This window comes from Thauera sp. SWB20 (assembly GCF_000831325.1).
In the GTDB taxonomy this organism is placed as follows: Bacteria; Pseudomonadota; Gammaproteobacteria; order Burkholderiales; family Rhodocyclaceae; genus Thauera; species Thauera aminoaromatica.
In genome coordinates this window covers 1-115343 of the sequence record NZ_JTDM01000017.1, presented here as the reverse complement: position 1 = coordinate 115343, position 115343 = coordinate 1, and the positions used below count along the sequence as shown (strand labels likewise).

The 115343-nt window shown below is 66.0% G+C and carries 107 protein-coding genes, 2 tRNA genes and 2 pseudogenes (1 of these 111 running past the window's edge); 85 read left to right on the top strand and 26 right to left on the bottom strand.

The genetic code is table 11. From position 1 onward, the window contains the following. Positions 1-295, bottom strand: the 5' portion of a protein-coding gene (locus PO78_RS23375) for a hypothetical protein (RefSeq protein ID WP_231570669.1). It extends 236 nt beyond the left edge of the window; only the first 295 of its 531 coding nucleotides appear in the window; it begins with the start codon at positions 293-295; the stop codon falls past the left edge of the window. Positions 296-382: 87 nt separating this feature from the next. Then, positions 383-877, bottom strand: coding sequence for a hypothetical protein (locus PO78_RS23370; protein WP_231570668.1), 495 nt, complete (start codon positions 875-877; stop codon positions 383-385). A 33-nt stretch (positions 878-910) separates the two neighbouring features. On the opposite strand from PO78_RS23370, the gene PO78_RS09395 reads away from it, so the two are divergent. The 6 genes from PO78_RS09395 (at position 911) to PO78_RS09370 (ending at position 6289) form a co-directional block, all read left to right on the top strand. Next, positions 911-1597: a hypothetical protein gene (locus PO78_RS09395; RefSeq protein ID WP_231570667.1), complete on the top strand. Its 687-nt coding sequence runs from the start codon at positions 911-913 to the stop codon at positions 1595-1597. Between the two features lie 124 nt (positions 1598-1721). Continuing rightward, complete coding sequence (gene rfbB, locus PO78_RS09390) at positions 1722-2792, top strand: dTDP-glucose 4,6-dehydratase (RefSeq protein ID WP_004310864.1); 1071 nt, start codon at positions 1722-1724, stop codon at positions 2790-2792. Next, positions 2789-3679, top strand: coding sequence for a dTDP-4-dehydrorhamnose reductase (rfbD, locus tag PO78_RS09385; RefSeq protein ID WP_004310862.1), 891 nt, complete (start codon positions 2789-2791; stop codon positions 3677-3679). The genes rfbB and rfbD overlap by 4 nt, the downstream gene beginning before the upstream one ends. A gap of 41 nt (positions 3680-3720) precedes the next feature. Further along, the gene (locus PO78_RS09380) at positions 3721-5169 is read left to right on the top strand and encodes a mannose-1-phosphate guanylyltransferase/mannose-6-phosphate isomerase (RefSeq protein WP_004310859.1); all 1449 of its coding nucleotides are present in this window, start codon (positions 3721-3723) and stop codon (positions 5167-5169) included. A gap of 78 nt (positions 5170-5247) precedes the next feature. Beyond that, positions 5248-5332 (top strand) — tRNA-Leu (locus PO78_RS09375). Positions 5333-5560: 228 nt separating this feature from the next. Beyond that, entirely contained in the window at positions 5561-6289 is a 729-nt protein-coding gene (locus PO78_RS09370) for a response regulator (RefSeq protein WP_043743404.1), read from the top strand. Here the strand turns inward: PO78_RS09370 and PO78_RS09365 are convergent. Further along, on the bottom strand, positions 6250-9255 hold the full coding sequence (locus PO78_RS09365; RefSeq protein WP_231570666.1) for an ATP-binding protein: 3006 nt from the start codon (positions 9253-9255) through the stop codon (positions 6250-6252). The genes PO78_RS09370 and PO78_RS09365 overlap by 40 nt on opposite strands. A gap of 105 nt (positions 9256-9360) precedes the next feature. On the opposite strand from PO78_RS09365, the gene torT reads away from it, so the two are divergent. Then, positions 9361-10434: a TMAO reductase system periplasmic protein TorT gene (gene torT / locus PO78_RS09360; protein WP_043743399.1), complete on the top strand. Its 1074-nt coding sequence runs from the start codon at positions 9361-9363 to the stop codon at positions 10432-10434. A 28-nt stretch (positions 10435-10462) separates the two neighbouring features. After that, the gene (locus PO78_RS09355) at positions 10463-11293 is read left to right on the top strand and encodes an SIR2 family NAD-dependent protein deacylase (protein WP_004310855.1); all 831 of its coding nucleotides are present in this window, start codon (positions 10463-10465) and stop codon (positions 11291-11293) included. 127 nt (positions 11294-11420) lie between these two features. Here PO78_RS09355 and PO78_RS09350 read toward each other — a convergent pair whose 3' ends face one another. Continuing rightward, positions 11421-13139: a glycoside hydrolase family 13 protein gene (locus PO78_RS09350; protein ID WP_156147797.1), complete on the bottom strand. Its 1719-nt coding sequence runs from the start codon at positions 13137-13139 to the stop codon at positions 11421-11423. Between the two features lie 385 nt (positions 13140-13524). Here PO78_RS09350 and PO78_RS09345 point away from each other — a divergent pair, with 385 nt between their 5' ends. The 16 genes from PO78_RS09345 to PO78_RS09270 all read left to right on the top strand — a co-directional run bounded on the left by PO78_RS09345 (position 13525) and on the right by PO78_RS09270 (position 34296). Beyond that, positions 13525-14544, top strand: coding sequence for a glucokinase (locus PO78_RS09345; protein WP_043743396.1), 1020 nt, complete (start codon positions 13525-13527; stop codon positions 14542-14544). 605 nt (positions 14545-15149) lie between these two features. After that, positions 15150-17342 (top strand): 1,4-alpha-glucan branching protein GlgB, encoded by a 2193-nt coding sequence (gene glgB, locus PO78_RS09340; protein ID WP_043743393.1) that lies wholly within the window; start codon positions 15150-15152, stop codon positions 17340-17342. A 37-nt stretch (positions 17343-17379) separates the two neighbouring features. Beyond that, on the top strand, positions 17380-19689 hold the full coding sequence (glgX, locus tag PO78_RS09335; protein WP_231570665.1) for a glycogen debranching protein GlgX: 2310 nt from the start codon (positions 17380-17382) through the stop codon (positions 19687-19689). 2 nt (positions 19690-19691) lie between these two features. Then, positions 19692-20960, top strand: a complete 1269-nt coding sequence (gene glgC, locus PO78_RS09330) for a glucose-1-phosphate adenylyltransferase (RefSeq protein ID WP_004318234.1) — start codon at positions 19692-19694, stop codon at positions 20958-20960. A 16-nt stretch (positions 20961-20976) separates the two neighbouring features. Next, positions 20977-22437, top strand: a complete 1461-nt coding sequence (gene glgA, locus PO78_RS09325; RefSeq protein ID WP_004318236.1) for a glycogen synthase GlgA — start codon at positions 20977-20979, stop codon at positions 22435-22437. A 185-nt stretch (positions 22438-22622) separates the two neighbouring features. Beyond that, the gene (locus PO78_RS09320) at positions 22623-24083 is read left to right on the top strand and encodes a sensor histidine kinase (RefSeq protein ID WP_231570664.1); all 1461 of its coding nucleotides are present in this window, start codon (positions 22623-22625) and stop codon (positions 24081-24083) included. Between the two features lie 198 nt (positions 24084-24281). Beyond that, positions 24282-26969 (top strand): bifunctional acetate--CoA ligase family protein/GNAT family N-acetyltransferase, encoded by a 2688-nt coding sequence (locus PO78_RS09315; protein ID WP_004318240.1) that lies wholly within the window; start codon positions 24282-24284, stop codon positions 26967-26969. 3 nt (positions 26970-26972) lie between these two features. Further along, on the top strand, positions 26973-27821 hold the full coding sequence (locus PO78_RS09310; protein ID WP_004318241.1) for a D-hexose-6-phosphate mutarotase: 849 nt from the start codon (positions 26973-26975) through the stop codon (positions 27819-27821). A 223-nt stretch (positions 27822-28044) separates the two neighbouring features. After that, positions 28045-30432: a Tex family protein gene (locus PO78_RS09305; protein ID WP_004318243.1), complete on the top strand. Its 2388-nt coding sequence runs from the start codon at positions 28045-28047 to the stop codon at positions 30430-30432. Positions 30433-30442: 10 nt separating this feature from the next. Then, on the top strand, positions 30443-30835 hold the full coding sequence (locus tag PO78_RS09300; protein WP_043743389.1) for an arsenate reductase: 393 nt from the start codon (positions 30443-30445) through the stop codon (positions 30833-30835). Further along, positions 30832-31695 (top strand): Hsp33 family molecular chaperone HslO, encoded by an 864-nt coding sequence (gene hslO / locus PO78_RS09295; RefSeq protein WP_004318246.1) that lies wholly within the window; start codon positions 30832-30834, stop codon positions 31693-31695. Before PO78_RS09300 ends, hslO begins: the two co-directional genes overlap by 4 nt. Positions 31696-31791: 96 nt before the next feature. Further along, the gene (gene minC / locus PO78_RS09290) at positions 31792-32568 is read left to right on the top strand and encodes a septum site-determining protein MinC (RefSeq protein ID WP_043743388.1); all 777 of its coding nucleotides are present in this window, start codon (positions 31792-31794) and stop codon (positions 32566-32568) included. A 31-nt stretch (positions 32569-32599) separates the two neighbouring features. Further along, a complete protein-coding gene (minD, locus tag PO78_RS09285; protein WP_004324902.1) occupies positions 32600-33412 on the top strand; it encodes a septum site-determining protein MinD in 813 nt (270 codons plus the stop codon). A gap of 1 nt (position 33413) precedes the next feature. Next, entirely contained in the window at positions 33414-33674 is a 261-nt protein-coding gene (gene minE / locus PO78_RS09280) for a cell division topological specificity factor MinE (protein WP_004324900.1), read from the top strand. A gap of 9 nt (positions 33675-33683) precedes the next feature. After that, a tRNA-Leu gene (locus PO78_RS09275) sits at positions 33684-33768 on the top strand. Positions 33769-33837: 69 nt separating this feature from the next. Next, positions 33838-34296: a DUF1178 family protein gene (locus tag PO78_RS09270; protein WP_004324898.1), complete on the top strand. Its 459-nt coding sequence runs from the start codon at positions 33838-33840 to the stop codon at positions 34294-34296. An 84-nt stretch (positions 34297-34380) separates the two neighbouring features. Here PO78_RS09270 and PO78_RS09265 read toward each other — a convergent pair whose 3' ends face one another. The 5 genes from PO78_RS09265 to PO78_RS09245 all read right to left on the bottom strand — a co-directional run bounded on the left by PO78_RS09265 (position 34381) and on the right by PO78_RS09245 (position 40435). Continuing rightward, positions 34381-35568: an alkaline phosphatase family protein gene (locus tag PO78_RS09265; RefSeq protein WP_004324896.1), complete on the bottom strand. Its 1188-nt coding sequence runs from the start codon at positions 35566-35568 to the stop codon at positions 34381-34383. 587 nt (positions 35569-36155) lie between these two features. Beyond that, the gene (locus tag PO78_RS09260) at positions 36156-37052 is read right to left on the bottom strand and encodes a LysR family transcriptional regulator (RefSeq protein WP_443080472.1); all 897 of its coding nucleotides are present in this window, start codon (positions 37050-37052) and stop codon (positions 36156-36158) included. A gap of 297 nt (positions 37053-37349) precedes the next feature. Next, positions 37350-38096 carry an acetoacetyl-CoA reductase gene (gene phbB, locus PO78_RS09255; protein WP_004255163.1) on the bottom strand — a complete coding sequence of 249 codons (747 nt, stop codon included), beginning with the start codon at positions 38094-38096 and terminating at the stop codon, positions 37350-37352. Positions 38097-38106: 10 nt separating this feature from the next. Beyond that, a complete protein-coding gene (locus PO78_RS09250; protein ID WP_004255160.1) occupies positions 38107-38550 on the bottom strand; it encodes a phasin family protein in 444 nt (147 codons plus the stop codon). A gap of 124 nt (positions 38551-38674) precedes the next feature. Continuing rightward, on the bottom strand, positions 38675-40435 hold the full coding sequence (locus PO78_RS09245) for a PHA/PHB synthase family protein (protein ID WP_043743383.1): 1761 nt from the start codon (positions 40433-40435) through the stop codon (positions 38675-38677). A 335-nt stretch (positions 40436-40770) separates the two neighbouring features. Between PO78_RS09245 and PO78_RS09240 the strand changes: the two genes are divergently transcribed. From PO78_RS09240 to PO78_RS09170, 15 genes are all read left to right on the top strand, one after another. After that, positions 40771-41379: a TetR/AcrR family transcriptional regulator gene (locus tag PO78_RS09240; protein ID WP_004255154.1), complete on the top strand. Its 609-nt coding sequence runs from the start codon at positions 40771-40773 to the stop codon at positions 41377-41379. A gap of 187 nt (positions 41380-41566) precedes the next feature. Further along, positions 41567-41992 carry a hypothetical protein gene (locus PO78_RS09235; protein WP_082047718.1) on the top strand — a complete coding sequence of 142 codons (426 nt, stop codon included), beginning with the start codon at positions 41567-41569 and terminating at the stop codon, positions 41990-41992. A 27-nt stretch (positions 41993-42019) separates the two neighbouring features. Beyond that, on the top strand, positions 42020-43057 hold the full coding sequence (gene hlyD / locus PO78_RS09230) for a secretion protein HlyD (protein ID WP_043743381.1): 1038 nt from the start codon (positions 42020-42022) through the stop codon (positions 43055-43057). Position 43058: 1 nt separating this feature from the next. Continuing rightward, positions 43059-44831: an ATP-binding cassette domain-containing protein gene (locus tag PO78_RS09225; protein ID WP_004255148.1), complete on the top strand. Its 1773-nt coding sequence runs from the start codon at positions 43059-43061 to the stop codon at positions 44829-44831. Next, a complete protein-coding gene (locus PO78_RS09220; RefSeq protein ID WP_004255145.1) occupies positions 44828-45997 on the top strand; it encodes an ABC transporter permease in 1170 nt (389 codons plus the stop codon). Before PO78_RS09225 ends, PO78_RS09220 begins: the two co-directional genes overlap by 4 nt. 4 nt (positions 45998-46001) lie before the next feature. Next, positions 46002-47120 carry an ABC transporter permease gene (locus PO78_RS09215; RefSeq protein WP_043743380.1) on the top strand — a complete coding sequence of 373 codons (1119 nt, stop codon included), beginning with the start codon at positions 46002-46004 and terminating at the stop codon, positions 47118-47120. Then, positions 47117-48655, top strand: a complete 1539-nt coding sequence (locus PO78_RS09210) for an efflux transporter outer membrane subunit (protein WP_004255142.1) — start codon at positions 47117-47119, stop codon at positions 48653-48655. Before PO78_RS09215 ends, PO78_RS09210 begins: the two co-directional genes overlap by 4 nt. 20 nt (positions 48656-48675) lie before the next feature. Further along, on the top strand, positions 48676-48885 hold the full coding sequence (locus PO78_RS09205; RefSeq protein WP_004255140.1) for a YgaP family membrane protein: 210 nt from the start codon (positions 48676-48678) through the stop codon (positions 48883-48885). 7 nt (positions 48886-48892) lie between these two features. Then, the gene (locus PO78_RS09200; RefSeq protein ID WP_004255139.1) at positions 48893-49408 is read left to right on the top strand and encodes an ATP-binding cassette domain-containing protein; all 516 of its coding nucleotides are present in this window, start codon (positions 48893-48895) and stop codon (positions 49406-49408) included. A 25-nt stretch (positions 49409-49433) separates the two neighbouring features. Beyond that, the gene (locus PO78_RS09195; protein WP_004255136.1) at positions 49434-50018 is read left to right on the top strand and encodes a hypothetical protein; all 585 of its coding nucleotides are present in this window, start codon (positions 49434-49436) and stop codon (positions 50016-50018) included. Between the two features lie 78 nt (positions 50019-50096). Next, positions 50097-50486, top strand: a complete 390-nt coding sequence (locus PO78_RS09190; RefSeq protein ID WP_231570663.1) for a hypothetical protein — start codon at positions 50097-50099, stop codon at positions 50484-50486. Then, the gene (locus PO78_RS09185) at positions 50483-50890 is read left to right on the top strand and encodes a hypothetical protein (protein WP_043743379.1); all 408 of its coding nucleotides are present in this window, start codon (positions 50483-50485) and stop codon (positions 50888-50890) included. The genes PO78_RS09190 and PO78_RS09185 overlap by 4 nt, the downstream gene beginning before the upstream one ends. Continuing rightward, on the top strand, positions 50887-51330 hold the full coding sequence (locus PO78_RS09180; RefSeq protein WP_082047717.1) for an LOG family protein: 444 nt from the start codon (positions 50887-50889) through the stop codon (positions 51328-51330). The genes PO78_RS09185 and PO78_RS09180 overlap by 4 nt, the downstream gene beginning before the upstream one ends. Then, complete coding sequence (locus PO78_RS09175; protein ID WP_043743378.1) at positions 51327-52523, top strand: lipid A deacylase LpxR family protein; 1197 nt, start codon at positions 51327-51329, stop codon at positions 52521-52523. The genes PO78_RS09180 and PO78_RS09175 overlap by 4 nt, the downstream gene beginning before the upstream one ends. A gap of 60 nt (positions 52524-52583) precedes the next feature. After that, positions 52584-53045 carry a cytochrome c gene (locus PO78_RS09170; RefSeq protein WP_231570661.1) on the top strand — a complete coding sequence of 154 codons (462 nt, stop codon included), beginning with the start codon at positions 52584-52586 and terminating at the stop codon, positions 53043-53045. Between the two features lie 111 nt (positions 53046-53156). Here PO78_RS09170 and PO78_RS23625 read toward each other — a convergent pair whose 3' ends face one another. Further along, entirely contained in the window at positions 53157-53345 is a 189-nt protein-coding gene (locus tag PO78_RS23625) for a LysR substrate-binding domain-containing protein (RefSeq protein WP_432654225.1), read from the bottom strand. A 713-nt stretch (positions 53346-54058) separates the two neighbouring features. Here PO78_RS23625 and PO78_RS22245 point away from each other — a divergent pair. The 8 genes from PO78_RS22245 to PO78_RS09125 all read left to right on the top strand — a co-directional run bounded on the left by PO78_RS22245 (position 54059) and on the right by PO78_RS09125 (position 61184). Next, positions 54059-54970 (top strand): LysR family transcriptional regulator, encoded by a 912-nt coding sequence (locus PO78_RS22245; RefSeq protein WP_082047716.1) that lies wholly within the window; start codon positions 54059-54061, stop codon positions 54968-54970. 554 nt (positions 54971-55524) lie between these two features. Continuing rightward, complete coding sequence (locus tag PO78_RS09155; RefSeq protein WP_043743370.1) at positions 55525-56280, top strand: hypothetical protein; 756 nt, start codon at positions 55525-55527, stop codon at positions 56278-56280. A gap of 124 nt (positions 56281-56404) precedes the next feature. Continuing rightward, complete coding sequence (locus tag PO78_RS09150) at positions 56405-56623, top strand: AlpA family transcriptional regulator (protein ID WP_043743369.1); 219 nt, start codon at positions 56405-56407, stop codon at positions 56621-56623. Between the two features lie 40 nt (positions 56624-56663). Continuing rightward, positions 56664-57530 (top strand): ParA family protein, encoded by an 867-nt coding sequence (locus PO78_RS09145; RefSeq protein WP_043743367.1) that lies wholly within the window; start codon positions 56664-56666, stop codon positions 57528-57530. Continuing rightward, positions 57514-57750 carry a hypothetical protein gene (locus PO78_RS09140; protein WP_012584779.1) on the top strand — a complete coding sequence of 79 codons (237 nt, stop codon included), beginning with the start codon at positions 57514-57516 and terminating at the stop codon, positions 57748-57750. The genes PO78_RS09145 and PO78_RS09140 overlap by 17 nt, the downstream gene beginning before the upstream one ends. Then, entirely contained in the window at positions 57743-59401 is a 1659-nt protein-coding gene (locus tag PO78_RS09135) for a ParB family protein (RefSeq protein ID WP_043743366.1), read from the top strand. Before PO78_RS09140 ends, PO78_RS09135 begins: the two co-directional genes overlap by 8 nt. 17 nt (positions 59402-59418) lie before the next feature. Continuing rightward, positions 59419-59979 carry a DUF2857 domain-containing protein gene (locus tag PO78_RS09130; protein ID WP_004255086.1) on the top strand — a complete coding sequence of 187 codons (561 nt, stop codon included), beginning with the start codon at positions 59419-59421 and terminating at the stop codon, positions 59977-59979. Between the two features lie 2 nt (positions 59980-59981). Continuing rightward, on the top strand, positions 59982-61184 hold the full coding sequence (locus tag PO78_RS09125; RefSeq protein WP_043743365.1) for an STY4528 family pathogenicity island replication protein: 1203 nt from the start codon (positions 59982-59984) through the stop codon (positions 61182-61184). A 51-nt stretch (positions 61185-61235) separates the two neighbouring features. Here the strand turns inward: PO78_RS09125 and PO78_RS09120 are convergent, their stop codons facing one another. Further along, the gene (locus PO78_RS09120) at positions 61236-62453 is read right to left on the bottom strand and encodes a phospholipase D family protein (protein WP_043743364.1); all 1218 of its coding nucleotides are present in this window, start codon (positions 62451-62453) and stop codon (positions 61236-61238) included. A 237-nt stretch (positions 62454-62690) separates the two neighbouring features. Between PO78_RS09120 and PO78_RS09115 the strand changes: the two genes are divergently transcribed. From PO78_RS09115 to PO78_RS09085, 7 genes are all read left to right on the top strand, one after another. After that, a complete protein-coding gene (locus PO78_RS09115; protein ID WP_043743363.1) occupies positions 62691-63479 on the top strand; it encodes a PFL_4669 family integrating conjugative element protein in 789 nt (262 codons plus the stop codon). Then, entirely contained in the window at positions 63476-64024 is a 549-nt protein-coding gene (locus PO78_RS09110) for a DUF3158 family protein (protein WP_043743362.1), read from the top strand. The genes PO78_RS09115 and PO78_RS09110 overlap by 4 nt, the downstream gene beginning before the upstream one ends. Beyond that, complete coding sequence (locus PO78_RS09105) at positions 64021-64401, top strand: single-stranded DNA-binding protein (RefSeq protein WP_043743361.1); 381 nt, start codon at positions 64021-64023, stop codon at positions 64399-64401. Before PO78_RS09110 ends, PO78_RS09105 begins: the two co-directional genes overlap by 4 nt. A gap of 297 nt (positions 64402-64698) precedes the next feature. Next, the gene (locus tag PO78_RS09100; protein ID WP_043743360.1) at positions 64699-66714 is read left to right on the top strand and encodes a DNA topoisomerase III; all 2016 of its coding nucleotides are present in this window, start codon (positions 64699-64701) and stop codon (positions 66712-66714) included. A 779-nt stretch (positions 66715-67493) separates the two neighbouring features. Then, complete coding sequence (locus PO78_RS09095) at positions 67494-67730, top strand: hypothetical protein (protein ID WP_043743358.1); 237 nt, start codon at positions 67494-67496, stop codon at positions 67728-67730. A 25-nt stretch (positions 67731-67755) separates the two neighbouring features. After that, the gene (locus PO78_RS09090) at positions 67756-68148 is read left to right on the top strand and encodes a hypothetical protein (protein ID WP_043743356.1); all 393 of its coding nucleotides are present in this window, start codon (positions 67756-67758) and stop codon (positions 68146-68148) included. 250 nt (positions 68149-68398) lie between these two features. Further along, the gene (locus PO78_RS09085) at positions 68399-69115 is read left to right on the top strand and encodes a DUF5983 family protein (RefSeq protein WP_012584771.1); all 717 of its coding nucleotides are present in this window, start codon (positions 68399-68401) and stop codon (positions 69113-69115) included. 90 nt (positions 69116-69205) lie between these two features. On the opposite strand, the gene pdxR is transcribed toward PO78_RS09085, so the two are convergent. Then, on the bottom strand, positions 69206-70693 hold the full coding sequence (pdxR, locus tag PO78_RS09080) for a MocR-like pyridoxine biosynthesis transcription factor PdxR (RefSeq protein ID WP_043743355.1): 1488 nt from the start codon (positions 70691-70693) through the stop codon (positions 69206-69208). A 168-nt stretch (positions 70694-70861) separates the two neighbouring features. On the opposite strand from pdxR, the gene PO78_RS09075 reads away from it, so the two are divergent. The 13 genes from PO78_RS09075 to PO78_RS09015 all read left to right on the top strand — a co-directional run bounded on the left by PO78_RS09075 (position 70862) and on the right by PO78_RS09015 (position 84118). Beyond that, positions 70862-72046: a benzoate/H(+) symporter BenE family transporter gene (locus PO78_RS09075; RefSeq protein WP_231570659.1), complete on the top strand. Its 1185-nt coding sequence runs from the start codon at positions 70862-70864 to the stop codon at positions 72044-72046. After that, the gene (locus PO78_RS09070) at positions 72046-72861 is read left to right on the top strand and encodes a YggS family pyridoxal phosphate-dependent enzyme (protein ID WP_043743345.1); all 816 of its coding nucleotides are present in this window, start codon (positions 72046-72048) and stop codon (positions 72859-72861) included. Before PO78_RS09075 ends, PO78_RS09070 begins: the two co-directional genes overlap by 1 nt. Beyond that, positions 72858-73652, top strand: a complete 795-nt coding sequence (locus PO78_RS09065; RefSeq protein ID WP_231570657.1) for a glutamine amidotransferase — start codon at positions 72858-72860, stop codon at positions 73650-73652. Before PO78_RS09070 ends, PO78_RS09065 begins: the two co-directional genes overlap by 4 nt. Before the next feature lie 10 nt (positions 73653-73662). Beyond that, positions 73663-74895 (top strand): aspartate aminotransferase family protein, encoded by a 1233-nt coding sequence (locus tag PO78_RS09060; RefSeq protein WP_043743343.1) that lies wholly within the window; start codon positions 73663-73665, stop codon positions 74893-74895. Positions 74896-74960: 65 nt separating this feature from the next. Next, positions 74961-76226 carry a serine hydroxymethyltransferase gene (glyA, locus tag PO78_RS09055; protein WP_043743524.1) on the top strand — a complete coding sequence of 422 codons (1266 nt, stop codon included), beginning with the start codon at positions 74961-74963 and terminating at the stop codon, positions 76224-76226. A 291-nt stretch (positions 76227-76517) separates the two neighbouring features. Beyond that, positions 76518-77315 (top strand): hypothetical protein, encoded by a 798-nt coding sequence (locus PO78_RS09050; RefSeq protein WP_043743341.1) that lies wholly within the window; start codon positions 76518-76520, stop codon positions 77313-77315. Positions 77316-77746: 431 nt separating this feature from the next. Then, on the top strand, positions 77747-78298 hold the full coding sequence (locus tag PO78_RS09045) for an STY4534 family ICE replication protein (RefSeq protein WP_043743340.1): 552 nt from the start codon (positions 77747-77749) through the stop codon (positions 78296-78298). Between the two features lie 55 nt (positions 78299-78353). Beyond that, positions 78354-78965 (top strand): DUF3275 family protein, encoded by a 612-nt coding sequence (locus PO78_RS09040; protein WP_043743337.1) that lies wholly within the window; start codon positions 78354-78356, stop codon positions 78963-78965. Positions 78966-79054: 89 nt separating this feature from the next. Beyond that, positions 79055-79420 (top strand): hypothetical protein, encoded by a 366-nt coding sequence (locus tag PO78_RS09035; protein WP_012584760.1) that lies wholly within the window; start codon positions 79055-79057, stop codon positions 79418-79420. Positions 79421-79504: 84 nt separating this feature from the next. Continuing rightward, positions 79505-80155, top strand: a complete 651-nt coding sequence (locus tag PO78_RS09030) for a hypothetical protein (RefSeq protein WP_012584759.1) — start codon at positions 79505-79507, stop codon at positions 80153-80155. A 65-nt stretch (positions 80156-80220) separates the two neighbouring features. Beyond that, positions 80221-81330, top strand: coding sequence for a DUF6094 domain-containing protein (locus PO78_RS09025; RefSeq protein ID WP_043743336.1), 1110 nt, complete (start codon positions 80221-80223; stop codon positions 81328-81330). A gap of 101 nt (positions 81331-81431) precedes the next feature. Continuing rightward, positions 81432-81737, top strand: a complete 306-nt coding sequence (locus PO78_RS09020; protein WP_012584757.1) for a hypothetical protein — start codon at positions 81432-81434, stop codon at positions 81735-81737. Between the two features lie 110 nt (positions 81738-81847). Then, positions 81848-84118, top strand: a complete 2271-nt coding sequence (locus PO78_RS09015) for a helicase-related protein (RefSeq protein WP_043743335.1) — start codon at positions 81848-81850, stop codon at positions 84116-84118. 212 nt (positions 84119-84330) lie between these two features. Here PO78_RS09015 and PO78_RS22240 read toward each other — a convergent pair whose 3' ends face one another. Continuing rightward, entirely contained in the window at positions 84331-84804 is a 474-nt protein-coding gene (locus tag PO78_RS22240) for a very short patch repair endonuclease (RefSeq protein ID WP_082047715.1), read from the bottom strand. Between the two features lie 104 nt (positions 84805-84908). Here PO78_RS22240 and PO78_RS09010 point away from each other — a divergent pair, with 104 nt between their 5' ends. The 6 genes and pseudogenes from PO78_RS09010 to PO78_RS23165 all read left to right on the top strand — a co-directional run. Beyond that, positions 84909-85130: a hypothetical protein gene (locus tag PO78_RS09010; RefSeq protein WP_043743333.1), complete on the top strand. Its 222-nt coding sequence runs from the start codon at positions 84909-84911 to the stop codon at positions 85128-85130. Between the two features lie 20 nt (positions 85131-85150). Then, positions 85151-86185 carry a DNA cytosine methyltransferase gene (locus PO78_RS09005; RefSeq protein WP_043743331.1) on the top strand — a complete coding sequence of 345 codons (1035 nt, stop codon included), beginning with the start codon at positions 85151-85153 and terminating at the stop codon, positions 86183-86185. Positions 86186-86207: 22 nt separating this feature from the next. Further along, entirely contained in the window at positions 86208-87977 is a 1770-nt protein-coding gene (locus PO78_RS09000) for an ATP-dependent nuclease (protein ID WP_043743330.1), read from the top strand. A 47-nt stretch (positions 87978-88024) separates the two neighbouring features. Then, complete coding sequence (locus PO78_RS08995) at positions 88025-89251, top strand: hypothetical protein (RefSeq protein ID WP_043743328.1); 1227 nt, start codon at positions 88025-88027, stop codon at positions 89249-89251. 46 nt (positions 89252-89297) lie between these two features. Further along, on the top strand, positions 89298-92984 hold the full coding sequence (locus PO78_RS08990; protein ID WP_043743326.1) for an ORC-CDC6 family AAA ATPase: 3687 nt from the start codon (positions 89298-89300) through the stop codon (positions 92982-92984). 103 nt (positions 92985-93087) lie between these two features. Further along, positions 93088-93261, top strand: a pseudogene (locus PO78_RS23165) (hypothetical protein); the annotation flags it as partial. Between the two features lie 43 nt (positions 93262-93304). On the opposite strand, the gene PO78_RS08985 reads toward PO78_RS23165, so the two are convergent. Continuing rightward, positions 93305-94048, bottom strand: a complete 744-nt coding sequence (locus tag PO78_RS08985) for a hypothetical protein (RefSeq protein WP_043743324.1) — start codon at positions 94046-94048, stop codon at positions 93305-93307. Between the two features lie 144 nt (positions 94049-94192). On the opposite strand from PO78_RS08985, the gene pilL2 reads away from it, so the two are divergent. From pilL2 to traD, 6 genes are read left to right on the top strand one after another with little or no spacing between them, the layout of a single operon-like run. Next, positions 94193-94744, top strand: coding sequence for a PFGI-1 class ICE element type IV pilus protein PilL2 (gene pilL2 / locus PO78_RS08980; protein WP_043743321.1), 552 nt, complete (start codon positions 94193-94195; stop codon positions 94742-94744). Next, positions 94741-95388: a hypothetical protein gene (locus PO78_RS08975; protein ID WP_043743319.1), complete on the top strand. Its 648-nt coding sequence runs from the start codon at positions 94741-94743 to the stop codon at positions 95386-95388. The genes pilL2 and PO78_RS08975 overlap by 4 nt, the downstream gene beginning before the upstream one ends. 9 nt (positions 95389-95397) lie before the next feature. Next, positions 95398-96117: a TIGR03759 family integrating conjugative element protein gene (locus PO78_RS08970; RefSeq protein ID WP_043743317.1), complete on the top strand. Its 720-nt coding sequence runs from the start codon at positions 95398-95400 to the stop codon at positions 96115-96117. Then, on the top strand, positions 96102-96722 hold the full coding sequence (locus PO78_RS08965) for a lytic transglycosylase (RefSeq protein WP_043743315.1): 621 nt from the start codon (positions 96102-96104) through the stop codon (positions 96720-96722). Before PO78_RS08970 ends, PO78_RS08965 begins: the two co-directional genes overlap by 16 nt. Continuing rightward, positions 96719-97252, top strand: coding sequence for an integrating conjugative element protein (locus PO78_RS08960; protein ID WP_043743314.1), 534 nt, complete (start codon positions 96719-96721; stop codon positions 97250-97252). The genes PO78_RS08965 and PO78_RS08960 overlap by 4 nt, the downstream gene beginning before the upstream one ends. Before the next feature lie 8 nt (positions 97253-97260). Next, positions 97261-99417, top strand: a complete 2157-nt coding sequence (traD, locus tag PO78_RS08955; RefSeq protein ID WP_043743311.1) for a type IV conjugative transfer system coupling protein TraD — start codon at positions 97261-97263, stop codon at positions 99415-99417. 63 nt (positions 99418-99480) lie between these two features. On the opposite strand, the gene tnpC is transcribed toward traD, so the two are convergent. Genes tnpC through tnpA form a run of 3 tightly spaced genes read right to left on the bottom strand, consistent with a single transcriptional unit; the run spans position 99481 to position 101773 of the window. After that, entirely contained in the window at positions 99481-101076 is a 1596-nt protein-coding gene (tnpC, locus tag PO78_RS08950) for an IS66 family transposase (protein WP_043743309.1), read from the bottom strand. Between the two features lie 29 nt (positions 101077-101105). Next, on the bottom strand, positions 101106-101465 hold the full coding sequence (gene tnpB / locus PO78_RS08945; protein ID WP_043743307.1) for an IS66 family insertion sequence element accessory protein TnpB: 360 nt from the start codon (positions 101463-101465) through the stop codon (positions 101106-101108). Further along, positions 101465-101773: an IS66 family insertion sequence element accessory protein TnpA gene (gene tnpA, locus PO78_RS08940; protein WP_043743304.1), complete on the bottom strand. Its 309-nt coding sequence runs from the start codon at positions 101771-101773 to the stop codon at positions 101465-101467. The genes tnpB and tnpA overlap by 1 nt, the downstream gene beginning before the upstream one ends. A 103-nt stretch (positions 101774-101876) precedes the next feature. Between tnpA and PO78_RS08935 the strand changes: the two genes are divergently transcribed. After that, on the top strand, positions 101877-102575 hold the full coding sequence (locus tag PO78_RS08935; protein WP_052484396.1) for a TIGR03747 family integrating conjugative element membrane protein: 699 nt from the start codon (positions 101877-101879) through the stop codon (positions 102573-102575). A 1-nt stretch (position 102576) separates the two neighbouring features. On the opposite strand, the gene PO78_RS08930 is transcribed toward PO78_RS08935, so the two are convergent. The 6 genes from PO78_RS08930 to PO78_RS08910 form a co-directional block, all read right to left on the bottom strand. Next, positions 102577-103965, bottom strand: a complete 1389-nt coding sequence (locus tag PO78_RS08930; protein WP_043743303.1) for a hypothetical protein — start codon at positions 103963-103965, stop codon at positions 102577-102579. A 47-nt stretch (positions 103966-104012) separates the two neighbouring features. Beyond that, positions 104013-104159, bottom strand: a complete 147-nt coding sequence (locus tag PO78_RS22835) for a hypothetical protein (RefSeq protein WP_156147795.1) — start codon at positions 104157-104159, stop codon at positions 104013-104015. Positions 104160-104374: 215 nt separating this feature from the next. Next, positions 104375-106447: an AIPR family protein gene (locus PO78_RS08925; protein ID WP_043743301.1), complete on the bottom strand. Its 2073-nt coding sequence runs from the start codon at positions 106445-106447 to the stop codon at positions 104375-104377. Continuing rightward, positions 106447-107412 (bottom strand): PD-(D/E)XK motif protein, encoded by a 966-nt coding sequence (locus tag PO78_RS08920; RefSeq protein ID WP_009401100.1) that lies wholly within the window; start codon positions 107410-107412, stop codon positions 106447-106449. The genes PO78_RS08925 and PO78_RS08920 overlap by 1 nt, the downstream gene beginning before the upstream one ends. Beyond that, positions 107405-110065 carry a Z1 domain-containing protein gene (locus PO78_RS08915; RefSeq protein ID WP_043743298.1) on the bottom strand — a complete coding sequence of 887 codons (2661 nt, stop codon included), beginning with the start codon at positions 110063-110065 and terminating at the stop codon, positions 107405-107407. The genes PO78_RS08920 and PO78_RS08915 overlap by 8 nt, the downstream gene beginning before the upstream one ends. Continuing rightward, on the bottom strand, positions 110062-111540 hold the full coding sequence (locus tag PO78_RS08910) for an ATP-binding protein (RefSeq protein WP_043743295.1): 1479 nt from the start codon (positions 111538-111540) through the stop codon (positions 110062-110064). The genes PO78_RS08915 and PO78_RS08910 overlap by 4 nt, the downstream gene beginning before the upstream one ends. Before the next feature lie 135 nt (positions 111541-111675). On the opposite strand from PO78_RS08910, the gene PO78_RS08905 reads away from it, so the two are divergent. After that, positions 111676-112134, top strand: a complete 459-nt coding sequence (locus PO78_RS08905) for a very short patch repair endonuclease (RefSeq protein WP_052484395.1) — start codon at positions 111676-111678, stop codon at positions 112132-112134. Here PO78_RS08905 and PO78_RS23365 read toward each other — a convergent pair. The 3 genes and pseudogenes from PO78_RS23365 to mads1 form a co-directional block, all read right to left on the bottom strand. After that, positions 112131-112538, bottom strand: coding sequence for a DNA cytosine methyltransferase (locus tag PO78_RS23365; RefSeq protein WP_231570677.1), 408 nt, complete (start codon positions 112536-112538; stop codon positions 112131-112133). The genes PO78_RS08905 and PO78_RS23365 overlap by 4 nt on opposite strands. 400 nt (positions 112539-112938) lie before the next feature. Then, positions 112939-113502: pseudogene (locus PO78_RS23360) on the bottom strand (DNA cytosine methyltransferase); the annotation flags it as partial. 310 nt (positions 113503-113812) lie between these two features. After that, positions 113813-114013 (bottom strand): methylation-associated defense system helix-turn-helix domain-containing protein MAD1, encoded by a 201-nt coding sequence (mads1, locus tag PO78_RS08900; protein WP_009397209.1) that lies wholly within the window; start codon positions 114011-114013, stop codon positions 113813-113815. Positions 114014-114237: 224 nt separating this feature from the next. Between mads1 and PO78_RS08895 the strand changes: the two genes are divergently transcribed. The 4 genes from PO78_RS08895 to PO78_RS08880 form a co-directional block, all read left to right on the top strand. Further along, positions 114238-114603, top strand: a complete 366-nt coding sequence (locus tag PO78_RS08895) for an integrative conjugative element protein, RAQPRD family (protein WP_043743292.1) — start codon at positions 114238-114240, stop codon at positions 114601-114603. Further along, complete coding sequence (locus tag PO78_RS08890; RefSeq protein WP_010792128.1) at positions 114600-114839, top strand: TIGR03758 family integrating conjugative element protein; 240 nt, start codon at positions 114600-114602, stop codon at positions 114837-114839. The genes PO78_RS08895 and PO78_RS08890 overlap by 4 nt, the downstream gene beginning before the upstream one ends. Positions 114840-114861: 22 nt before the next feature. Then, the gene (locus PO78_RS08885) at positions 114862-115230 is read left to right on the top strand and encodes a TIGR03745 family integrating conjugative element membrane protein (protein WP_043743289.1); all 369 of its coding nucleotides are present in this window, start codon (positions 114862-114864) and stop codon (positions 115228-115230) included. A gap of 12 nt (positions 115231-115242) precedes the next feature. Further along, the coding region (locus tag PO78_RS08880; RefSeq protein WP_043743287.1) for a DUF3487 family protein at positions 115243-115343 on the top strand (101 nt) is incomplete at its 3' end.

Sequence of the window (115343 nt, the reverse complement as noted above, 5' to 3'; positions counted from 1 at the left end):
CCCTCAACACCCAGGGCGTGGCGGGATCGTTGGTGCGCAGGACAGTGTGGCGGGCACCGGGCGCCGCACGGATATACACATCCCGCGACACCGCAAGACGAGCGCGCTCGCCCGTCTCCAGGATGTGGCCCTCGAGCGTGTAGCCGGGTGACAGGCTGAAGCCCGATGCGGGCGGTGTCAGGGCGGTCGTGACGAAGACCGCGTCTCTGGCCCAATCGGTGCGCAGCACGAGGCTGCCGTGCTCGACGGCGCCTCGAACGATCAGGAACGCGAGGGTCGCGACCACTATCGTCATCAGGATGGCGCTAGGTGCTGCGAGGGCTTGCAGCCGCCGCGATCGGCGCGTTGCGCGTTGCAGCGCCAAGAGGCCCTTGTGGTGCCGCTAGAGCAGCAAGGCAGCGGCGGACACCGGCTCGAGCGTTCGACGCCCCTCCTGGTCCAGGAAGTTGAAGTGCGTCGCGGATTCAAGGCAGGTCAGCAAGCGTGCAAGGGATTCATTCAGGTTGCCGCTGTTCAAGCGCTCGGCGTCGACGGCGAGGCTCACCTCGATCGAGTTGTCGTAGGTGCCGATCAGGACGCTCCCGCACTCCCAGGTGCCGACCAGGCGTGCGAAGCGATGCAGGCGCCGGATGGAAACCTCCGGGTCCTGAACGCGGCCGAGCAGATCCGGTACTTCTTCTGCCTCCACCGGCAATGGCTGCAGATCGGGAAACGCCTTCTTCAATCGTTCGACGGTTTCACGCGCACGCGTGGACAGGGTCGCGCATGCTTCAGGGCTCTCGTCGGCCGCCCAACGCGCATCGCTCGTCAGGTCCGAGCCCTGCTGCAGAAGGCGGAGGTGGCCGAGCACGAGGTCGAAACTGTAGCTATGCTGCATGCGTTTCCCGCCGATCAGGAGCTGCCCTGGATTATGCCGAAGAACTTCAAGCCCACAAGGTACAACCGACTTGTGATGGGCATGTTGCTGTCGTTTCTGGCGACCGGCCACAGCCAGGCCAACGACCATGCTGCCGGCCGGACCTTGCGTCCGACGGCGGTAGCCCTTCACATCCACGAGGAGATCGCCGACCAACGCTTTGTTCCGAAACTGGTCGCGCGCCTGCAAGGCAGCCTTGCACCACCGATCGTGACGATCCCGACCAAGATGGATCTCGCGCCTTTTCGGCCAACGCTCGGGCTCATGGATGCGCGTCCGCTCCTCGATGCATTGATCGGCAGCATCGACTGGCGAGGGGATGGAACGGTCGTTCGCGTCGTCGTGATCGCCGACGACATGCAATTGAAACCGGCGCGTTTCAACTTTGCCGCCAGTGCGGGAGACACGAGTACGCCGTTTCACCTTTCGATCGTTTCGCTTGCAAGGCTGCAGCAACTCACCGACCGTGGGCGCGTGGATCGCGACCCCGACCGCACCGCGCAACGCGCATTCAAGCTGATCGCCAAGAACACCGCCCGACTCATGGGATACGCGTCGAGCGATGCCTGCCTTTTCGCCTTTCCCCGCAGCCTTTCCGAACTCGATGCCACGCCTGAGAACTTCTGCGAGCCGGATCTCTCGGCCCTTGTCGCGGCGGGCATCGCTCGATCGCCGCAGTGATTGCCCAAGGACGCAGCGGTGCAGCGAGACTCAAAACCTGTGATCCGGAGTGGCGTCCTTCCTCGTCGGCCATTGCCCTGAATGCGATAATGGCAGCTTTCCAGACTCGAACAGGATTCCCCACGTGATTCTCGTGACAGGCGGCGCCGGCTTCATCGGCGCGAACTTCGTGCTCGACTGGCTCCAGGGTTCGGAAGAGCCGGTGATCAACCTCGACGCGCTGACCTATGCCGGCAACCGCGAGACGCTCGCGCGCCTGGAAGGCGACGCGCGGCACCTCTTCGTGCATGGCGACATCTGCGACCGCGCCCTGGTCGAGCGCCTGTTCGCCGAATACAAGCCGCGCGCGGTGGTGCACTTCGCCGCGGAGAGCCACGTCGACCGCTCCATCCACGGTCCCGGCGCCTTCGTGCGCACCAACGTAGACGGCACCTTCACCCTGCTCGAAGCGGCGCGCGCGCACTGGAGCGCGCTTCCCGCCGGCGAGCGCGAGGCCTTCCGCTTCCTGCACGTGAGCACCGACGAGGTCTACGGCTCGCTCGGCCCGAACGATCCCGCCTTCACCGAGACCAAGGCCTACGAGCCCAACAGCCCCTACTCGGCGAGCAAGGCGGCGAGCGACCACCTGGTGCGCGCCTGGCATCACACCTACGGCCTGCCGGTGCTCACCACCAACTGCTCGAACAACTACGGCCCCTACCAGTTCCCCGAGAAGCTGATCCCGCTGATGATCGTGAACGCGCTCGCCGGCAAGCCGCTGCCGATCTACGGCGACGGCCAGAACGTGCGCGACTGGCTCTACGTGGGCGATCACTGCAGCGCGATCCGCGAAGTGCTGGCGCGCGGCCGCCTCGGCGAGACCTACAACGTCGGCGGATGGAACGAGATGGCCAACCTCGAGATCGTGCACACCCTGTGCGCGCTGCTCGACGAGCTGCGCCCGAGTGCAGCCGGCAGCCACGCCCGCCTGATCACCTATGTCAAGGATCGCCCCGGCCACGACCGCCGCTACGCGATCGACGCGCGCAAGATCGAACGCGAGCTCGGCTGGCGGCCGGCGGAGACCTTCCAGAGCGGCATCCGCAAGACCGTGCGGTGGTACCTGGACAACCCGGCCTGGATCGCCAACGTGCAGAGCGGCGCCTATCGCGACTGGGTGGCGCGCAACTACGCCGGACGCGAGGCCCGCGCATGAAGATCCTGCTGCTCGGCAAGAACGGCCAGGTCGGCTGGGAGCTGCAGCGCGCGCTCGCGCCGGTCGGCACCGTCGTCGCGCTCGACCGTGGCGGCGCCGACGGCCTGCATGGCGACCTCGAGGACCTCGATGGCATCGACCGCACCGTGCGCAGCCTGGCCCCCGACGTGATCGTCAACGCCGCCGCCTACACCGCTGTCGACAAGGCCGAGACCGATGTCGAGCGCGCGCAGCGCATCAACGCGGAGGCGCCGGGCGTGCTGGCCCGGGCCGCGGCGACCGTGGGCGCGCTGCTGGTGCATTACTCGACCGACTACGTCTTCGACGGCAGCGGTGACACCCCCTGGCGCGAGAATGCCCCGACCGCACCGCTTTCCGTGTACGGCCGCAGCAAGCTCGCCGGAGAGGAGGCGATCCGCGCCGCGGGCTGCCGTCACCTGATCCTGCGCACCTCCTGGGTGTATGCGGCGCGCGGCGGCAACTTCGCCCGCACGATGCTGCGCCTCGCGGCCGAGCGCGAACGCCTGACCGTCATCGCCGACCAGCTCGGCGCACCCACCGGCGCGGAGCTGATCGCCGATGTCAGCGCGCATGCCCTCCGTGCCGAACACGCGGACCGCAGCCTGGGCGGCACCTATCACCTCGCCGCGGGCGGCGAGACGAGCTGGCATGGCTACGCAAGCTTCGTGATCGAGCAAGCGCGCAAGCTCGGGGCGACGCTCAAGGCAGGCGAGATCGCGCCGATCGGCACCCGCGACTATCCGACCGCCGCGGCGCGGCCGCTCAATTCACGGCTCGACACCTCGCGGCTGCGCGAACGCTTCGGTCTCGCGCTGCCCGACTGGCGCGACGGCGTCGCCCGCATGCTGCGCGAGATCCTGGACTGAAGCACCCGGCCGAACGACAGAACAACGCAAGGACCCGATTCATGACCATCAAGAGCGTGATCCTCTCCGGCGGCTCCGGCACCCGACTGTGGCCGGCGTCGCGCGAGAGCTATCCCAAGCAACTCCTCCCCCTTACCGGCGAGCGCTCGCTGCTGCAGGAGACCGCGCTGCGCCTGAAGGACTTCCCCGGCGGCGAGGTCGACCCGCGTCCGCTGGTCGTCACCAACGAGGAGTATCGCTTCATCATCGCCGAACAACTCCGCCAGATCGGCGTACGTTCGCCACAGATCGTACTCGAGCCGGTGGGACGCAACACCGCGCCGGCGCTCACTTTGGCCGCGCTGGTTGCGGTGGAGGAGGGCGATCCGATCCTGCTGGTGATGCCTGCCGACCACGTCATCACCGAACAGGTCGCTTTCCAGCATGCGATCGCGATCGGCGCCAAGGCGGCAGCCAAGGGTGCACTGGTGACCTTCGGCATCGTGCCCGACCGCCCCGAGACCGGCTACGGCTACCTCCGCAGCGGCGAGGCGCTGGCGGAGGGCGAGGGCGCGCGCGCACTGCTCGAGTTCGTCGAGAAACCCGACCGCGCCACCGCCGAGGCCTACGTGGCGAGCGGCGCCTACTACTGGAACAGCGGCATCTTCATGATGAAGGCCTCGGTGTGGTTGGCGGCGATCCGTCGCTTCGCGCCCGAGATGGCCGCGGCCTGCACGACGGCGGTCACCGGCTGCACCCACGACGCGGACTTCATCCGTCTCGACACCGCCGCCTTCGAGCGCAGCCCGAGCGACTCGATCGACTACGCAGTCATGGAGAAGCTCGCCGAAGCGCCGGAGCTCGGGCAGGGCGTGGTCGTGCCGCTGTCGGCCGGATGGTCCGACGTGGGCGCCTGGGACGCGCTGTGGGCGGTGTCGGCCAAGGACGGGGAGGGTAACGCCGCGCGCGGCGAGGTCCTCTTCGAGGCCTGCCGCAACACGCTGGTGCACGCCGGCAGCCGCCTGGTCGCCGCGGTGGGCTGCGAGGACATGGTGGTGGTCGAGACCCCCGACGCGGTGATGGTCGCGCACAAGGATCGCACGCAGGACGTCAAGAAGGTGGTCGCGCGCCTGAAGGCCGAGGGCCGCACGCTCACCCAGAGCCATCGCAAGGTCTATCGTCCCTGGGGCTGGTACGACTCGATCGACGCCGGCGAGCGCTTCCAGGTCAAGCGCATCGTGGTCAATCCGGGCGCCAAGCTCAGCCTGCAGATGCACCACCACCGCGCCGAGCACTGGATCGTGGTGAAGGGTACGGCGGAGGTCACCAACGGCGAGCGCAGCTTCCTGCTCGCCGAGAACGAATCGACCTACATCCCGCTCGGCCACACCCACCGCCTGTCGAACCCGGGCAAGGTCCCGCTCGAGATCATCGAGGTGCAGTCGGGCAGCTACCTCGGCGAGGACGACATCGTCCGCTTCGAGGACACCTACGGCCGCAGCACGGCTTGAGCGTCGGACCAGCCGCTGCCGCCCGGTACGCGAAGCGGCGCGTGTATAATGCGCGCCGCTTCACTTGTGCTGAAGTGTGCGGGGATGGCGGAATTGGTAGACGCACTGGATTTAGGTTCCAGCGCCGCAAGGCGTGAGAGTTCGAGTCTCTTTCCCCGCACCAGGGTTTTCAATCTGGCATTGCACGCGCGTGCTGCAGCGTTCCCGCAAGCGCGCTCGCGGCCAGGAAGTCCCCCTGCAGTAGGTGCAACTAAAACAGCGAGAATATGTGTTATGTAAACAAATATCCGACATGGCATCTCGGTGCGAAGAATTCGCCTTCCAGCCTTAGAATCCCGCCTGTCCTCCTCGCTCCTTCCTGCCTCCCACCCCTCGCGTCCCTCGCGATCCCATGCAAGCGCCCCTCGAATCCCACGTCACCCTCTTGGTCGTCGACGACGATCTCGTCGCGCAGGCGCGCATGAATGCCTACTTTTCAAAGGAAGGCTACCGCGTGCTGCTGGCCGGCGACGGCGAGTCCTTCTGGCGACAGCTCGCCCAGGGAGAGGTCGACCTCGTGCTCCTCGACATCAACCTGCCCGGTCAGGACGGCTTGTCGTTGGCGCGCGAGCTGCGCGCGCGCGACGCCTCGATCGGCATCATCCTCGTCACCAGCCGCAACGACGACGTCGACAAGATCGTCGGGCTCGAGGTGGGCGCCGACGACTACGTGACCAAGCCCTTCAACCCGCGCGAGCTGCTCGCCCGCGTCAAGAGCCTGCTGCGGCGCAGCGCGACGCGTCCGGCGGAGACGGCGGACAGCCTGCGCTTCGCGGGCTGGGTGCTGGAACTTTCGCGGCGCAGGCTGCGCGACCGCGCGGGGCAGGACGTGGCGCTGACGCGCGGCGAATTCGAAGTGCTCGCGCTGCTGGTGCGCCACCCCGGCGAGATCCTCGACCGCGATCGCCTCAGCCGCGCGGTGAGCGGGCACAACTGGTCGCCGCAGGACCGTTCGGTGGATGTGCTGGTGCGCCGCCTGCGCGCGAAGCTCGACGATCCGGCGCGTACGGACTCGCTGATCGCAACGATCCGCGGCGAGGGCTATCGGCTGGCTGCCGACGTCGAGCCTGGCGGGGTCTGATCCGGCCTTTGCGCTTCCGCGTCGTCCGCCGCAGAACGCAAGGCGTCGAGCGCCTGCAGCGTGTACGACCAGGCCTCGCCCAGCTCGCCCGCGCGCGCGGCCAGGTCGCCGATCGCGCCCGCGCGCGGCGCGTCCCCCTTCGGGTCCGGTTTCAGCGCCTCCTCCAGCGCGCCCGCGCATTCCGCCAGCCGCCCTGCCCCCACGTTGCCCGCGGCGCCGCGCAGCTTGTGCGCGAGGCGTGCGCAGGCTTCGTGCTCGCCGGCGCGGGCGGCGGCGAGCAGCGCGTCGATCAGCGGCTGGCCCTGCGTGCGAAAGACGCCGACGATGTCGGCCACGGTCTCCTCGCCCAGCGCCTCCCGCTCCGCACGCAGGAAATCGGCGTCGATCCAGTCTGTCGCCTGCAGTACCTCCGCGACACCCGCCGTGCCTCGCGTGGGCACTGCGGCCGCTGGCTCGGCAAGGAGATCGGCGAGCAGCGCGCGCAGGCGCTCGCGCGCGAAGGGCTTGGACAGGAAGGCGGCGAAGCCCGCTTCGAGCAGCGCATCGACCTCTCGGCGCGGGATGTGGGCCGACATCAGCACGGCCGGAGTGTGCGCGTGCGCCGGCAGCGCGCGCAGGCGGGCGAGCAGCTCGCGGCCGTCGCCGTCGGGCAGGTTCATGTCGATCAGGGCGAGGTCGATCGGGCGCGCCTGCAGCAGGCGCAGTGCGTTCTGGATGTCGGGCGCACACACCGCCTGCTGACCGAGGGCGTCGAGGAAGCGCTCGACCACCATGCGATTGACCTCGTCGTCCTCGACCACCAGCACGCGGTGGCCGGGGGGCAGCGCGGTCCGCTTCGGCTCCGTCGCGGCAGGCAAGGCCTCGACGGCCGCCGCTGCGGTCGCCGGGAGGGGGATCTCGAAACTCACCGTGGTGCCCTGCCCCGGCGCGCTCTTCAGCTCGATCGCGCCGCCCATGGCCTCGACCAGGCGGCGGCACACCGCCAGCCCGAGGCCGGTGCCGGCGTGGTGGCGGCCGCTGTCGCGCACCTGCACGAAGGGCTCGAAGACCTCCTGCTGGCGCGCGGGCTCGATGCCGATGCCGTGGTCCTCGACGGCGAAGTGTAGCTGGTCGGGTTGCGTACCGGCGCGCACGCGCACCGTCACCGCGCCCGCGTCGCTGAATTTGATCGCGTTGCCGACCAGGTTGAGCAGGATCTGGCTGAGCTTGCGGCGGTCGCCCTGCACCGCGTCGGGCAGCGCGGGATCGACCTCGGCGATCAGCGCGAGCCCGCGTACCGCGGCGCGCGTGCCCTGCACCGCGAAGACATCGTTCACCGTGTCGCGCAGGCTGAAGCTCGCCTTGTCGACCTGCACGCCGCCCGCTTCGATGCGGGCGAAGTCGAGCATGTCCTCGAGCAGCTCGAGCAGCAGCACGGCCGCGGCGCGCATCTGCGCCTGGTACTGCTTGCGCTCGGTGGTCGAGCTGGCGTCCTCGACGAGTTCGAGCAGACCGAGGATACCCGCGAGCGGGGTGCGCAGCTCGTGGCTGACGGTGCCGAGGAAGGCGGTCTTGGCGCGGTCGGCCTGCTCGGCGGCGTGACGGGCGCGAGCGTGATCGGCGGTCTCGCGCGCGAGCGCGGCGTTGGCCTCGCGCAGCTGCGCGGTGCGCGCCAGCACCTGGTTCTCGAGCTCCTGCTGCTGCTGCCGAAGCTCTTCTGCGAAGCGGTCGCGCTCGATCGCGTTGGCGCGGAAGCGTTCGAGCGCGACCGCGAGCGAGGCCAGCTCGTCGTCGCCCGCGGTGTCGATCGCCACCTCGCGTCGGCCGGACGCGAGTGCGAGGGTGGCCTCTTCCAGCGCGCGCAGGCGCCCGAGCGTGTGACGCCGCAGCGCATGGACGGTGACGCCCAGGGTCACCAGCAGCAGCGCCGCGGCGATCACGCCGAAGGCGATCAGACCCGAGGTCGCGCTGCGTTCGGCGGCCGATCCGGCGGCGGCGAGGATGCGGCCGCCGCGGTGGATCAGCTCGCCGGCGAGGGCGTCGAGCTCGGTGGTGAGTTCGCCGACCACGCCCTGCAAGGTCTCCACCTGCGCGCGCAGGGCGATCTCGCGTGCGCGCAGTGCGAAGGTACCCTCCTCGTCCAGCGCCGAGGCGAGCAATCGGAGCACCCGCTCGCCCTGCTCCCGCCCACCCGGGTCGGCGATATCCGCGAGCCGGCGCGCCAGCAGTGCGAGGTGCGCGGCGAACTCGACGCGTGCCGCCTGCAGCCGTGCGCCCGAGTCGAGCTCGTCGAGGCGGCCGATGAGAAAGCCGAGCGCATGCACGGTGAGGTTGAGTTCGTGCATGCGTTCGAGGCTATCGATGTCGAGATCGAGCACACGCTCGCGCGCAGCCTCGCGCTCGGCCAGGCTCGGCGCGCCCTGCCCGGGGTCGGGCTGCAGCAGGGTCGTGAGGGTGGACACGAGCTGCGCGGTGGCGTTATCCGCGTGGATGCGGGCAAGCTCGTCGAGCCCGTCGATCGCCGCGCGCAGCGTGTCGATGCGCTCGAGGCGGGCGGCACGCAGGCGCAGGCGTTGGTCGATCGCCGCGCTCATGCCTTCGAGGCCGGCGGCGAGGCGGTCGCCGGTCGCCTGCAGGCGCTCGCGCAGCTCCGCCTCGACGTGCGGCGAGCGCAGCGCCGCCAGGCGGTCGCGCACCAACGGCACGTCGACACCGAGCGCGGCGCGCAACTGATCGAGCTCGGCCGCCGAATCCGCCCGCAGCAGCCGCGGCGCAAGCGCCGCGAGGCGGGCGTTGGCGCGCACCGCCTCGTGCAGCGCGTCGGCGGCCGGCAGGGTGTCGCGCACGATCGCCTGCTGGCTGCTCACCACGCGCTGGAAGCTGACCCAGCCCACCACCGCCACCAGTACGGTGCCGAGCGCGGCGACGAGCAGCCCCAGTAGCAGGCGTTCGCGCAGGCCGAAGCGGCGTTCGTGGCGGGGTTTCACGTAAGATGGGGCGGTCACGGTCGGTGGGGAGCGGGTGTGCTTGCGCAGTGGTCGAAGGCGACGAGTCGATGGGTTTCATCTTACCGGCGCAGCGTCCGCCACGGGTTGCTCGGGCTTGCGCTGGGCGCGCTGCCGAGCTGCGCCGCGGCGCTGGCCGGTGCGCAGCCGGCAGCCGAGTGGCCGCTGCAACGCTGGGCAGGCGATCATCGCGCGGCAAACGGCGCGGCCGAGACCGGGCCGGACATCGTTCCGCCCTCCCCCACGCGTGGCTGGCGCCTGTGCGCGATCTACCCGCACCTGAAGGACAGCTACTGGCTGGCGGTGAATTTCGGCATGACCGAGGAGGCGCGCGCGCTCGGCCTCGGCCTGGGCGTACGCGAGGCCGGCGGCTACGGGCAGCTCGCCCGCCAGCGTGAACGCGTGGCGGAGTGCCTGGAGGATGAGGCGGTCGATGCGCTGCTGATCGGCACCGTCAGCCGCGGCGGGCTCAACGACCTGCTCGCGCCGCAACTCGACCATCGGCTCGTGCTCGGGGTGGTGAACGACATCGACCCGCAGGTGGTGCGCGCGCGCATCGCCGTGCCCTGGTACCAGCTCGGCTGGACGATCGGCCGCTGGCTGGCCGCACGCCATCCCGCGGGCGGTCCCCCCGCGCGGATCGCGTGGATTCCCGGACCGGCGGACGCGGACTGGGTGGGCTTCATCGACCGCGGTTTCCGCACGGGCATCGCAGGCAGCGCGGTGAACGTCGTCGCCGAGCGCCACGGTGACACGGGGCGCGCGATCCAGCGCCGGCTGGTGGAGGCTGTGCTCGACGAGCAGCCGCAGCTCGATTACCTGGTCGGCAACGCGCCCATGGCCGAGGCCGCGATCGCCGAGCTGCGCCGGCGCGGACGCGAGGGGGCGACGGCGATCGTGTCGTCCTACCTGACTCCGGCCGTCCATGGTGGCATCCTGCGCGGCCGCATCCTCGCGGCGGTGACGGATTTCCCGGTGCTGCAGGGGCGGCTGGCGGTGCGTCAAGCCTTGCGGGCGCTGGAGGGGCGGCCGATCGAGCCCTACCTCGGCCCGGCGGTCGAACTCGTGGACAAGAGCTCGCTGGGACGTTTCCCGGTGCAGTGGATGTTGCCGCCGGCGGGTTTCGTACCGGTGTATCAGATCGCACCGGCACTGCCCTGAGAAATCCCTTCTCCGCCTCCGAAAGCCGATGAATCCACCTGCCGATCCCCTTGCCCGCATCGCCCGATGGCTGCGCGAGACCGACGGGCTGATCGTCGCCGCGGGCGCGGGCATGGGGGTGGATTCCGGGCTGCCGGATTTCCGCGGCCCCGAGGGCTTCTGGCGGGCCTATCCGGCGCTCGGCCGCGCCCACGTGCGCTTCGAGGAGATCGCCAATCCGGCCGCGTTCGAGCGCGATCCGGCGCTCGCCTGGGGGTTCTACGGGCACCGCCTGGCGCTCTACCGGCGCACCGTGCCGCACCGGGGCTTCGCGCTGCTGCAGGAGATCGCCGCGGGATTGCGCGGCGGCGCCTTCGTCTTTACCTCGAATGTGGATGGGCAGTTTCAGAAGGCCGGCTTTGCCGATGCGCGGATCATGGAGGTGCACGGCTCGATTCATCACCTGCAGTGCCAGCGCGGCTGCCGGGGCGCGGTGTGGTGCGCGGAGGGCTTCGAGCCGCAGGTGGACGAGGAAGCCTGCAGACTGCTCGGCGAGCCGCCGCGCTGCCCGCATTGCGGCGGCGTCGCGCGGCCCAACATCCTGATGTTCGGCGACTGGGCCTGGATTCCACGCCGCACCGAGGCGCAGGAGGCGGGGCTGGTCGCCTGGCTGGAGCACGTGCGCAGGCCCGTGGTGATCGAGCTCGGCGCGGGCGAGAACGTGCCCACGGTGCGCCGCTTCGCCGAGTCGATCGGCGGACGGCTGGTGCGCATCAACCCGCAGGCGGAGCCGATGCTCCCGGCGGGCGCGATCCACCTGCGCTGCGGTGCACTCGAAGGCATTGCCACCGTCCATGCGGCCCTGGTCCGGCACCGCTGACCCGACGCCCGATTCGCGCCTTGCGGCGCTCCTTCTACATGAACCGGCACGGCTGCGGGCGTAACCGGCGATCAGCTGTCGACGTGCGTCGATCTCCGGAGCGCCCGTTTCGCGCCTTGCGGCGCGCCTACATTTTTCCCACGCGGTATACGCGGGCCTCGTAGGGTGCGAGCTCGAGCGCGTGGGCGGCAGGGTGCGCTTCGACGGCGCGGTTGGCGAGCAGCAGGCGTTCGTGGCGGAGCACCACGCCGGGATGATCGAAGCGCGCCGGGCGAGGGCTCAGGTTGACGATCACCGCAATGCGCTCGCCGTCCAGCCGGCGCTGGTAGGCGTAGATCTGCGCGTCGTCCTTCATCAGCAGGCGATAGTCGCCGAGCACCAGCGCCGGCTCGGCCTTGCGCAGCGCGATCAGGCGGCGGTAGTGGTTGAGCACCGAAGCCGGGTCGTGGCGCTGCTGGGCGACGTTGATGCGGCGATGGTTGGGATTGACCGCCAGCCACGGCCGTCCGCGCGTGAAGCCCGCCTGAGGGCCGTCGTCCCACTGCATCGGCGTGCGCGCCGGGTCGCGGCCGGTGAGCACGAGGTCGGCGACGATCGCGCCCTCCTCCTCGCCGGCCAGGCGGCGCTGCGCGTAGTCGTTCTTCGCCAGCACGTCGTCGAAGTCCTCGATGCGCTCGAAGACGCCGTTGGTCATGCCGATCTCCTGGCCCTGGTAGATGAAGGGCGTGCCCTCCATCAGGAAGTACATCGTCGCCAGCGCGGTCGCGCTCTCGCGCCACAGCGCGCCGGTGTCGCCCCACTTGGAGACGACGCGCGGGATGTCGTGGTTCTCCAGGAAGAGCGCGTTCCAGCCCTTGCCGTGCAGCGCATGCTGCCAGCGCGACAGCACCTTCTTGAGCGCGACCACGTCGAGCGGCGCGCCGGGCGCGCGCGACCACAGCGCCAGGTGCTCGAACTGGAAGATCATGTCGAGCCGGCCGCGGTCGCTGCCCACCCACTCCACCGCCTCGCGCGGGCCGACGCCGTTGGCCTCGCCCACGGTCATCACGTCGTAGCGGCGGAAGGTCTCGCGGCAGAGCTCGCCGATGGTGTCGAGCACGCCGTCGACGTTCATGTGCATGGCGAAGGACGGCACCCAGGGCAGGCCGCGTGGATTGGGCAGGTCGGGCAGGCCCGGCATCTTGCGGATGTGGCTCACCGCATCGAGGCGGAAGCCGTCGATGCCCTTGTCCAGCCACCAGCGCACGATGTCGTGGAAGGCCGCGCGCATCTCCGGATTGGTCCAGTCGAGGTCGGGCTGGCGGCGGGTGAACAGGTGCAGGTAGTACTGCCCGGTGGCCGGGTCCCGGGTCCACGCGGGGCCGCGGAAGATGCTCTCCCAGTTGTTGGGCGGATGCCCGTCGCGGCCCTCGCGCCAGATGTACCAGTCGCGCTTGGGGTTGTCGGGCGAGGCACGCGACTCGAGGAACCAGGGGTGCTCGTCGCTGGTGTGGTTGAGCACCAGGTCGAGGATCAGCCTCATGCCGCGGCGGTGGACTTCGGCGAGCAGGCGGTCGAAATCCTCCATGGTGCCGAAGGTCGACAGGATCTTGCGGTAGTCGCGGATATCGTAGCCGTTGTCGTCGTTCGGGGAGTCGAAGATCGGGCAAATCCAGATCACATCGACGCCCAGCCATTGCAGGTAGTCGAGCCGCGCGAGGATCCCGCGCAGGTCGCCGATGCCGTCGCCGTCGCTGTCCATGAAGCTGCGCGGGTAGAGCTGGTAGGCGACGGCGGATTTCCACCAGGGGGCAGCGGGGCTCGAAACCGGCTGCGGGCCGACGGAGGGGGCTGCAGAGGGGGGCATGATTGCACCGAGCAGGCGGGTTGTTCGGGAGGCCGCGTTCGATTGTAGGCCCGCGCCCGCGGGATGACGAACGCTGGCCGGACGAACCCTTGCGCCTGTTGCCATCGCAGGCGCGACGGAACCTTGAATTGCTGCGCCCCCGCCCCCCCGCTGGAGCACCGGGCGACGCAGGCGGAGAATCGCGACTTGCGTCGCTCCTGCGGACAAGGCCGGCTGGCGGCGGGTAGCCCCCGTGGGCGCGACGGGGGTCCTGATCAGGGTGATTCGGCCCCACCACGGCGCGGGGGAACGGAATCGGGGCACAGCGATTACAGGCAGGTGCCTTGGGGCAGCTACGGACACCCGGGCCGGGCAAGCGCCTTTGCACGTGGCAGAATCGGGGGTCATGAACGCCACCCCTGCTCCCTATCCCCGCCTGGTCGCCGACATCGGCGGCACCAACGCGCGCTTCGCCCTCGTCGAGGCGCCCGGAGCGGCACCGACGCATCTGCGAGCGCTGCGCTGCGCGGAACACAGCGGCCCGGAGGCCGCGTTGCGCGCCTGGTTGGCGGACACCGGCGCCCGCCTGCCCGCTTACGCCGCCTTCGGCATCGCCACGCCGATCGACGGCGACGGCGTCGCGATGACCAATCATCCCTGGCGCTTTTCGATCGGCGCGCTGTGCGGCGCGCTCGGCCTGCGCCGGCTGACCGTGGTGAACGATTTCACCGCGCTCGCGCTCGCGCTGCCCGCGCTCGGCGACGGCGACCTGGTCCGCGTCGGCGGCGGCGAGCCGCGTGCGGGCGCCGCGCGGGCGTTGATCGGCGCCGGCACCGGGCTCGGCGTTTCGGGCCTGCTGCCCTTGCCGGGCGGCTGGGTCCCGCTGCAAGGCGAGGGCGGGCACGTGACGCTGCCGGCCTCTTGCACACGCGAGGCCGCGGTGGTCGCCTGGCTCGCCGCCCGCCATGGCCATGTCTCGGCCGAGCGCGTGCTCTCGGGTCCCGGTCTGGTCGTGCTCCACGACACCTTGCGCGCGCTCGACGGCGAAGCGCGTGTCGAGCGCACGCCGGCGGAGATCAGCGAAAGGGCGCTGGCCGGCGGCTGCCGCCACTGCGTCGAGGCACTCGAGCTCTTCTGCGCGCTGCTCGGCACGGTGGCGGGCGACGTCGCGCTCACCCTGGGCGCGCGCGGCGGGCTGTATATCGGCGGTGGCATCGTGCCGCGGCTGGGGGATTTCTTCCTGCGCTCCGCGTTCCGCGAACGTTTCGTCGCCAAGGGCCGCTTTCGCCCCTGGCTCGAACGCATCCCGATCTGGGTGGTCGTCGCCCCCCACGCCGCCCTCACCGGCGCCTCGGCGGCACTCGACAGCGCCATCGAGCTCGGCTTCACCACGCTCGCCGAGCCGCGCGGGCACGTCTCCCCGTAGGCGCGACGCGAGTCGCGATCGGGGCGCCGCCGCGCTCACCGACGGTTTTCGCATGCGCAATCGTGCGATCGCGACTTGCGTCGCTCCCACGAAAACCGGCGCGCGTGCTCTGTTGCCGGCATCCGGGTCGGGCGGTGGGAGCGACGCGAGTCGCGATCGGGGCGCCGCCGCGCTCACCGACGGTTTTCGCATGCGCAATCGTGCGGTCGCGACTTGCGTCGCTCCCACGAAAACCGGCGCGCGTGCTCTGTTGCCGGCATCCGGGCCGGGCGGTGGGAGCGACGCGAGTCGCGATCGGGGCGCCGCCGCGCTCGCCGCGGTCGCCGCATGCGCAATCGTGCGGTCGCGACTTGCGTCGCGCCTACGGACACCGCGGCTTATGGAACGGAGTCTTCCGCTGCGACGCGCGGCGGGCGGGAAATGCGGATCCGTTGCAGCGCAAAACGCGCGAAAGTTTTATCCTTGGGGCTGTCGGGCCCGTTTCGCTGCGACGCAACGAAAAAAAAGAGCCCGGCACTCGAACCGGAGAGGCGCAGATGCGCGGCGAAAAGCAGGCCGGCAAGGCCAGGACGCGAACGAGCGTTGCGGCACCCCCCTTGCAAGCGATGGGCCCGGACTTGGCCAGGGTGGCTCCCGAGTCGCTGCAGTCCTTGCTGCAGGCGAGCCATGCCGATCCCTTCGCGCTGCTCGGCGCCCATCCGGTCGCGGGCGGAATGGTGCTGCGCACGCTGCTGCCCGGTGCGCAGGCGGTCGTGGTGCTCGACATCGACGGCCGTCCGCTGCTCGAGCTCCAGCCTCAGGACGGATCGCCGCTCTTCATCGGCGCGCTCCCGGGAGGCTCGCATCCGCTGCGCTACCGACTGCACGTACGCTGGTCCGGTGGCGGCGAGACGCGCTTCGACGACGCCTACCGCTTCGGCGCGCTGATCGAGGATCTCGACGTCTGGCTGCTCGCCGAAGGCAGCCATCACCGCCCCTACGAGTGGCTCGGCGCGCACCCTGTGACCGTCGACGGCGTCGCCGGCACGCGCTTCGCGGTGTGGGCGCCCAACGCGCGCCGGGTTTCTGTGGTGGGCGGCTTCAACGCCTGGGACGGCCGCCGCCACATGATGCGGCAGCGCCGCGAGTGCGGCGTGTGGGAGATCTTCCTGCCGGGCATCGGCGAGGGCGAGCTCTACAAGTACGAGATCCTCGGCGTCGACGGCGTCGTGCGCCTCAAGGCCGACCCCTTCGCCTTCCGCGCCGAGCTGCGCCCGCACACCGCCTCGGTGGTGCAGCGCCTGCTGCCCGGGCTGGCGATCGACGAAGCGCGCCGGCGCGCCAACGCGCTCGACGCGCCGATCAGCATCTACGAGGTCCACCTCGGCTCCTGGCAGCGCAAGGAAGACGGCGGCTGGCTGTCCTACCGCGAGCTCGCCGAGCGCCTGGTGCCCTACGCAGTCGGGCTCGGCTTCACCCACCTCGAGCTGCTGCCGGTGCACGAGCACCCCTTCGACGGCTCCTGGGGCTACCAGCCCACCGGGCTGTACGCGCCGAGCGCGCGCTTCGGCACACCGGAGGATTTCCGCGCCTTCACCGATGCCGCGCGCGCCGCCGGGCTGGGGGTGATCCTCGACTGGGTGCCGGCACACTTTCCGAGCGATGCCCATGGCCTGGCCGAGTTCGACGGTACCCACCTGTACGAGCACGCCGACCCGCGCGAGGGCTTCCACCAGGACTGGAACACGCTGATCTACAACTACGGCCGCGCCGAGGTGCGCAACTACCTCGCCAGCAACGCGCTGTACTGGATCGAGCGCTTCGGCGCCGACGGGCTGCGGGTGGATGCGGTGGCCTCGATGCTGTATCGCGACTACAGCCGGCGCGAGGGCGAGTGGGTGCCGAACCGCTTCGGCGGGCGCGAGAACCTGGAGGCGATCGACTTCCTGCGTCGCATGAACCACCTCGTCGGCACGCAGCGCCCCGAGGCGATCACGCTCGCCGAGGAATCCACCGCCTTCCCCGCCGTCAGCCGCCCGCCCTCACCCGACCTGCAGGGCGGCGGCCTGGGCTTCCACTACAAGTGGAACATGGGCTGGATGAACGACCTCCTCGCCTACCTCGCGCGCGACCCGGTGCATCGCAAGCACCACCACGACCAGCTGCGCTTCTCGCTGGCGTATGCCTTCAGCGAGAACTTCGTGCTGCCGCTGTCGCACGACGAAGTGGTGCACGGCAAGGGCTCGCTGCTCGCCAAGATGCCCGGCGACGTCTGGCAGAAGTTCGCCAACCTGCGCCTGCTCTACGGCTACATGTGGGCGCACCCGGGCAAGAAGCTGCTCTTCATGGGGTGCGAGTTCGCCCCGTGGTCCGAATGGAACGCCGACGCCAGCCTGCCCTGGGAGCTGCTCGGGCACGCCCCGCACGCGGGCATGCAGCGCCTGGTGCGCGATCTCAACCGCGTGCTGCGCAGCCATCCGGCGCTGTACGAGCAGGACACGGCGAGCGAAGGCTTCCGCTGGATCTCCCACGACGATGCGGCGCACTCGGTGCTGGTCTTCGAGCGCCGCGCGCGCGACGGCCGCAGCGTGGTGGTCGCGTGCAACTTCACCCCGGTGGCGCGCGAGGGCTGGCGCATCGGCGTACCCGCGGCGGGCACCTGGCGCGAGCTTCTCAACACCGACGATCCGGTGTATGGGGGCTCGGGCGTCACCAACGGCACGCTGCCCAGCGCGGCGCTGCCCTGGCAGGGCGAGGCGCAGTCGCTCACCCTGCGCCTGCCGCCGCTAGGCGTGGCGATGTTCGTACGCGCGGACTGACACGCCTGGACGCATGCCCCGGCAAGAGAACGCAGCGATGAGCGCCCCGCACCCCGACTCCCTTCCCATCCTGCAGCACGGGTGCGCTCCTTGCGAGGACGGGCCCGGCGCCGCAGCGGATCCGCTCGCCATGGCGCATGCGCTGCCTGATCCGGACTTGCGCCCGGGGCGGCCGTGGCCGCTCGGTGCCACCCTCACCGCAGACAGCGGCGAGACCGGGGTGAACTTCGCGGTGTGGTCGCCGGACGCCGAAGCGATCGAGCTCTGTCTTTTCGATGCCGCAGGCCGCGAGGCGCTTCGCCGCCTGGCGCTGCCGGCGTGCAGCGAAGGCGTCTGGCATGGCTTTTTGCCTGCCGGCGGGGTCGGCCTGGTGTATGGCCTGCGTGCTCATGGCCCGTGGGCGCCAGGGCGCGGCCACTGGTTCAACCCGGCGAAGCTGCTGCTCGACCCCTGGGCGCAGGAGGTGGTCGGCAGCTACGGCCGCCAGCAGCCCGGAGCGGCCGACGATGTGGAGCTCGCGGCAAGGCTCGCCGCGTTCCGCGCCGCCCGCAGCGACGATCCGCGCCTGCCCGACCCGCGCGACAACGCTGCCTTCGCCCCCAAGGCGAGGGTGCCCGCCCCCGCCCCTGCTCCGGCGTATGACCGCCCTCCCCGCCCGCACATCCCGCGCGAGCGCACGGTACTCTACGAGGCCCACGTGCGTGCGCTGACGATGCGCCACCCGGACATCCCGCCGGCGCTGCGCGGCAGCTACGCCGCCCTCGCCCACCCGGTGATGCTCGATCACTACCGGGCGCTCGGCCTCACCACGCTGAGCCTGCTGCCCCTGCACTTCCGCGCCGACGAAGCGGCGCTGCAGCGCCGTGGCCTCGCCAACCACTGGGGCTATGCGCCCGCAGCCTGGCTCGCCCCCGAGCCGCGCTACTGGAGCGGGCGCGCGGGCACCACCCCGACCGGGGAACTCGCGGGGGCGATCGACGCGCTGCACGCCGCCGGGCTCGAGGTGGTGCTCGACGTGGTCTTCAACCACACGGCCGAGCTCGACGCGGACGGCCCGATGCTGTCGCTGCGCGGGCTGGCCAACGCGCGCGCCTACCATCTCGACCCGCAAGACCCGGCGTGCTACCGCGACTGGAGCGGCTGCGGCAACGCGGTGAACCTCGGCGAGCCGCGCATGGTCGAGCTGGTCGTCGGCGCGCTGCGCCACTGGGCCGCGCGCTACCGCATCGACGGCTTCCGCCTCGACCTCGCGGTCACGACCGGGCGCGACCGCCACGGCCATTTCGATACCGGTGCGCCGCTGTTCGCGGCGATCGCCGCCGACCCGCTGCTCGCCCGCCTGAAGTGGATCGCCGAACCGTGGGACCTCGGCCCGGACGGCTACCGGCTGGGCGGGTTCGCGCCCGGCTGGATGGAATGGAACGACCGCTTCCGCGACACGATGCGCGCCTGGTGGCTATGCGGAGGGGGAGACCGCGGCGCATTCGCCCACCGCTTCGCCGGTTCTGCGGCGGAGTTCGACCACGACCGCCGCGCCCCCACGGCCAGCATCAACTTCCTGTGCGCGCACGACGGCTTCGGCCTGCGCGACGTGGTGAGCCACGACCACCGCCATAACGAGGCCAACGGCGAGCACAACCGCGACGGCCATCCGCACAACCACTCGTGGAACTGCGGCGTGGAAGGCCCGAGCGCGGACCCCGACGTGCTCGCCCTGCGCGCCCGCCTGCAGCGCGCCCTGCTCGCCAGCCTGCTGCTCGCCCAGGGCACGCCGATGCTGCTCGCCGGCGACGAGATCGGCCACAGCCAGCGCGGCAACAACAACGCCTACTGCCAGGACAACGAGACGACCTGGCTCGACTGGGCCGCCGCCGACCGCGAACTCCTCGCCTGCGCTCGAAGGCTGCTCGCCCTGCGCGCAGCCCACCCCGCGCTGCGCCAGGCCGCCTGGCTGCGCGGCCCGGAGCACGGCGAGGCGGCGAGCGTGCGCTGGCTGCGCCCCGATGGCGCCGAGCTGCAGGCCGCCGACTGGAACGATCCCCGCGAGCGCGCACTGGCGATCCTGCTGCATCCGCCCGGCCTGCGGCCGCACACGGTCGAGCACATCGCCAAACCCGCGGCCGCCGCACCCGCGCGCAGCGTGCTGCTGCTCGTCAATCCCGCCGCGGCCGCGTGCCGCTTCCGCCTGCCCGCGGGCGGATGGTCGCCGGTCTTCGACAGTGCCCGGGCCGACGGCGGCCCGGCGCCGCCCGCCCCCGGCCACGAAAGCCATCCTGTCGAGCCGGTGCTGTCCGCGCGCACCGTGCTCGTCCTCCTAGAATCCGCACAACACCACCAGGAGTCCTGATCATGCCTGCCGAAGCCGCCAACCGACGACGGATCCTCACGCGCCGCACCCTCGCCCTCGTGCTCGCCGGCGGGCGCGGCTCGCGCCTGCGCGATCTCACCAACGTGCGCGCCAAGCCGGCGGTGCACTTCGGCGGCAAGTTCCGCATCATCGACTTCGCGCTGTCGAATTGCATGAACTCGGGCCTGCGCCGCATCGGCGTGATCACGCAATACAAGTCGCACTCGCTGCTGCGCCACCTGCAGCGCGGCTGGAGCTTCCTGCGCAACGAGATGGGCGAATTCGTCGACCTGCTGCCGGCGCAGCAGCGCATCGACGAGGAGCAGTGGTACCAGGGCACCGCCGACGCGGTATTCCAGAACCTCGACATCATCCGCAACTCCACGCCGCCCGACTACATCGTCGTGCTCGCCGGCGACCATGTGTACAAGATGGACTACTCGATCATGCTCGAGGACCACGCCGCGAGCGGGCGCGGTGTCACCGTGGGCTGCATCGAGGTGCCGCGCGAGGAGGCCAAGGCCTTCGGCGTGATGGCGATCGATGCACGGCGCCACATCACCGCCTTCGTCGAGAAGCCCGCCGACCCGCCAGCGCTGCCGGGCAATCCCGGGCTGTCGCTCGCCAGCATGGGCATCTACATATTCTCGGCCAACTACCTCTACCGCCTGCTCGAGGACGACGCGAAGAATCCGGACTCCAGCCACGACTTCGGCAAGGACCTGATTCCGCGCGCGGTGGCGGAAAACCAGGCGCTCGCCCACCCCTTCACGCTGTCGGCGATCGCCACCCCGCCCTTCTCCGGCCCCTACTGGCGCGACGTCGGCACGGTGGACGCCTACTGGGCGGCCAACCTCGACCTCGCCTCGACCACGCCGGCGCTCAACATGTACGACAAGGACTGGCCGATCTGGACCTACCAGGAGCAACTACCGCCGGCCAAGTTCGTGCACGATCTCGACGGTCGCCGCGGCGAGGCGCTCAACGCGCTGGTCTCGGGCGGCTGCATCGTCTCCGGATCGGTCGTGCGCGAGTCGGTGCTGTTCTCCAACGTGCTGGTGCGCTCCTACAGCACGATCGAGCAGGCGGTGGTGCTGCCCGACGTGCAGATCAACCGCCACTGCCGCCTGAAGAAGGTCGTCATCGATCGCCACTGCGTGATCCCCGAGCGCACGGTGATCGGCGAGGACGCCGAGGCGGATGCGCGCCGCTTCCACCGCACCGAGGGCGGCGTGGTGCTGGTGACGCGCGAAATGCTCGACCGACTGTGAGCGCGGAGACCAGACGATGCGGATCCTTCAGGTGTGTGCCGAGATCTTCCCACTGCTGAAAACCGGCGGGCTGGCCGACGTCGCCGGGGCGCTGCCGCCCGCCCTGGGCGCGCTCGGCGCGGACGTCCGGGTGCTGCTGCCCGGCTTCGACGCCATCCTCGCCGGGCTGGAGTCGCCGGTCGAGATCGCCCGCCTGCAAGCGCCGGGCGGGATGGGGAACAACCCGGCGCGGCTCCTGCGCGGACACCTGCCCGCGATCGGCGGGGAGGCCTACGTGATCGACGCCCCGGGCTGGTACTTGCGCACGGGTGGTCCCTACGCCGACGCCGCACAGCAGCCCTACGCCGACAACCACCTGCGCTTCGCCCTGCTCGGGTGGACCGCAGCCGAGCTCGCCCAAGGGCTCGACACGTCCTGGCAACCCGGCGTGGTGCACGCGCACGACTGGCACGCCGGCCTCGTGCCGGCATGGTTGCAGGTCGCGGCAGCGCGCGGGCGGAGCGTGCCGGGCTGCGTGTTCACGGTACATAACCTCGCCTATCAGGGCATGTTCCCGCGCGCCTGCTTCGACGCGCTCGGGCTGCCCGCGCATTTCTTCTCGATCCACGGCGTGGAGTTCCACGGGCACCTCAACTTCATGAAGGCCGGGCTGTACTACGCCGGGCGCGTCACCACGGTGAGCCCGAGCTATGCGCGCGAGATCCAGGGGCCGGAACAGGGCTGCGGGCTGGACGGCCTCCTGCGCGCCCGCGCGCACGAGCTCTCGGGCATCCTCAACGGGGTCGATGCGGCGGTGTGGGATCCGGCCACGGATACCCTGCTGCCCGCGCGCTACACCGCGGACTACATGGCCGGCAAGGCGCGCTGCCGCAGCGCGCTGCGCCGCGAACTCGGGCTGGCGGGCAAGGCCGAGGGCCCGTTGTACTGCGTGGTGAGCCGGCTCACCGAGCAGAAGGGCCTGCACCTGGTGCTGCAGGCCCTGCACGCGCTGCTGGCGGGCGGCGGCCAGCTCGCCCTGCTCGGCAGCGGCGACGCCGGGCTGGAGGCCGCCTTCCGTGACGCGGCGGCAGCCGCGCCTGAATCGGTGGCGGTGCGCATCGGCTACGACGAAGCCTTCGCCCACCGCCTGATCGCCGGCAGCGACGTGATCCTGGTGCCCTCGCACTACGAACCCTGCGGCCTGACCCAGCTCTACGGCCTCAAGTACGGCACCCTGCCTCTGGTGCGGCGCGTCGGCGGCCTCGCCGACACGGTAGCCGACACCCGCCTGGAGACGCTCGACACCGACGCCACCGGCTTCGTCTTCGAGGAGTTCTCCGCCGCTGCGCTCGAACGCACGCTGCTGCGGGTGAATGCCGTCCACCGCCGTCCCACCGAATGGAGACGCGTGCGCGCCCGCGGCATGGCGAAGGACTTCGGCTGGGCGCGTGCCGCGCGGGAATATCTCGCCCTTTATCGTGGTCTCACGCCTGCATGAGGCCGCGCCGGCGCCCGTCGCCGCACCCGCTTCGCACACGGCCCGCCGCGGGCAGCTTCTGTGCTATACAGGACGAGTCCGACCGCCACGGAAACCATGCGGCATGCGGGACCGCCGCCACTGACCAGGTGAGCCCCATCGACGCGTCCAGACCGCACCCACCGCCTCGTGCCGGGCATGTGCTCGTGGCGGCGCTCGCCCTCGGCGCGGGCTCGGCGCAGGCCGCGGGGATCGATGCCGGCGGGCTGGCCTGGAATGGCGGTCTGGTTCTGCTCGGCGGCGGGCTGGGTTATCTGCTCGGCCGCCGCAGCCTGCGCCGACGCACCCTCGCCGGTGCGGCAGAGGGCTGCGCTGCGGACGGCCCGCTTCACGACGACGCCCCGGCGAGCGGCGGCGCGGCTTCGAGGCGGGAGTGGGCAGGCACGCCTGCAGACGCCGACGATTGCGCGCCGGCGAGCGCGCTCCCCCACGCCCTCCTCCCCGCCGCGCACGCCGCTCCGTCCGCGCCCGCGGGCGCAGGCGCGGCGATCGGGGTGGTCGCGACCGAATCCTATCGCGAGGTGGTCGATTCGCTCAGCGAGGTGCTCTTCCGCACCGACGAGCTTGGCCGCCTGGTTTTTCTCAACGACGCCTGGAAGGATCTCTCCGGTTTCGATCTGGACGCCACGCGCCAGCATGCGCTGACCGATTTCCTCCATCCAGACGACCGCTTGCGCGCACGCGACGCAATCCGCGCCCTGCTGTGCGGAGACGGCCAGGAATGGACCGACGAGTTGCGGCTGCGCACGCTCTCCGGCGAGATCCGCTGGGTGGCGATCGACTGCCGTGCCTTGCGCGACGGCAGCGGGCAGGAAAGCGGGATCGCCGGCACCATCGACGACATCTCGGCGCGCAAGATCGCCGAGTTCAGCCTGCGCAACCTGAATCAGGAGCTCGAGTCGCGGGTGCGCTCGCGCACCGCCGAACTCGAGACCGCGGTGCGCGAGCTCGAGGCCTTCTCATATTCGGTCTCGCACGACCTGCGTGCGCCGCTGCGCGCCATCGACGGCTTCGCGCGCATCCTCGTCGAGGAGGCCGGGCCGCGGCTCGACGAACGCCAACGCGAGCAGCTCGTGCGCATCCGCGCCGGCGCCGAGCGCATGGCGATCCTGATCGATGCGCTGATCGACCTCGCCAGCGTCTCCCGGCAACCGTTGCGCAGGAGGCCGGTCGACCTGTCGCGCATTGCCGAAGCGGTGATCCGCGACCTGCAGGCGGAGTCGCCCGGGCGCGTGGTCGCGGTCGAGATCACCAGCGACATGACGGTGGTCGCCGACCCGGTGCTGATGCACGTGCTGCTCGACAACCTGCTGCGCAATGCATGGAAGTTCACAAGCCAGTGCGAACATCCGCGTATCGTCTTCGGCGCGGAACGCGACGGCGAGCGCACGGTGTTCCACGTCGAGGACAACGGCGCCGGATTCGAGATGAACTACGCGGGCAAGCTCTTCCAGCCCTTCCAGCGCCTGCACGCGCAGCACGAGTTCCCCGGCACCGGGATCGGGCTCGCCACCGTACAACGCATCGTCGCCCGCCATGAGGGCCGGGTGTGGGCCAGCGCGGAACCGGGCAAGGGCGCGCGCTTCTGCTTCATGCTGGGGCATTGAGGGTGACGACGCCGCGCTCCGAAACGGGAACGCCCACTCCGGACAGCGGCGGTCGGTCGGCCGCGGCACGAATCGCAGGCGGCAGAGACAAAGGTCTCAACTGCCCGTTGTGCACTGCAGTACAATGAATTCCATTCCGCGCGCGCCCTGCGCCCGCCAAACCATTGCAGCACACCACTCGGACCTCAGGTGGCCACCATGAAAGAAAAGCACTATCTGACCCCGCTCCTCGAGCCGCGCTCCGTCGGCATCATCGGCGCCAGCGAACGCGAGGCCTCCCTCGGCAGCGTGCTCATGCGCAACATGCTCGAGGCCGGCTACAAGGGCAAGCTGTTCGCGATCAACCCGAAGCACGAGAAGGTGCACGGGGTCGCCTGCTACAAGTCGGTGGAAGACGTGCCGCAGCGCCTGGACCTGGTGGTGATGGCAATCCGCGCCGAGAAGACCCCGGCGCTGATGGAGGCCTGCGGCCGCGCCGGGGTGAAGGCGGTGATCCTGCTGTCGGGCGGCTTCTCCGAATCGGGCGCGCGCGGCGCGCTGCTCGAGCGCCAGGTGGTCGAAGCCGCGCACCGCCACCGCATCCGCCTGCTCGGCCCCAATTGTCTGGGCGTCATGCGGCCGCAGCTCGGCGTCAACGCCACCTTCGCGCACGCCAGCGCACTCAAGGGCAGCATCGGCCTGATCTCGCAGTCGGGCGCGCTGTGCGCGGCCATCCTCGACTGGGCCAAACCGAACAACGTCGGCTTCTCGACCGTGGTGTCCCTGGGCTCCTCGTCCGACATCGACTTCGGCGAGGTGCTCGAATACATGATCTCGGACCCGCGCACCGAGAGCATCTTCCTCTACGTCGAAGGCATCCGCGACGCCCGCCGCTTCATGAGCGCGCTGCGCGGCGCCGCGCGCGTCAAGCCGGTGCTGCTGGTCAAGGCCGGCCGCCACCCCGGCGCCTCGCGCGCGATCCTGTCGCACAGCGGCGCGCCGATGGGCGAGGACGCGGTGTTCGACGCCGCGCTGCGTCGCGCCGGCGTGATCCGCCTGTACAACATGGGCCAGCTCTTCGCCGCGGCCAACGCGCTGTTCTCGCACTTCCGCCCGCGCGGCAACCGCCTCGCGATCATCACCAACGGCGGCGGCCCGGGCGTCATGGCGGCCGACCGCGCGGCCGACATCGGCATCCCGCTCGCGGAGTTCGCCGAGAGCACGGTCGAGAAGCTCAACGCCTGCCTGCCCAGCGGCTGGTCGCACGGCAACCCGGTGGACATCCTCGGCGACGCCGGCCCGGAACGTTATCGCGCGGCGCTCAAGGCGGTGCTCGAAGGCCCCAACGTCGACGGCGTGCTGGTGATGCTGACCCCGCAGGCGGTGACCGACCCGAGCGGCGTCGCCGACGTCGTGATCGAGCTCGAGAAGACCGCCGACAAGCCGGTGCTGGTGTGCTGGATGGGCGAGGAACTCGTCGCCGAGGCGCGCGCCAAGTTCAGCGCCGCGGGCATCCCGCACTTCCGCACGCCGGAGCCGGCGGTCGAGCTCTTCAGCCACATCTCGGCCTACTACCAGAACCAGAAGCTGCTGATGCAGACGCCGTCCTCGCTGTCGCACCTGCCGCCGCCCTCGATCGAGAGCGCGCGCCTGGTGATCGAGATGGCCCTGTCCGAGCGCCGCAAGAAGCTCAACGAGATGGAGTCGAAGGCGCTGCTCGCGGCCTTCCGCATTCCGATCGCGCAGACCGTGGTCGCGCGCAGTGCCGCCGAGGCGATGGTGCTCTCGGCCGAGATCGGCCTGCCGGTGGTGATGAAGATCGACTCGCCGAACATCGTGCACAAGTCCGAGGTGGGCGGCGTGCGCCTGAACATCCGCAGCCTCGCCGCGGTGCGCTCGACCTATCAGGAGATCCTCGACGAGGTCAAGCGCGTGCAGCCCGAGGCGGTGATCAACGGCATCGCGATCGAGCCGATGATCCAGAAGCGCAACGGCCGCGAGCTGGTGGTGAGCGTGCGCCGCGACCCGGTGTTCGGCCCCGCGATCACCTTCGGCGAGGGCGGCAACCTGGTCGAGGAGAACCGCGACGTCGCGGTGGCCCTGCCGCCGCTCAACAGCTTCCTCGTCAAGGACATGATCCGCTCGACCCGCATCTCCACCCGCCTCGGCGAGTTCCGCAACATGCCGGCGGTGGACATGAACGCGCTCGAGCTGGTGCTGTTGCGCATCTCCGAGATGGTCTGCGAGCTGCCGTGGATCACCGCGATGGAGATCAACCCGCTGATCGTGGACGAGAACGGCGTGGTCGCGGTCGACGCGAACATCAGCGTGGAAAACGTGTCTCCGACGGCGGACCGCTACGACCACGTCGCGATCCACCCGTATCCGTCGCACCTGATCAGCACCTGGACCGTGCCCGACGGCACCACGGTGACGATCCGTCCGATCAAGCCGGAGGACGCCGAGCTCGAGGTCGACTTCGTGCGCCGCCTGTCGGCCGAGACCAAGTACTACCGCTTCATGAACACCATGCGCGAGCTGCCGCCCGCGATGGTCGCCCGCCTCACCCAGATCGACTACGACCGCGAGATGGCCTTCGTCGCCACCCTCGAGGCCGACGGCGTAGAGAACGAGATCGGTGTGTGCCGCTACGCGGTGAACCCCGACGGCGAGTCCTGCGAGTTCGCGGTCGTGGTGGCCGACGACTGGCAGCACCGCGGCCTCGCCCGCAAGCTCATGGGCGTACTGATCGAGACCGCGCGCAGCCGTGGCATCCAGTACATGAACGGCGTCTTCCTCGCCAACAACGAGCGCATGCTCAAGTTCGTGCAGAAGCTCGGCTTCGTGCTCAGCAACGACCCGGAAGACAGCTCGGTCAAGCTGGGCATTCTGGCGCTGCAGGACTGAGCGATGCCCGCGACGATCGAGCCCATCGAGTTCCACGGCCAGCCAGCGCTGCGCCTGGCCACCGCTTCGGGTGCACGCGCGGTGGTGGCGCTGCACGGCGCGCAGGTGCTGTCGTGGGCGCCGCCGGGTGGCGAGGAGCGCCTGTACCTGAGCCCGAAGGCAGTGTTCGACGGGCACAGCGCGGTCCGTGGCGGCATCCCGGTGTGCTTCCCGCAGTTCGCCGACCTGGGCCCCCTGCCCGCGCACGGCTTCGCGCGCAACCGGCGGTGGTCGCTCACGACCGAGCGCAGCGGCAAGGACTTCGCCCTCGCGGGGCTGACGCTCGCCGACGACGAAGCCACCCGCGCGCTGTGGCCGTACGCGTTTTCGGCCGAACTGTCGATCCTGATCGAGGACAGCCGGCTCGACCTCGAACTCGAGATCACCAACACCGGCGACGAGGCCTTCGAGTTCACCGCCGCGCTGCACACCTACCTCGCGGTACGCGAGGTCGAGGAATCGCGCATCGAAGGCCTGCACGGCTTCTCCTATCGCGACAAGACCGACGCCGACCGCATCCAGCGCGATAGCGGGGACGCCCTGGTGATCGAGTCCGAGACCGACCGCGTCTATCACGAGGTAAACCGCCCGCTGCTGCTGCGCGAATACCACCGCAGCCTGGGCGTCAATGCCGACGGTTTCCCCGACGTGGTGGTGTGGAACCCCTGGATCGAGCGCAGCGCCGCGATCGCGGACCTGCCGGACGACGGCTTCCGCCGCATGCTCTGCATCGAGGCCGCCGCCGCCCGCCAGCCGGTACGCGTGCAGCCCGGCGAATCGTGGTGGGGGCGGCAGACCCTGGTCGCCCTCTGAGCCTGCGTCGCGCACGCACGAGCCGCCGCAGCCTCGCTGCCTTCTGCCGGAGCGACGCGAGTCGCACTCACGGCGCCCGGAGTCCGCGCCGCCGTCGCCGGATCGCCCGCTCACGACTCGCTTCGCCCCGCAGCGGCCGCCACACCGGTCCGCGGGTTGCTCTCCCCGCGCCGCCTGTTGCACTATCCGGGCCTTATCTTCTGCGCTTCACCGCCTCTTCCCCATGCTCCCCCCGATCGAATACCGCATCGCCGAAGAGCTCGGCGTCTCGCCGCGCCAGGTCATCGCCGCCGTCCAGCTCATCGACGATGGCGCCACCGTGCCCTTCATCGCCCGCTACCGCAAGGAAGTCACCGGTGGCCTGGACGACACGCAGTTGCGCACGCTGGAGGAACGCCTGGGCTACCTGCGCGAGCTCGAAGACCGCCGCGCCACCGTGCTGGCCTCGATCGAGGAGCAGGGCAAGCTCACCGCCGAGCTGCGTGCCGAGGTCGAGGACGCCGACACCAAGCAGCGCCTCGAGGACCTCTACCTTCCCTACAAGCCCAAGCGCCGCACCAAGGCACAGATCGCGCGCGAGGCCGGCATCGGCCCGCTGGCCGAGACATTGCTCGCCGACCCGACCCTGACGCCCGAAGTCGAAGCCGAAAAGTACATCAACGCCGAGGCCGGTTTTGCCGACACCAAGGCGGTGCTCGACGGCGCGCGCCAGATCCTGATGGAGCACTTCGCCGAGGACGCCACCCTGCTCGGCGAGCTGCGCAGCTACCTGCACGAACATGGCCGGGTGCGCTCGAGCGTGATCGAGGGCAAGGAGAACGAAGGCGCCAAGTTCCGCGACTGGTTCGACTTCGCCGAACCGATCGCCACCATGCCCTCGCACCGTGCGCTGGCGCTGCTGCGCGGGCGCAACGAAGGCGTGCTGCGCCTGGCACTCGACGTCGAGCGCCCCGACCCCGACGCCCCGCATCCTTGCGAAGGCCGCATCGCCGTGCGCTTCGGCATCCGCAGCCAGGGCCGCCCGGGCGACCGCTGGCTCGCCGAGACCGCGCGCTGGGCGTGGAGCGTGAAGATCTCCATCCACCTCGAACTCGAGCTGATGAGCGAGCTGCGCGAGCGCGCCGAGGAAGAGGCGATCCGCGTCTTCGCGCGCAACCTCCACGACCTGCTGCTCGCCGCCCCCGCCGGCACGCGCGCCACCATCGGCCTCGACCCCGGAATCCGCACCGGAGTGAAGGTCGCGGTGGTGGATGCCACCGGCAAGCTGGTCGACACCGCCACCGTGTATCCCTTCGAGCCGCGCCGCGACCGCGAATCGTCGATCGCCACCATCGCCGCGCTGGCGAAGAAGCATGCGGTCGAGCTGATCGCCATCGGCAATGGCACCGCCTCGCGCGAGACCGACGCGCTGGTGGCCGAGCTGATGAAGCGCTACCCGGAGCTGCAGCTGACCAAGATCGTCGTCTCGGAGGCCGGCGCCTCGGTGTATTCCGCGTCCGAACTCGCCGCACGCGAGTTCCCCGAGCTCGACGTCAGCCTGCGCGGCGCGGTTTCGATCGCCCGCCGCCTGCAGGATCCGCTCGCCGAGCTGGTCAAGATCGATCCCAAGTCGATCGGCGTCGGCCAGTACCAGCACGACGTCAACCAGGGCCGCCTGGCGAAGAGCCTGGACGCCGTGGTGGAAGACTGCGTGAACGCGGTCGGCGTGGATGTGAACACCGCGTCTGCACCGCTGCTCGCACGCATCTCGGGTCTGAACGCCACGCTCGCCGGCAACATCGTCGAGTATCGCAATACCCGGGGCCCCTTCCGCAGCCGCAGCGCATTGAAGGACGTGCCCCGCCTCGGCCCCAAGACCTTCGAGCAGGCCGCGGGCTTCCTGCGCATCCCCAGCGGCGACAACCCGCTCGACGCCTCCTCGGTGCACCCCGAGGCCTACCCGGTGGTCGAGCGCATCCTCGCGCGCGTGCGGAAGAGCGTGCGCGAACTGATGGGCAACGGCGGCTTCCTCAAGAGCCTGAAACCGGAGGAGTTCACCGACGAGCGCTTCGGGCTGCCCACCGTGCAGGACATCCTCGCCGAACTGGAAAAGCCCGGCCGCGACCCGCGCCCCGAGTTCCGCACCGCGACCTTCCGCGAGGGCGTGGAGACCTTGAAGGACCTCGAGCCCGGCATGCTGCTCGAAGGGGTGGTCACCAACGTCACCAACTTCGGCGCCTTCGTCGACATCGGCGTGCATCAGGACGGCCTGGTGCATATCTCCGCGCTGTCCAACACCTTCGTCAAGGACCCGCACAGCGTGGTCAAGGCGGGTCAGGTGGTGAAGGTGAAGGTGCTGGAGGTGGACATCCCGCGCCACCGCATCGCGCTCACCATGCGCCTGGGCGACGAGGTGACTGCGAAGCGCGGCGAGTCCGGCGCCCGGCGCGACGAGGGTGCGCCGCGGCGCGGGGAAGGCGGTCAGGCCCCGCGTAGCGAGCAGCGCCCGCGCGGCGGTGACAACCGGCGCCCGCCCGCGCAGGGCAAGGGTGGCGCGCGCCAGGAGGCTTCCCGCCCCGCCGCTGCCAACGCACTCGCCGAAGCATTCGCCCGCGCCCGCGGCAATCGCTGAGGAGGCCGTCATGCCGACGACGATCCACGGCATCAGGAACTGCGACACCATGAAGAAGACCTTCGCCTGGTTCGACGGCGCGGGTGTCGCCTACCAACTCCACGATTACAAGAAGGCCGGCGTCGACGCCGCCACACTCGCGCGCTGGTGCGAGAAGCTCGGGTGGGAAGCGCTCGTCAACAAGCGCGGCACCACCTGGCGCAGGCTCCCGCCCGAGCAGCAGGCGATCGCCGACACGGCCGCCGCGATCGCGCTGATGCAGGCCCAGCCCAGCCTGATCCGTCGCCCGGTGGTCGAGTTCGCCGACGGCGGACTCGTCGTCGGCCTGGATACCGAGGCCTTCGAGCGCCACAACCGGGGCCGAGCCCAACCGCCAGCAGGAACACCGGACACTCCAAGATGAAGACGCCCCTCCCCACCAGCTATGTGCAACGTTTCCTGCTCGAGGACCTCGACATCCGCGGCGCGGTCGTGCGCCTCACCGACGTCTGGGAAGCCATGCAGGACGGGCGCGGCTATGCGCCCGCGGTGGCGCGACTGCTCGGCGAGATGAGCGCAGTCTCCACCGTGATCGCCGGCAACCTCAAGCAGCCCGGCCGGCTGACCTTCCAGATCACCGGCCACGGCCCCGTCAGCCTGCTGGTGATCGACTGCGCCGAGACCCTGAACCTGCGCGGTTACGCCAAGGCCGAGGGCACGCCCGCCGCGGGCACGCTGGTCGAGCTCGTCGGCGACGGGCGCCTGCAACTCTCCCTCGACATCGAAGGCCTCGATCAGCCCTACCAGAGCCTGGTGCCGCTGGAAGGCGACAGCATCGCCGAGGTCTTCGAGCACTATCTCGTCCAGTCCGAGCAGCAGCCCGCCAGGCTGTGGCTGGCGTGCAGCGCGCAGGCGGCGGTGGCCCTGTTCGTGCAGAAGCTCCCCGGTGCCGACCTCAAGGACATCGACGGTTGGTCGCGCGTCCAGCAGCTGGCCCACACCGTGCGCGAGGACGAGCTGCTCGGCCTCGACGCCGAGCAGATCCTGCGCCGCCTGTTCGCCGAGGAGGACATCCGCCTCTTCGACGCGCGTCCGGTCACCCACGAATGGCCGGCCGATCCGGACAAGATCGCCGAGATGTTGCGCGCACTCGGCGAGGACGAAGTACGCACGGTCCTGGACCAGCATGGCGAGGTGGTGGTGCATGACGATCTGTCCAACCACACCTACCGTTTCGATCGCAGCGACGTGGACGCGCTCTTCCGCCCGCCCACCCTGCATTGAGCCGGAAGCCGGCAAGGCCGGCCGGCTTGCGCCGCCGGCCTTGCCCGAACGTGTTCGCCTAAGTACACTCGCTCGATTTTGAAGACCGTTCAGCACATGTCCGCCAGCGCGCCCGCAAGATCGATCGAGTTCCACAACACGACCCTGGGCGCCACCATCGCCGTCCTGCAGGCGGCGGAACCGAGCACGCTTGCCGATTCGCTGCACAAGATGCTCGGCGGCATGCCCGACTTCTTCAGCGGCGAACTGCTCATCCTCGATTTCGGCGGGGTGGCGCAACTGCCCGAGCGTATCGATTGGTCGGGCCTGCAGTCGCTGCTGCGGCGCTACCGACTGCAGCCGATCGGTGTGATGCGCCTGGCGGCGGAACACCACGAGGGCGCCCGGCGCGCCGGGCTCGCACTGGTCGATCCGGCGCAGCTCGCCGCCCGCCCGCCCGCCGAGGCCCCCGCGCGCCACGCTGCTCCCGCGGAGGCCGCGCCCGCGGCTGCGCCGCCCCCGCTGCCGCCCCCGGTCGCCGCTGCGGCCACCCCGACCATGTTCGTCGAACGCCCGCTGCGCTCCGGCCAGCAGATCTATGCGCGCGGCACCGATCTCGTCCTGCTCGGTGGCGTGAGCCCCGGCGCCGAAGTCATCGCCGATGGCAGCATCCACTGCTACGGCCCCCTGCGCGGACGCGCGATCGCGGGCGCTCAGGGCAATCAGGCGGCGCGCATCGTGGCCAGCAACTTCGGCCCCGAACTCGTATCGATCGCCGGCGTGTACCGCACCTTCGAGCGCGGCATTCCCGAAGCCTTTGCCGGCAAGCCCACCTTGGTGCGGCTGAACGGCACCGACCATACACTCAACCTCGAAGCGCTGAAGCTCGACTGAGCCAGCCATACCGCATCCACAAGGGGAAACCGTGAGAGTCATCGTAGTAACTTCGGGCAAGGGCGGCGTCGGCAAGACCACCACCAGTGCGGCATTCGCCTCCGGACTCGCCCTGCGCGGCTTCAAGACCGCCGTCATCGACTTCGATGTCGGCCTGCGCAACCTCGACCTCATCATGGGCTGCGAGCGTCGCGTCGTGTACGACCTGGTCAATGTGGTCAATGGCGAGGCCCGCCTGAACCAGGCCCTGATCAAGGACAAGCACTGCGACAACCTGTTCATCCTCCCGGCCTCGCAGACGCGCGACAAGGACGCGCTCACCGAGGAAGGCGTCGAGAAGGTGCTGCAGGAGCTCGAGCACATGGGCTTCGAGTACGTGGTGTGCGACTCCCCGGCCGGCATCGAGCGCGGCGCGGTGATGGCGCTGACGTTCGCCGACGAGGCCATCGTGACCACCAACCCCGAGGTCTCCTCGGTGCGCGACTCCGACCGTATCCTCGGTATCCTGCAGAGCAAGTCCAAGCGTGCGCGCGAGGGCGGCGAGCCGGTCAAGGAGCACCTGCTCATCACCCGCTACTCGCCCAAGCGCGTCGAGGACGGCGAGATGCTGTCGTACAAGGACGTGCAGGAGCTGCTGCGCGTGCCGCTGATCGGCGTGATCCCCGAGTCGGAGTCCGTGCTGCACGCCTCGAACCAGGGCACGCCCGCGATCCACCTCAAGGGTACCGACGTCGCCGAAGCCTACGCCGACGTCGTCGGCCGCTTCCTCGGCGAAGACCTGCCGCTGCGCTACGTCAATTACGAAAAGCCCGGCCTGATCAAGCGCCTGTTCGGAGGCAAGTGACATGTCCTTCCTCGCCCGCCTCTTCGGCGAAAAGAAGAAGACCGCGGAGATCGCCAAGAACCGCCTGTCGCTGCTGATCGCCCACGAGCGCGCGGGCGACAGCCCCAGGGCCGACTTCCTGCCCGACCTGCAGCGCGAGCTGATCGAGGTCATCTCGAAGTACGTCGCGGTCAACCCCGACGACATCAAGGTCCAGCTCGAAAAGCAGGACAACTACGAGGTGCTCGAGGTCAATATCGTGCTGCCGGAGCAGAACCGCTGAGCCTCGGCCGCCCGGGTGATGAAATCGGTAACCATAGCGGACTTAAAATCCGCCGGCGCAAGCCTTACGGGTTCGAGTCCCGTCCCGGGCACCATCCCGCTCAGCCATTGTCCCATCCTTGCTGCGGCGTCCTGCCCGGCACAGTGACCGGACAGTCCTCGCCATGATCGTACTCGACCTACACTGCAGCAATGCACACCGCTTCGAAGGCTGGTTCGGTTCCGCCGCAGCCTTCGAGGCGCAGCTCGCGGATCGCCTGGTGAACTGCCCGATCTGCGGCGCCACCGAGGTCCGCCGCCTGCCGAGCGCGCCCTACGTCCAGACCGGCCAGTCCGCCTCGGCAAGGCCGCCCGCAGCGGGTGAGGTGCAGGCCGCGAGCGCCGTCCCTCCCTCCGCTCCTGCTCCCGAAGGACTCGCGCGCCTGATGACGCAGCTGCGCAGCCTTGCGCGCGTTGCGGAGAACGTGGGCGAGCGCCTGCCCGAGGAGGCGCGCCGCATCCACTACGGCGAAACCGAGGCGCGCGACATTCGCGGCTCGGCCTCCGCCGACGAGGTCGAGTCCCTGCTCGAAGAGGGCATCCTGGTGCTGCCGGTCCCGCCAGCCGAGGAAGACCTGCACTGAAGAGCCAGGGCGCAGGCGGGGATGCGTGCCGAGCACGGACCGCCAGGTCCACCGCCCTGTCGCAGCCGTGTGGAGTGCCCGTCCTCAGGTACGTGCCAGCATCAGCGGCACGCGCATCTCGTCCGCGCTGAGGCCACCATGCACGCCGATCATGGTGTGCTCGTGCTCGCCTGCCACGTGATCCACGATCGTCCACCCGGCCTCCATCAGTACCGCGTGGCTGCCCAGGCGTTCGGCCAGCCGCGGATGCACCTGACCCGGGCCGAGCAGGCCGGCGGCGAGAAAGTCTTCGCCGCGCACCGCCACCGCCTTGCCACGCAGCTCATCCGCAGCCCACGCTTCGAATTCGGCCTGCGCACCGGCGCGCACCCGGCAGAAAGCCAGCCGGCGCTCGCCGAACAGCGGCGCGGCGAGCATGGCGGCGACCTCGCCGTCGGGCGCGAGGTCGATGCGGCGCTCGGGTGGCGCGTCGATGAAGCCGTGGTCGGCCGTCACCAGCAGACGCACGTCGCGCCCCGCCAGCGCCTGCTGCAGCGACACGAAGGCGGCATCGACGCGCGTGAAGCACGCGACCGCCTCGGCCGAGCGGCAGCCGTGCTGGTGGCTCAGCATGTCGAACACCGGGTAATAGGCGTGGATCAGCCCGCCACTGTGCGCGAGCGCATCGGCCATGTCGACGATGGCGGCCACGTAGTCCTGCAGCCCTTCGTAAGGCTCGATGTGTGCCCCGCGCCCATGGTGCAGCGAGAAGCGCGAGAATGCGATCTGCACGGGGGAGACCAGGGTGACCGGTCGGCAGGCGTGGCGATACATCGGCGCCACCGGGAACAGTCGCGGCAGCAGGCGGAAGGCCTCCAGCGGCTCGCCGCTGCGGCGGATCAGCGGCAAGGGCGCGATCACGCCACCGAAGCGGCGATCGTGGATGAACCAGCCGTTGAGGCCGTGCTCGACCGGCGCGACGCCGGTCGCCAGCGTGGTGATCGCACTCGCCGTGGTGCTCGGGCACACCGAGCTCAGGCCGGCGTGCTTGGCCGCATGCAGCGCGGAGCCCCACCCGACCGTGTCGAGAAAGCGTTCGCCCAGCCCGTCGATGACCAGCAGCACGACCAGCGCGCGCTCGCCCGGCGCGACCTCGGCCGCAGGCCACCCGGCCTTGCGGTCGTGCAGCCAGTGGCGGAGCCCGCGCGCGAAGCCGTAGAGCCCGCCGTCGCCATAGTCGGGAAGAACGGCGCCGGCCGGGAGGGGCAAGGTGGAGTCGATGGTGAAGGGCATGCGGTGCGCGAGGATCGCAGAGAGCTCCGGGAGAGCTTCGAGCCTACCCTGCAAGGCCGCGTCCGGCAAACCGCCGGCGAGGCATGCACCGCGGGGGCACAATGCAAAAGCCGGATGGGCGCTGGGCGCACATCCGGCTTTCAGAATCTGGAGCGGGAAACGAGACTTAAATCCCCGCTTTAACTCCTTGATAACGCAGCAATTTTTACTTCTCATTGTGCCGCGAAGGACTGCATTATGTACTAACAGCTCTCGCCTGGCAACACCTTCGCGGTACTTTTTGCGACACCGACTCTGTCCGGCGCGGCGCAGGCGGCGGAGCGCGGATCCTTCGCGAATCGCCAAAGATCAACTGGCCAGAGTCGCGGGTCTCGATCCTATGCGAACCACCCGCTCTATGAAGCGGGTGAAGGGAACAGCACCCACAACCCAACCGGTTGATCAACAAAGAATTTCTTGGGGTCAGCTCCCCAAGAAGGCCTCTATTCTGGACTCAAAAATCCAAGTCGGTCAACGTGACGGACCAGATAAGTCCACCCAGAGCCGGAGACGGCTGCCAATAGCCAACGTACCTGGACCGATGCGGGTCAAGGAGCGTGCACATCGCCTTGCGGCCGGAACAACCGCCGAGCACGCTGCAAGAACCGCTTCATCGGTTCCGAGGGCTCGCTCTGACGGCGCAGCAGATAGGTCGTCAGCGTGGGCGTGATGCCCGCCAGCGGGCGTATCGCAATGTCGGGCCGCTGGCAAGTCTGCACCTGTGCACCGATGGCAAAGCCGATGCCATAACCGGCTCCCACCAGCGTGAGCATCACGCCAAGGCTTGTCACGTGGTCGGCTATCTTGGGCGTGATGGCCGCGCCGTCGAGCAGTGCCTGAATCTGGTCATGGCAGCCCGACGCCGCATCCGGGTGACACAGGACCAGCGGAAACTTCAAGGCGTCTTCCAACTTGACCTGTGCATGCGCGAGCAGCGGATGGCGTGTCGGCACGATCACCGATAGCGGATCGCTCCAAGCAGGCTCGGCGATCAGCCCTCCGGTGACCGCATCCGACAGCGCGAAGCCGACATCCAGCAGGTCATCGTGCAGGCCCTTGAGCTGCCGCGAAAACGGCAGATCGAAGACCCGAATCCCCAATTCAGGTTCTTCCTCGCGACTGCGCGCCAGTAGCGAGGCGATGCGTGGCTGGGCAAGGCTGTCGCAGATGGCGATGCGCAAATAGCTCTGGTAGCCCTGCGCTGCAGCCTTGGTAGCTTGAACCGCTTGGTCCACGGTGGCCAACACGCGCCGAGCTTCGCCCAGCAACACCTGGCCGGCCCAAGTCAGCCGCGTCTGCCGGGCACTGCGGTCGAACAATGAGACGCCCAGCAGGCGTTCGAGGTCGCGCATTGCTCGTGATACGGGAGATTGCTCGATGCCGAGACGCTCGGCCGCGCGGGCGAGATGCAGCTCTTCCGCGACTGCAACGAAATAGCGTAGCAATCTAGGCTCCAAGGCAGCCTCCTATCGGCCCTTTCCACCAGACCTTGGTACGAGCCAGCCACCAAGCGATGGGGGTGTCGATCAGGATCAGGGTGAGGACGCCTGCTAGACGTGCGGTCAACCGGAGGGCTTGCAGATCACTATCCGTCAGCACGCAAACACCCTCGTGTCAATGCGCATGCTTCGGGTCCGAGCACCCGAGTGTGCCAAGGATGCTCTTCGGTGAATTGCAGCGACCGGGGGAGACGTTGCCCACGCGAATGGTCCAGACTTTCATGCCGCAGGCTCCTCGACTACTCAATACATATGCTGGCCGCCGTTCATCGCCACGTTGCTGCCGGTCATGAAGGCGGCGGCTTCGCTGGCGATGAAGGCGACAAGTGCCGCAATCTCGGCCGGCTGACCGAGACGGCCAATCGGAATCGCATCGATGATCTTCTGGCGCACATCCTCGCGCACCGCCATCACCATCTTGGTGGCGAAATAGCCCGGCGAGACGGTGTTGACCGTCACGCCCTTGTGCGCCACCTCCTGTGCGAGCGCCTTGGTGAATCCATGTACCCCGGCCTTGGCCGCCGAATAATTGGTCTGCCCGAACTGGCCCTTGCTGCCGTTGATCGACGAGATGTTGACGATGCGACCCCAGCCGCGCTCGACCATCGGATCGACGAACGGCTTGGTGACGTTGAACATGGAGTCCAGGTTGGTGCGCAGTACGGCATCCCATCCGGCCTTGTCGAGCTTGCGCAGCGTTGCGTCGCGGGTGATGCCGGCGTTGTTCACCAGGATATCGATCCGATGACCGTCGGCGTGGATGCGCCGCGCCAGTTCCTGCGTTGATTCGTAGTCGGATACATCCACCCCGTAGGCAGCAAATGTGTAGCCCTGTGTCGCTTGCGCTTGCTGCCACTGGCCAATCGTGATGTTGCCGGGGGTATGCGTGACGATCACGCGGTGGCCGACGTCGTGCAGGGTACGGGCGATTGCAGCGCCCAACCCCCGGTTGCCTCCCGTCACCAGCGCCGTCCGTTGCGTCGTATACATTGCCGTCCCCTCATTTCTTGGTCTTGCCTTGGGGTACGGCGCTTGGGGCGGTCCAGGGCTGCGCCCAGCGCTGGCAAAGCTGCGTGAAAGAGGCTGCGTCGCCACTGGTGCCGAATGCCTCGGAGACAGATTCCTGCCAAGTCGTAAGTGCTTGACGCAGACCATTGGCAAAGGCCGCCTGGCTCTTGGCTGCTACTTGCCCGACCGCTTGGGCATCGCCCATGCGGCCTTGGCACAGGCGCCAGAACACCTCTGACGGCAAAGTCGCGAGCGCCTGCCAGTCGGCCGCCTGTTGGAGGCCCTGGATGCGCGAGGTGGTCTCCAGCACGCCGCCAGCGCTGAGCTGTTGCATGGCTTCGAGCCAGTGATGGCTGCTCTCCTGCAGCAAGCGCGTGATCTGCAGTTGCAGCTCGGCATTGGCTTTGTAGAGATGGATTGGCAGTTCGTTGCTCATTGCAGTGCCCTTCGGTCATGGTGGGCCCCCTTTGGGGCGGGTGTGGGCCATCCCTAGTGATGTCCCTGCTGAAATGGTCTGGCCTTGTCTCGGCTTCAGTGCGTCTTGGCTTCAGTGCGTCTTGTCACCGCATTGCCACATAGGTACCAGGCGCATCACCGAGCGGCGCCTGCGTGCCTCCCATGGCAGGTGGCGATACCCGCTCGGTCGAACGTCGCGCCAGCCACTGCTGCCAGGCTGGCCACCAGGAGCCCTTGTTCAACGGGGTTTCGGCACGCCACGTTTGCGGATCGATGTAGCGAGCGCCGGCGCTGCGGGTCGCAATCTGGTAGCTGCGCCGGGGGTGCCCCGGCTCGCTGACCACGCCGGCGTTGTGCCCGCCGCTGGTCAGTACGAAGGTCAGTTCCGCATCACTGAGCAGGTGCATTTTGTACACGGATGGCCAGGGGGCGACGTGGTCGCGCACCGTGCCGACGATGAGCATCGGCACTTCGATGTCGGCGATCGCCACCGGCCGTCCGCCGACCTGGTAGCGTCCCTCGGCCAGATCGTTGTTCAGATACAAACGCCGCAGGTACTCGCTGTGCATGCGATACGGCATGCGCGTCACGTCGGCATTCCAGGCCATCAGGTCATTGAACTCCTGCCGTTCGCCCAGCAGGTACTCGCGCACGCGGCGCGACCAGATCAGGTCGCGCGAGTTGAGCATCTGGAAAGAGGCGGCCATCTGCTTGCCGTCGAGATAGCCCTTGTCCCACATCCCGGCTTCCAGCCAGGCGAGTTGACTGTCGTCGATGAAAAGCGCGATTTCGCCCGACTCGCGGAAGTCGGTCTCCGACGCCAGCAGCGTCAAACTGTGCAGCCGTTCGTCGCCATCGCGCGCCATCGCGGCTGCGGCGATCGTCAGCAAGGTGCCGCCCAGGCAATAGCCAACCGCCTGCACCTTGCGCTCAGGCACGATGGCCGTGACCGCGTCCAGTGCATCCATGACCCCCAGCCATCGGTAATCCTCGAGGCCGAGGTCGCGATCGGCCGCGGTCGGGTTCTTCCAGGAAAGGATGAACACCGTATGCCCCTGGTCGACCAGGTACTTCACCATCGAGTTGTGCGGTGACAGGTCGAGGATGTAGTACTTCATGATCCAGGAGGGCACGATCAGCACCGGCTCGGCATACACATCGGGGGTCGTGGGTGTGTACTGGATCAGCTCGATCAGGTGGTTGCGAAACACCACCTTTCCTGGTGTGACCGCCACGTCCTGGCCGACTTTGAAGCCTTCGACCCCGGCCGGTTCATCGTCAAGCGCAAGACGCTGTGTATCGTCGAGGAAGTTCATCGCGCCGCGCCACAGGTTGGCGCCGCCGCTGGTTCTGATGGCTTCCAGCACTTCCGGGTTGGTCCAGATGAAATTCGATGGCGACCACATGTCCAGCCACTGCCGCCCGGCGAAAGTGACCATGTTCTCGTGATGGCGCGACACGCCGCGCACGCCGGTGGTGGCGTTGTGCCACCACTGCTGCTGCAGCAAAAAGCCCTGGTGGATCACGTTGAACGGCCATTGCTGCCAGGCCGGCGCCTCGAAGCGCCGATCCTGCTCCAACGGCTCGATGCACGTGGGGCAGCCGTGGGCACTTGCAGCGTGCGCGACGTAGCGCGCCAAGCGTCGCTGCTTGTGCAATCCCTTTTCGATCAGGCTGCGCTGCTTGCCCGGTGAAAGGCTCAGGTGCAGCGCCCAGTCGTACCAAGCCAGCAAACCCGCCGCCGGTGACAACCCGCCAGTGCCGCGTGCCCGGCACGCGTTCGCAAGCGTATCCAGGACATCGGGGCGACAGACGACTTCGGACGGTGCCGGCGCGGGCTTGTCAGGTATGGCAAGGGTGTTCATCTCTGGTCTTCCGATGTTGTAAGTAACTTATTACTATCATAATGCCTACGGGAAAAGATGCAAAGCCTTGAAGAACGCCCGGGGGATTTCCGCCTTCGCTCGAACGAAACCGCTTCTCTTGCTCTGACTGGGGTGGCCGACCTGCCGACCGATTACTCATGATGTGCCTGAGGAGTGTGTTCGCTTCCTGGGTCTCGTCAGCTCACTTGGCTACGATCCATGGATGGGACAGGAACCATCCTTTCCCATGCGATGAACCGTATTCCCGATCTTGCGACGCGGATGTTTTGCATGTTAGGATAGTAATAAGTCACTTACTTTATGGAGTCTGATCGGTGAGCGAACGTCCTCAACATCTGTCCGCTGAAGAGCGGCGTGCTGCCACAGTGCAAGCGGTGGTGGACTTGGCCGCGGAGCAAAACCCGGCCGAAATCACGACCACGGCCATCGCCGATCGAATGGGTTTGACGCAGGGCGCGCTGTTTCGCCACTTCCCCACCAAGGACGCGATCCTGGAGGCAACGATGACCTGGGTCGGTGAGCGTCTGCTGGTGCGCGTGGACAAGGCGGCCGAGGGCGCCGCGTCGCCTGCCGCGGCACTCGAAGCCATGTTCATGACGCACATCGACTTCGTGGCCAAGCATCCCGGCGTGCCGCGCATGCTGTTCGGAGAGCTGCAACGCTCTGGCGAGACGCTCGCCAAGCGGATGGTGCAGACCTTGCTCCGTCAATACGAACAGCGCCTGCGCCGCCTGATGGAGGCAGGCAAGGCCCAAGGCGACCTGGATGCGGATCTGGACGTAGATGCCGCCGCCGTGTTGTTCATCGGCACGATCCAGGGACTGGTCATGCAGTCGCTGTTGGCCGGCAAGGTCAGTCGCATCCGTCGTGATGCGCCAGCCGTGTTTGCCATCTATCTCCGTGGCATCACGCACACCCGATGAAACGCCTTCCATCCTGCCGCCACGCAGTTGCCCGGTCGGCCGAGAGGCACACCACGGTCATGCGATCGCGTTGCGCCTCCAGCGCGAATCCGCGTCATTCAACACTCAGCCCGACCGCCCGGCGGAACGCACACGCACACCGCGACGACGGCGAAGGCTTGGGAGTTTCCGCGATCAAGTGAAGGCCATGAAGATGACCACTCATCCACAACGCAGCATCTGGCACTGGCTGATCTCCCTGCTCGCGATCGGCTTCGGCCTGCTCACTCTTCGGGAGGGCGGCGCCGTTCTGTTTGTCGACGGCGCGGCGCGCCAAGCCGCCGGCCACTATGTGCCTTTCGTGCTCTGGTTCAATTTTCTGGCCGGGCTCGCCTACATCGTCGCCGGCGTCGGCTTGTGGATGCGCCAGCGCTGGGCCGCGTGGTTGGCGATTGTCATCACGGTGGCGACCGCACTCGTGTTCCTGGCTTTCGGAGTGCATGTGGCTTTGGGTGGCGCCTGGGAGCGGCGCACGGTGGTCGCCATGACGCTGCGCACGTTGGTGTGGGCAGGCATAGCGGCCATAGCCTGGCGCCGGTCAGCGGCGAATGCGCCGGTCGCACGCGAGCACTGAGCACCTTTATCCAGCGGAAACCCATCGATGACAACTCCAAACCTCCTCTCCAGAAAAACCCGTTGGGTCGTGATCGCCGTCGTCTTGCTCGCTCTTGGCGGCGCACTGGCGTTCTGGCTGTCGCGCGACCATGGACAACAAGATGCATTGCGCCTCTACGGCAACGTCGATATCCGCGAGGTGCAACTGGCCTTCCGTCAGCCCGGGCGCGTGATGCAAATGGCTTTCGACGAGGGCGATGCCGTCAGCGTGGGCGCGCGCCTGGCGGCGCTTGACGCGCAACCCTATCGGGAAGCCCTTGCGGCAGCGCAGGCCCAGGTGCAGGTGGCGCAGGCGGAACTGGCCAAGCTGCGCCGCGGCCTGCGACCGCAGGAAATCACCCAGGCGCGCGAGGCCCTCAGGCAGGCACAGGCGCTCGCCACCGAGACCGAGCGGAATTTCAAGCGCCAGAGTGGCCTGCTGACATCGGGTGCCAGCAGCCAGCGTACGGTCGATGCCGCCCGCACGGCGCGAGACCAGGCAGCCGCTGGCGTCGAAGCAGCGAAGGCGGCCCTGTCGCAAGCATCCGAAGGCTTCCGCAAGGAAGACATCGCCGCGGCAGAAGCTCGCCTTGCGGCCGCTCAGGCTGCCGCAGCGCAAGCCACGACAGCCTTGGCGGACACCGAATTGGTGGCGCCCAGTAGTGGCACCGTCATCGCACGGGTGCGCGAGCCCGGCAGCATGGTTGCAAGCCAGAGCGCGGTCTACAGCCTGAGCCTGGACAAGCCGGTTTACGTGCGCGCCTACGTGGGCGAGTCGGACTTGGGGCGCATCGCGCCCGGTACTGTGGTACGCGTCAAAAGCGATTCATCAGAGAAGGTCTATCGCGGCCAGATCGGCTTCATCTCGCCGCGCGCCGAGTTCACCCCCAAGACGGTGGAGACGACGGATTTGCGCACGGATCTGGTGTACCGCCTGCGCATCGTCATCGACGAAGCCGACAGCGACAGTGCCTTGCGCCAGGGCATGCCGGTGACGATCGAGGTCGATGCGAAAGCCGGCACCGGTATCCCGGGGGAGCGGTGAAATGCAGGCAAGCCGTGCCATCGCCGCCGTGCCTGCTGGTGCGGGCGAAGACGCTGCCGTCGTCATCGAGGGCGTGGACAAGCATTTCGGCGACATAAAGGCTCTGCGGGGCTTGAGCGCGCGCATCCACTATGGGCGGCTGACCGGTCTGGTCGGCCCGGACGGCGCCGGCAAGACGACGCTGATGCGGATTCTGACCGGCCTCCTGGTGCCGAACGCCGGCCACGTCACCTTGGCAGGCTATGACGTGGTCAAGGACAACGACGCCATTCACGTCGCCAGCGGCTACATGCCGCAGCGCTTTGGACTGTACGAAGACCTGTCGGTGATGGAGAACATGCGCCTGTATGCGCAGTTGCGCGGCATGGATGCGGACCGCAACGCCGATCTGTTTGCCGAGCTGTTGGACTTCACGCGGCTCGGACCCTTCACCAAACGCCTGGCCGGCAAGCTCTCCGGCGGCATGAAGCAGAAGCTGGGCCTGGCCTGTGCGCTCATGGCGCGGCCGAAGGTGCTGCTGCTGGACGAGCCGGGCGTGGGTGTCGACCCGGTCAGCCGCCTGGACTTGTGGCGCATGGTGCAGGCGCTGACCGATGAAGGCATGGCCGTGGTCTGGTCCACCGCCTATCTCGACGAAGCCGAGCGCTGTGAGAGCGTGCTGCTGCTGAACCAAGGGCAGCTCCTGTTCGAGGGCCCGCCGCAGGAGCTGACCGCGCAGCTCGAAGGCCGCAGTTTCCGTCTGGAAGACGTCGGTGCCGAGCGCCGAGCGGTCCTGACCCAGGCACTCGACCTGCCCAGCGTGAGCGATGGCGTGATCCAGGGCGCCGGCGTGCGCGTGGTGTTGCGCGAGGGCGCTCAAGCGGAGCAGCTCCAGGCCCTGTCCGATCAGGCGCAGGTGCGACTGGCGCAGGTGCCCGCGCGCTTCGAAGACGCCTTCATCGATCTGCTCGGTGGCGGCCCCGGCGGCACTTCGACGCTGGCCGAGCGTCTGCCGCCGGTTGAGCTGGGTTCCGATATTGCCGTGTCGTGCCGAAACCTCACCAAGCGCTTCGGTGAGTTCACCGCCACCGACAACGTCAGCTTCGAGGTGCAAAAGGGCGAAATCTTCGGCCTGCTCGGCCCCAACGGCGCCGGCAAGTCCACCACCTTCAAGATGTTGTGCGGCCTGTTGAAACCCACTGCTGGCGAAGCGCATGTGGTGGGCCATGATCTGCGCCGCGCCACCGGCGCAGCCAAGAGCCGGCTCGGCTACATGGCGCAGAAGTTTTCGCTCTACGGCCTGCTCTCGGTGCAGCAGAACCTGGAATTCTCGGCCGGCGTCTACGGACTGGAAGGCAACACCCGGCGCGAGCGCATTGCCGAGATGATCGAAACCTTCGATCTGGGCGACTGGTTGTCCGCCACGCCCGATTCCCTGCCGCTGGGACATAAGCAGCGCCTGGCCTTGGCTTGTTCGCTGATGCACCGGCCGCCCGTGCTGTTCCTGGATGAGCCCACTTCGGGCGTGGACCCGATCACCCGGCGCGAATTCTGGACCCACATCAACGGACTGGCCCGCAAGGGCGTGACCATCATGGTCACCACCCACTTCATGGACGAGGCCGAATACTGCGACCGCGTGGCCATGCTCTCGCGTGCGCAACTGATCGCGCTGGATACGCCCGACGCGCTCAAACGTTCGGCGGTCAGCCCCGAACGGCCCGACCCGACGATGGAGGACGCCTTCATCCACCTGGTGGAGTCGTCAGACCGCGAGCTGGAGGCCGCCACATGAACGGCGCCACAATGCACAAAGACGGAAGTGACTCCCTGCAGACCGACTTGCGCCATTTTGATCTACGGCGCTTGATCGCCCTGGTGACCAAGGAAAGCTACCAGGCGCTGCGCGACCCCTCGACGCTGCTGATCGCGTTCGTGCTCCCGGTGGTGTTGCTGCTGCTGTTCGCCTATGCGGTGTCGCTGGATGCGAAGGATGTCCGTGTCGGCGTGGTCCTGGAGTCGCCCGGCGCATCGGCACAGTCGCTGGCCGCAGCGTTTTCGGGCACTCGCTTCCTGAATACGCACTTCGCCCATGACCGGCGCGAAGTAGCCGACCAACTGGTCTCAGGCGACCTGCGCGGCTACGTGGTGATCCCGCAGGATTTCGAGCAGCGTCTGGCCCTCCGTGGCAGCGAGCCGCTGGTGCAGATCGTCACCGATGGCTCCTACCCCAATACCGCCAACTACGTCGAGAACTACGCCCGTGGCGTGGTCCAGTCCTGGCGTGCCGGACTGGACGTCGGAGCACCGGCGCAGTCCATCATGCTGGAGCCGCGCTACTGGTTCAACCCCGAACTGGAAAGCCGACGCGCACTGATTCCCGGCGCCATCGCCATCGTCATGACCATCATCGGCACCATGCTGACTGCACTGGTGGTGGCGCGTGAATGGGAGCGCGGCACCATGGAGGCAGTGCTGTCCACGCCGGCCTCGGTGGCCGAAATCCTGATCGGCAAGCTGCTGCCGTACTTCGCGCTCGGCATGCTGTCCACGCTGGGCGCATCGGCGCTGGCGGTGTTCGTGTTCGGCGTCCCGATGCGCGGCTCCTTGCTGTCCCTGTTGCTCTTGTCGGCGGTGTTCATGGTGCCGGCGCTGGGTCAGGGTCTGCTGATCTCGTCGCTGGCACGCAACCAGTTCCTGGCCGCGCAGATCGCGCTGTTCACGGGCTTCCTGCCGGCCTTCATGTTGTCGGGCTTTCTGTACGAGATCGACGCCATGCCGGCACCGATCCGCGCCATCACCTTGGTGGTTCCGGCGCGCTACTTCGTCGATTCGCTGAAGACGGTGTTCCTGGCCGGCGACATCTGGGCCGTGTTCCTGCCCAACCTGGCGGCCATGGCGGCGATCGGGGTGCTGTTCTTCGTGATCGCCAAGCGCGCCACGCGCAAGAACTTGGAGTGACGCGATGTTGACTTCCGCATTCTCGTTCACCCGCCTGCGCGCCCAGTTCATCAAGGAAGTGCTCAGCGTCCTGCGCGATCCGCGCAGCCGCATGGTGGTGTTCGTGCCGCCGATCCTGCAGTTGCTAGTGTTCGCCTTTGCCGCGACGCTGGAAGTGCGCAACGTCGATATCGCCGTCTACGATCAGGATGCGGGGCGGTGGTCGCACGAGTTGGTACAGCGACTGGACAGCGCCCGCTTCATCACCCACGTCCGGCATGTCGACAGCCAGCAGCAGCTCCACGAGCTGATCGACCGTGGCGAGGTGATCGCCGCGCTCGCCATCCCGGTGGATTTCTCGCGCTCCATCGCTGCCGGCGAAGGTGGCCGCGCGCAGGTACTGGTCGATGGCCGGCGCAGCAACTCCGGGCAGATCACCGTGGCCTATCTGTCCACCATCGCCGCCGATGTCGGCGCCGAGGTCGTGCCCGACGCTCAGGCACCAACGCCCGTGGTCGTGCGCCACTGGTTCAACCCGAATCTGGTCTACCGCTGGTTCATCGTGCCCGGGCTGACGGGCATCCTGGCGCTGTTCAGCTCGCTCTTGATCACCTCGTTGTCGATCGCGCGCGAGCGCGAGCTGGGCACCTTCGACCAGTTGCTGGTGTCGCCCACCTCGACGCCCGAGATCATCATCTCCAAGTCGCTGCCGGCACTCGCAATTGGCACCGGGCTGGGCCTGTTCATGATCAGCGCGGGCGTCTTCCTGTTCGGCATCCCATTTACGGGCTCGTTTGCACTCCTGCTTGCCAGCCTGGTGCTGTTCATCGCCTCGGTGGTCGGCATCGGTCTGATGATTTCCGCGGTCAGCATGACGCAGCAGCAGGCCATCCTGGGGGCGTTCGCCGTCGGCGTGCCGGCGGTGCTGATGTCAGGCTTTGCGACGCCTGTGGAAAACATGCCCGTCGTTCTGCAATGGCTGGCTCAGGCCATTCCGCTGACCCATTTCCTCATCATCGTCGAAGGCAGCTTTCTCAAGGCCATGCCGCCCGGTGACATTCTCGCCAGCCTGTGGCCGCTGGCGATCATCGCCCTCGCCACGCTGACGATGGCCACCGTATTCGTCCGAGGACGCCTGCAATGAAATCCAAGACCCGCACTCCCTTTCTTCGCGCAACCGTCACCGGCCTGACCCCTGGGCGCGTGCGTCCGGTCGCGCTGGCCCTGTCGTGCGTGCTGCTGACTGCCTGCGCAACCGTGGGCCCCGACTACCGCGAGCCGCCGCCGGTCGACGTCGGCAGCGGCTGGACCTTGCCGTTGGCAAGTGAATCCCAGTCCGCAGACTTGAGCCAATGGTGGTCTGCACTGGACGATCCAGTCCTCGATCGCCTGATGGCCACAGCGCTGGCACAGAACCTGGATCTGCGCCAGGCTGCGGCACGCATCGATGAGGCACGCGCCCTGCGCGAACGTGTGGCCGGCGAGGCACTGCCCACCGCCGCCGCAGGCGCGAGCGTCAACCGGCGCCGTCAAAGCGAGAACGGCCCCTTGCCCGTAGGCTCCATCCCCGGTCTTGACGCCACGCAGACCATCTACGACGCGGGCTTCGACGCGGCCTGGGAGGCCGACTTGTTCGGGGCCAAGCGGCGCGCCCTGGAAGGCGCCAGCGCCCGCCTGCAGGCGACCGAAGCCGAGGCACAGGGCGTACGCATGCGTATCGTGGCCGAGGTCGCGCGCACCTGGTTCACCGCCGTCGGCGCCCGCTACGAGTTGCACGCACAACGCGCCACGCTGGATACGCTGCAGCAGACCTTTGAATTGGTGCGCCTGCGGCACGCGCTGGGCGACGCGTCGGCCGCCGACGTGGAGGCGGCGTACGCCCAATGGACAGCAGTCAACGCGCTCATCCCGGATATCCAGGCGCGCCAGCGCACCGCGGTGCTCAGCCTGGGCGTGCTGCTGGGCGCACCGCCGGAGCGGGAGCTGGCACTGCTTGATGGCCCCTTGACGCCGAGCACGCTGCGGGCACTGCCGGTGGGCGAGCGCGCAGATATGCTGCGCCGACGTCCTGACGTGCTGGCTGCGGAACGTCGCCTCGCAGCGAGTTCTGCCGACATCGGCGTGGCCACGGCCGAGTTGTTCCCCAAACTCTCCATCGGTGTCGGCGGCGGGTTTCAGGCGCTCAGTACGGGCGATTGGTTCGATGCATCCAGCTCGCGTTTTTCCATCCTGCCGCTGATTTCCTGGCGCCTGTTCGACGGTGGCCGTGTGCGAGCCGAAATTCGGGCACGCGAGGCGGCCGAGCGGCAGGCCGCGCTGGCCTATGAGCAGGCCGTGCTGACGGCGCTGGGCGACGCCGAGCGCGCGCTGGGCGACTACCACGGCGGGCTGGACACACTGGAACGCCGCGGCATGGCACTGGATGCCGCGCGCACAACCTACGGCCACACCAGGACGCGCTACGCGGCGGGCGACATCGCGCTGGTCGAACTGCTGGCTGCCCAGCGCAGCCTGCATGAGGCCGAAACCGCAGCCGCGCGGGCACATACCAACGCCGCCGTGCAATTGGTGGCGCTGTACAAGGCCCTTGGCGGTGGCTGGGACGTATCCACGACGGCATCGACCGCAACCCATCCGCTGCGGGGCGCTGCCGCCCCCGTCGCGTTTTCAAGCCGCTGACTCAACACAAGGAGACCGTCATGCAAATCAACGTTGGACGGCTCGACCGCATTGTGCGCGTCGTCATCGGACTGGTTCTCCTCAGTCTCCCATTGTGGCTGGACTCATCCTGGCGTTGGCTGGGACTCATTGGATTCATGCCTCTCATCACAGGGCTGGCTGGCCGCTGCCCAGGCTACCGCCTGTTCGGCCTGAGCACCTGCCCGATGCAAGAGAAGAAGCCGGAGTGAACATCCCATGAAGCTGAGTTTTCTGGGTGCGGCACGCGAAGTCACGGGCTCGTGTTTTCTGGTGGAAGCTGCCAACGCCCGCCTCCTGGTGGAATGCGGCATGGTGCAAGGCGGGCGAGAGGCACCGACGCGTAACCGCAAGCCATTCGAGTTCGATCCGGCATCCGTCGCGAATGGGGAGTCGCGCGCGAAGGCGCTGGAACTGCTTACGGCGCTCGATGTGCAACACCGGGCTCGCGCCATGCCCTCGCAACTCTCCGGTGGCGAGCAGCAACGGGTCGCCATCGCATGCGGATTGGTCAATCGCCCGCCGGTGATCCTGGCCGATGAGCGCACCGCGCCTCTCGACAGCGAGCGCGCCATGGCTGTGATCCGCATCCTCAATGACATGGCCCGGAAGTTCGAGACCGCCATCATCGTCGTCACCCATGACGAAAAGATCATCCCCACATTCAAGCGCATCTACCACATCCGCGATGGCGTGACCCATGGAGACGCCGGTGAAGGGCGGGGGTTTGAATGACCTTGCAAATAAGGGAGGAGGCACCATGACGGACGACAGCATGAATCGTTTCGAGCAGGAGCATCTCAAGCGGTGGTGGGAAACCACGCGCCACTACCTGTTCGCGGATATGAAAAGTCTGCTTGGAACCGCCGCCGCGGCCGAGGATCGATGGTCGCCTCCGCAGACGGACAGCCGCGGTGGCCGAAAAAGGTTTATTGCCAGAGTGAGAGGCCGGCTCTTGCGCTCAGTCAAGAGCGAGAGGAAAGACGACCCGCTGCGGGAACTGGAGAGCGTATTCCAGCAGCAGATCGCGTTCATCGCCAGGCACCCCGGCGTTCCCCGGCGACTGTTGTCGTGGTTGGCACAGGATGGCGACCCCAGCCTTCAGCGGCGCATCCGGATGCTCATCGCTAACTACGCCACCCGCCTAGCCCGAATCATCGCCCGCGCCAAACAGCAGGGCCTGGTCAGGGCCGACGTGCAACCAAGTGCTGAGGCAATTTCGCTTGTCAGTGTCATCCAGGAACTGGTGCTCCGGACCCCTACCGCGCCGCAGTGGAGGGGGTGGTTCTTGCGGGAGGCCGTCGAGGCCTTCGCCCTATACCGGGCGGGACTGGCTGTCTCTTAGGGGCTGAAGGCAAAAGCGAGTCATGGAGTAATGACTATGTGAGGACCCATGCAGCAGCGCGGATTTCTCATCCGGGCCATGTCCCTGATCGCGGTCGGGTTCGGTCTGCTGACCATCAAGGAAGGCGGCGCGATCCTGTTCGGTGGAGAAGCGGCGCAAGCCTCTGCCGGGAACTTCGTGCCGTTCGTGCTCTGGTTCAACTTTCTGGCCGGCTTCGCCTACGTCATCGCTGGCGCTGGACTGTGGCTGCGGCATCGCTGGGCGGTGTGGCTGGCCGTCGTCATCGCCGCAGCGACTGCATTTGCCCTTGCGGCATTCGGCGCGCACGGCTATGCCGGCGGGGCCTATGAAATGCGCACGGTCATCGCGATGAGCTTCCGAACGCTGGTGTGGGTGGCGATCGCAGCCATTTCCTGGCACGGCCTGTCGCGCGGGCAACCCGCCATATCGGCGAGAGATATGAAATGAACCTGAAGAAGCATCTCGCCACCGTGCTGTGGCTCGGTTTGGCATTGGTCGCCAGCGCCATGGCCGCGCCGCCTTCCCCAGCGCAAGATCATGACGGCGGTGTCGTCATGAGCTTCGTCACGGGGGAGGCACAGGAGGATGGAAATGTATCCGCGGCTCCGGCGATCAGTGACGCGGAATCGCAATGCGGGTCGGCTGGTGCGGCTCACTGGGCGCTGTATCAGCGTCTTAGAGATCGGAGTGTGCCTGCATCGCCGCCCAAGCCGGATTTTTCCGGCGCCGGGCTCCTCAACACCAAGGCTAGCGACGATCTGCAGGAAAAGGCCAAGGAGGTCGCGCAGGCATCAATACAGGCCAGGGGCGGAGGGCGCGGGATGGGCGACGGCCCCGTAGGAAAACCGTGAAGAGCCAAGCAGCCAACCACGGTGCTTTCGAGGTTGGCGCACGTTCGATTGGCCTCAACATCACGCTGCCCCACGAACAGGCACCCAACCCCTACATGTGCCCGGATTTGGCGTTCCGATGCCACTGTTTTGCGCTGCGCAAGATGCACTTCTTGTTGCACGCCAAGGGCTTGGTGGCCTTCCCCGGTGGCTATGGAACGCTCGATGAGCTGTTCGAGGTGCTCGCCTTGATCCAGACCGGAAAGATGCAGCGTATTCCGGTGGTGCTGGTCGGCCGTGCATTTTGGCGTCGCGTAGTTGATTTCGACCTTCTGCTCGACGAAGGCTATGTCTCTCCATCCGATCTCGACTTGTTCACCTGCGTAGACGAAGCAGAGGAAATCGTCAGTGCCCTCGAACGCTTTTACGTCACCAGCGCAGCAGGCGATGGGGCAACATGATTGGCATCGACGGGTATCGCTGGAGCCTGCGCTACACCAAGGTGCAGGCGATGCAGTGCGTCACCTTGTTGATTACGGGTGCATTGTTCAGCCCGATTTCCGCTTTCGGTTCCGAAGTCTCGCTCTCTACAAATACTTCCTCCTGCTCGCCAGAGCAATCCCTGCGCTGGCGGGGCGGCACCCTGCGTCTGGAGAACGACTTGTTCACCGGCTCCGATCGCAACTACACCAACGGTGTCGCGCTAACAGCAGTCTCACGCGATCTGCAAGGCGGGCTCCGTCCGGAGTGCCTGCCCCAGCCGATCGGTTTGTACGCTCGCTTCATCGGCTGGGCCGATCCCGGCTTCTGGGACGATGCCGGCGCCCACTCGTCATCGCAAAACCTCGTTGTGCGCTTTGGCCAAGCCATGTACACGCCCGAGAACAAGACGCGCACCGATGTGATTCCAGATGACCGACCGTACGCTGGTTTGCTCTACCTGGGTTTGGCTTGGAATCGCCGCATCCATCCGCAAGCCGCCAGTTACGAAATGCTTGACGTGCGTGAGTTGACCCTGGGCGTGATCGGCCCCTGGTCGCTGGCCGAACAGTCTCAGGACCTTGTGCACCGGGTACGCGGCATTGAGCGCTTTCGCGGCTGGGACAACCAGTTGCGCAACGAGCCGGCGTTTCAGATGGCCATGGAGCGCAAGTTCAAGCCGTACACGGAGGGTGCGGTCCGCCCTGGATGGGGCAGCGACGTGATCGGCAGCTATGCCCTGCGGGTCGGAAACATCGAAACCGCCGCCAGTACCGGCGTGGAGTTTCGCGCGGGCTGGAACATACCGAACGACTTCGGCAGCTATCCGATTCGCCCTGGCGCGGAGAACCGCCCGCCCTCTGGTGTTGCCGATCTGCGCACGACAACGCCGCAATCGGTCCTGGCGCCCAAACCTGGGGCACATGTCTTCCTGAACCTGGAGGGTAGAGCCGTCGCCTGGGACTTCTCACTCGACGGAAACATGTTCCGGCATAGCCATCATGTCAGCCGGCGGCCTTGGGTCGTGCAAGCAGCTCTCGGCATCAGCAGCCAATGGATCGTTGCTGGACGTGGCGTGCGGCTTGCCGTGATGCGCGTTTGGAGAACCCGCGAGTTCGACCAGCAGGCGGGCCATCATGCATTCGGATCGATCGCGCTGAGTCTGGAATTTTGAGGACACCTGCAACCATTCGTTAGACCCAAAGCATTCGTCACAACATCAATGGAGAAATTCGTGAACCAGCCCTTGAAACCCAGATCGTTCTTCACCGTCTCGCTGTCCGTGCTCTTGGCAACCTTCGCCACGGCACTCGGTGCGCAGTCCGTAGAGGCGGCAAAGCCAATGGCGCTTCGTACCATAATGGAAAGACTCGGGCGCGACATGCAAGCCGTCACGGGCGCGATCTCCAAAGAAGACTGGCCACTGGTCGCCGAGCTAGCACCACGAATCGCCAAGCATGCCGAGCCGCCCATGTCGGAAAAGATGCGCATCCTTGCCTGGCTTGGGGCAGACGCTGGAAAGTTTCGGGGTCTGGATGGACAGGTGCATGACGCCGCGACCGCCATGGGCGAGGCTGCACAGCGGAATGACGGCCAAGCAGTCATCGCGGCTTTCTCCAAAACCCAGCAAAGCTGCCTAGCCTGCCACCAGAGTTACCGTCGCCCGTTCGTGGAAAAGTTCTATGGAAGCCGCTAGCAAGGGATGGCTACACCTGTTGACGGAAGACTAGCTTCTGTCCAATCAATATACCTCGACGCGTTTCAGGTTCCCAGGAAGCCACCCGTGCAGCGATCACGGGTTCCTGCTTCACCCGCGGCAGCACTCGTTGGATCTGACGTGCATGACTCCCGTATGCATGTGGGTCACCAGCACCAGCGGATAACGCAGCACCTCGTCCAGTGAGATACGTTTGTGCTTGAGCAGCGGATGCCATGCCGGCGCCGCGACCATGAGGGGGGCGCTCCAAAGCGCCTTGGCCACGATGTCGTCACCCACTTCACCAGACTGGGCCCTAGGTCATACAGATCGCCATGCAGCCCCTTGATTTGCTGCGACAGTGACACCTCGAGCAGGCGCAACTCGACGTCGGGCTCCTCCTGCCAGCATAGCGCCAGCAAGGTCGGCAAGCGCGACGGGGTGATGCCATCGGACAGCGTAATGCGTTGCTGACCGTGAAAGCCGTTGGCCGCTCCCCTCACGCTGTCGCGGGCTTGCTGCAAGGCAGTGAAGATGCGCGGCACATGTTGCAGGAATTGCTTGTCCGCCCGCGTCAGCCGCTTGCTGCGACTGCTCCGGCCGCAGTGCTTCAGCAGCGCGGTTACAGGTGGCGATCTCGAATTCGCCGAACATGCCCATCGACAGTTCATCCGGCGCGATGCCCGCTGGCGCGAACTTCAGACGCTGCGCCGCCGCCCGTGTCGACAGACCAAATCGCTCGCCCTCGGGGAGTGACGTAAGACGCCGCGACTGTCTTCCTCGGGTCGCTGCGGCCACAGAAGACTAGCCGAGGCGCGCTGGCGCGAGTGCTCTAGCTAGCCATCCGCCATGATCGCCGCCCGCGTTCAAGCAGCGTTGCAATAACTCCGGACACCATTGCCCGCGTGCTGTGAGCCGGCGACGGCAGCCGCTGCAAGACATGCCGGTCTCTTCTCCGCACGCATGCGGCTCCCTACGATCATAAGGACTGGTCACGTCACGAGGGACTGCGCATGAACTTACGTCATCTTCGCTGCTTCATTGCTGTAGCCGAGGAACTGCACTTCGGTCGAGCCGCTAGGCGGCTGCATATAGAACAATCTCCCCTATCACGCACGATCCGCAAGTTGGAGACAACTCTAGGCGTGACGTTGCTCAGTCGCACGCCGCGGGGCGCAACCCTGACTTGGGCAGGGCGAGTCTTCCTCGACGACGCCCGCCGCGTCATGTTGAGCGTTGAGCAGGCAGTGGCCAGCGCGAAGGCTGCTGCCTCCGGTTCTCAGGGCATTTTGCGAATCGCGCTGTCGAGAGACATAGGACGGGCGAGGCTATCAGCACTGCTTGCGCTGTGCCGCGAAGAGTCGCCGCAGGTAAACATCCGGCTCTCCGAAGTACCGCTGACCGAACTCGTGCAGGGGCTGAACGCACATCTGTTCGACGCCGGCTTTGCAATGGTCAATGAAGTGGAGGACGGGATCATTGCTGAGCCGCTGTGGGCCGACCCCTTGGTAGTGATCCTGCCCGCACGGCACCCGCTTGTAGCCTTCAAGGAAGTGCCGTTGCAGGAAGTGGTGAGCTATCCGCTGGTACTTTGTGATCCACGGGCATGCCAAGGTTGCGGTCGGCAGAGCGAACGACTGTTCCGCTCTGTCGATGTCCAACCGATTGTGGCTGAGTATGCCGCTTCTCACGGGCTGATGCTGACGTTGGTGGCCGCAGGGTACGGGCTAGGTTTTTCCACTGCCGCGCACTTGGCAACTTGCCAGCCGGCGGATGTTGTTGTCCGCCCGTTGGCCGGTCAGAGCGCATCGATAACCACCTATCTGTTACGAACCGAGGGTGGCATGACGGAGCCGTTGCAGCGGTTCATCGAACGCGCCGAACGTATATGTCATCAGGACGCAAGCACATCACGCGCGATCTGACGCGGATCTATCGGAAGGTGCGCGGCTAGTTTTCTCGGATTGCGCGATTCATCTTTGGTCTTGCGACTGACCCGATCGGCATGGCTCATGCGCTGTACTGATTCCAGTTTCGACGCAATTGCTGCGCCCTTCCGTACTCCGGCACTCGCCTGCGGGCTCGCCGCCGCGGTCATTTCACTGACGCGGAACGCATGAGCTTTTGCTGGTTGCAAACCGGCTCATCCCGTTGACGCATTGGCACTTTACGCCGTTGGAATTCCTACGGAAAACTTTGACCAGGTTTCGGGTAAAGCGCGGCACCCATGCTTGACTCCAGGGGAGCGCGACCACCAAGCCGCGTGCCGGTCCAAAGGCAAAGCGCCCGCATCATGGTTGAGGAGTTTCAAGCGTAGCAAGATGTAGTTCGCCCTTGGCCGGCCGTCAGCGCCGATGCAACGCTTCCTTCCACGATCCCGGCCGGCCCTGCGCTTCATCCGGATTTCTGGGCAATCGCCTCGCCCACTTGGGCGGTGCGCGTCTGCCAGAGTTCGATCCGACGATGGGACGCACGCGACATGGAGAAATCGAGTTGCCTTGCCTTTGGCGCCAGGATCTACTACCGCCCGATCGAGGCGGCCGTCCGTTGGGCGGGACTGTTGCGCTTTGAGCCGCGGATTCTGGAAACGCTCGGGCCACGTGCCATGCCTGAGCCGAACGATTTTCCGCGCTGGCCCTTGCTGCGCCTTTTCTCCGAGCGCATCTTCGACGCATTGGCACACGATGAACTTTCTTACGGCAAGGCAGGCATGGCGCAGGAATCTCAGCGCCCCGCACTCGACGATCCTGCGTTGATCGTGCGCCACGTCGCCCTGAAGGCGTGGATGTCGCATTACTACCCCGGTGAGCGGCCTCCATTCCTGTTCGACGGCATCGAGCGCGAACTGCATCCTGCGGTGAGCGTCGCCATGCTGAACGTGTTGCTGGCCGATCGCGAGGCCGCCAAGCTGCAGCTTGCCGAACTCGCACAACTACATGCGGCGCTGAAGGCACAGCACGAAGCGTTGGCGAAGGAGCATGTCATTAGCATTCGTGAGGGCGATACGAGTGAACCGGGCCTGCGCAGCGAATCGACTTACTTGAACATCATTGGCGGCCTGCTGACATTGCTGTTGGGCAAGTCCCCGGCGGGCTCTGCCTACTCGTCCTTCCGCAACATGGATGCGGTGATCAGTGCACTACTGGCCCACCATGAAGGGCGGCCCGGAATCAGCGAGCGGACGCTGTGGAGCAAGCTGGCACAGGCGCGTCGCCACCTGGAGGCATCGCGCTGAGCCTGTAACAGCAGACTGCAATTGCAGTTGCGTGTTCTGCAGTTGCAGTGAATCTCGCAGCAGCAGCATATGGAATGCGAGGCACTTTCTGAACAACGCCATCGAGCGTCAAGGAGTGCCTCTCATGTCTTCGCAGACCATCGCGCCGGCCTTGCCGCCCGAGCACCGCATCCTGCGCCGCGCCGAGGTCGAAGCCAAGACCGGCTTCAAGCGCGCGCACATCTACAGCCTGATGAAGGAAGGCAAGTTCCCCAAGGCGCTGCGCCTGGGCGTGCGTGCAGTGGGCTGGGATTCAGTGGAGATCGAACAGTGGATCTCCGATCGCCTCAAAGAACGCGCCTGACGCTTCTTCTCGGTTCATGCCATTCGACGAGGAGAGGCGCATGCAGGTGGTATCCATCATTTCGACCAAGGGCGGCGTCGGCAAGACTACGACGACAGCCAACCTCGGCGGCTTCATCGCCGATGCGGGGCTGCGCGTGCTGCTGCTGGACCTGGACGTGCAGCCCACGCTGTCGAGCTATTTCATGCTGAACGTGCGCGCGCCCGGCGGCATCTACGAGATGCTGGCCTTCAACGAGCGGCGCATCGAGCAACTGGTGTCGCGCACCGCGATCGCGGGCCTGGATCTGGTGCTCTCCAACGACGACCGAGGTGAACTGAGCACGCTGCTGTTGCACGCTCCGGACGGACGCCTGCGACTCCGGCATTTGCTTCCCACTTTCCGCACGTACTACGACCTGTTGTTGATCGATACGCAGGGCGCGCGCAGTGTGCTGCTGGAGATGGCAGTGCTGGCGTCCGACCTGGCGCTGTCGCCGGTAACACCGGAAATCCTTGCGGCGCGCGAGCTGCGGCGCGGCACGCTGCAACTGATCGAGGACATCGCGCCGTATCGGCACCTGGGCATCAAGCCACCGCCGCTGCGCCTGCTCATCAACCGTGTGCATCCGGTGTCATCGAACGCGCGGCTGGTCCAGCAGGCGCTGCGACAGGTGTTCCAGGAACAGGCCGGCGTGCAGGTGCTGGGCACCGACGTGCCGGCCATCGAAGCCTATCCGCGCGCTGCGACACGAGGATTGCCGGTGCACCGGGTGGAGTACCGGCAGCCGGCTGGGCGCACGGCGCCCGCGGCGCTGGAGACCATGCGCACGCTGGCCGGCGAGCTGTTCCCCGCGTGGCGGGAGCGCTTCGCGCTGGTCACCGGCCGGGCCGATGCGGGAGGGGCCGGCCATGGCGAGCGCGCATGAACTGGCGCGCGGCCGCGAACGGCTGCGCGCGCTGATCGAGTTCGCGCTGGGCGAAGGCTGGCGCGTGGTGCGCACGTCCGGCGGGCACCTGAAATTCACGAAGCAAGGCTGCGCGTCGATCTACACCAGCTCGACGGCGAGCGACCACCGTGCTGACCGCAATGCCCGCGCGCAACTTCGCCGCGCCGACCGGCAGGCGCAGGAGAACGGCCGTGGCTGAGCTGACGCCGCAGGACATGGCTGCCAAGCTGCTGGCCACCGGCTTCGAGCGCAGCGGCCCTTCGGCCGCGACCTTGAGCGACCCCATCGCCGACACGCCGATGGTGGTGACGCTGGACCAGTTGCGGCCCTACGACCACGACCCGCGCGTGACGCGCAACCCGGCCTATGCGGAGATCAAGGCGTCCATCCGCGAACGCGGGTTGGACGCGCCCCCTGCGATCACGCGCAGGCCGGGCGAGGCGCACTACATCATTCGCAACGGCGGCAACACGCGGCTGGCGATCCTGCGCGAGTTGTGGAGCGAGACCAAGGAGGAGCGCTTTTTCCGCATTGCGTGCCTGTTCCGCCCGTGGCCGGCGCGCGGCGAAATCGTGGCGCTGACCGGGCATCTGGCCGAGAACGAGCTGCGCGGCGGGCTGACCTTCATCGAGCGGGCGTTGGGCATCGAGAAGGCGCGCGAGTTCTACGAGCAGGAAAGCGGCCAGGCGCTGTCGCAGAGCGAACTCGCGCGGCGACTGACTGCCGACGGCTATCCGGTGCCGCAGTCACACATCAGCCGCATGAACGATGCGGTGCGCTATCTACTGCCGGCGATCCCGACGCTGTTGTACGGCGGATTGGGCCGGCATCAGGTGGACCGGCTCGCGGTGCTGCGCAAGGCGTGCGAGCGCACCTGGGAGCGGCGTGCGCTGGGCCGCACCGTGACCGTGGACTTCGCCACCTTGTTTCAGGACGTGCTGACGCAGTTCGACACACAGCCGGACGACTTCTCGCCGCAGCGGGTGCAGGACGAGCTGGTCGGCCAGATGGCCGAGCTGCTGGAGGCGGACTACGACACGCTGGCGCTGGAGATCAACGACAGCGAAAGCCGCCAGCGTGCGCTGACCAGCGAACCGGCGGCACCGACGCCACCGGCAGCGCCTGTCGTGCCTGCTGGTCCTCCCCCGCCGGTCTCCGCGCCTCGGCAGCCACCCGCCTCGTCTGTGCCGCGCGACACCACGCCGGTCGCGCCTTCGGCGCCAGCAGCGACACCGCCTGCATCGCCCGAAGCGCCGGAGGACCAGCACGGGCAACGCGACGAGCGCCTGCAAGGGCACATCGTGACACCGGCACCGACCACCGAGCGCCTGCAGTCCATCCAGCGGATGGTCGCGGACCAGCTCGGCGACAAGCTGCCCGACTTCGAGGCCGATGCGCTGCGTGCGATCCCCGTGCAGGTCGGCGGGCTCTATCCCATCTCGGACGTCTGGTACATCGAGCCGAGCTTGGACGTGCCGGATCGCCTGCGCGTGCACATCGCGCAGTTCGCGCGCGAGATCGGCGAGGAAGCGGCGGTCGCCGACCACATTGAGGCCAGCGTCGGCGGCATCGGCTTCGTCTGCGCGGCGCCGGTTATGGGCCAGGCGAAGGCGCTGCCGGCGTTCGCGCGGGCGGTGCTGACCCTGCTGCATGTGCTGAGTGCAGCGCCGCCCGCCGCGAACGGATTGGACCGCGCGCGGCTGGCCGACGAGCTGGCGGCGCTGCTGCATGGCCACGGCGGCTCGGCCACACGCCTGAGCGATGCTGCGCTGGTGAAGCTGTTCCGTCTGCTGCGCCTGGCGCGCCGGCTGCTGGATCTGGAAGCCGGCGTAGCGAGCCAGGATTCCTGAGCGCAGGAGGCTCCCGTATGTCGGCACCGCACCCGCTCAACCAGGCCGTGATCGCCCAGGCCCTGCATGACCTGCGCAACGGCCAGTTGCGCCGCTGCAAGGCCATGGGCTTCGGCGAGGAGGAGCTGGATGCGCTGAAACACCCCGAGCTCGTGAGCATGCTGGTGAATGCCACGGTGTCGTGGTGTTCGGTGTCGGTGAACCGGGAAGTGTTGAAGCGGCTGCTGAGCCAGGTGCACGACGTGGAGCGGGAGATCGCCACGGTGGACCGCATGCTGCGCCTGGGGGCGAGCACGGAGATGGTCAGCAAGTTCTACGGCCTCACGCATCAGGAAGTGGCGCTGCGCCGCGACATCCTCGGGCTGCCCAAGCGCAAGGGCCGGCATCCGGTGCTCGACGAGGCGCAGGACGTGGCCTTGTGGGAGCGCTGGAAGGCCGGCGTCGCCGAGCGCCATATCGCCCTGACCGACGACATGGCGATGCTGGCGCTGACCATGGACCTGGCCGAGGCCATGACCCTGCCCATGTCGGTGATCTGGTCGGCGATACGGAACTGGATCGACCAGGGGCTGGTGTAGCCATGACCACGGGCAGCGCATCACGGCGCGATGGCCCGGTTGCGCTGTCGGCGTTGTTCGACGAGGCGCTGCGGCACCTTGAGCCGAAGGAACCGGCGCAGGGCACGGCGCCGGCCGCCGACGGTTTCCTCTACAGCGGCAACCGCCATGAGAGCGTGCCGCGCAGGCTGTTCCTCGACCGTCGCCTGACACCGCTGGAGCGCAATGCGTGGCAGGTGTTCCGCTTGCAGCTCAACGACGACGGCGTGACCGCCTTTCCCACCTACGACCAACTCCGCCCCTATCTGGCGTCCATGCCCTGTGCGGCGCAAGCCTCGCACGAGACCGTGGCGCGCGCCTTGACGCTGCTGCGGCTGACGCGCTGGCTCAGCCTGGTGCGGCGGCGGCGCGATCCCAAGACCGGCCGCATCCAGGGGAACCTCTACGTGCTGCACGACGAACCGCTGTCGCCCTTCGAGGCGATGCAGCTCGACCCCGACTATCTGGGCCTGGTGAGCCAAGCGCTCACGCACGCGGCGAAGGCGGTGCAGGTCGTGGGCATGAACACGCTGCGGGAGATCGCCGAAGACCCGCTGCTCAGCGGGCGCACGCTGCCGACCCGCCTGCAGGTGCTCGCGCAGCGCATGGCGCGGCATGGCTGGACGACGCCAGGTTATCCACAGAAGGGTGCGGACCACGAATCCGAAGAAGGCCAGGAAGCCCTGCTTCGGAATGGCGCGCGCCCGTCTTCGGAATCCGAAGCAGGGCCGAAACCCGCGCCGGACGGCTCTCTTCGGATTCCGAAGGAGGACCGTACAGTACGTAATGATCGTATAAATGAAGTACGTACAGTACCGCGCGCGAGGGCCTTGCAGAGCCTGCGGCTGCCCGAGCGTTTCCTGCGCTTGAAGGACGAGCAGCAGGCCGGCGCGCTGGTGGCGCTGCAGCAGGTGGACGAGGCGCAGAGGCAGGCCGTTCTCGACGAGTGGGCCGCACGCTGCCACAACAGCGCGGTGCGCAACCCGGCCGGCTACCTGTTTGGCATCATCCAGAAGGCGATCCGCGGAGAGTTCAAGGCGTGGGCGGGCACCGACGCAGCAGCGCCGCCCGCGCCGCGAGCTGCGGGGCCCGCGTCATCGTCGTCGCCTTCGGCCTCCCGCCCAGCCGACCCCGAGGTGGCGCGCGCCTACCTCGCACGGCTGCGTTCAGCCTTGCGCGATCCCTGAGCTATCCCCAGGGGATAGACGGAACAGGTCGCCTTCCGTGGGGTGATCCGGTCAGGTCGCGGCTTCGTCTTCTTCCGTTTCCCGCCAATAGGCGTAGTTGAACAGTGCATCCAGCTCCGTGAAGTCGTCCAGGCCCAACGATCGTCTGACCGTATCGGCATGCCCGCAGTACCTTGCGTAGCTTTCCGCACTGACGTTCTGCTTGGTTGGATGCAGTGGGTAGTCCCGGATGCCGGCGAGCGCCAGTCCCGACACCGCGTTCTGGTTCATCACGGCGAACCGCTTGTTGTCCAGCGCGTGCAGAATCTCAGTCAGCAGGTTGATGCCTGCTCCGGTGATGGCGCCGAAATGTCCATGTAGAACGGTAAACGCTTCGGCAGGCGAGAGGTTGCGCCGGTCAAGGATGTCCGCCACTGCGGCCACGAACTGCCCTGGGTGGTTGGCGATCCGGCTCTTGCCGCGGTGCAGCCCGCCGGAATGGAACAGGCCGATCAGCGCGTCGTAGTTACTCGGAAAGTCCCGCCTGGCATTGCTGCTCAGGGCCGCCAGCTCTGCCAGCCTGCGCCTTGCCTGGCGCAGGTTTCCCTTGCGGCCGGTCTTCTGCGCAGTGAATCCATGCGCTGAATCGTCGCTTTTCATCAGCTCCAGGAGGTCGGCCAGGATCGTGAAGTCCGGCCCCTCGGTTCGGCTCGCCTTCTGCGCACGCTTCTTGGCCACCTTCCGGCAAGTGTCGTGGATGATGCATTCCCGCTCGTAGGCATCAATCCGGGGCTTGGTCGCTGGCACGAGAATCCTGTCCGCGACCAGCGCATCGAGGTGTCGCGTGACAGATGCCATCAGCGCGCCGCTCGCGTCGTCGATGAGGGCCGATGCCTCGTAGTTTCCGTAGAAGCCTCCGTGGGTGAGGTTGGCCGAGCCGACGATCACCGAGCATTGCTTGCCATTCTGGAAGGCGTAGATCTTCGGGTGGAAGGTGTCGCTGGCGTTGCTGAGGTACAGGACGAGCGCGTGCTTCTCGGCGAGCGCAAAGAGCTGTCGGAGTGCTTCGGGTTCGGTCAGGTAGAAGTCCAGACCTATCGCAAACTTGGCCTTCAATCCGCTTTCCAGCGCCTTGCGCAAGGGCTTCAACAAGTCGCCGAGGGCCGAGGTCTTCGCGAAGGCCACCAGGCATTCCAGGCGTTCCGCCCGCTTCAGCAGCTTCTCGACCACGTGGCCGTGCCCGTGCTTTTCCTCGTTCAACAGCAACTGAACGGCTTTCCCATCCTGCATGTTTTCCCCTCGTTCTTCTGCGCAGCAACCCCAGGTGCGATGCGCCCCCAGTCATTGTCATGATTCAAGCCCCGACATCAAGCATTGATGGCTCAAGACCTATCCCCAGGGGATAGCCGGCACACACAGCCTTCCGTGCGGATCAAACCGGGCGCGCATGGGCTGCGGTTTGTTGACTGAAAGCCTTCCGGCCGATGCCGATGCTGGCGACTCGCTTCTTCACCACGAGTCGCTCCGATGGCCAACGAACACACAGAACCCCTGCAACTGAATCTCGGATCGTTGCGCAGCGCGATGTCGCTGACGCTGCACACGCACCACGCCTCGCGCATCTGGCACGGCCGTGCACCGACCGAGGGGCGTCCCGGCATCATCGGTCTCAACGGTTTCATCGGCGTCATGAACAAGATGAAGCGCGGCGCGGAGCAGGACGACCCGTACTCGGACTGGTGGATGTTGCGGATCGAGGACAAGCTCGCCGACACCAAGACCCGCCTGGAGACCCTGCGCGAACAGGTGGATCAGGCCCTGGCCGACGTGCCACCGGCGCTGTCGCTGGGCGAGAACATGAATGTGCAGCCGGTGAAGCTGCCGCTGTTCGTGAATGCACAGCTCGGCTTCATGGCGGTGTATCTGCTGGCCGACTATGACGACTTGGCACGCAAGCTCATCCTGGCGCACCACACGGCGCTGATCGACCGCAGCACCTTGGAGCGCTGGCTCAATGAGGGCGCACACGCGCTGCGCAGCCTGTTCTCGCTGGCCCAGCAGTACCGCTACTCGGGCACGACGCGCGACGACTTCGCGGCGAAGAACGCGGCGGCGCGAGCGGCGCTGGAGAAATTCGGCGAGCTGCCACAGCAGGTGCTGGAAGGCATGCACCGCTCGCGCTTCGCGCCACCGATCGCGCGGCGGACGAGCAAGCACGACACACCGCCTGCTGCACCCGTCCTCGAGCCCGATGCCCCGGTGCACACGGATGGCGCCTCCGATGGTCGGGCAGGTGACGAGGGGGCCGCCGCATGACAGCATCGCCCCCCATCAGCCACGCCACGCGCTTCGTGGCGCTGGAACAGGCGGACTTCCAGCGGCTGGAACACGCAGGCTACCTAAAAGGCCTTTTACAGCCTTTTAAGGGTAAGGGGAGTCTGGAGAACTGGGCCAGCCAGTGCACGGCGCTGCGTGATGGCGTGATCGGCCTGGCACAGCGACGCGTGTTGCCCCAGGCGCGCGCCTACCCCTTCAGCCTGCTCGGCGTGCAACTGGCCCAGCAGACGACTGGCGCAGGGACGACCTTCCTGCGCTGGCGCAATCTCGACCGTTCTTCAATGGGCGTGGCGTTGTGGGAGGCTCTGCTGGCCAACTCCGCGACGCCGGCCGCGCTGATTGACGAGCTGTATGCGATGGAGCTGCAGCGCATCGTGCTGAACATGCAGATCAGCCTGACTCACAGCATCGCTCGCCAAGCCCAGGCGTGCGCCAGCAAGGCCGCGCAGGCCGAAGCGGCTTACCTGCGCCGTGTCCACGGGCATACCGCGCCCGTTCCATCCACCACCAAGGAGTCACCATGAGCACGCACTTCGTCGGCGAGGGCAACATCGGTTCGGCGCCGGACTACCGCGAATTCCAGAACGGCAACGACGAGCCGCGCCGGCTGCTTCGACTGAACGTCTATTTCGACAACCCGATCCCGAAGAAGGACGGCGATTATGAAGATCGCGGCGGCTTCTGGGCGCCAGTGGAACTGTGGCATCGCGAGGCCGAACACTGGAAGACGCTGTACCAGAAGGGCATGCGGGTGCTGGTCGAGGGCCGCACCGTGCGCGACGAGTGGGAGGATGCCGACGAGAACGAGCGCGTCACGTTCAAGGTCGAGGCCCGGCGCGTGGGCATCCTGCCATACCGCATCGAGTCGGTGGCGCTCAGTGCCAAGCCGGTCGGCGGATAGTAATTCGCCCATCGCCGCTCCCCAGAGGGCGGCTGTAGCAACCGTCGTACGCCCGCGATGCACCAGCGAGCTATCCCCAGGGGATAGCTCCAAGGTTGTCCAGGGAGTTCCAGCCGCCCTCCCGAAACGACGCTCTTGCTGTGCCAACTCCCGCGGTCTATCTGCACCGCTGCAGCAACGGACCGCCTGCCAATCGCAAAGCGGTGTCCGCACCAATCGACTTCCTTGCTGCCGGCATCTCCTGGCCCCGCCATGCTGACCCTCATCCGATGAACCGCACATTTCCCGGGGGGCTTCATGCGCGTTTTCCTGTGCGAGAAGCCCTCCCAGGGCAAGGACATCGCCCGTGTGCTGGGCGCCGGTCAACGCAGCAATGGCTGCTACAGCGGCGCAGGTGTCGTCGTGACCTGGTGCATCGGTCATCTCGTGGAGGCGGTTCCGCCCGAAGGATACGGCGAGCAATACAAGCGCTGGGCCATCGAGCAACTGCCCATTCTTCCTGAGCGTTGGCGTGTCGAGCCCAAGGCGGCGACCGCAGCGCAGTTCAAGGTGGTGCAGCAGCTCGTCGCCAAGGCGAGCGAACTGGTGATTGCGACCGACGCCGACCGCGAGGGCGAGATGATCGCCCGCGAGATCATCGACCTATGCGGCTACCGCGGGCCGATTCAGCGCCTGTGGCTGTCGGCGCTCAACGACGCGTCGATCCGCAAGGCGCTGGGTGCGCTCAAGCCGTCCGCCGAGACGCTGCCGCTGTATTTCTCCGCACTTGCCCGATCGCGCGCGGACTGGCTGATCGGGATGAATCTGAGCCGCTTGTTCACACTGCTGGGGCGCCAGGCTGGCTATACCGGCGTGCTGTCGGTGGGGCGCGTGCAGACGCCGACACTGAAGTTGGTCGTGGACCGCGATCGCGAGATCGCGCGCTTCGTCTGCGTACCGTTCTGGGCCATCGAGGTTGCGCTATCGCATGCAGGCCAGTCCTTCGTCGCAAGCTGGACGCCCCCGCAAGGCAGCACCGACGATGCGGGCCGCTGCCTGCAACAGCCGGTGGCGCAGCAGGCCGCCGAGCGCCTGCGCACGGCCGGCTCCGCCCAGGTGCTGTCGGTAGAAACCGAGCGCGTTCGCGAAGGGCCGCCGCTGCCGTTCGACCTGGGCACGCTGCAGGAGGTGTGCTCCAAGCAGTTGGGCCTCGACGTGCAGGAGACGCTGGACATTGCCCAGGCGCTGTACGAGACGCACAAGGCGACAACGTATCCGCGCTCGGATTCGGGCTACCTGCCCGAGAGCATGCTGGCCGAGGTGCCGACCGTACTCGACAGTCTGGTCAAGACCGACCCCAGCCTGCGGCCGCTGATCGAGCGCCTGGATCGCCAACAGCGCTCGCGTGCATGGAACGACGGCAAGGTGTCGGCTCACCACGGCATCATCCCGACGCTGGAGCCCGCCAACCTGTCGGCCATGAACGAGAAGGAACTGGCCGTCTACCGGCTGATCCGCGCTCATTACCTCACGCAGTTCCTCCCGCACCATGAGTTCGACCGGACGGTAGCGCAGTTCTCGTGCAGCAGTCAGTCGCTGGCGGCCGTGGGCAAGCAGATCGCCGTCACCGGCTGGCGCGAGGTGCTGGCGACGCCGGGGCCGGACGATGCCGGTTGCGAGGATGCGCAGCGCAGCCAGGTGCTGCCCGCCCTGCATGCGGGCTTGTCCTGCCCGGTCGGCAAGGTGGATCTCAAGGCGCTGAAGACGCTGCCGCCCAAGCCCTACACGCAGGGCGAGCTGATCAAGGCCATGAAGACCGTCGCCAAGTTCGTGACCGACCCGCGGCTGAAACAGAAGCTGCGAGATACCACCGGCATCGGCACCGAGGCGACACGCGCCAACATCATCAACGGTCTGATCGGTCGCGGCTACCTGGTCAAGAAAGGCCGCGCCGTCCGCGCTTCCGACGCGGCATTCACGCTCATCGACGCGGTGCCCTCGGCCATCGCCGACCCCGGCACCACGGCGGTGTGGGAGCAGGCGCTGGACATGATCGAGGCCGGCCAGATGGCGCTGGACACCTTCATCGAGAAACAGTCCGTGTGGGTCGGCCAGCTCGTGCAGCAGTACCGCGGCGCAACGCTCTCGCTCAAGCTGCCGCCGGCGCCGGCCTGCCCGCAGTGCGGCGCACCGATGCAGCAGCGCACTGGCAAGAGCGGCGCGTTCTGGTCCTGCTCGCGCTACCCGGACTGCAAGGGCACGTTGCCGATCGAGTCCCCGACGGGCCGGCGCAGCGCACCGCGCAAGCGGCGCGCTGCCTCCAAGGCGTCCTGATCCTCGCTTCCCCCTGCCGCGCCGGCCACTTCACTGGCGGCGAGGCAAACGTCCCGCACCGCGCGGGACTCCAAAGCGCGCGTCTCCTTCTGCAACGGTGTGCGCGCCCCGTCTGCCCGCCATCGGACAACGGGGCGAGAAGGTCATTGCTCCACGAATCGCGCCCGCCGCCATTCCCTTGATCGGTGTGCCTTGCCTCGGTCATGAGGGGCTTCCTGACGCCTTGCCGCCGCGCGAGCCGTGAGGAGGCCCCTGGGGCCGAGGGTATTCCGTGCCGGTGCCCGCCGGCGGAACAACGGGCTCCCTTTGTGTGTGGATGCACGCCAGAGGTTTCCGGCCCCAGCCACGAAACGGGCCGGGTGCTATTGCTGACGCAGCGAACGGCTTTGACGACGGCCTGCGCTGACGCAGCCCACAGGTGGCTTTCCTTCCTCTCCAGCCGAAGGCCCGCGTGGCCTTCGGCGCCCTGGTCCTTGCCTTGTCCTGTGACGCGGGCCTGCCCTAAAGCGGACCGTCCGCGATTCGGTTTTCCCTGCTACGGCAGCCATGCTTCGCGCCCATCCTCACGCCATGCGTTGCTGACAGTCGTCAGCGGCATGCCCTGGCAGTCCCGGTCTTCAAGACTGCAACGCGGTTCGCCGCGTTGACCGATCCAGTCCGCTTCGCATCGCCCACCGCGGACGCTCGCCGGCCTGGCGACGATGCACTTTTCTCAACCACCCGAGGGGAACTACATCCTCTACGGGATGCGTGCTCCCCGACCCACCAAGGAGCACGGCATGTCTGAACTTTCCGCATCTTCCTCCGCAACCGCAGTGCGCAGTGGTGCGCTGGCGCTGGCTTGGACAGGCAAGCGTTTGCCGCTACAGGTGCTGCGCAGCGCGGCCGGCCACTACATCGGCACGCAAGACGACGAAGGCCCGGTATCGCGGGAGTCCGTCGAGTATTTCCCGACCCACCTCGCAGCACAGCGCGCCCTGGATACCCATGCCTGGACGCAGCGCGCTCACCCCTGATTCCCACCCTTCAAGGAGTTCTCTCATGAATCTGTCTTTGCCCGAAGACGTGCTCGATCAGATGGCGCTGGAACAGGCGCACTTCGACGCTGCACCGCAGGCCTTCTTCGAGGCCTGGAAGCGCGGCGCGCAGATCGCCGGCCACGAGTGGTTCGGCGACGGCACACACGAAGGTCTGCAGCGTGCCACCACAAAGTGGGACCTGCGGCCCAACATGCTGATGCTCAACGACGCCCTGGGCGTGCTGAGCAGCAGTCAACGCATGTTCCTGTCCGCGATGGTGAGCTTTTACAACTCCCGCGAGGGCGGTGCGATGCTCAAGCGTTGCGGCTTCGAGGGGCTGTCGGACTTCGGCGGTCTCGACCTGGAGCGGCGCAAGGTCATCGCCGACCTCACGCTGCACTACAACGGCTGGTGAGCCGCGCCTGGCAACCCACCGTCTTTCCATCCCACCCCACAAGGGACATGCGTCCCCGTTCGGGGCCATGTCCCTCCTTCTTTTCGCAGGAGCGGCCATGTCCCGAATCAGCATCTTCCACTGACCTGCACCGCCCGCCACCAGGGCGGCCCGACGCCGCGGCCGGCTGACCGGCTGCCACTTCATCCACTCGCTGGGGTTCAATCCCCGGCAGGGGATTGCCTCGGCCATCCTCTGCTGGAGGAATCCCATGTCCCATTCCAACAATCCCTTCGTCCGCGGCTACGATAGCCTGTCCGTGCAACGGCTGCTGGCGATTGCCTACGACGACGACTGCCCGCTGAGCTACCTCCCGCTGCACGTCTCGCAGTCGCACCTGCCGGACAGCCAGGTCGAGCTCCATGCCTGCGTCTTCTGCGACGACTTCGCGCTGATCACGGAAGGCCAGAACGTGCCGCCCGAGCTGGACGCGCAGTGCCCCAGCCATGGCATCGCCCGAAACCTCGTCTACGCCGTCATGGCCGAAGAAGCCGGCAAGCCGCTGCACGTCGGCGACACCTACTCCGAGGAAGCCGCGGGAGAGGTGGTACGCCGCCTGCGCTTCGAGACCGGGTTCTACAGCCGTGCCTGGGAAATCAGTTCGGCGCACATCACCGAGGAGGCCGGCCGCTATCTGGCCAACCTGGCCGACATCGCCACGCCAACCCGTTTCCTGTTCGTTGCCTTCCGCATTCCCTACAGCCCGGCGGTCGGCGTGAAGCTGATCGCCACGCCCTGGACGGATGCGAACCTGCAGCATGTCGAGGGCATCACCGCCGAAGAGCTGCGGCAGGAGCACCGGGCCAAGGGCGTGCCGGAGTCCCTTGTGGAAGTGTTGCACCTGGCTGCGCTCGCTGACGTTCGCCTGCTGGTGTTCGATGCCGACGCGCCGATACTGCAGGCATTGACGGTGTACGGTGACGAATGACCCTCACTTGAGCCCCCTCGCGGGGCTCGTCCCACTTTTGCCGATTCGGGCTTTCCATCCGACGATTTGTATGCGTCCGCCCACATGCTGCTACCAGCGTTCCAGTTCCCGAAGCACCCTGGCGAGCCGCTCGACCGCCGTCTCCTGTTCAGCCGGCGTGTAAGCCGCGAACCCCATCAGGAAACCGGCCCTGTGCCTGGTTGAAGCATGCAGCGCCGTCAGCCCCAGGAGATCGATTCCCGCCCGAGCCGCGGCATCGATGACCGCGCGCTCGGAGATGTCGCGGGTCAAGACACAGGGCATCTGCATTCCGCCGGCCGGCACCCTCGGTTCGACGAAGTCGGCCAGATGCGCGCGCACGAGCCCTGCCAGCACGTCGAGCCGGTCGGCATAGACTCCACGCATCGCGCGCACATAGGCGCCGAAATGCCCCCCTTCGATGAAGCGTGCCAGCGTCAGCTGCGGGATGGATGCGCTGTGCCCGTCCAGCAGGGTCCGCGCCACGGTCATGGGCGCCACGAGCTGGGGCGGCAAGACCACGTAACCGATGCGCAGGCCGGGGAACAGCGACTTGGTGAAGGTGCCGATGTAGATCGTGCGATCGTACGGGTCGAGCCCCTGCACGCAGGCCGTGGGCTTGCCGGCGTAGTGGAACTCGCTGTCGTAGTCGTCCTCGATGATCCAGGCCTGGTTCTGCCGCGCCCATTCGATCACCGCGAGCCGCCGATCCAGCGCCAGCGTCGCGCCGGTCGGGAACTGATGCGAGGGCGTCAGGAAGACCGCCCTGGCCGGGCTCGCCGCATCGTGCAGGCGCGCCACCTGCATGCCTTGGTCGTCGAGCGGCACGGGGACACACGCTAGCCCGGCGGCATCGAACGCCTTGCGGGCACCGTGGTAGACGGGGTCTTCGATGAAGATCCGGTCGCCCGCGTCGAGCAATACGGTTGCGCACAGGGCCAACGCCTGTTGCGAGCTGGTCAGCACCAGCACACGCTCGGGCGTGGCGCGCGCCCCCCGCTCAAGATTGACGTAGTCCGCGATGGCGCGGCGCAACGGCTCCACGCCTTGGGGTGGGCTGTGTCGCAAGGCCTGGGTGCCATAGTCCTTCAACACCTGGCGTTCCAGGCGCTCCCAGGTTCGCAGCGGAAAGCTGCGCGTCTCCGGCACCCCGGGGGCGAACGGCCTTGGCGCAACAAAGTCGCGCACGCCGCCGCCCTGGAGTATCGCCGCGCCACGCTGACTCAGACGCACCGACTCGCGCTGGGGCCCGGGGCGCCGCGCGGTGCCACGCCTTGACGAGGCCTGCGCCCGCTCGGACACGAAGCTGCCGCTCCCCACACGCCGTTCGATGAAGCCTTCCGCATGCAACTGGCTGTATGCCGACTCGACCGTATCGCGCGAGACGCCGAGCGACCGGGCCAATGCCCGCGACGCCGGCAGCGGTTTGCCGACGTCGAGTGCGCCGTCGAGGATCAGTTGCCGGAGGGCGCGCTGAATGCGGGCATGCAGCGGCAAGGCGCCATGCGCGGGGTCTCCAATCCAGGCTTTGACCGATTCGAGTTGAGCGTGCTTGAACAATTGGCCGGTAGCGCTTAACGAAAGTGGTGGGGAACAACGGGCCATTTTAGGCTTAAAAAGCTGCTTTCGGAGCAGATCGATCCCCCACTCTCCTGGAGCCCCAAGCCCGCCATGTCGTCATCCACCTCGCCTTCACCCATCTGTCCGAGCGATCTCGCCCATCCCCTGGTGGCCGGGCTGGTCTCGGTCATCGTCAACTACGGAGGCACCTTCATCCTCGTCTTCCAGGCCGCGAAAGTGGCCGGCCTCAGCCCGGAGCTGACAGCCTCCTGGGTGTGGTCGATCTCGATCGGCGTGGGCGTCACCGGGATAGTCCTGAGCTGGACGGCACGCGAGCCGATCATTACCGCGTGGTCCACGCCGGCCGCCGCGTTCCTCATCACCGCACTTGCGACCACGCCCTATGCCGAGGCGATCGGTGCCTACCTGCTCTCGGCGGCGGCCTTCGTGGCATTGGGGTTGTCCGGGTACTTCGAGAAAGCCATCCGGCTGATCCCACCGGGCATTGCCGCCGGATTGCTGGCCGGCATCCTGCTGCAGTTCGGGATCGGTGCCTTCGGTGGCATGAGCATCGACCCCGTTCTGGCGGGCTTGTTGATCATGGCGTATCTGGTGCTCAAGCGCCTCACCCCACGCTATGCCGTGGTGGGCATCCTGGTGCTGGGGCTGGCCTTCCTGCTCATCGAGGATCGCGTCGATCTGTCCGGGCTGGCATTGCAACTCGCCGCGCCGGTTTTCACCATGCCGGCGTTCTCGCTCAACGCCACCTTGAGCGTGGCACTGCCGCTGTTCCTGATCACGCTGACCGGCCAGTACATGCCGGGCATGCTGGTGCTGCGCAACGACGGCTTCAAGACCAGTGCGAACCCCATCGTGACCGTCACCGGGCTCGGTTCGCTGCTCATGGCACCGTTCGGCTCCCATGCGTTCAACATCGCCGCCATCACGGCCGCGATCTGCACCGGCCGGGAAGCGCACGAAGACCCGTCCAGGCGCTGGATCGCCGGCATCGCCGCGGGGGTCTTCTACATCCTCGTCGGGGTGTTCGGCGTGACCTTGGCCGCCCTCTTCATGGCCTTCCCGGCGACCTTCATCACCACGCTGGCCGGCCTGGCGCTGCTGGGCGCCATCGGCGGCAGCCTGGCCGGCGCCATGGCCGAAGCACAGGCGCGCGAGGCCTCGCTGATCACCTTCCTGGCCGCAGCCGCCAACATCAGCTTGCTGGGCATCGGCGGTGCGTTCTGGGGCCTGGTGATCGGGCTGGTGGCGCATGCGGTGCTCAACGGCCGCCTGCCCCAACGAGCGCCAAGGCAGGTAATGGCGCCCGCCCCCGCGAACAAGGGGGTGAGCTGATGCGCCCCTCTGTCGATGCCCTGTGTGATCACGACCAGCATGGACGTTATCCCGAGGCCCTCACCGTGGAGGACTTCCGCCACAAGCTGGCCGCCGTGCGGGCACGCATCGACGCCGCCTGCCGTCGCGCGGGTCGCGATCCGGCGGACGTGCGCCTGCTCCCGGTGAGCAAGACCAAGCCCGAGGCCAGTATTCGCATGGCCTACGCGGCCGGCTGCCGGATGCTGGGCGAAAACAAGGTGCAGGAGGCCCATCGCAAATGGGAAGCCACGCAGGATCTCGGCGGGCTGCGCTGGTCGATCATCGGCCACCTGCAGACCAACAAGGCGCGGATGGTGGCGCGCTTCGCCGACGAGTTCCAGGCGCTGGACAGCCTGCACGTGGCCGAGGCACTGGAACGCCGCCTGCAGATCGAGGGACGCTCACTGGACGTGTTCGTGCAGGTCAACACCTCGGGCGAGGCCAGCAAATATGGCCTGGCACCCGAGGATGTCCCAGGCTTCGTGCGCGCCCTGCCGGCCTTCTCTGCCCTTCGCGTGCGCGGCCTGATGACGCTCGCACTGTTCTCCAGTGAGGCCGAACGGGTACGGCAGTGCTTCATCCTGCTTCGCACGCTGCGGGACCGACTGCGCCAGAGTGCCGCCGCAGGTATTGGCCTGGATGAGCTGTCCATGGGCATGTCCGGCGACTTCGAGATCGCCATCGAGGAAGGTGCCACCGTGGTGCGTGTCGGCCAGGCCCTCTTCGGCGCCCGCCCCTTGCCCGACAGCCACTATTGGCCAGCGAACCCCCAAACAAAGGAGCCCCGATCATGAAGACCGCCATCGCCATTCGCCATCTGGATTTCGAAGACCTGGGAACGCTGGAACCACTGCTGCAAGCGCGCGGCTACACGATCGAGTATGTCGATGCGACTCGAGATGCGTTGAACACCCGCGCTGTCGATGCTGCTGACCTGCTGGTGGTGCTCGGTGGCCCCATCGGCGCCTTTGACGACGAGGCCTATCCATTCATCGTGGATGAGTTTGCCTTGGTGCGTCGGCGGCTGGACGGCCATCGCCCACTGCTGGGGATCTGCCTGGGCGCGCAACTTATCGCGCGCGCGCTCGGCGCCAGGGTAGCCCCCATGGGTGTCAAGGAGATCGGCTTTGCGCCACTGACGCTGACACAGGAAGGTCAAGCCTCGCCGCTGGTGGCGCTGGGCAACGTGCCGGTCCTGCACTGGCATGGCGATCAGTTCGACATTCCACCCGGCGCGCTGCGACTGGCAGGGACGGATGTGTGCCCCAACCAGGCCTTCTCGGTCGGGCGCCATGTGCTCGGACTGCAATGTCACCTGGAGGCAGACCCGCGCCAGATCGAACGCTGGCTGGTCGGACATGCCTGCGAACTGGCCCAGGCGGGAATCGACCCGCGTGCACTGCGAACCCAGGCATGCGCCCTGCAAACACGGCTACCGCAGGCTGCGCAGGCGGCGTTCTCCCGCTGGCTCGACGGCGTCGGATCAGAACCGCCCTGCAGCCAGCCATGGCGGGGAAACGCTTTCGGCGCCACTTCAGTTCAACTTGCTCCAGCCCATCCCACGTTATCCAAGACACCTACCTGAGGCAGCAATCATGCAATACCACGCGTCGCACCTGATGCGGGCCTATGCCCGCCAACCCGTTTCCTTCGTCCGCGGCTCCGGCGCACGCCTGTGGGATGCACAAGGCTTCGAGTACCTCGATGCCATTGCCGGCATCGCAGTCACCAGCCTGGGCCACGCCCACCCCGAGATCGCCGCCGCCATCAGCGAGCAGGCCGGGCTGCTGCTGCACACCTCCAACGTCTTTCGCATCGACTGGCAGGAGCGGCTGGGCGAGCGCCTGTGCGCATTGACCGGCATGCAGAAGGCTTTCTTCTGCAACTCGGGGGCGGAAGCCAACGAAGCGGCGCTCAAGCTGGCGCGCCTGCATGGCCATCGCAAGCAGGTGGCACAGCCCCAGATCCTCGTGATGGAGAACGGCTTTCACGGTCGCACCCTCGCAACGCTCTCGGCAACCGGCAACCCCGCGAAACAACGCGGCTTCGAGCCGCTGATGCCGGGCTTCCTGCGCGTGCCCTACAACGATCTCGACGCGGCGCGCCAGGCTGCCGCGCAGTGGCCCGATATCGTGGCGGTGCTCGTCGAGCCGGTGCAGGGCGAAGGGGGAATCCGGGTTGCCGCAGCCGATTACCTGCGCGGACTGCGTGCCCTGTGCGACCAACACGACTGGCTGCTGATGGTCGACGAAATCCAGGCCGGCATGGGCCGGACCGGCGCCTGGTTCGGCCACCAGCATGCGGGCATCACGCCCGATGTCGTCACGCTGGCGAAGGCGCTGGGCAACGGTTTTCCAATCGGCGCCTGCCTGGCGCGGGGGCAAGCCACCGACCTGTTCTCACCCGGGCAGCACGGCTCGACCTTTGGCGGCAACCCGCTCGCTTGCCGGGTCGCGTGCTCGGTGCTCGACATCATGGCCCGCGAGAACCTGCCCGAGCGGGCCGCCCTGCTCGGTACGCGCCTGCTCGACGGCCTGCAGCGGGCACTGGGCAGCCACCCCGATGTGGTCGCCATCCGTGGCCAGGGCTTGATGGCGGGGATCGAACTGAACAGGAACTGCAATGAGCTGGTTGGGCGCGCCCTGGCCGAACAGCACTTGCTCATCACGGTGACCCGCGACAACACCATCCGGCTGCTGCCCCCGCTGGTCTGCGACGAAGCGCAGATCGACGACATCGTGGCGCGCCTCGCCCACCTGCTGTCGCCGACCGCATCGGACGGCCCTGCAGCGCCCTCCGAAACGACGCCGCAGGAAGCAGCGGCATGAAGCTGGGCATCGACGCCCCCACCCGTATCGAACCCGAGCATTCCAGACCACAGGACGACCCACCCATGTATGAACCATCCCTGACACTCGCCACGTTCGATCCCGAGTTGGCCGCAGCCGTGCTGCGCGAGGAACGCCGGCAGGAAGACCACGCTGAGCTGATCGCCTCCGAGAACTACGCCAGTCCGCTGGTGATGGCCATCCAGAACACCGTGTTCACCAACAAGTATGCCGAGGGCTATCCGGGCAAGCGCTACTACAGCGGTTGCGAGTACGTGGATGTGGCCGAGCGCCTGGCCATCGAGCGGGCCAAGGCGCTGTTCGACTGCGACTACGCCAACGTCCAGCCTCATGCCGGCGCGCAGGCCAATGCCGCGGTCTTCCTGGCGCTGACCCATCCCGGCGACACCGTGATGGGCATGAACCTGGCCCAGGGTGGCCACCTGACCCACGGCAATCCGTCCAACTTCTCCGGCCGGCACTACAAGATCGTGCCCTATGGCCTCGATCCGGAAACGGGACTGATCGACTACGACGAGATGGAGCGCATTGCGCTGGACACCCGGCCCAGGATGCTCATCGGCGGCTTCTCCGCCTACTCCCGTTACAAGGACTGGGCGCGCATGCGCGCAATCGCCGACAAGGCGGGCGCCATCTTCTGGGTGGACATGGCGCACGTGGCCGGCCTGGTCGCCGCCGGCGAATACCCGAATCCGCTGCCGCATGCCCACGTGGTGACCAGCACGACCCACAAGACGCTGCGCGGCCCGCGCGGCGGCATCATCCTGGCCAAAGGCCAGGATGATGGTTTTTACAGGAAGCTCGACACCGCTGTGTTCCCCGGCATCCAGGGCGGCCCGCTGATGCACGTGATCGCCGCCAAGGCGGTGGCCTTCAAGGAAGCCCTGTCTCCGGCGTTCAAGTCCTACCAGCGGCAGGTGGTGGTCAATGCCCGCGCCATGGCCGCCGTACTCCAGCGCCGCGGCTACCGCATCGTGTCCGGCGGTACCGACAACCATCTGATGCTGATCGACCTCTCAAACAAACCCTATACCGGCAAGGAAGCGGACGCCGCACTCAGCGCCGCGTACATCACCGCCAACAAGAACTCGGTGCCCAACGACCCGCGCTCGCCCTTCGTGACCTCGGGGCTGCGCATCGGTACACCCGCCGTGACCACGCGCGGATTCGGTGCGGCGGAATGCGAGGACCTGGCCGGCTGGCTGTGCGACGTGCTTGATGCGTTGGAGGCCGGCAGCAGCGAGCAGGTGGCAGGGAGGATTCGGGAGCAGGTGGTGGCCTTGTGTCGTCGCCATCCCGTCTATCGGTAGGCGCTGCTGGATTTCGTAATGCCGCGTGCGGTAGCCGCGCCCCCAAAGAATGAGACGGCTACCGATCCCGATTGGTCGGAAATCCCGATCCACGTCCGTGGCAGGCTGACGCCTTGCCCCGCCGACTGACGTCGGCAGCACCCCAGGCAGCCAAGATCTTCAAGGCTGCGGCGCGATCCGTCGCGCTGGTCGTTGTCCTGCTCGACGCCTCGGCGCGTCACTTCCTCAACCCTCAAGGGATTTCCTCCCTTGCAGGGCGGACGTCCCTTGGTTTCCACAAGGAGTCCATCCATGGATACCCAAGCCATCCGCGCACAGATGCCGACGCTCGTTCGCGGCCACGTGCCTTCCAACATCCGCACATTCAAGTTCAACATCTTCGACGGCCAGCCCAAGGTTTCGACGCTGGGCTTTCACATCGACCCGAAGCCTTTCGAGGGCAAGGTCATCGCCACCACCGACGAGGCCATCGTCGTCAAGACGGCACGGGCCGAGTTCGCGGTGCTCGATCGCACCCTCGTGACCGAAGTGCCCGACGAGGGCGCCAAGGTGCAGGTCGAACCCTATGTCAGACGCCGCTTCGACGGTCAGCGGGCGGACACGCCCGAGGAGCAGACCGAGTTCACCGCCGACGGCCAGCCCTACACGGTGAAGCGGTTCGTGCTCGGTTCCGCACCGGCGAAGCTGCCGATCCCCGAGCCGCGCTGCCCCGAGCTGCAGGAACTGATCGTCCAACTGGAGCAGTTGCCCGCTCCCGATGGTTTCCGGCGCATCACCCACCTGTTGGTGGATGCCGGTGCGCGGGACATCACCTGGGTCGATCCGCTGCCCGCCGACATCATCCGCACGCCACCGGCCATCGGCTTCACCGTCGCCACGATGAAGTTCCAGGGTCGCGTCACCGTGCTGTATGAGCGTGGCCTCGACCTCTACGCGGTGGAGCTGCACCGCGACGGCGAGCTGATTGAACGGGTCGATGAGGTGTTCTTCGACATCCTCGGCGAGACGCTGGAACGGCTGATCGACGACGGGAGCTGGAGGCGCATCCGCGTGCAGTGCCTGTCGAGTCGCAAGGCTGTCCGGCACTGACCTCCCAGCTGCTTCCCGCCCTCGCGGCGGGAAGCCTCTTTTCCTGCCCTCTGGAGATCGGTTCCTTCCACGCCCAGCGGTAACTGACCGACCATCCCTGGCCCCCGCTCCGGGGGCCTCTTTCTTCCCGGCAATGCGGACAGCCGCGAGTGCCGATTGCCGCTCGCATGCGCGCCGTCCCGGCGCCACGCTTCCGGGCATGTTCCGCTGACGTCCGTCAGCGACATGCCCAGGCAGCCACGATCTTCAAGGCTGCGACGCGGTTCCGACCGCGTTGATCACACCAGTTCGCACCGGCATCCATGCGCGAACGGCCATCGGCTCTCGATGGCGATGCCACCAAGCTGTTCCATCAACCCACGCGGGGGTTCCACACCTTCCCCGCCTTGGGTCGGGTGTGTCTCCGCCTCATTGTTCCCAGGAGATTCACCATGACCACTTCCACCGAAAAATCCTACTTCGATCTGCACATCACCGGCCTCGGGTATCTCAATCGCATCCGCGAAGTGAAGCCCAAGAAAGGCGATGCGTTCCTGGCCTGCGACATCGCGGCCCTGAACGGTCTCAGCGATGACGTCTCGTATGTGCGCTTCGACACGCGCGTATCGGGTTCGGAAGCGCAGCACCTGGTGCGCCGCTGCATTCAGGCGGTCGACGCCGAGAAGAAGGTGATGATCGGCTTCCGCCTGGGCGACCTGTGGACCGACACCTTCACCTACTCCAAGGGCAAGCGTGCCGGCGAGCAGGGTGTGAGCCTCAAGGCACGCCTGCTGTTCGTCAGTTGGATCAAGGTCGACGGCAAGCTCGTCTACAAGGCCGAACCCAAGCCGACCGAGACCGACGAGCGGGACCCGGAAGTCCCTGTGACGTCCGACGCGCCCGCCGCGCAGCAAGCCTCGGCACCGGAGCCTTCCAAGCCCGTCGCCGATGCTGCCGACGACGCAGCCAATGCCCCCGCATTGGCCGTTGCCGAGTCGTTCTGATCCGCAAGGCCCCATCCCCGGGGCCTTGTCTTCTCTTCGTCAGCAGGAGACCTTCATGATCACCATCCCCGGCCAGTTGGCCATCAAGACCATCCACGGCAGGAACGGCGACTTCAACGTCGGCCGCCTGGCGACCTCGATCGGCGAGTTCGTCGTGAAGAACGCCGAACTCGATCAGTATCGCGAGGGCAAGTACGACGGTGATTTCGTCATCGTCGAGATTCGCCCCTCCACGTATAACGCCAACGGCCGCATGGTCATCGAGATCCGCGCCCATCTGGGCGGGATGACGCTGTCCAACATCGACGCCCTGAGCCGCGACGAAGCCCGCCGGCTGAGTCCGCAGGAAGTCGATCCGATCGACGAGGAGGCGCAGGCGCCCGTGCAGGCATCGCCCCCGGCCAAGCCGAAGGCGAAGCCGCGCAGTCCGCGCGATCCCCTGGTCGATACCACGCCGTTCGGCAGCGAACCGGCTCCCGTGTCCGCTGCGGCCTCGGCCGAGGCAGACGACGCGGCGCTGTTCGCTTCCTTGTGGCCCCTGGGCGAGACCGTGAAGCTCGATGCGACCGTGGATCGTCGTGTGCTGCGTCAGCAGCGCGACCGTCTCGACAAGCTGGGCTACGAGTTCGCTCCGCTGTCCCAGGACTGGCACCTCAAAGCTGCCTGATCCATCCGCCGCCTTGCGCGGCATACCGCCACCCGCCGGGGTTCTCCCCCGACGGGGAGGGCTCCGGCCTTTTCTTCAAGGAGACCCTCATGGGCTGGACCTTCGTTCGTCAGACGCGCGGTCAGATGATCCGCGAGCTGCTCGCTCCGCAGGCGTCCGAACGCGCTTGCTGCGAAGTCATCGACCACACGCTGGACGGCGACGTTCTGTGGACCGTGGTTCGCGTCACCGCCAGGCAGGCGGGCGTCATGGGCTTCGCGGCCGGTGAGTCCATCTGCTACATCGGCTGCCATCTGCTGGAAAGCTCGGGCGGCGATTGGGGCTACAAGTCCCTCGATGAGTCCGTGCATCCGTACTACTACTCGTGCCCGCTGCGCTATCTCGACATGGCGCCGGTGCAAAGCCCCGAGTGGCGCGAGCGGGTTCACCGCTTCCACGCGGGACGCGCTGTCTAGCGGCACGCATCTTCCTTCACCCAACCGGGGCGAGCACGGCCCCGTGGGCTGTGGTTGCTCCTTCATTTCCAAGAGGACATCACCATGCCTGCACCTTCTTCCGCGAAACCGCTGTACCGCATCGACGAATGCCCCGACCTCATGGCCGACGGTTGCGTCGGTGACGAGCAGGGCAATCTCGTCTTTCTCTCGATCTGGGCGCGCGACACCGCCGTTCAGGAGTTCCTCGCCCGCCTGACCCTCGGCCGGGATGAACAGGGGCTGGACCAGTTCCATGTCATCACCGAGCAGGGCGCATCCATCCCGGTCTTCATCGGCAACGTCGAGAACCTGGAAAGGCGCATCACCCGCGCCTATCGGCGAACGCTGTTCGGTTCGCTGACGAATGTGTGGCTGTTCGATCGTCGCTGCGTGAAGCCAGACAAGGCCAACGCCAGCGCGCTGGCGCTTCTGCCCAGGGATTCCGCTCACCGGCTCGACCGGCTGTGGACGCTGGTGCAGGACACCTGCCCGCTGCCACTGCTCGACCACTGGCGCGACACCGTGCTGGAGCTGTTGCAGACACGACGGATGCTGACCGGTCTTCCCTTGGCCCTCGGGCCGCTGGAAGGCCATCGGCTGGCCCTCGATGTCCCGGCGCTGACGAAGGCGCTGGGCGAGCTGATCCGCAACGGCACCCTCGGCGCCACGCAGTACGAACTGGCCGCGAACGCACCGCTTCGGCGTGTGGCGTGAGCCATCCCCACGGGCATGCGCGCCGCGCGTGCCCGCCTTCCCTCATCCATCACCAGGAGAAATCCATGGCTCTCATGTTTCCGCGCCTGGCGCGCAATTTCATCCGTAACGGCTACTTCCCCACCGACGAGCCGACGCTGGAGCGGGCCTTGTCCGCACTGGCGCCGTCTCCCGGCTCCATGTCCATCCTCGATCCCTGCGCCGGCGAAGGCGTGGCGATTGCCGAAGCGGCCCACACCCTCGGGCGCGAGCAGGTCCAGGCCTTCGCCGTCGAGTACGACGCCGAGCGTGCCCGCCACGCACGGCAACTGGTCGATCGCTGCATCCACGGTGACCTGATGGACACGCTGATCTCGCGCCAGTCCTTCGGGCTGCTGTGGCTGAACCCGCCGTATGGCGATCTGAGCAAGGACGTGAACGGCAACATCGGCTATCAGGGCCAGGGCCGTGCGCGGCTGGAAAAGCTGTTCTATCAGCGCGCGCTGCCGCTGCTGCAGTACGGTGGCGTGCTGATCTTCATCGTGCCGTCCTACGTGCTCGACGCCGAGCTGGTCGGATGGCTGACGCGCCACTTCGCCGACCTGCGCATCTACCGTGCGGTGGAAACGCAGTTCAAGCAGGTAGTGATCTTCGGCCGCCGGGTTCGCCAGCGCGACCAGGCGTCGGAGTCGGCCAAGGCCCTGCGTGGACTGCTGCTGCAGATCGGACAGGGCGACGCCGAAGCCGAGGAGCTGCCGCTCGAATGGCCGTTCCTGCCGTACACCCTACCTGCCAGCCCGGCCGAGCCGGAGCACTTCTATCGCGTGACGATGGAGCCCGAGCAGTTCGCCGATGAAGTCGGCCGGCTACAAGGACTCTGGCCGGCGCTCGATACGCACCTGGGCGCCGCGCAGCAATCGCTGCGTCCGCCCGCGCGGGCCTTGTCGCACTGGCATCTCGCCCTGGCCTTGGCCGCAGGCGCGATCTCCGGCGTGGTGACGTCCAAGAGCGGGCGCGTGCTGGTCGTCAAAGGTGATACCCACAAGGAGAAGACCCTCCAGACGGAGTACACCGAGCGCGACGACTGCTCCGTGGCCGAGACGCGCATCCTCACCGACAAGTTCGTGCCGGTCATTCGCGCATGGGATTTGACGCTGGGCTCGCCCACGTGGGGCGAAGTGCTGACCATCCGCTGATCGCTGTTCCCTGACGGTTCGCCGTCGCTTTCATCCACCCACCGGGGTCACGTTGCCCCGATGGGGTGCCGTGGCCCCTTCTTCCAGAAGGAGATACCACCATGGCACTCGCAGTCCTCAACCTCGCGTCACAAGCACGCTTTTCGCCCGGGCAGTTGGTCATGACCGCCGGCGTCGACGAGCTGGTCCGACAGGGCCGGCTCAACCCCACGCCGTACCTGAGCCGCCATCTTCATGGCGACTGGGGCGACCTGAGCGACAGCGATCGGCGGCAGAACGACGCCGCGCTGCAATCCGGCGAGGATCGTCTGTTCTCGTCCTACCAGGTCACGCGCGACCTGAAGCTCTGGATCATCACCGAATGGGATCGCAGCGTCACCACACTGCTGCTGCCCAGCGAATACTGATCCGCATCCAGCGGCACCTAAACGTTTCTTTGCCGCTTCTTTCTTCCCACCCAGGGGCATGTCACCGCCCCGTGGGGGAGGTGCATGCCCCATTGCTTTGGAGCATCACCATGTCCCTCGATCTCGAAACCGTTCCCGAAACCGCTGTGCAGGGCGACCTGCTCGAAGCGGCCGCTTCACCCCTCACGCTCAGCCTGCAGGACTTCGTGTCCGAGTTCGGCGACGAGCTGCTCGACTCGCTCAACCGCGCCAATCCTCCGGTCTACACCGGCCAGGTGCGGGTGCATCGGCAACTGATCCTCGCCGCGCTCAAGCGCAAGCTGTTCCCGGCGCAAGCCGATGTGGTCCACGCTGTCACCGAGCTGTTGGTCGATCGCGGCGAACGCGCCGCGATCGTCAATGGCGAGATGGGCTGCGGCAAGACGACGGTGGGTATTGCCACCGCCGCCGTGCTCAACGCCGAAGGCTACCGCCGCACCCTGGTGCTCTCGCCACCCCACCTGGTCTACAAGTGGCGGCGCGAAATCCAGGAGACGGTGGCCGGGGCCAAGGTCTGGGTGCTCAACGGCCCGGACACGCTGGTCAAGCTGCTGAAACTGCGTGAGCAGTTGGGCGTGCCGGCGCAGGGCCAGGAGTTCTTCGTCCTGGGCCGCGTGCGGATGCGGATGGGGTTCCACTGGAAGCCTGTCTTCGTTCGGCGGCGCACGCCTCACGGCGACGTGGGGGCCTGCCCGGCTTGCGGGCATGTCATCACCGACCTGGACGGCGAGCCTGTCAACACCATCGATCTCGAAGCGGAAGAGTCCCGCCGCAAATGCAGCCACTGCACCTCGCCGCTGTGGACGCTGATCCGTCCCAGAGGCCTGTCCGCCAGCGACCAGTCCTCGACCGTGCTCAAGGCACTGAAGCGTATTCCAACAATTGGCGAAGTCACCGCGCAGAAGCTGATGCAAAAGTTCGGTGACGCCTTCCTCGCGTCGATGCTCGGGGACAACATCCACGAGTTCATCAACCTGATGGATGGCAACGGCGAGCTGGTCTTCTCGGACCGGCAAGCCCACCGGATGGAACGCGCGATGGCCAACATGGAGTTCGGCTTCGGCGAAGGCGGCTACCAGCCGTCCGAGTTCATCAAGAGACAGCTTCCCCAAGGCACGTTCGACCTGCTCATCGCCGACGAGGCGCACGAGTACAAGAACGGCGGCTCCGCACAGGGCCAGGCCATGGGGGTGTTGGCGGCCAAGGCGCGCAAGACGCTATTGCTCACCGGCACGCTGATGGGCGGTTACGGCGACGACCTGTTCCACCTGCTGTTCCGAGCCCTGCCGGGGCGGATGATCGAAGACGGCTACCGCCCGACGAAGAGCGGCAGCATGACCTCGGCCGCGATGGCGTTCATGCGCGATCACGGTGTCTTGAAGGACATCTACTCCGAGAGCACCGGCACGGCGCACAAGACGGCCAAGGGCACCAAGGTATCGGTGCGCACGGTCAAGGCGCCGGGTTTCGGTCCCAAGGGCGTGCTGCGTTGCGTCCTGCCGTTCACGGTCTTCCTCAAGTTGAAGGACATCGGTGGCAACGTGCTGCCGCCCTACGACGAGGAGTTCCGCGAAGTCGCGATGGACACGGCGCAAGCCGCGGCCTACCGCGATCTGGCGGGCCGGCTGACCCAGGAGCTGAAGCAGGCCCTGGCGAAGCGCGACACGACGCTGCTCGGTGTAGTCCTCAACGTGCTGCTGGCCTGGCCGGACTGCTGCTTCCGGTCGGAAACCGTGGTGCATCCGCGCACGCGCAACACCTTGGCGTTCGTTCCGGCTCAGTTCAACGAGCTGGAGGTGATGCCCAAGGAACGCGAGCTGATCGAGATCTGCAAGCAGGAGAAGGCAGAAGGTCGCAAGACCCTGGTCTATTCGGTCTACACCGGCACGCGCGACACCACGTCGCGTTTGAAGGTGCTGCTGGAGCAGGAAGGCTTCAAGGTGGCGGTGCTGCGCGCGAGCGTGGATGCCTCCCGCCGGGAAGACTGGATCGCCGAGCAGTTGGACCGTGGCATCGACGTGCTCATCACCAATCCCGAGCTGGTGAAAACCGGCCTGGACCTGTTGGAGTTCCCGACCATCGTGTTCCTCCAGTCGGGCTACAACGTGTATTCGTTGCAGCAGGCCGCCCGGCGCTCATGGCGCATCGGCCAGAAGCAGCCGGTGCGCGTGATCTATCTCGGCTACGCCAACTCCTCGCAGATGACCTGTCTGGGGTTGATGGCCAGGAAGATCATGGTGTCGCAGAGCACCTCCGGCGACGTGCCCGAATCGGGGCTCGATGTCCTGAACCAGGACGGCGACTCGGTGGAGGTGGCGCTGGCGCGGCAGTTGATGCGCTGAGCTCTGCTCGGTCTTTGGCGGCCCCTCCGGGGGCCGTTTCCTTTTACTCATTCCGCGTTGCGATAGAAATGACGGACTCCAATGCCCTTTCCGGTTGCCTCTTTGAGAGACTTCAGCCCAAGCAGCCAGTTAAAGACTGCCCGGTTCTGGGCGTCGGTCAAATCCTTCTGCGGACCGAGTCGATCTTTTCGTGATCCCCATGGCTCTCCTTGTCAGCTGCTGCGTACTTTGCGACCCGCTTCGCGAAATATGCGAGCACCGTCCGCCCGAGACCGAGCAACCGCCGCTCGTATGCGATCTACGACGGTTGCCAGGTCGCCTTCCACTTCGTGTTCCCAGTAGCGCAAAACCGTCCAGCCGAGCGCGCCAAGCGCGTTCTCCACCTCCCGATCATGCTGCCGGTTACGCGCAATCTTCTCAGACCAGAACGATGCTTTGGTGACCGGGGGCTTGTAGTGGTCTTGACAACCGTGCCACAAGCAGCCGTCGACAAACACCGCGATCTTGCAGCCGACGAAGGCCAAGTCCGGCCGCCCCGGAACACTTGGACGCACCCTGTAACGCAGTCCGGCACGCCAGAGAGCGCGGCGCAGGACCATCTCCGGCCCCGTATCCGCCCCGCGGACGCGTGCCATCTGTTCCGACTTGGTCAGCGGGTAGAGTTTACGTATTTTCTTCCGTTGCATCGCATCGACTTGGCGGCTTGAATCGGGTGCGGTCGACGCACATCATCTTTACATTTACGTTACATTCCAATAGGATGCCACGCGATAGGCATGAGGGTCAATCAATGGGCGATGTCGAACGAAAGACCGAGACGGTGAACCTGCGGTTTTCTCCAAGGATGAAGGAGCTGCTGCGGATCGCGGCCGAGCGGGAGCACCGGACACTGTCGAACATGATCGAGACACTCGTGATCAATTACTGCGAGAGCAGGGGAATACCAGTGGAACCGGGCGCGAAAGGCGCCTCCCGAGCAAAAAAGAGAGCTACAACTACGACAGACGAGTGATTCACACGGCAGCCGTCAAGATGAAAAAGAAGTCCAATATGCGCATGGCCATAGATTTATTTTCGGGTTGCGGGGGCCTGACCCAAGGCCTCCGTGATGCGGGCTTCACCGTGGGCGCGGCCGTGGAGATTGATGCACTCGCCGCGGAAACGTATGCCGCCAATCACCCCGAGGTGAGGCTTTTCAATGCCGATATCCGCAACATCTCGGCTTCCGAGATCTTGGACGCCTGCGGCATCGCGACGGGGGAACTTGACCTGCTGGCCGGCTGCCCCCCATGCCAGGGTTTTTCCCGCATCCGACTCAACAACAAGAGAGAGCGAATGGACGATCCCCGTAACCGGCTTATTGATGAGGTTCTCCGGGTGGTGGGCGAAATGCGGCCGAAAGTTGTGATGCTGGAGAATGTGCCCAATCTCTCACGCTATACCCGCTATCTGGATTTCAAGAGGGATCTGCGCAAGCTTGGTTACGAAATCTCCGATCAGATCCTTGATGTCGCTGATTTCGGTGTGCCCCAGCGTCGCAAGCGACTCGTTGTCCTTGCGTCACGGCTGGGTCGAATCTCACACATCGAACCGGTGAAAGGGCGTAAGACGGTAAGAGATACGATCGGAAAGCTGCCGGATCATATCCTGAAAAATGACCCTCTCCACAGCCTGGGTGAGCAGCGCAGCGAACGCGTGCGTCAGTTGATCAAGGCCATCCCGAAGGACGGCGGCAGCAGGACGGCTCTATCCCCAGGACTGGTCCTCAAATGCCACGAAAAACAGGACGGGTTCTACGACGTCTACGGTCGTATGCGATGGGACGACGTTGCGCCCACTATCACCGGCGGCTGCATCAACCCCTCGAAGGGGCGGTTTCTTCATCCCACGGAGGACCGCGCCATCACCCTTCGCGAGGCGGCGCTCCTGCAGAGCTTTCCGCCTGGCTATGTGTTCTCGCTGCGCCGGGGCAAGTACGCCGCCGCCGAGATGATCGGGAATGCCCTCCCTCCGCTTTTTTCGCGCATGCAGGCTGAGGCGATAAAGAGCCATTTGGCCGGGCAGTGACAGGCAACGACTCGGTGGCCGAATGTCAAAGAATGAAGAAATCATCGCGCTTGTCGATACGCTCAAGAACTTCGCCCCGGGCAAGCCGCTTAAGCACTACATAACTCACGCGACATTCCCCAGGTTCAAAAACATTGAGTCGGGAACACGGGTCGATTTCGAGTTCCCCCTCACCGCGCTTGTCGGCGCTAACGGGATCGGCAAGAGCTCGCTGCTACATGCGCTATGGGGGATGCCGTACGGACACTCGACGTCCAAATTTTGGTTCTCCACCGACTTAGATCCCATCGAGGATAGCAATAGGGACCCTCAGCGTTATTTCTACGGCTACTGGCACGAGGGCTTCGGCGGGGTTGTTGAAACTCGGAAAGCACGTATCGGGAAAAAGCAGGACTATTGGGAGCCATACCGTTGGAGCAAGAGCGACGGAATGGCACCCATGCCGGAGGGTGACTTCGAGGGGAAGGCAAAGGATCGCTGGAATCCTGTTCGAAGAAAGGTCGTCTACATCAATTTCAGGGCGTTGTTTGGTTCCTTCGACCGCTACTTTTACTTCGATGACGACCTTGGCGGAGGAAACAAGCGCGATGTGATGCTGCGAGCGGCGCGTCGACTCAAGACGGTGAAGGATGATATCAAGCAGTCGTACAAGATGGGGCGCCGCGAGCGCATATTCGAGAACCGCGTGCTTAAGCCTTATGAGCTCACCGAGGCATCCAGAATTCTCGGCCGTTCCTATGATTCAGCTCACCTCATTCGGCATTCCCTTTACCCCGGCAATAGAGGTAGAGATCTGAGCGTCGTTTTCAAACGTGGGGCGGAATACTCCGAAGCGTTTGCGGGGAGCGGCGAGATTGCTGCCGTGAGCGCGGTTGTCGACGTCCTGGCCGCAGATGAGTACTCACTTATTCTGCTCGATGAACCGGAAACGTCTCTCCACCCCGGAGCCCAGCGGTCTATGCTCAGATTTTTGCTGGATCAGATCAAGCTGAAGAAGCACCAGATAATTATCTCGACTCACTCGAGCGAGTTTTTAACCGGCCTACCGCATGAAGCAATCAAGGTGTTCGAGGATAACGGAAAAACCCAATCCCGCATTCTCCCCCGTAGCTCTCCCGCAGCGGCATTGAACCGCCTTGGAAGACCGCCGCAGAACAAGCGTCGAGTGCTTGTGGAGGATTCCTTGGCAGAGCAACTTGTTCTCCATGCGGCCAAAGGCCTTGATCCCGGCGACCGCGAGACACTCGAGGTCAAGGTGGCTCCGGGTGGCGCCGAGTCCATTCTCAAGTACTTGGGGCCGGCTGCCATGGTTTCCGGTGATGAAGTTTTCGTCTTGCTCGACGGCGACCAGAAGAAAGTGAAGGAATTCAGCGATCCTGCCCAGATAGCGCCCGCCGAGCATGCGCAATTGGATAGCCGTATCAAGCAGGAGCTCGGATTTGAGCCTCAATACCATATCCAGGGCGGACGCGATGAGGCTGCTCACAAGAAAGCGAAAATCAAGGCCCAACTCAGCTATCTGGCTTGGCTACGCAAACATCTGGACTTTTTCCCTAGACAACTGCCGGAACACATAATTTTGGAGGCGTTTGAACCTACTCGACGCCATTCCGATGCGGGCTCGATCGACGCGAAGGCCGCACTCAAGAAGCTACTGTCCGGTAGTGCAGAGATTGAGCCTAGCGCCGAGGAGGTTACCACTCTTGCGCGATTCAAGATCGCCGAAATCCCGCAGGACAATGCCGACCTCACTACAATCCGCGAATGTCTGCAAAAATGGTTGCATGGCTGATCTCGTGATAACAGAACAGAACCATATCGCTCAATAAGGAACCGACGATGGACACCCCAGAGACCGATACCGGGTTCCTCGCTTCACTGTTCCAAGATCCTTCGGACGACGATATACGCACGGTAATTGCCATTATCGCCGCGCGCTTCCCGAACGATGGCGCCGTGGCGGCGGAACTGGCGACGATCCTGGCTGCTTCAGGCGAATGCATAACCGTAGGCGGGTCAGTTTCCGCCGACGTCGCATCCACGGGCGGTCCTGCGTCGCTAAGTACGCTTCTGACGCCGCTATATCTCCGTGCGGCAGGAGCGATCGTTCCGAAACTCGGCGTACCGGGTCGGCCGGCCGGTGGGATCGATTGCCTTGGTCAGATCCCCGGCTATCGGACTGAACTATCCGTTCGAGAGATACTTCAGATTATCGACGCTTCCGGATACGCCCACTTCCTCGCCAAGGGCCGGATGGCGCCGCTTGACGGGCGGATGTTCAAATTACGGCAGGCCATGAATGCGCAAACCATTCCGTCTTTGGTGGCCGGCAGTCTTTTGTCGAAGAAGCTTGCCGTCGGCGTCAAGCATGCAGGTCTCGACATCCGGGTCGCTCCTCATGGCAATTTTGGCAACAACAAAACCATCGCAGCAGCAAATGCACGGTTGTTTGTACAGGCTGCACGGACTCTCGGCATAAAGGCGTCACCGGTTCTGACCGATGCCCGGTACCCATACCAGCCCTATCTCGGAAGGCGGGAATCCCTGCTCGCGCTTGACGATGTCTTCCGTGGAACATGCTCCCCCTGGCTGGGAAGCCATGTCGATACCTGCCGAACGCTCGCCTTGGCCTGCCTTCCCGCCGACCTTCGCGCGAGGGTCGCAGAGGCATCCCCCGCAGCGCTCCGCCGGCACTTCGACGACAACCTCATCGCCCAAGGCGCAGACCCAGACGACTTCGATGCGCTTGTACGCGACACGAGAAAGGCCCACACCGGACATGTCCTGGCGGCACACGATGGATTCTGCTTCTACCACTTGGACCTGCTTCGCGACCGACTTGTCGAATGGCAGGGCATGTTCATATCGGAACAGGAACCTTTTCCGGATCCGGTTGGACTCGTTCTTCTCATCCCTCCGGGACAATGGGTTCCCGGCGGCACTCCGATCGCGACGGTTAGGGCGCCCGAATCATTGATGCCGGACGTTATTCACAGGCTCGACGAGGTAGTCGGCACTCCGAGCCGTCTCCCGCACGGACCCGATTTCGAGGCGATCAATGGCTAAATACTGCTGCTTCTTTTGTCCTTCAAAGGACTATGCGGAAAGGGAATTGGGTGACAAGTGCCCATCCTGCGGGCGCACCTACGGCCTCGTCCTGGACCATCCGCCGACCAAGATAGGCAACTACCGGATCACGAAGCATCTCGGAAGGGGATTCTACGGCGCCGCATACGTCGCGGAAGCCGGATTCGTCGGGAAGAAGTACGTCATCAAGATATCGCCTGTCGCCTTTTATAGTTTTGCGCCGTTCAAGAAGACACCGTTTCTAGACGAGGTCCGATTGCACGCCGAACTGGCGGCCAGCGCGACGCATGCAGTCGACATCATCGACGCGATCCCTGATGAGACCGTCGTCTTTACTGATGACGCCGCGACCAGTATCCCGTGCCACGTCACCGTGCTCGACTACGTCGAAGGCGATCTTCTAAAGGACTTCGTCAACAGCAGGACACCGCCCAGTGCCGCGTCGATCTGTCAGGTCGCAATCGATCTGTTGCAGCTTCGTGCCGAACTGGAGGCTAACAAACTTAACCACAACGACCTGCACTCCGAAAACCTCATCGTCGAGAGACTCCGCCCTGAATCGCGACGACCTGACGCGATTGATCCCATGCTGCAGGTCATGGCAATCGACCTCGGCAGTGTCTCCGACGAGAGCAAGAGTACCGACGACCGACAGGGGGATTTGGGGTTCATCGCAGAGCACGTCAACACCCTTCTCGCCGGGCTGCTCGCAAGGCCAGATCAAATGGAGGACCGGGATTTTCGGGTTGCGCTGGCGCTGCAAGGCATCATCGGCAATCTGCGCGCGGACCCCCAGAACCTTCGCCTTCCAAATCCGGCCGACATGGTCGCTCAGGTTCGAGAATCTTTCTACAGAGCATCACACCACTGGCGACCGTGGATGAATCCGCTCAGCTTGAAGGGATTCGCTGACCACTACAACGCCCAGACACTGGAATCGTGGGATGTCCCCAAGCTGCTGGTTGACCCGGCCAACCGCTGGCTGACCGAGATCACCCGCCCCGGCCCGCAGATCATCACCGGCATGCGGGGATGCGGCAAAACGATGCTGCTCCGCGCGCTGGACATCCACGCCCGCGCAACACAACGGAAGGACGAAACGGCCGAGGCGGTCATCCAGCGCATCCGAAATGATCGCTTTGTCGGACTCTTTGTTTCCGCCCAAAGGTTGCTGGATTTACGGGAGCAGTCGCTCCTCAAGCTTGAATATCGTCTAACTCGGCTCTTCGTCGCCTACGCTCTGCAGGCCGCCCGCGCACTGATGCACCTCCGTGATGTCGACTCAACAGCCATCGCACCCGGAGCACACACGCGTTTGGCTTCGGCCGTCGCTGATTACCTGGAGGGGGTCGATGACTTGCGAGACTCCATTTCCCTTGACGATCTCGAGCAACGATTGCAACGGATTGCCGTTCTCACAGTCAGCGGCGACGAGAAGCATCTTGTCAAGCAAGCCCCCGCCGAGGTGTTCAACCATCTGGCGAGCAGCCTCAGGGAGTGCTCGGAGGTGTTTGAGTCTGCCTCGATCTTCTATCTCCTGGATGACGTATCAACTCGATATCTTGAGCTCGACAAGATCGAGGCGCTCCTTTCCGCGCTCCTTTTCCAGAGCCCGATCTGCGCGTTCAAGTTCACATCCGAATGGCAGACGATCGAACTCGGCCTCCGATCACCTGGAAGAAACCACCCGATTCGAATCGATCGCGACCTGAGGGTGTTCGACCTTGGTGAGGATGTCTTCAAAACCATCAGTGCTCCCGGCTCCGCAGGCAAGGACTTCATTGCCAGGATTCTTCAATTGCGTGCCGACCTCCACGCACAGCATCCCAGGCAGCGGGATCCGCGGGTGATTCTCGGCGACGTACCCTTGGAACAGGTTGCCAGAGAGATCGCCTCCTCAAGCGAAGGGGCGGGCCAGAAAAAGCGCGTATACAGGGGCCTGTCCTGCCTTACCAGTGTCTGCGTCGGTGACATCGGCGATGTCATCAAACTCTACGAAGAAATCCTTCGCCGAGGCAGTAACGCCAACGCATATCCCATTGAGGACCAAACCCAGTCCGAGTGCTTCCAAGAGATGAGTGCACGCCGGCTCTACGATCTCAACCGGCGCGCCACCTACTCAAGGAATCTCAAGAACCACGCCCTCGCGTTCGCACAAACGGCGCACGACCTGCTGGTGCGGTCATATCGCAATGCGCCGAAGGAAGGAAAATCGAAAGCACGCCTGAGGCAATACTCTTCGATCTACGTCAGGGTCACCGCCGAGGACGAGAACAGCCAGAAGCAGCAGATCGACAGACTTCGTGACCTCATCGATGCCGGCGTCTTCGTTTTTGCTGGCGGAGCGCCGCGCACCAAGACGAAGGACTCCGACCCGATCCTGCAGTTTATTCTGAGCTATCGAAAGATCTATGGCCTGGCCGCATTCATCGGCCTTGCCGACAGGGATCGCTTCGAGTTGTCCGGAGACGACTTGAGCAGGTGGCTAGAATTGGACGATGTGGCCGCCGCCAAGGAGATCCTGTTGCGCAACCAGATCAACGACGAAGTTGACGAAACCGGCGCCCTGGGCAGCGGCCAACCCAGCCAGGAATCCGAAGTCGCTATTCAGGAACAACCTGTTGTAACTCCCCCCGCGCCGGTACAAGCTTCCGTCCGCAGGACGGCGCCAGGGCAAGCCGATCTGTTCGGCGCATTCGAGAGCGACACAAAGTCTCCGGATCAGAAGGCGTGGGCCGACAAGGTGTCGGTCTCGATCCGCCAAATTTCCGAGAACGAGCTTGCCACACTCCCGGTGAGTTCGGCCCTGGTGGGATTGGGGTTTGAAGACCGCACGCTTGCGTCGAACAGATTCCTCTCGGGAGCACTCCATCCGCAGACCGTACACGCGATTAGGTACCCGGTGGAAGGGCGTTCACAGGATATCCTCATTGCGTGGAGCAAATCGGGGACAACGGTGGTAGAGGCCGCTTATGACGAGGCGCTCGCCGCCCTCCCGCGTCTAGACGGCCTTGCGCTCGTGGACATATCCGGTCTCGCGAAGCCCTTGATCTTCAAGGCGGTCCGCAGTGAGCTGATCGCCAAAGGGCGAGTCCTCGTATGTCACGCGTCGGCCGAGCGACACTATCCGCTCCAAGAAGACCTCGAGAAACTATTCGCCGCCGAACGATCGGACGATCCTGTCGCCTTTCTTGACAGCCTGGCGGAGTTGTTGACTGGAGAAGACGGACCGTACAAGGACATCAAGCTGCTTAATGATGTCTCCGATCCGTCCCGAAACCGCGCCCTGCTTGCATTCGCATCGCCGAAGCACGAACGCCTCTTCTCCCTGCTGGATCGCCGCGAGTTCGATCAAATCGAGATCGTCACTCCGGAGGGAGACCCACCGCACGCCAAGGTGGCCGCATACGCTGCGGAGTTCATTTGTCAGAATTATCCAAATGCATCCGTCACCAGATTCGGAAACGATGATCTGCTCGGGCTTGTCGAGTATCTCGACGCGAAGTATCTGGAAATCTACGGTTCGGGCGGAGCCAACTTCGAACTTGGCCTGACGGGCACAAAAATGCAGGCGCTTGCTTCCGCCATACTGAGTTCGGTTCGAAAGGTTTCACAGACTTGGTATCTGAGTCCGAAGAGATTCGACGAGAAGCGGTTCTCGAGCGGCGTCGGTTCGATTCGGGTGTACGACATCCGAATTCCGGGGAAGTAATGCTCATGGTGAGAACTCCCACCTCGGGGCATCTTCGGATCGAACCTCTGCCCCGAAAAAAAACGAAGGGCATCGAGTACCGCCAGAACCCACGACAGCCATCGTGATCTACCTGGGCTATGCCAGTTCCTCGCAGATGACCTGCCTGGGGCTGATGGCCAGGAAGATCATGGTGTCGCAATCCACCTCGGGCGACGTGCCCGAATCCGGACTCGATGTCCTGAACCAGGATGGCGACTCGGTGGAGGTGGCACTGGCTCGGCAGTTGGTGCATTGAGCGTTGCTGGACTTGGCGGCCCCTTCGGGGGCCGCTGCTTTCTTCAACAAAGTCCGCGGGCTTCCCGTTCCTTGTCCCGCAGCTCTTGATCCAGCGGCGGGTAGTAGATCACGTCGGGAGGGGTGTCCGAGAACCAGGCCCACTTCAGGATGAAACCAGCGCACAGCAGAGTGACCGCCGTGACGATGGGCGCCCAGCCAGCCAGCGCCTCGACGATCGCGCCGATCAAGCCGACGCTACCGGAGATCCACTGCACGAGCAGCCAATCCGCCAGCGCCGCCAGAAGGGCTGCCGCCGTCAGCTCGCCGGCTCGCTCCCGAGTCAGTCTCTCGGCCTGCTTCTTCTGTTCATGTGCCTCATACATGCGGAACAGGAAATTGTCCTTCTCGCGCAGAGCCAGGTTTCGGAAGTCGCGTGCAGGTGCATATCCCAATGGCCTCTGGTAGGCCGGCTCAGCCGAAGCCGTGAGAAAGCCCGGCAGCCAACTGAGGACGATAACGCTGATCTGACGCAGCACGATCAGGACGACGGGGATCACGATGGCTACCGCGAAGCTGAAGGCGACGACGAGGACTGCGACCCATCCCACATCACTCAGTAGCGCCTTGTCGCCAGGCGACCACTGCCACAGCCCTCGACCGGCACGAAGCATCATGGCCATGTCGAGGAACAGCGCGAGGCAAATCAGCCGCAACGCCCAGTGGGCATCCCAGGCTCTCTCCAGCGCTCCAAGACCTTTTTCGACAGCGGCGGTGCTGCCCGCTTTATCTGCATCGTCTTTCGCCAACTTCCTTCTCCTTGTTTGAGTGGTCGAACTGTGTAGCGAGCGCCCTTCCTTGGGGAAATGGGGCGCCGCGCGTTTCGGATTTTCGGCAGCCCGCGCAGCACGGTCCTGCAATGGTGAAGGCATCCCGTCACCGTGGGGTGCCACATGCTGCCGTCTTTGCCCCGTTTCCTCTGCATCTTCGCCGTGCTCAGCGGCCTGCTGTCCGGCTGCACGACGACACCGGCCACCCCTGACCACATAGAAGCGCCGCTACCCGACGAGCCAGCTTCGGAGCAGCGACTGGTGCCCGTGACCCGCTACGGCCGCTACACCCTGGTCGAGCTGGTGCCGGAACCGGCGCAGCGTGATCTCTTGCAGCAGGCGGTGGAGGTCTCGATTCCGCCCATGCTCGATGCCAGCGTGGGCGATGCCATGCGCCATGTGCTCCTGCGCTCCGGCTACCGGCTCTGCGATACGGCCGAGGCCGCCGCGCTCTACGCGCTGCCGCTGCCCGCCGCACACCTGCGCCTGGGTCCGCTGATGCTGCGCGATGCCTTGCTGACCCTTGCCGGCCCCGCCTGGGAGCTGTCGGTCGATGACTTGAGCCGCCAGGTCTGCTTCAGCCGGCACGGTGCTCCCACCTTCCTTTCCGCCAACCCGCCCGGCACCACCACGCCCGTGCCGGACGCCGACCGGCCCGAGGAGATGCGGCCATGACCTTTCCCCAAGCGCCATCCGAGCGCCATTCCCGCACGCGCTGGCTCAAGGTCGCCGCGGTCTTCTGGCTGCTGCTCATCAGTGCCGTGGCACTCATCAACAGCGTCGGCCTGTCGCGGCTCGCCGAACAGACCCAGAGCAGCGCACAGGATGCGCAGATCAATGCGTTGGGCCTGCGCGTGGCCGATCTCGAAAGGCAGGCCGATGCGGACAAGCGCCGGCCGGCGCCGATCAGCCAGGCCGAATTCGCCACCGCGCGGCAGGCGTTGGACGAACGGATGACGCGCCTCGAAGAGGCCGACGAGGCGAGGGCCCTGGCCGTCGACCTGCAGACGCTGCAGGCGCGCGTGAACGGGATCGAGACCCGCCTGGAGAAGACCCGGCAGGTGGCATCCGCCGCTCGCCCGCGCGCTCCGGTTGCGACGAAGCCCAAGGTGCCGGAGCCGCCGTTCCGGGTGCTCGGCGTGGAGCTGCGGGGAGGCGAGCGCTTTCTGTCGATCACCTCCACCGCCGCGGCCTCGCTCGCGGGCACCCGGCTGCTGCGCGAGGGCGATGCCGAGGGCGGCTGGCAACTGCAGTCCATCGAGGCGCAGGCGGGCGTGTTCCGGGTGAACGGGCAGACGCAGCGCGTTGCGGTACCGTAGGAGGTCGCCATGAACCTGTGGCCGTTGCTCGCTGCCATCGTCCTGTTCGCCGCTTTCGGCGCATCCGCCCAGCCGGCCCCGGTGACGAACTCGCGCATGGTGCCCGCCCAGGTGCAGCCGGGCGCCGATGCTGCGCTCGACGAGAGGCAGGCGCGGGAGTGGGGGCTTCAGCCCGAGGAGTGGGCACGTTACCGGCAACTGATGCAGGGGCCGCTCGGGGTCTATTCGCCCCAGCTCGATCCGCTCACGGCGCTCGGCATCGAGGCCCGCAGCGAGGAGGAGCGCAGGCGCTACGCGGAGTTGCAGGTGCAGGCCGAGGCCCGGCGCGTCGGCAAGACGCTGGCCTACCAGCGGGCCTACGACGCGGCGTGGCAGCGCCTGTTTCCCGGCCAGCCGCGCGTGAGCCTTCCCGGCGCCAAGGCGCAGGGTGCCGGCAACACCGGCTCCGGGCGCCTGGCCGTCTTCGTCAAGGCCGACTGCGCACCGTGCGCGCAGCGCGTGCAGCAGTTGCAGGCGGCCGGCACGGCCTTCGATCTCTACATGGTCGGCAGCCGCCAGGACGACGCGCGCATCCGGCAGTGGGCCACCCAGTCGGGCATCGACCCGGCCAGGGTGCGCGCCCGCACCATCACGCTCAACCACGATGCGGGGCGCTGGCTGTCGCTGGGCCTCCCCGGCGATCTGCCGGCCGTGGTGCGCGAGGTGAACGGCCAATGGCAGCGGCAATAGGTGCTCCGGGCCGGGAGCATCGGCCGTCCCGCATCGCCATCCGCGGCGCCAGCGCCGTGCTGCTGCTCGCCACCGGCGGCTGGGCCTTGGCCGCCCTGGCGCGGGATGTGCCGCCACCGGCGTACCAACTGGCGGCGCATCGTGCGGACGTACCGGCGGCGGTGCTGTACGCGGTGGCCTTGCAGGAGAGCGGCACCCGGCTGCGCGGGCGCCTGGTGCCCTGGCCGTGGACGCTCAACGTCGCCGGCACGTCGCAGCGCTACGCCACCCGAGCCGAGGCCTGCGCAGGGCTGCGCCGGGCGCTCGCCCGCACGCCGGCCAATCGCATCGACGCCGGCCTCGGCCAGGTCAATCTCGGCTACCACACGCATCGCTACACACAGCCCTGCGAGCTGCTGGACCCGTACCGCAACCTCGCCATCGCTGCGGAAATCCTGCGCGAACAGCACACGCCGGGCGAGGACTGGCTGCTTGCCATCGGCCGCTACCACCGGCCCGCCGGTGGGGCACCCGCAGCGCGCTACCGGCGCAGTGTGCATCGGCACCTGACCCGCGTGCTCGACCCCGGCGTTCCCGTTCCAACCCTTCAGGTCACCACGCCATGAACCACATCGTCCTCATCGCCGCCATCGGGCTGCTGTCCACGACCACCGTCTTCGCGCAGACCGCCTCCGCGCCGCTGATCGTCGTCGAAGACCGCGGCGGCGACTCCGCGCTGCCGTACTACCGGTCGCTGAATCCTCAGCCGGATCACGCCACACCTCCGGCCCCGATGCCAGCCCCTCGCGCGGGCAACGCGGCCGACGCCGAAGCGGCCATGCTGCCGGTGCGCTCGACGCAACTGTCGCCGGGCGAGGTGCAGCGCCGCGTCATCCGGGCGCCGGGCCTGACGCCGCTGTTCCTGGTCGGCGACGACGCACGCTCGCGCGCCTGGCTGCGACAGCGCCACGCCGCGCTGCGGGAGCTGGGCGCCGTGGGCCTGGTGGTCAACGTGGAGTCGACGGCGGCGCTGGTCGAACTGCGCCGCCTGGCGCCCGACCTGACTCTCTCGCCGGCCTCCGGCGACGACCTGGCCCAGCGCCTGGGCCTGCGCCACTACCCGGTGCTGATCACGTCCACCGGCGTCGAGCAGTAGGTGCGCAAATGGCCCAACCGCATGCGGTCGAGGTTCTGCTCCGGCCAGCGGTGGAGCTTTACACCGTGGCGGTCTGCACCGGCGCCGCGACTCTGTGCCTGGTGGCACCGTGGTCGCTCGCGCTGAACCCGCTGCTCGGCCTCGGCTCGGCGCTAGCCTTCCTGACCTTCGGCGCGATTCGCCTGCGCGATGCCTGGGCGATCCTGCGCTATCGCCGCAACATCCGCCGCCTGCCGCGCTACGTGATGACCAGCCGCGACGTGCCGGTGAGTCAGCAACGACTGTTCGTCGGCCGGGGCTTTCGCTGGGAGCAGCGACACACGCATCGGCTGATGCAGACCTACCGGCCGGAGTTCCGCCGTTATGTCGAGCCGACGGCGATCTATCGGGTCGCCCGGCGGCTGGAGGAGCGGCTTGAGTTCGCGCCGTTTCCCGTCTCGACGCTGGCGCGCGCGCTGGCCTGGGACAGCCCGCTCAACCCGGCGCGGCCGCTGCCGCCGGTCGGCGGGTTGCCGCGCCTGCATGGCATCGAACCTGCCGAGGTCGACGTCACCCTGCCGCTGGGCGAGCGCGTCGGCCACACCCTGGTGTTGGGCACCACGCGCGTGGGCAAGACGCGGCTGGGCGAGCTGTTCATCACGCAAGACATCCGCCGCAAGGTCCGCGGCGAGCACGAGGTGGTGATCGTCTTCGACCCCAAGGGTGATGCGGACCTGTTGAAGCGCATGTACGTCGAGGCCAAGCGCGCCGGGCGCGAAGGCGAGTTCTACGTCTTCCACCTGGGCTGGCCGGACATCTCGGCGCGCTACAACGCGGTGGGCCGCTTCGGGCGGATCTCCGAGGTGGCCACGCGGATCGCCGGGCAGCTCTCCGGCGAAGGCAACAGCGCCGCGTTCCGCGAATTCGCCTGGCGCTTCGTCAACATCATCGCGCGCGCCCTGGTCGAGCTGGGGCAGCGGCCGGACTACCTGCTGATCCAGCGCCACGTCATCAACATCGACGCGCTGTTCATCGAGTACGCCCAGCACTACTTCGCCAAGAACGAGCCGAAGGCCTGGGAGGTCATCGTCCAGCTCGAAGCGAAGCTGAACGAGAAGAACATCCCGCGCAACATGATCGGGCGCGAGAAGCGCGTGGTGGCCCTCGAACAGTACCTGTCCCAAGTGCGCATCTATGACCCGGTGCTCGACGGCCTGCGCAGCGCCGTGCGCTACGACCGGACCTACTTCGACAAGATCGTCGCTTCGCTGCTGCCGCTGCTGGAGAAGCTCACCACCGGCAAGATCGCGCAACTGCTCGCACCGAACTATTCCGACCTGTCCGACCCGCGGCCGATCTTCGACTGGATGCAGGTCATCCGCAAACGCGCGGTGGTCTACGTGGGGCTGGATGCGCTGTCCGACGCCGAAGTCGCGGCGGCGGTGGGCAACTCGATGTTCAGCGATCTGGTCTCGGTCGCCGGCCACATCTACAAGTTCGGCGTCGACGACGGGCTGCCCGGCGCCGCGGCGGGCGCCAAGATTCCGATCAACGTCCACGCCGACGAATTCAACGAACTCATGGGCGACGAGTTCATTCCGATGGTCAACAAGGGCGGCGGTGCCGGCGTGCAGGTGACGGCCTACACGCAGACCTTGAGCGACATCGAGGCCCGCATCGGCAATCGTGCCAAGGCCGGCCAGGTGGTCGGCAACTTCAACAACCTGTTCATGCTGCGCGTGCGCGAGACCGCCACCGCCGAGCTGCTGACGCGACAACTGCCCAAGGTCGAGGTGTACGCCACGGCGCTGATGAGCGGCGCCACCGACAGCTCCGATCCGCACGGCAATACCGCGTTCACGTCCAACACCCAGGACCGCATCAGCAGCAACAGCGTGCCGTTGATCGAGCCGGCGCATGTGGTGGCGCTGCCCAAGGGGCAGTGCTTCGCGCTGACCGAGGGCGGCAACCTCTGGAAAGTCCGCATGCCGCTGCCTGCGCCCGACCCCGACGAAGCCATGCCGAAGGATCTGCAGGAGCTGGCCGGCTACATGCGACAGCACTACGTCGAGGCAGGAGACTGGTGGGAGAACCAAGGCATCCCCGGCCTGCAGGACAAGGCGCTGCCCGACGACCTGCTGGACGACTTCAAGCAGATGGCCGCCGCTGAAGAAGCCGAAGCATGAGCGATCCGGCCGTCGCGGCACAGCGCCAGCAGCAACGTAAGCGCTCACCCAGCGGCGTCGTTGCTACGCAGCGGGGCTTGAGATATCCGAGCGCAACGGAGCTTTCCCGAAGTGCTCCTTCCACAGCCTGGGCGTGAGCTGTGCGACGTCGGCGGCCGGGTGCTGGCCGACGCGCTGGAGCACATCGACGAGATAGTCGTAAGGATCGACCTCGTGCAGCCGACAGGTCGCAATCAGGCTCTGGACGACGCCCACATGCTGGGCGCCGAGCTCGGTCCAGCTGAACATCCAGTTTTTCCGACCTATCGGAATCGGTCGAAGCGCTCGTTCGAGGTGGTTGGTATCGATCGGCACATCCGGGTCGGCCAGGAACACTTCCAGTGCCGCCCGTCGCTTGTGCGCGTAGATCAGCGCCTTGGTCAGCGGGTTGGTCGGCAGCAGCCCCTGCGCGTCCAGGCGCTCCTTTACCCAGGTGAAGAAGGCCGCCACGATCGGGCGGGCGTGATCGAGCCGGTACTCGCGCTTGGCCTCGCCCTTGAGCTTGTCGTCGCGGATCTTCGCTTCGACCGCGTAGAGCGCGCCGATGAACGCGATCGCCTTGGCCGCCAGCTCGGGCTCGGCCGCTTCGGCGTTGATGAATTCGCGCCGGCAGTGCGTCCAGCACTGCGCGTGCGTGAGCCCGGTCTTGCTCGCGTAGGTCTCGTAGGCGCCATAGCCGTCCGAGAGCAGGACACTGCCTTCGGCCGGCTCGAGCCCGAGCACCTTCTCGACATTGCTGTGTGCGCGGCTATCGAAGAACGGGAAGCAGATCTCGTGCAGCTCGCCATACACCGGCCAGAAGTAGCAGCCCTTCATCTTGCCCGGGCCGGCACGGCCGGCCTTGATCGGGGTCTCGTCCATGGCCTTGACGCGGCTGGCGCGGATCGATGCGAGCTGCGCCTCGTAGATCGGCACGAGCAGCGCGGCGGCCTGTGCGGCCAGTTGCGTGAGCCAGGCGCGGCTGACCGTGATCCCCGCATCGGCCAGGCGCTGATGCTGGCGGTACAGCGGCAGGTGCCAGGCGAACTTGTCGAGCAGCAGCCCGACCAGGAAACTCACGTCGGCGCGGCTGCCCTCGATCACCCCGACGGGCGCCGCCGGGCAGTGGATCGTCTGCGTGTCGCGGCGCTTGATGACCGGGCGCACGTACTTGAGGATCACGTAGCTGCCCGGGCGCTGCGCCAGGCGATGGCTGACCTTCTCGCCGATCACCTCGAACTGGTCAGCGGTGAGTCCCTCGGTCTCGGGGTTGGCGAGCGTGATGGTCTCGACCGGGACGCGCGTCTCGTCGAAGAACAGCGCCGATTCGTCCTTGTCCTGTGCGTAGTCGGTGCGCGACGCACGGCGGGTGTGTCCCGCCACGGTCTTGCCGGGGGTGTCGGGCTGCGATTCGGGGATCGGTAGCTCGCCCAGATGCATCTGCGCCGGGTCCGGTGGGACCAGGCGCTTCTCGCTCTTCTGGCCGAAGAGCTGGCGGCGGAACCACTCGAGCTGATGTTGGATGGTCTGCACTTGGCGCTGCAGATCCTCATGCGCCTGGGCCAGTTCGACGACGCGCTCGGGCGCCCACTGGGCGGCCTCGGCAAGGGTCGGAACGGGGGCGGAGTGCGGCGCGGGCATGGCGCATATTTTACCGTATAACCCAGCATTCATGCGGGTTGCACGGCGTTTGCGGGCAGTCGGAAACGGCGCTTGGTGCGTGCCGGTTCGATGCCTTCGAGCAGCAGCTTGAGCCCGGTCCAGTCCATCTGGCGCGTGCGAACCTGCGCCCAGTTCGACACGAAGCGTCCCTGTTCGAGGCGCTTGGCCCACACACAGAATCCGGTGCGATCCCAGTACAGCACCTTCATCTGCGTGCCGCGCCGGTTGATGAATACGAACAGCTCGCCCGACAGCGGATCGCAGCCGAGCGCCTGGCGGGTGAGCGCGTACAGGCCATCGAAGGATTTGCGCATGTCGACCGGGCGGCCATAAACATGGACCCGGACCGCGCCTTCGGGGAAGAACATCAGCCGCGCGACAGGTGAAGGATCACGCCCTCGCCCAGATCGAGTCGAAGCTCGAGGCGACCCGTGCCGCCGAGTTTGAGCGTGCCGGCGTCGACGAAGCCGATGCGCTCCATCGCCGGCGCGGCGGACTGCGTACTCGGCTCGCCCAGCAGGCTACGCCAGCGCCGGAAGGTCGACTCGCTGAGCCCCTCACGGGCGCAGAACGGTTCGACCCCCAGCCCACTCTCGGCAAACCGCGCGATGACTGCTTGCCATTCCTGACGGCTACGCCGCCGCCACTTGTTGTTGGTCGCTGTCGCCCTGGTCACTGCCGGCTCCTCCCTGATGAATGTGGGAGGGATTGTTCCGCGCGGACGGAGGCTGGAGAAGGACGCCGCTCAGTGACCGGTTACGCAGCAACGACAGCAGGGGCTGATCGCCAGCCTGGTCACGCTGCCGTTCCGCTTCTTCGGCGTGCTGTGCGGCGCGCTGCTGCTGTGCATCCTGATCGAATGCGTCGGCATGCACTTCTTCTGGCCCGAGCAGGGCTGGCGCCACGCGCAGGGCATGCTGCACTACGAACTGGATCAGCTCTCCACGCATTTCACGCGCAGCGCGCTGGTGCAGGAGCCGGGGCGCACCGCGCACCGGCTGGTCGAGCAGGGCTACGACTGGCTGTTCGTGAAAAGCGGTCTGCTGGACTGGATACGCGACGCCTCGGCCCAAGCCAGCGCCGGCAGCCATCGCCCGACCAAGGATTTCCGTTACTACATCGGCCTGGTCTACGTGAGCGTGGAGAGCTACCTGATCGCCTCGGCCTACACGACGCTGGTCTTTCTCGTGCGGCTGCTGGTGCTGTGCCTGACCCTGCCACTGTTCCTGATGGCCGCCTTCGTCGGGCTGGTGGACGGCCTGGTGCGCCGGGACATCCGCCGCTTCGGCGCGGGACGCGAGTCGGGGTTCATCTATCACCGCGCCAGGGCCAGCCTGATCCCGCTGGCCGTACTGCCATGGGTGACTTACCTGGCACTGCCGGTCAGCGTGAACCCGCTGCTGATCCTGCTGCCCAGCGCCGCACTGCTCGGCGTGGCGGTGTGCATCGCGGCGGCGACGTTCAAAAAGTATCTGTAGATCACTCCGGCTGCCAAGCGCAATCTGCCCAGTGCGCTTCGTAGCGTTTCACAAAGTCTTTCATCTCCCGGATGTTGACGGCAGGTTCGCGGCAGGCCCGGGCGCAGGTAGAAACGACATCCCGGTAGAACTCCGGAGCGACAGCCCTGATGCCGTCATAATTCATAAGCAAGTCCGGAAGACGCTCCGTGATATTTGCTCCGCGAGGTGCCATCACAATGCTCGGGGGCTCTCCATACGTATTGATCAACACGTATCGCCAGCTTGGATCTGCGGCTCCCTGGCGAGGGACAATCTCACAGGGACGTGCGTCTCCGCCTTTGGAAATGGCTTCGTAGACTTCCTTGATGGCCTGGGGTTTGTGGGCCACCAGGACATAAGGCCCGGCCCCTACATAACTACTAATGCGTTCGTCGTATTCCATGCCGAGCAAGTCTTCCAGGTCAAAGCGTGCATGTCGGTCCAGGGGAGCCTTTCCTGAGGTGAACCATTGAAGTTCCCGCAGGGTGATCCCTGCACACTTGGCAACGTCTGCAGGCGAATTGGGCCAGCACGCCACGAGGTTCTTGGCAATCTCGGCGGCGTTGTCATAGTCACTGTCGGCCCAGAAATCATCATCCTCAACGATGTCCTCCGGTGCCTTCTCACCTGTCAGCAGCCATGTCCTGCCATCGAACCCGTCGAGGTTGAAATAACGGGGCTGATCGGGCGGCAGAGAGGTTTCCCAGGATGACAGCCATGGACCGGGTTCCCAGTCCAGTCCTCCGCTCACTGTTGGCACCGGTACTTGCGCCGGTAAGGCCAGCCACTGCTGGATTCTGTCCTCGACCTCGCGGCTGTTCATACCTCTGTGACCATCCCTGACACGAAAATCGTGGTCATTTTGAGCGTCCCGGCAAAGGGCCTGGATGGACCCGGTAAGAGACCGGTCTTTTCCGTCGTGCTTCCTCAGCAGCCACCGGCTGGAGTCCTGGGCCGAGCGCAGAGACGCTGGAAGGGATTTCTCCTTGGCATCAGCGACCTCGACCTGGACTCCGATTCTTGCCATTTCCCCTACCAGTTCAGGGCTGGCCGTCGCGAGGTGGCGATTGATCCGCAGAATGTCCGGTCGGCCACGCAAGCCCTTGACGTTACGCCACGCATCCAGAAGAACATCCCGGAAGGCCTTGGGCTGATCGACCGGTGTAAAGGTCATCCACCGAATGGGCAACCCGGCAACGGTCAATCCATAGAGTATGAGGGGGCTGAGCCTGTACCGCTCTGCGTCCTTGACCTTGATCGGGTCCCGTACAGATACGACGCCATGCTCCGGATGGTGGAAAAGAAACTTGGCAATCGCAACGTAGAAATGATGCTCTCTTGGTGATGGCTGTGACATCTGTTGATTCATGGCCCCTCCTGGCGAAATGCGAGCTTTCCCCGAGAACTATCGAAGGCTCATCGTCCAGCCCATACCCGCTCCGCGTCGGCATCCAATGCGTTGTCCACGAGCTCCTTCAGCGCTCGCTCGGACGAGGAGTACTCCTGGCTCAACAACGTCGCGAGACGGAAATCGACCCGGAAGCGCAGATGAGCACGGCTCATATCGGAATCTCCATCTGGCAACAGCTGCAACTCAACTACTCCTTGACCTCAAAGCGCAGGTAATCCGCGAGCCGTTTCGACTCGTTGATTTCGTCGTGGGGCACCGGCAGGTACTTCCAGGGTTTGGAGCCTACGTTCGCCGCGTGATCTGAAGCGTGCTTGCACCACCGCATGGCGGCAGCGTCCTTGGTGACCCTCTGGCCGTTAGCATTCGCTCAGGATTCGCTCACAACCACGCCCTCCATCCGCCCCTTGTCGAGAATGTCCAGCAGCACCACACTCTGTTTCTCTGTCGGAAGCTTTGAGGGAATCTGCATGGCAACCCTGAGCACGCCGTCTTCCTTGGGCGTGAGCAGATCTTTCTCAAGCAGCGACTGATGGATGCGAGCCCATTCCGCAGCGGTAACAGCCAGCACTTTTCGTTGCGCCTCGATGCCGTTGTCGATCCTCTGCGTCTGCTTCGCTGTCTTCACAATCGCTGCCTGATTATCCTGCGGAACAAGTCGATCGTAGAACTCGGGCGGGAGGAGATTGGCAATCTCTTCGCTACGAGCCTGTATCCTCGTCCAGCACGCCTCCTTCTTGCACCACTCGGAAATGTTGGAAATGCCTTGTGGCGGTCGGATGATGTCATCGTTCACGACCCCTGACACGACAGCGATGGCACTTTCGAGCACTGGGTCGACCTTCTGCGCATTCCAGATGCCCAGAAAGTCGATGCTCTCCTTCCTGCGCTTCGTGATGTCACCGAGTACCGCCAGCGTGTAGGCCACGATGTTTGCTCGGTACCCGCCGTTGTACCAGGGCTGTGCAGAAACGATGCGCTCCGTGGCGCGGAAGATCAGGCCACGTGCGACAGCCCTCTTGAAATAGAACTCGTTGAACGCGTCGGATGATTTCTCCCACTCGCTGCCGATTCGGGCGGCGTAGCGCGCAAAGTTCTTCTGGGAGCCAAGATTCACCCACCTGGGGTGGTCATCCCAGACATTCTCGAACTTCGCAAGATCCGTCTTCGTGAACATCTGTGGCTTGGGATGCTCCGCCTTGAAGCGACGCTGTTCCGCAGGCGTGAGCTTCGACTGCGCATCGGCATACTGGCCGCGTGCGCGCTCATAGAACCACCTCGTCTCGCGCGGGGCGCCCTTCTGCGCCGGCGCCCAAATCCGTCGGGAAAACCCTTCCATCCGCACATGGAACGGGTGGTTCGAGAAGAAGTCGGCGGCATTCACCCGATTCTGGGTGTTCGCATACTCCGATATCCTTGGAACGACCGTTTCGCTCTGTCGGCTGTCGATGACAGACAGCTTCAACTGGACGAATATCTGGGAAAGATCGGCCTTGTCCCGCTTCCGTGTGTGGAACAGCGATGCCGTGGTCTGGCCACCATTGACGATCTGGAGATCGACAACCCTGGTGATCGCCAGACCGGAATCCGTCATCCCTGTCTCGACACTCTGTGCAGTGGCCGTGATCCCGTTGTTGTAGGCAAAGAACATCCCAGGTTCGTTCAGGATCGTCGCCCTTATTCCCTGGTTCACATTACCGCGCGCCTGCAGGAATGTTCGGACGTTCTGCTCAAGCAAACGCGCTCCGAATCTCTCGTACAGGGTCGTCAGCACCTCGGCAGGCATGACCATGAGATAGGATTGATAGGCATCGGTCCCCAGGTGTGCGGGAAGGCAGGCGATACCCTTGCCGAACATTTGCTCGAAGTCGAGGTCGAGTGGCTCCTTGTGGCTGCGGGAGCTTCGCTGACGATGAAGTCGTGAGATGTCCCAGATGTGGTGAGCAGCCGGAACACCTGCCACTTCCGTATCGGGAAGGGCCTGAATCTTCTCGCTGAGCGTGCGCTCGGAGAAGAGAACCAAGTTGACCTGCCGAATGGCGCCCTTGCGATCCGCAATCTGCCTGGCAAGGCCGTACTCCGGCGATGTGACCTCCAGTTCGCCGGCCAGGCCCTTGTTGGCACTGGCCTCGAAGAAGTTGGCAACACGCTTGAATGCCGCGACCACTTCCGTTCTGGTGAGCGATGCCAGCTCGTTTCGGGAGTCGAAGTCCGCGATGAAGAGGTCCAGAACTCCTTCGTCATTGAACCAGTAGCCGTCCACGCGCATGCCACGCTGCGCCCGGAAATGGCAGAGTTCGAAACCTTCCGTGAAGCCTGTCTCGACTAGGTCGTTCGCGATGGCCTCCATGAATTCGGAGAGCTGGAAGCTGCCATTGGCTTCGGCGCCCGCCAACAGTTCCTGTCGGAAGTCGTGGAAGAACTCTTCGTCGGTCTGCTCCATCAATCCTCCCCGAAGATGGCTGCTTCGTCACACTCGTAGGGAGCAATCGTTTCCAGCCTGATGTCGTAGGCCACGTTAGCAATCCCTGTCGGCAGTTGCGACCGCATGAGACGCGGAAAACCGTCACCGACACGATAGCTGCGCACGTCGCTGACGACAAAGCGAGGCTCATCGTAGTCAGGGAGCGGGGCATAGCCGTGCGCAACCAGCTTCCTGTCAAAGGCCTCGACGGCATCCGCCTCGCCGAGACGCGCCTGGACTGCAGCGACGATCTCGTTGAGCGATCGGGCTCCTGCCGCGTCGGCCAAGCTGCTCAGCCGGTACACGCGCAGGAACAGCGCATCGTTCAGGGATTCAAGCTGGTCTTCTGACGAAATGCGGATGCTGCTCCGCTCTGCCCCCGAGAGCGATTTGACCTCGACGGCTGTGTTGCCGAATATGAAATCCTGATGTGATCGTTCCGGACCGAGCCAGGCTTCGACGGCGGCACTGCTCGACATCTGCCGATCGATCAGTTCCGTCAGGAAGACGATTTCGGCGAAGAGACCGCGCACTTCCTCGATGGACAGGTGCTGACTCCGGCCTGACAGGAAGGTCTTCCAACGGCGGATGTGTGCCAGAGAGACCGCGAGAGAACTCGCCGAGTCGGTGGCGTGCTCCAGCGAGGATGCAAGGGTGCGGCACAGTCCTTCGAAGAGATCGCGGTCGACCTGCCTTTCAAGGGCGAGGACCAAGTGCTGCTGCCCCTGATCTCCGGCACGAAGATCGACATCGATGCCGTTCACCGTGACCGCGTTCTTCCGGTACTGGGCTGCGTGGTCGCCCTGAAGCTCCACGATGAACAGGCAGGCGCCTCCGGCATCGCGTCCCCAGAAACAGGGCACGGCCGTTCCCACCGCAACCTGGCGGACATTGAAGTCCGCTCCCGGAACGGCGATGTCATCCCACGGAGAGGACTCAGGCATCGTAGTCATCCTCCTCGTCAGGATCGTCGGCGTAACCCTGCATCTGCTGGAGCCAGACCTTGTTCACGACGACATTGATGGTCGTCGAATAGTCCCCGTAGGGAAAACTGACGCCGAAGGCTGCGATCGGTCCCGTCACGGCCTCGCCCTTGGGCTCCAGGCTGTGAATCATGAGGAGCGGCTTGTTCCGGACCATGCGGTAATGCGTGTCGGATACCGCTCCTGAGCCATCTTCGCCGCCAGCAAGCGTCCTGGCCTCATTGCGTTGTGCGTCGCTGAGCCCAAGCTTCTCGTCGCCACGCGAGGCAACCCTGTCCTTGTTCAGGCGCCACGAAGTGCCGTTCGGCTGATCCTTCCCGACGACGCGCACCTGATTCCTCAGGGTGAACGGGTTTTCACCGCCTGAGCCACCCGAAGGGGAAATCAGCAGAACATCGGCCAGCGGGCGCTTCGTCGCAATCCGTTCGAGATAGCTCACCACGTCCGACTTCTGTCCGGCAAAGGTCGAATGGCATTCGAACCGGGTGAGGAAGTCGTCGATCACCTCGACAGGCACGTCCCTGAAGATGACGCCCTTTTCGGTGGACTCCTCCGGTCGCCCGCCGAATCCACTTCGCCAGTGATCGCCGATCAGCGCAAGGTTCCTGGCATTCACGTCAGGGTCGGTGGAGACAATGTAGCTCTCCCGCAATCGCCCACTGAAACTCTGCTCGACCGTGACCTCCTGGCCGGATCGCATCTTGTTCGCCGCCGTGATCAGCAGGCTGTCCGGATGCGAGCGGACGTACAGGCCAAAATCCTTCGGGCTGAGGCGATCGCGCCGCATGCGCTTGGCCTGCTGTACAAGCTCTTCGGCGGCATCGGCGATGTGGGAGTACCAGTTGATCGAATCGCGCGAGAGATGGACGCGGCAGAGGTCCTCGAAGCCCGGCCGGTAACCGAACCACCGGCCCATCTGCATGAGGGTGTCGTACATTTTCGTGTTGCGGTACATGTAGCTGACGGTCAACCCCTCGATGGTCAGGCCTCGGGAGAGGCTCAGACCACCGACCGCGACCGCAGTCAACCCGACTCCTTCCTTCGCGTAGCGGGCGTAGTCGAGCACCTCGTCACTCTTGCTGTTGATGACATAGAGGTGGAGGTGCTCGAAGACGCCGCTGAGGGCAGCCTTCACTTCCGCCCAGGTAAACCCAGCATCGGCATACTCGGCATCGAAGGCGTGCTTCAGGCCCTGCATGTACGCGTTTCTTGAGGAAACCTCCTCCGGCATCGCGTAGTTGGCGAGAACCGCTTCCCTGATCTTCTTCTCCCTGAGACTCAGGAAGTCACGCACGGCCTTCTGAACGGGCACGAAGCGCGACACGTTGACCATCATTGAGCAATGCTTGCCGGTCTGCCCACGCAGGTTCCGGATGGCGCGGGCGACGATGAACTCGTCGAGTGCGCGATAGAGGCTGGGGGGCAACTCGTGGACGGGATCGTCACGCTTGTGGGCGTACGGGATGAGATCCTCGCAATCGTCGATCGGCCTCACGATCGATTGACTGGTCGCCTCGTCGAGGAACACCTTCTCGGCACCGAAGTACGTCGTTGGCGCGTCTAGGCAATAGATGAAGTCGCGCGGGAACAGCTCCTCACGCACATCATCGCCATAGGCGTCGGGGTTGATGAAGATGTTGGCGAACGGTGTCGCCGTGTAGCCGACATAGCACGATTTCGCGAACAGCCCGAGAATGCGCCGGATCATCGCATTGGTTCGGGTCGGATCCAGATCCTCCTTGTTCGTGTTGATCGACGCGTTGTCGGCCTCGTCGTCAATCAGCAGCATCGGCACGTCGGAAATCCGGCCATCGCCCTCGGCGTTCAGCTCCTTCAGCCACTTGTGAAGAGCCGTGAGCGTCGTGACGTTCTTCTTGATGACCAGAATGATCGGCTTACTGAAGTCGTTGATCTTCCAGCCGCTCTTTTCCGCCGTGTTCTTGTTGAAGTCCTCGTTGATGTTGGTGAGCGTGGCCGGATGCGGATAACCCGGCGCGAGACCGACACCGATGTTGCGACGATCCTCGGGATCGCTAGACCGGCCGATGAAGGCCTCATCGATGCGCTGCTGCGTTTGCTTGCGCAGATTGTTGTGAATGCCGGCGACGACGATGATGAACTTGTAGCCGGCGTCGGCGGCGCGTGCTATCAGGCCGGTGTAGTTGGCCGTCTTGCCCGACTGCACATGACCGATGACAAGTCCGCGACGGTTCCAGGTTGTGCCCTCGCTCAACGGGTCCTGCAGGTGGCCGAGAATGCGGGTCGTCACATCGCTCAGCGACTGCACCATCTGCGGTGGCCAACCTTCCTTGAGAAGAAAGTTTCCATAGGATTCCGCATAGGTCCAGGCGACATCCTCACGCTTGTGGACCCACTGATCATCATGCTTCGCAGTGACATCCACCAGCGAAACACCGGCGCCCATGCGCGTGTCGACCGAAATCATCGCCTCGGTGACGATATTGCGGAGATCACCCGTATAGCCGAAGATTGCGGCGATCTGTCGCGCCTTTTCCTCCACCTGCTCGCGCGTCGGCGTCTCGGCCATGTTGGCAAGGCCCGAGATGAGCGCGTTGGCAATGTTTCGTTCTTCCGTGATGACTGTGAGGCTCATGCAAAGGTCTCGCTGATGAATTTTTCCGCCAGTTCGATCTGGCCATCGAAAAGGTGCGTCGAGCGCACGATCTGCAGAAAGGCATTCGGATCGCCCGGCCCGTCGCCGTAGAGCACCTTCCTGAGACTCTTCAGGCGCTCCAGAGTCTGGCTTTCATCCACCGCCCTCTGGTTGATCTCGCGCGGATGGGTCGAGTAATCGGAATAGATCATCTCCACCGGCAGGGAGGCCGCAATCGAATCCAGCAGGACACGAAGCAGATCCGCATCTTCGGACGAAAGTCTTGTGCCCAGGGATGCGATGAGCGGGTGCTGCTCGTTGATTGCGAAACGGATGCCGCCGAGATCGGCGTAGCGCTCCCAGAACGGGGCTTGGCTCTCCTGAAAGAGCTTCTGCCCGCGCCCCCTATGCACCGTCACGCTGCGGGCAGTGATCCTGTTGATGATCTGACGCAGCCGCTCCCGCACCCCATGCGGCGGGCGGGCACGCGATTTCTTGATGTCGATGGTCCAGGCTTCGTCCAGACTGTTGGGAAAGTCGATCTGTACCCGCGCCAACTTGGTGGCCTCACCCTTCGGCACGAGTCTGAACCAGTCGCCCCAGGCCATCAGGCGGCCGTTTCGATAGACGTAGCCCCCCTGATTGGAGATGAAGTCACTGCGATCCTGGTAGTAGTCGTACTCGGACGCGGACAGACGACTGTGGTGCGGAAGCACGTAAGGCTGCAGGCGCACCTCGGCCTCGCCGATGCGGACGATCTCCTCCGGAAGCACCTGGGTGGCAGGATTCTTCCTGCAGAAGGGATCGAATGCCGTAATCGGACGACCATTGACGGTGAGAGAAATCCTGGCATGTCCCCTGATCTCACCCGAGAGAAACCGGTGGAAGACAAGTGACAGATGTCTGCCCACCGCCTCAAGCTTCTCATTGACGATCTCGTCTCGACGATCCCCGGCCTCGTCCTCCATCAATCGGTCGAGCTCTCGCCAGATAACGGCCGTGCCCCGGGCGCCGAGCCGTTCGACATAAGGCAACCCATGGATGTCCGCATCGTCCAGGATGGAAAGGATCCAGTCGTCGCAGCATCGATGCGATCCCAGATTCCATTCGGCTCCGCAGACAGTTCCACCGCGTGTGCTCACAACGGTCAGCGAGCGGCATTGGGAAAACGATGCTGTCTTCAGGCCAAGGCCGAAGCGCCCAAGATCCTGCGGCGACCGATGCTGCCTGGGGTTGCCGGTCCCATGACGCATCGCATCGAGCAGCTCGTCTTCTGTCATCCCCCTGCCGTTGTCGAGGATGACCATCACAGGATGCTCACCGGACACATCGCAAATGATGTCGATGGTGTCAGCGCCAGCGGAAATGCTGTTGTCGATCAGATCGGCAATCGCAGTTTCGAGCGAGTACCCAAGGTCCCGCATCGATTCGGAAAGGCAGGCCGCGCTCGGCGGATGACTGCGATCACGAGCCATCGGCTTCCTCTTGCGCCTTCTCGTGAGTCAAGCGCATGGTAAGCTCCGAATTGCTGCTTCGGGTGTCGTCTTCATCCGTTCGCATTGCCAAGCGGAAGCGCGGAGCTGCCATTTCTGCAGACATTCGGGCGGAAGATGCTCAAGACCATGCGCGTTCCTACCACTCCGCAGCGCAGCCGCATGATGTCGAGCATTCGCGGAAAGAACACCCGGCCGGAACGGATACTTCGCTCCCTTCTTTTCGCCAGGGGTTTTCGATATCGACTTCATGTGCGGGGGCTGCCCGGCTCCCCCGACCTTGTGTTCCCGAAGCGCAAAGCAGTGGTGTTCGTCCATGGCTGCTTCTGGCACCGACATGAAGGCTGCCGTTACACAACCACTCCCAGGACCAATGAAGATTTCTGGCGGCAGAAATTCCAGGGAAATGTCGCTCGCGACAGGCGCCATGCGGAGATGCTCCATGCTCTCGGCTGGCGCGTGGCGGTCGTCTGGGAGTGCGCCTTGAAGCACTCGGTCGAGGAGACTGCGCAAGCGGTTGAGGAGTGGCTGCATGGCGATGAGGATGTCCTGGTGATTGGTCAGAGCATTGACTAGCCCGCTTCGGCAAGCACCGGAAGCTGTTCTGGCAGGTTTCGCGGCACGCTTCCCGCCGGCCTCTTCTGTACGGCATCACCAGCCTGCCTCCGCCTCCTCCTGCTCATCTCGTTCAGAAGGCTACGAACGATCTTGGCCAGTTTGTGGGCAAGCAACGGAGGCACCGCATTGCCGACCTGGGTGTACTGCTCCGTGCGGTTGCCCGCGAAGACGTAGTTGTCGGGAAACGTCTGGAGCCGTGCTGCTTCCCTGACCGTGAGACTTCTGCATTGGGAGGGGTCGTAGTGGATGTAGTAGTGCCCGTCCTTGGCAATGTGAGGCCACCACCGTGGTGGACGGTTCGTTCCTGCACTGCACGCGGAACCGATCCTTGAACGGGATCGCTTCGGATTCCCGATCGACATGCACATTGATGTGATCGGGAAGCAGCTTGGGAGGGAACACATCCAGCCGTGGGCAATATCCCCATAAATGAGCGAAGCTGGCCGAGAAGAGATAGCGAGCAAGATCGGATGCCATGTGCGCGCGCGCTTCATGCTGACAGACACCACCCAGGCTTCGGTCGTGAAGCCATTGCTGAAGCTCGGTCGGCTTCTTCGGCCTTCTGTAGCCTCGTGAAATGAAGGCGCCACCGGTCGTGGTGCTGGTTGCCGCAGCGCCAAAGGCACGCATTGTCCCGATCATGACGGACTCGTTTTCTGTCCTCCATCCCTTGACGTAAGAGGGGGCAGCCTGAACAGCCTTGCGCCATGCCTCCACTGAATCGCCACGCGACAGCTTGCTGCGGATTCGGGGAAGATCGTCAATGGCCTGTTTGACCGTGACAGGCCTTGTTACTGGTGCCAGCAACTGGTGTTGAGGCATGTCCAGCCCCTTTCTCACTCCGAGCAGAATCACGCGATGCCTACTTTGCGGGATCCCATGGCGCTCAGAACGGATTAGGTAGTCGGTGGGTTCCAGCGAACTGCCGTCGCCCTCCTTGGTGAAGGATCGGATCTCATATTCGAGCCTCTCGGTCGGCATCGAAAGATCCGCAATGATCTTCTCGAACATCGGGTCGCCGGAGTGCTTCGAGGAAAGCAGACCCTTGACATTCTCCATCACGAAGATGGTGGGCTTGTGCACCTGGATGATTCTCAGGTACTCCCTGTAGAGGAAGTGCTTTTCATCCTTGTGAAAGTCCTTGTCGTTGGCGCGTCTGGAGCGCCCCGCCAGCGAATACGCCTGGCAGGGCGGGCCGCCGATCAGCACCCAGGTTTCCTGCCCCTTCAGTGCAGCACGAATTTCCCTGTCGATACTGGCTTCGTCGGACTTGCCAAGCTCCAGGCACCTCGCCTCGGTGGCAGCATGCTCGAAGGCGCTGGCCACGGCAGGGATCCTGCGGAAAGTGGCCTCATCGATCTCGCCCCGTATGTAGCTGTAGTAGTGCTTGACGTCCTTGGTGCCACGCAAACGCCTGAACACTGCCCTGAGCGTCAGCGTGCGATGTGCGACAGCATCCTTTTCAATGGAAAGGGCAATCTCGAAGAATGGCTGCCGCTTGTGGCCCTGCAGGGAAGCAAATCCTTCCCCGAGCCCTCCTGGGCCAGCAAAAAGGTCAATTATGGGAACTGGCACGCCAGCAATCCTCCACTGAGTTCTTTCCCGAATGTGATTCGGTTGCCGATTGGGTGCACGCTCACTCTGCCTCCGGCTTCTTCTTGCTGATGCTTTCGGCGATCCACCGATCCAGTTCCGAGCGGCGAAAGCGCCAGGTTCCCCCAAGCTTGAACGCCGGAATCTCGCCTTTCTGGGCAAGGCGATAGACCGTCCGCTTCCCGGCTTTGAGATAGGCCGCGACCTCCTCCAGCGTGAGGATCTCGCTCTCGACTTCGGTCATCCGGAAACCATCCGATCTGGCCTTTCGTAGATTTTGATTGCCAAGTTTAGCCAATTCTACCAAGCCGCGGTAGGCGCTGGCCAACTCCGCAATGCGGGGAGCATTGCACGGTTGATCGCCAGCTCGACCTGGGAATCCGGTCATACCGTAGTTCCCATTCCCTACGGCGCAAAGCGAGAGCACGCCACAGCATCTGGCCATCCGCATCAACGGGGAATGGCACGATGGGACAGACCAACCGCCGCACATCCGCATGGCCTGCGCTTGCCGTGGTGTTGGCTGTGTCGTTCTCGGCGCTGCAGCCTGCCGTCGCTGCCGACGGCGTCGCCATGGAGCGTGAGCAGCTCGCCGCGCTCGCCCGCCAGCTCGACCTGCTCGACCGCCTCGCCGAGCACGCCGCCCATACCGCTCCGCAGGAACGCACCCGCTACCACTTCGACTACGCCCGGCTACGCGCAGACCTGATGCGCGTTCGCGCCGGCCTGCAGGACTACCTCGTACCCGAGCGCGCCCAGCCGCGCGATCCCGTCCCGCTGGCCGGCAATTACGTCCGCCGCGACCGCGCCGACGACGAGGAGCCATCGCCATGACGCCCTCTGCCGATCAGGTCGCCGCCTTCCAGGCCAACGGCGGCTTTGCGCCTTCGGCCGTTTCTGCCGTGGTGCTGGGCTTCGTGTTCGCCGTGTTGCTGCTGTGGGGCGTGTGGGCCATGCGCACTGCCTACGTCGGCTGGGCCGAGCACCGCATCACTGAACGTCAGTTCCTCGCCGTCGTCGTGCGCTTCGTGGCGATGTATCTGGTGCTGACGTTCTTCCTCCTCTCCTGACCGTCACGAAGGGCCATACGCCATGAACACGCCACCGGCACCCCATCGCATTCCGTCCCGCATCGCCGCACCGCTCCTGCCGCTCGCGCTCGCGGGTCTGCCGCTGTCGGCCTTCGCGCAGGGCCTGCCGACCATGGAAGACCCATCGCGCGGCCAGGGCAGCGGCATCCTGCAGACCTTGCAGAACTACGGCTACGACATCGTGCTGCTGATTGCGCTGCTCGTGGTCGCCTCGATGTTCGTCGGTGTCTGCTATCACGCCTACACGCGCTACTCGGAGATCCACACCGGCCGCGCCACCTGGGGCCAGTTCGGCCTGACGGTCGCCGTGGGCGCGATCCTGCTGGTGGTCGGCATCTGGCTGCTCACCAAGGCCACCGGCGTGCTGTAAGGGCGGCAAGCGATGACCGTTCCTTCGGAGACCCCGCGCGACACGCTGGTGACCTTCCTGCCGCACCGGCTGAACCGCCAGCCGGTGGTCGTGCGCGGGCTGACCGCCGACGA

Coding starts and splice junctions, on each gene's coding strand:
- PO78_RS09145 (WP_043743367.1), top strand. CDS start 56,664: ATGCAGGTGGTATCCATCATTTCGACCAAGGGCGGCGTCGGCAAGACT.
- minC (WP_043743388.1), top strand. CDS start 31,792: ATGTCCGCCAGCGCGCCCGCAAGATCGATCGAGTTCCACAACACGACC.
- PO78_RS09065 (WP_231570657.1), top strand. CDS start 72,858: ATGAAGACCGCCATCGCCATTCGCCATCTGGATTTCGAAGACCTGGGA.
- PO78_RS09095 (WP_043743358.1), top strand. CDS start 67,494: ATGTCTGAACTTTCCGCATCTTCCTCCGCAACCGCAGTGCGCAGTGGT.
- PO78_RS09315 (WP_004318240.1), top strand. CDS start 24,282: ATGAAAGAAAAGCACTATCTGACCCCGCTCCTCGAGCCGCGCTCCGTC.
- PO78_RS09130 (WP_004255086.1), top strand. CDS start 59,419: ATGTCGGCACCGCACCCGCTCAACCAGGCCGTGATCGCCCAGGCCCTG.
- pilL2 (WP_043743321.1), top strand. CDS start 94,193: ATGCTGCCGTCTTTGCCCCGTTTCCTCTGCATCTTCGCCGTGCTCAGC.
- PO78_RS09200 (WP_004255139.1), top strand. CDS start 48,893: ATGAAGCTGAGTTTTCTGGGTGCGGCACGCGAAGTCACGGGCTCGTGT.
- tnpB (WP_043743307.1), bottom strand. CDS start 101,465: ATGTTCTTCCCCGAAGGCGCGGTCCGGGTCCATGTTTATGGCCGCCCG.
- PO78_RS23365 (WP_231570677.1), bottom strand. CDS start 112,538: ATGTCGATCGGGAATCCGAAGCGATCCCGTTCAAGGATCGGTTCCGCG.
- PO78_RS09210 (WP_004255142.1), top strand. CDS start 47,117: ATGAAATCCAAGACCCGCACTCCCTTTCTTCGCGCAACCGTCACCGGC.
- PO78_RS09175 (WP_043743378.1), top strand. CDS start 51,327: ATGATTGGCATCGACGGGTATCGCTGGAGCCTGCGCTACACCAAGGTG.
- traD (WP_043743311.1), top strand. CDS start 97,261: ATGGCCCAACCGCATGCGGTCGAGGTTCTGCTCCGGCCAGCGGTGGAG.
- PO78_RS09305 (WP_004318243.1), top strand. CDS start 28,045: ATGCTCCCCCCGATCGAATACCGCATCGCCGAAGAGCTCGGCGTCTCG.
- minE (WP_004324900.1), top strand. CDS start 33,414: ATGTCCTTCCTCGCCCGCCTCTTCGGCGAAAAGAAGAAGACCGCGGAG.
- PO78_RS09015 (WP_043743335.1), top strand. CDS start 81,848: ATGTCCCTCGATCTCGAAACCGTTCCCGAAACCGCTGTGCAGGGCGAC.
- PO78_RS09205 (WP_004255140.1), top strand. CDS start 48,676: ATGCAAATCAACGTTGGACGGCTCGACCGCATTGTGCGCGTCGTCATC.
- PO78_RS08960 (WP_043743314.1), top strand. CDS start 96,719: ATGAACCACATCGTCCTCATCGCCGCCATCGGGCTGCTGTCCACGACC.
- PO78_RS08910 (WP_043743295.1), bottom strand. CDS start 111,540: ATGGCTCGTGATCGCAGTCATCCGCCGAGCGCGGCCTGCCTTTCCGAA.
- PO78_RS09370 (WP_043743404.1), top strand. CDS start 5,561: ATGCAAGCGCCCCTCGAATCCCACGTCACCCTCTTGGTCGTCGACGAC.
- PO78_RS22835 (WP_156147795.1), bottom strand. CDS start 104,159: ATGAGCCGTGCTCATCTGCGCTTCCGGGTCGATTTCCGTCTCGCGACG.
- PO78_RS09000 (WP_043743330.1), top strand. CDS start 86,208: ATGTCAAAGAATGAAGAAATCATCGCGCTTGTCGATACGCTCAAGAAC.
- PO78_RS08915 (WP_043743298.1), bottom strand. CDS start 110,065: ATGAGCCTCACAGTCATCACGGAAGAACGAAACATTGCCAACGCGCTC.
- PO78_RS09225 (WP_004255148.1), top strand. CDS start 43,059: ATGCAGGCAAGCCGTGCCATCGCCGCCGTGCCTGCTGGTGCGGGCGAA.
- PO78_RS08890 (WP_010792128.1), top strand. CDS start 114,600: ATGACGCCCTCTGCCGATCAGGTCGCCGCCTTCCAGGCCAACGGCGGC.
- glgB (WP_043743393.1), top strand. CDS start 15,150: ATGGGCCCGGACTTGGCCAGGGTGGCTCCCGAGTCGCTGCAGTCCTTG.
- PO78_RS08930 (WP_043743303.1), bottom strand. CDS start 103,965: ATGAATCAACAGATGTCACAGCCATCACCAAGAGAGCATCATTTCTAC.
- PO78_RS09110 (WP_043743362.1), top strand. CDS start 63,476: ATGACAGCATCGCCCCCCATCAGCCACGCCACGCGCTTCGTGGCGCTG.
- PO78_RS08905 (WP_052484395.1), top strand. CDS start 111,676: ATGCTCAAGACCATGCGCGTTCCTACCACTCCGCAGCGCAGCCGCATG.
- PO78_RS09190 (WP_231570663.1), top strand. CDS start 50,097: ATGTCCCTGATCGCGGTCGGGTTCGGTCTGCTGACCATCAAGGAAGGC.
- tnpC (WP_043743309.1), bottom strand. CDS start 101,076: ATGCCCGCGCCGCACTCCGCCCCCGTTCCGACCCTTGCCGAGGCCGCC.
- PO78_RS09070 (WP_043743345.1), top strand. CDS start 72,046: ATGCGCCCCTCTGTCGATGCCCTGTGTGATCACGACCAGCATGGACGT.
- PO78_RS09005 (WP_043743331.1), top strand. CDS start 85,151: ATGAAAAAGAAGTCCAATATGCGCATGGCCATAGATTTATTTTCGGGT.
- PO78_RS09215 (WP_043743380.1), top strand. CDS start 46,002: ATGTTGACTTCCGCATTCTCGTTCACCCGCCTGCGCGCCCAGTTCATC.
- PO78_RS09025 (WP_043743336.1), top strand. CDS start 80,221: ATGGCTCTCATGTTTCCGCGCCTGGCGCGCAATTTCATCCGTAACGGC.
- PO78_RS23370 (WP_231570668.1), bottom strand. CDS start 877: ATGCAGCATAGCTACAGTTTCGACCTCGTGCTCGGCCACCTCCGCCTT.
- PO78_RS09090 (WP_043743356.1), top strand. CDS start 67,756: ATGAATCTGTCTTTGCCCGAAGACGTGCTCGATCAGATGGCGCTGGAA.
- PO78_RS09100 (WP_043743360.1), top strand. CDS start 64,699: ATGCGCGTTTTCCTGTGCGAGAAGCCCTCCCAGGGCAAGGACATCGCC.
- PO78_RS09115 (WP_043743363.1), top strand. CDS start 62,691: ATGGCCAACGAACACACAGAACCCCTGCAACTGAATCTCGGATCGTTG.
- PO78_RS09010 (WP_043743333.1), top strand. CDS start 84,909: ATGGGCGATGTCGAACGAAAGACCGAGACGGTGAACCTGCGGTTTTCT.
- PO78_RS09355 (WP_004310855.1), top strand. CDS start 10,463: ATGAATCCACCTGCCGATCCCCTTGCCCGCATCGCCCGATGGCTGCGC.
- PO78_RS09060 (WP_043743343.1), top strand. CDS start 73,663: ATGCAATACCACGCGTCGCACCTGATGCGGGCCTATGCCCGCCAACCC.
- PO78_RS09155 (WP_043743370.1), top strand. CDS start 55,525: ATGGAGAAATCGAGTTGCCTTGCCTTTGGCGCCAGGATCTACTACCGC.
- PO78_RS09020 (WP_012584757.1), top strand. CDS start 81,432: ATGGCACTCGCAGTCCTCAACCTCGCGTCACAAGCACGCTTTTCGCCC.
- PO78_RS09345 (WP_043743396.1), top strand. CDS start 13,525: ATGAACGCCACCCCTGCTCCCTATCCCCGCCTGGTCGCCGACATCGGC.
- PO78_RS09245 (WP_043743383.1), bottom strand. CDS start 40,435: ATGAACACCCTTGCCATACCTGACAAGCCCGCGCCGGCACCGTCCGAA.
- PO78_RS22240 (WP_082047715.1), bottom strand. CDS start 84,804: ATGCAACGGAAGAAAATACGTAAACTCTACCCGCTGACCAAGTCGGAA.
- PO78_RS08885 (WP_043743289.1), top strand. CDS start 114,862: ATGAACACGCCACCGGCACCCCATCGCATTCCGTCCCGCATCGCCGCA.
- PO78_RS09395 (WP_231570667.1), top strand. CDS start 911: ATGCCGAAGAACTTCAAGCCCACAAGGTACAACCGACTTGTGATGGGC.
- PO78_RS08965 (WP_043743315.1), top strand. CDS start 96,102: ATGGCAGCGGCAATAGGTGCTCCGGGCCGGGAGCATCGGCCGTCCCGC.
- phbB (WP_004255163.1), bottom strand. CDS start 38,096: ATGTATACGACGCAACGGACGGCGCTGGTGACGGGAGGCAACCGGGGG.
- PO78_RS08975 (WP_043743319.1), top strand. CDS start 94,741: ATGACCTTTCCCCAAGCGCCATCCGAGCGCCATTCCCGCACGCGCTGG.
- PO78_RS22245 (WP_082047716.1), top strand. CDS start 54,059: ATGAACTTACGTCATCTTCGCTGCTTCATTGCTGTAGCCGAGGAACTG.
- glgA (WP_004318236.1), top strand. CDS start 20,977: ATGCGGATCCTTCAGGTGTGTGCCGAGATCTTCCCACTGCTGAAAACC.
- PO78_RS09045 (WP_043743340.1), top strand. CDS start 77,747: ATGACCACTTCCACCGAAAAATCCTACTTCGATCTGCACATCACCGGC.
- hslO (WP_004318246.1), top strand. CDS start 30,832: ATGAAGACGCCCCTCCCCACCAGCTATGTGCAACGTTTCCTGCTCGAG.
- PO78_RS09250 (WP_004255160.1), bottom strand. CDS start 38,550: ATGAGCAACGAACTGCCAATCCATCTCTACAAAGCCAATGCCGAGCTG.
- PO78_RS09270 (WP_004324898.1), top strand. CDS start 33,838: ATGATCGTACTCGACCTACACTGCAGCAATGCACACCGCTTCGAAGGC.
- PO78_RS09310 (WP_004318241.1), top strand. CDS start 26,973: ATGCCCGCGACGATCGAGCCCATCGAGTTCCACGGCCAGCCAGCGCTG.
- rfbD (WP_004310862.1), top strand. CDS start 2,789: ATGAAGATCCTGCTGCTCGGCAAGAACGGCCAGGTCGGCTGGGAGCTG.
- PO78_RS09195 (WP_004255136.1), top strand. CDS start 49,434: ATGACGGACGACAGCATGAATCGTTTCGAGCAGGAGCATCTCAAGCGG.
- PO78_RS08895 (WP_043743292.1), top strand. CDS start 114,238: ATGGGACAGACCAACCGCCGCACATCCGCATGGCCTGCGCTTGCCGTG.
- PO78_RS09300 (WP_043743389.1), top strand. CDS start 30,443: ATGCCGACGACGATCCACGGCATCAGGAACTGCGACACCATGAAGAAG.
- hlyD (WP_043743381.1), top strand. CDS start 42,020: ATGACAACTCCAAACCTCCTCTCCAGAAAAACCCGTTGGGTCGTGATC.
- PO78_RS09105 (WP_043743361.1), top strand. CDS start 64,021: ATGAGCACGCACTTCGTCGGCGAGGGCAACATCGGTTCGGCGCCGGAC.
- glgX (WP_231570665.1), top strand. CDS start 17,380: ATGAGCGCCCCGCACCCCGACTCCCTTCCCATCCTGCAGCACGGGTGC.
- PO78_RS09030 (WP_012584759.1), top strand. CDS start 79,505: ATGCCTGCACCTTCTTCCGCGAAACCGCTGTACCGCATCGACGAATGC.
- PO78_RS09040 (WP_043743337.1), top strand. CDS start 78,354: ATGATCACCATCCCCGGCCAGTTGGCCATCAAGACCATCCACGGCAGG.
- PO78_RS09380 (WP_004310859.1), top strand. CDS start 3,721: ATGACCATCAAGAGCGTGATCCTCTCCGGCGGCTCCGGCACCCGACTG.
- PO78_RS09265 (WP_004324896.1), bottom strand. CDS start 35,568: ATGCCCTTCACCATCGACTCCACCTTGCCCCTCCCGGCCGGCGCCGTT.
- PO78_RS09150 (WP_043743369.1), top strand. CDS start 56,405: ATGTCTTCGCAGACCATCGCGCCGGCCTTGCCGCCCGAGCACCGCATC.
- PO78_RS09185 (WP_043743379.1), top strand. CDS start 50,483: ATGAACCTGAAGAAGCATCTCGCCACCGTGCTGTGGCTCGGTTTGGCA.
- PO78_RS08925 (WP_043743301.1), bottom strand. CDS start 106,447: ATGGAGCAGACCGACGAAGAGTTCTTCCACGACTTCCGACAGGAACTG.
- PO78_RS09035 (WP_012584760.1), top strand. CDS start 79,055: ATGGGCTGGACCTTCGTTCGTCAGACGCGCGGTCAGATGATCCGCGAG.
- PO78_RS09085 (WP_012584771.1), top strand. CDS start 68,399: ATGTCCCATTCCAACAATCCCTTCGTCCGCGGCTACGATAGCCTGTCC.
- PO78_RS08920 (WP_009401100.1), bottom strand. CDS start 107,412: ATGCCTGAGTCCTCTCCGTGGGATGACATCGCCGTTCCGGGAGCGGAC.
- PO78_RS09220 (WP_004255145.1), top strand. CDS start 44,828: ATGAACGGCGCCACAATGCACAAAGACGGAAGTGACTCCCTGCAGACC.
- glyA (WP_043743524.1), top strand. CDS start 74,961: ATGTATGAACCATCCCTGACACTCGCCACGTTCGATCCCGAGTTGGCC.
- glgC (WP_004318234.1), top strand. CDS start 19,692: ATGCCTGCCGAAGCCGCCAACCGACGACGGATCCTCACGCGCCGCACC.
- PO78_RS09125 (WP_043743365.1), top strand. CDS start 59,982: ATGACCACGGGCAGCGCATCACGGCGCGATGGCCCGGTTGCGCTGTCG.
- PO78_RS09140 (WP_012584779.1), top strand. CDS start 57,514: ATGGCGAGCGCGCATGAACTGGCGCGCGGCCGCGAACGGCTGCGCGCG.
- PO78_RS09235 (WP_082047718.1), top strand. CDS start 41,567: ATGAAGATGACCACTCATCCACAACGCAGCATCTGGCACTGGCTGATC.
- PO78_RS09050 (WP_043743341.1), top strand. CDS start 76,518: ATGGATACCCAAGCCATCCGCGCACAGATGCCGACGCTCGTTCGCGGC.
- PO78_RS09120 (WP_043743364.1), bottom strand. CDS start 62,453: ATGCAGGATGGGAAAGCCGTTCAGTTGCTGTTGAACGAGGAAAAGCAC.
- PO78_RS08970 (WP_043743317.1), top strand. CDS start 95,398: ATGAACCTGTGGCCGTTGCTCGCTGCCATCGTCCTGTTCGCCGCTTTC.
- PO78_RS09350 (WP_156147797.1), bottom strand. CDS start 13,139: ATGCCCCCCTCTGCAGCCCCCTCCGTCGGCCCGCAGCCGGTTTCGAGC.
- PO78_RS08995 (WP_043743328.1), top strand. CDS start 88,025: ATGGACACCCCAGAGACCGATACCGGGTTCCTCGCTTCACTGTTCCAA.
- mads1 (WP_009397209.1), bottom strand. CDS start 114,013: ATGACCGAAGTCGAGAGCGAGATCCTCACGCTGGAGGAGGTCGCGGCC.